The sequence below is a fragment of the Variovorax sp. YR216 genome (genome assembly GCF_900107745.1).
Taxonomy (GTDB): Bacteria; Pseudomonadota; Gammaproteobacteria; order Burkholderiales; family Burkholderiaceae_C; genus Variovorax.
Map to the genome: position 1 here is coordinate 110,676 of NZ_FNRO01000007.1, position 111,671 is coordinate 222,346.

A 111,671-nucleotide genomic window follows, 5' to 3' on the forward strand; every position below is an offset into this window, starting at 1 on the left:
GGATTCGGTGCAAAGAAGATGCGCTTCTGCGCTTCCTTCAGCGTGGCGCCGGGCGGCGGCGAGATGCCCCACTGGTCGACGCGGCCGGGTGGCCACTTCCAGTGTTCGGGGCCGTGCGACGCATAGCTGTCGTCGATCTGTTCGACCTCGGCCGTGTATTCGATGACCACGCCGAACGGATCGAGGAAGTAGTTGAAGAGGTTGTTGCCGGGCCCATGGCGGCCCGGTCCCCATTGGATGGGGAAGCCGGCATCCTTCATGCGGCCGCCGCCGCGCATCACCGACTCGAAGTCCGGCATCAGGAAGGCAATGTGGTTGAGCGCGTCGTTGTCCGAGATGCCGATGGCGATCGTGTGGTGATCGCTGTCGCAGTTCATGAAGGCCATGATCCCGGTGCGATCCGCGAGCCGGAAGCCCAGCGCCTGCTGCAGGAAGGCCTGCGTCTCGTCCACCGCATGGCTGTTGAGCACCACATGGGTCAGGCGGATGGGCCGGTCGGCGACGGCCGCTGTTTCGGGGCGGCGCGCGTCGCCGTGCACGACCTGGAAGACGCGGCCATGCGGATCCTTGAACTTGAGGCCGATGCCTCCGGCCGGATCGCGCGTCAGTTCATGAGGTGCCGCCAGCAGGGTCCCGCCGGCCGCGATGACTTGCGCCTGGATCGCATCCAGCGCGGCGCGGCTGCGGGCACGCAATGTCACCTGTCGAAGCTGCGGAACCTCGCCGCCGCGATGCAGCGCCAGCAGGTAGGTGTTGCTCCCGGTGCCGCGCAGGTACAGCGCGTCGTCGGTCCGATGCGCCACTTCGAGGTTCCAGGTGCGCGTATAGAAGTCCTCGGCCTTGGCCAGGTCGGGAACAAGGAGCGCCACGCTGCGCAGGCTCTCGATCCAGGGTGAACTCATGGGGTGGTCTCTTTCGTCGTGAGGCCGAGAAAGCGCTCGGCATTGCGGTGCACGAGCGCCGCGATGGTGTCGGCGTCGAAGCCGGCGGCTTCGATGCGCTGCACCGGCGTGCGATCGTGGAAGTTGAACGGGTAGTCGGTCCCCACCAGCAGTTGGCCGGGACCGAACTGATCGACCAGATGGCGAAGCATCGGCGTGTCGAAGACGAGGGTGTCGTAGAAGAGCTGGCGCGCCTGCTCGACAGGAGAGGCGCCAATGGCTTCCTTGAGCGCCGGAAAGACGCCCCATCCCTGCTGCAGGCGCGGCAGCAGCGAGGCCAGCGTGCCGCCGCCGTGGCTGAAGGCGATGCGCAAGCGCGGTCGGCGCAGCAGCAGGTTGCTGGTGATGACGGACGCCGCTGCCAGGCCCACGTCGCCCGGATAGGCCAGCACCTGCTGCAGGGGCGCGGGCCCGACGAGGCGGTCCATGCCGGCGGGCCGCAAGGCATGCACGAACACCGCCGCGCCCATGTCCTCGCAGGCTTCGAAGAACGGATCGAGCTGCGGGGCGCCGACCGGCACGCCGTTGATGTTGCTGCCGATCTCCACCCCGGCAAAGCCGAGCGTCTTCACGACGTATTCGAGCTCGGAGATCGCCAGGTCGATGTCCTGCAGCGGCACGGCCCCCAATCCGGCGATGCGCCCGTCGCTCTCGCGGACCATCTCCGCGATGCAGTCGTTCGTGTAGCGAAGCAGTTGCTGCGCGTCGCCTGCCGCCATCCAGTACGACAGCAGCTCGGGCATCGGCGAGACCACTTGCAGCGCCAGGCCCATCCCCGGGAGATCCTCCAGGCGGCGAGCGCTGCTCCAGCACGCATCGGACACGGTGCGGTACACCTTGTCCGCGATCATCACGTGCCGATGGCATGCGTGGGCAGGGGCCATCGACGGCCAGTCGGCAGGCACCTTGGCGCCGATGTAGCGCGGGAAGTGCTCGGGCACCACGTGCGCATGCACGTCGATGCCGCAGGGGCAGGCGGTCGTGTGGTTCATCTGTTCAGGCTGTCTCCGGGGCGCAATCCTAGAAACGGGTGCCAATCCTGTACAGACGTTTTGGCCGATACATAAAATCGGTTTCATGGATATTCGTTCAGTCGATCTCAACCTCCTGGTGCTCTTCGATGCGATGGCCCGCCTGCGCAGCGTGAACAAGACGGCCGAGGAGATCGGCCTGAGTCAATCCGCCACCAGCGGCGCGCTGTCGCGGTTGCGCGAAGTGTTCGACGACGCGCTGTTCGTGCGAACGGCATCGCGGATGGAACCCACGCCGCGCGCGCTGGAACTTGCGCCTGCAGTGCACAGGGTGGTCCAGGCCATCCAGTCGGAGATCCTTCAGCAGCCGAGCTTCGATCCGCTTCGCGCCGAGCGGACCTTCACGATCCTCACGCCGGACATCGGCGAGGTGGCGTTCCTGCCGGGCGTGCTGCGCCGCATGCGGCAGGAGGCGCCTCACGTGCAGTTGCACGCGGTTTCCAGGCCGAGGGCCGCGGCCGCGGAATCACTGGAAAAGGGCGAAGCGGACCTGGCGGTCGGCTTCTTTCCCGACCTGCAGCGCGCGGGCTATTTCCAGCAGGGGCTGTTCACGAGCTCGTATGCGTGCGTCGCGTGCGCGCGCAACGAGGCGGCGGGCGATCGCATGACCCTCAAGCAGTACCTCGCGGCCCGGCACGTGGTGGTGCGGCCCGACGGGCGGGAGCACCTGCTGGACCGCTACCTCGACGACAAGGGCTGGCACCGGTCGGTGAGCCTGGAGCTGTCGCACTTCATGAGCCTGGTGTCGATCCTGCCGGGCAGCGATCTCATCGCCACGGTGCCGCAGGACATCGCGACGGTCCTCGGGCGACTGGTCAAGGTGCGCGAGATCGCGCTGCCGTTCAGGCCGCCGCAATTGCAGGTGCGGCAGTTCTGGCATCGCCGCATGCAGAACGATCCCGCGAACCGCTGGCTGCGCGACGTCTTCCACGCGGTCAACCGCCGTGACGCGGGGGCCGGGATGCCGCTCTGACTGAGTGCGGTAGGGGGCCTGCCGTCCCGGAGACCGAGTGCTGGCTTGAACGAAACGGCTGCGAGTTCAGCCGATATGTTCAAGGCCAAAACGCGTCGGACCACAAGAATTCGTGTGCATCGGAACCCGCTCGGAGCACACCATGACCACCTTCGCCCTTCGCATCAAACCCATCGTGCAAGCAGAGCTCGACGCCGCGGCGTCGACTGAATCGCTCGGACACTTCCATACGGCCTTCCAGCACCTGGAGCGCGCGCATGTGCTTAGTCAGTCCACCACCGGCGAACACGTGCGCGTGCACTGGCGCATGTTCCGCTTTGCGGTGCGCAATCGCATGACCGGCGAAGCGTTCGGCCAAGCCTGGCGCATCGTTACCGCTGCCCTCTTCACCGCCTTCGGACTCGTCCCTGAAGGCAACACCGGCGGCGCAAACGTCAGCGGGTTTCGCAGGATGCCTGTGCCACGGGACCTCCGGGCAATCATCGAGACCGCCCGTCTGCAGCCGGAACAACCGACGGCACGCCGGAAATTGTCAGCGGCCAGCGCCGCCGTCGCCGCTCTCATCACATCAGGGCTGACCGGCTGCATGATCGCGCCCAAGGACCTCGACGTTTCGCTCGAAAAGCAGTCCGCAGCAGGTGTCTATCGGGTCGCTCTGGTGCCGCCGGCCCGGATGCCTGCCATCAATCAGCTGCACAGCTGGAATGTGAAGCTGGCCACGCCAGACGGCATCCCGGTGCAGGGGGCCAGGTTCGCCGTCGATGGCGGCATGCCGCAGCACGGACATGGCCTCCCCACGCAGCCGCGTGTCACGCGAGAGCTTGCGGACGGCACGTATCAGTTGGATGGCATGAAGTTCAGCATGACTGGCTGGTGGGAAGTGAAGCTCGCCATCGACGGCCCGCAGGGCGCGGACAAGGTGACCTTCAACACGGTCATCGAAAGTCCCAAGGTGCGGCAGTGAGACGGCATGTGTCGACGGCGAGCACATCGTGGTTCGCGTGGACCTCGACCCTTCTCACCGGGTGCCTGCTGACGGTAGTCGCCGCGCAGGCCCTGGACAAGGCTCCGTTGCGCGACAGATGGACGGTGGAAGAAACGGCAACATTGGCATCCATGCGGCTGAAGGAAGCCGGTCCCCGGCCGGTCGACCCGTCCAACTCGTGGGAGCAGCGGGCCGACGCAGCGGCGCTCGGCCGCGCGCTCTTCAACGACACGCGCCTGAGCAAAAACGGTCAGGTGGCCTGCACCAGCTGCCATTCCGCAGACAAGCAGTTTCAGGACGGTCGCCAGTTCGGCCAGGGCATCGGTATCGGCAAGCGCCGCACCATGCCGGTCATGGGCGCCGCGCACTCGCCCTTCTTCTTCTGGGACGGTCGCAAGGACAGCGCCTGGTCGCAAGCCCTCGGCCCGTTCGAGGACGCCGCGGAGCATGGCGCAAACCGCGTGCGCCTGGTCAAGTTCGTTCAGGCTCACTACAAGGACCGGTACCAGGCCGTCTTCGGGACGATGCCCGACCTGGAGAAGCTCCCGGACGACGCTTCGCCCGCCGGTACGCCGTCCGAGCAAGCCGCCTGGGCGGCAATGCCAGAAGCCGGCCGGGAAGCAGTGAACCGGGTGTTCGCGAACATGGGCAAGTCCATCGCGGCGTTTGAGCGGAACATCTCGTACGGGGAGTCGCGCTTCGACCGCTACGCCGAAGCAACCGTCGCCGGCGACGGAAGGGGGCAGGACGTGCTGTCGCAACAGGAGGTGCGAGGCCTGCGCCTGTTCCTCACCAAGGGCCAGTGCGTCACGTGCCACAACGGCCCACTGCTGACAGACCATGCGTTCCACAACACCGGCATCCCGCCTATCAACCCCGCGAGTCCGGACCGCGGTCGCGCCGATGGGCTACGCAAGCTGCTGAGGGACGAGTTCAACTGCCTGGGCCGGTACAGCGACGCCAGACCCGACCAGTGTGGTGAGCTTCAGTTCCTTGCCACGAACGACCCTGGGCAACTGGCAGCATTCCGTACGCCCAGCCTGCGAAACGTCGCGGAAAGAGCGCCCTACATGCATGCCGGGCAGTTCACCAGCGTCGAGCAGGTGGTGGAGCACTATGCCCGGTCGCCCAAGGCAGTCCTGGGCCACAGCGAACTGGCGCAGCCTGGCGAGAAGCACGCTGACCGGCAGGCCATCCAGCTTTCCGCCGCCGACATACAGGACCTGGCCGCATTCCTGGCAACGCTCACCGGCCCCGTCGTTCAGGCCAAGTGATGTTGCTCGCGCGTCTGCGAGCTCAGGGGGCCGCGCATCTGCAATACAGAGGGCGGTAGCCCGAACATCGTTCGCGCCGTCCGCGACAGGTGCGCAGAGTCCGCGAAGCCGGCCGCGTGCGCCGCGGCCGAGAGATTTACCCCGGCCATGAGCAGTGTCCACACGTGCAGGAGTCGTCGCCACAGGACGTAGGTCCGCAGGGGCATGCCCGTTTCCTCGACAAACAGGTGCCGGAAGCGCTCCGGCGAGAGATTCGCCGCCTTGGCCACGTCGGGGAGCGAAACGCTTTCGTCGACCCGCTGCCGGATGTACTCGATGGCAGCGAGGACGCGCGGGTCGGACGGCTCCTTCGGCGCCGCTCCGGACAGCTCCCGGACAAGCTGCATGCACACCGCTTGCACCGCTTCGTGGCTCTTCTCGACCCGCCAAGCTCTCTCCAGACGCTCTGCAGTGACCGCCACCGTTTCGGTGTCGAGGAGCTCGGGCCCATGTTCCAGGCGAGTGGCCAGTGCCTTCCCCTCAGGCGTCTCCGGCTCGATGAACAGAACCACGCTCATGTCGCAGTCGTTCACGTCGATGGTGTGTACCGCCCGGGACGGCACCAGTGCTGCGGCACATGCCTGCCATGCACCATGACGGCCGAGCTGCACACGCAGGCCCGCGGGCGCGCCCAGGACCAGCTGGATGGCGTAGTGTGAGTGCGGCTCGATGGGAGCACCGCCGCCTTCGCCTATGAACCCGCAAACGCCAGTCCAGGCTACGAAATCGCCTCGGTAGCGGGTTGCGGGCTGTGTACTCATGGTTGAACGGCTCTGCCGCCAGTCTACTGACCACCTGCCTGCCACGAAAGCCCATCGTGTAGTGAACCTCACCCGTTCATGCTGGCGCTGCAAGAGCCGCAGTTGATTTGCATCAAAGAACCCGCCTCGAGCGCATTGACCTTCCAACGGGAGAAGGGTTCAGAGTAAGCGCATCAACGGCAAAAGGAGTTCACGATGCTCACATATCGAGTCGAAGACATGACCTGCGGCCACTGCGTCGGCGCCATCGCGAGGGCCGTTCAATCGGTCGATTCCGGTGCGAAGGTGGACGTGGACCTGTCGCGACATCTGGTTCGCATCGAGCCGACCGGAGCTGCCGTCAACGAACTGCTGAACGCCATCGCCGAAGCGGGCTACACCCCCGTGCAAGTTGCCGCTGAGGCACCCACGACAGCAGGGAAATCGACGCGCCGCGATGGGTGCTGCGGCTGTTGCTGCTGACGCGCGTTGATTGGCTCTGTCGCATCACTTGAATCAACTTCTGGAGTAGACCATGCGTTCCCTTCCCGCAATCGCCGCTGCCATCCTTTTCAGTGCGAGTGCGCTCGCCCAGACCGCGCCGACCGGAGCTTCCGACCAAGACCGCGCCGCGGGTGCTTCCGCCTCTGCGCCGTCGACAGCGCCGGCAAAGACGGGCCCAAAGACTCCTTCCAAGAGTTCCAAGGCAGCCAGTGCGCCGTCCACTGCGCAGATGGACGCCATGATGAAGTCGATGCAGGAAATGCACGACAAGATGATGGCTGCCAAGACGCCGGAGGAGCGCCAATCCCTGATGAATGCGCACATGAAGACCATGCAGGAGGGCATGTCCATGATGGGCCACATGCGTGGCGGCATGGGTGCCATGGGCCCGGGCGGTGGCCCGGGGATGGGCATGGGTCCCGGCGCCATGAGCAGGCGCATGGACATGATGGAAATGATGATGCAGATGATGGTGGACCGCGAAGCGGCCCGGTCCTCCCCCGCGAAGTGACCGGAAGGCGGCTGCCCTGACCATGAACAATGATTCAACCCCTCCATCGCGCTGGCGCTCACCGGTGGGCATCTTCATGCTCCTGGCTGGTGCGGTCGGCGTCTACTACCTGCTCACCGAGCACCTCACCCACGTCCGCCAGGCGATTCCGTATCTCATTCTTCTGGCATGCCCGCTGATGCATCTGTTCGGTCATCACCATGGTGGTCACGGCAGTCATGGCAGTCATGGCAGTCATGGCAGTCATGGCAGTCATGGCAGTCACGACAACCACCAGCAGGTCGACCAGAAGGACGGTCGGGTTTGAGATGCTTCGGGGTGGACACGAGCCCAGCGCAGGAGCGGGCAAGGACGAAACTGCGAAGAAGAAATGGAGTCCCCGATGCCCTCATCGAGTACTGAGCGCCATGACCATTCGGGGCACGAGCACGCCCACCATGCGCATGCGCCGGCCCCGATGAAGCCGGCGCCCGCGGGCGACCAACGCCAGGTCGAGTACACCTGCCCGATGCATCCGCAGGTGCGGCAGATGGGGCCTGGCAACTGCCCCATCTGCGGTATGGCGCTGGAGCCTGTGCTGGCGACCGCAGAGCAAGGCGAGAGTCCCGAGCTGCGCGACATGACTCGCCGGTTCTGGATTGGCACGGCGCTCACGCTGCCGGTCTTCGCGCTCGAGATGGGCGGGCACCTTTTCAACATCCACCACCTCGTCGCGCAGCAGACGTCGAACTGGGTCCAACTGCTGCTCGGAACGCCGGTCGTCCTCTGGGCAGGGTGGCCCTTCTTCGTTCGGGCAGTCGCCTCCGTGAAGAACCGCAGCCTGAACATGTTCACCCTCATCGCGCTGGGCACCGGCGCGGCATGGCTCTACAGCATCGTCGCGACGCTCGCGCCGGGACTGTTTCCCACGGCGCTGCGGAGTGAAGACGGCGCCGTTGCGGTGTACTTCGAAGCCGCCGCCGTCATCACGGTGCTGGTGCTTCTGGGGCAGATGCTGGAGCTCAGGGCGCGCGAGAAGACCTCCGGCGCCATCAAGGCCCTGCTCGGACTCGCGCCGAAGACGGCCGTGAAGGTCGATGCCGACGGCAACGACAGGGGCGTCGAGGTCGAAGCCATCCAGGTCGGAGACTTGCTGCGCGTGCGGCCGGGCGAGAAGGTGCCGGTCGACGGCGAGCTGACGGAAGGCAAGGCCAACCTCGACGAATCGATGGTGACCGGCGAGCCGGTGCCGGTCGCCAAGGCGGTGGGGTCCAAGGTGACGGCCGGCACACTGAACGAGACCGGCAGCTTCGTGATGCGCGCCGAAAAGGTGGGCGCCGATACCTTGCTCGCGCAAATCGTGCACATGGTGGCCGCTGCCCAACGCAGCCGTGCGCCCATCCAGCGGATGGCCGATCAAGTGGCCGGCTGGTTCGTACCGGTCGTCATCCTCGTGGCGGTTCTCACATTTGTGGCCTGGCTGGTCTGGGGGCCGTCGCCGGCGTTCAGCTACGCGCTCATCACTGCGGTGGCCGTCCTCATCATCGCGTGTCCCTGCGCGCTCGGCCTGGCAACACCGATGTCCATCATGGTCGGCGTCGGCAAGGGAGCGCAGCACGGTGTGCTCATTCGCGACGCCGAAGCGCTGGAGAAGATGGAGAAGGTCGATACGCTGGTCGTCGACAAGACGGGCACCTTGACCGAAGGCCGGCCCAAGGTGGTTCACGTCGAACCGGCCGGCGGCTTCTCTGCGGACGATGTGCTGCAGAAGCTGGCGAGCGTCGAACGTGCCAGCGAACATCCATTGGCCATGGCCATCGTGACGAATGCTTCGGAGCGCAAGCTGCCACTGTCGCCGGTGACGGACTTCGATTCGCCGGTCGGCAAGGGCGTCATCGGCACGTTGGACGGTCGGGTGGTCGTCTCAGGCAGCGCCAAGTTCCTGGCGGAGCAGGGCATCGACACTTCGAGCCTCGCGGCATCCGCCGAGGCCCAGCGCCAGCGGGCGGCGACCGTCATCTTCGTCGGCGTGAGCGGTCGGCTGGCCGGATTCGTGGCCATTGCCGACCCCATCAAGGCGACGACGCCGCAGGCGCTGAAGGCCTTGCAGAGTGCCGGCGTCCGCGTGGTGATGCTGACGGGGGACGGCAAGACCACGGCGGAGGCCGTGGGACGTCAGCTCGGCATTGATGAGGTCGTTGCAGAGGTGTTCCCCGAGGACAAGGCGGCCGTCGTCAGGCGACTTCAGTCCGAGGGCCGAATCGTCGCGATGGCCGGCGACGGCGTGAACGATGCACCGGCCTTGGCGCAGGCCACGGTCGGTCTCGCCATGGGCACGGGGACGGACGTCGCCATGGAAAGCGCGGGCATCACCTTGCTCAAGGGCGACCTGATGGGCATCGTGCGCGCGAGGACGCTCTCGCAGGCAACGATGCGGAACATTCGCCAGAACCTCTTCCTGTCCTTTGCCTACAACGTCGCTGGCATTCCGCTGGCGGCCGGTGTGCTCTACCCGTTCTTCGGGCTGCTGCTGTCGCCGGTCGTCGCGGCGGCTGCCATGGCGCTGTCGTCGGTCAGCGTCATTACGAACGCGCTTCGCCTGCGCACGGTGAATGTGGAGTGACCGTGGACTCGATGAGACGCCCAGGGCCCGCGGAGGGCTCCACCATTCAGCGGCTATTCAGCTTCCAAAGTGACCCTGTCCGTATCACGTCATTCAGTCACCGGAGGTAGGTCGGCGTCGTGGATTCAGCGCATTCGCGCTGCGAGGTCATATGTCTTTGCTAAGTGCTGCGCGCATCGTTAGACGTCTCCTCGACGGGCCGGTGGCCCGGCCCGTGCTCCTTCAATGGAAGCGCGAGCATTTTCTGTCGAGCCAGGGATACGGGTTCTACTACGGCGTGTTCGAAAGCTTCCGGGACGCCAGGGCATGGCTTCCTCCAAGCAAAGAGTTCGACCACGCGCCCATCGCGGAGGAGTTCGTCGAAGTTCGCACGAAAAGAGTCTTTGCCTACGACTATCCGGTACTGCTCTGGCTGCTCCGAGCGTTGCAGGCGGGCGCGACGAGTGTGCTCGACATCGGAGGCTCGGTGGGGGTTCACTACTATGCCTACCGCCGCTACATACAACTGCCGGAGGGCTTGACCTGGCGCGTGGTCGAAGTTCCAACGATGGTGGCCATCGGGAGAAATCTGGCGATGACCAGCGCCGCGACGGCCCTGTCATTCACGGAAGACCTGGACCAGGCGGTCATGGCATCCACCAGCGACATCTGGATTTCGGCTGGCGCGCTGCAGTACGTCGAAGATGCTCGGCCGGCCCGACTCCTGAAGCTGTGCGTGGCGCGGCCGAAGCACATCCTGTTGAACAAGTTGCCTCTCCACTCGGGCGACGATTTCGTCACGACCCAGAATATCGGCTCGGGCTCGTTCGCACCGGTGCGCGTGTTCAATCGTGGCCGATTCATCGAAGAAATCGAGGAATGCGGCTACACACTGTGGGACAAGTGGGACGTTCCTGAACGCGCTCTGTACCTACCTGGCTTTCCTGGACGCAGCTTCCAAAGCTTCAGCGGGCTCTATTTTGTGGACTCCCAGCAGCTCCGCAATAGGACTACGCCCCCACCCTATAGGGGCCTCTGATTGCGCCTGTCCGAGGGGCCGCCTCCCGTCTGGTGGAGCATGGAGGCGGAGTCCTTCCGCCGCTGCAGCGGCAGCAGAGGCAACTTGAATCGCGCCCGGACCGATACATTTGGACCTAGAAAGATGAACCTCATGAACAGACGCTCGCTCTTCGGCTCTTTTGCAGCGCTTACGTTGCTTCAATCGCTTCCTGTGCAGGCTGCGACCCCCATGGTCCACGTGTACAAGAATCCCACCTGCGGATGCTGTACTGGATGGGTCGAGCATCTGAAGTCCGCCGGCTTTTCCGTCGAAGTGACCGAGACGGACGAAACATCCGCCGTGCGGCAGCGCCTTGGAGTGCCGGACCGCCTCGGGAGCTGCCACACCGGTATCGCCGGCGGTTATGCGATTGAAGGTCATGTCCCCGCCGCTGACATCAAGCGCCTGTTGGCTATGAGGCCCGAAGCTGTCGGGCTCGCCGTTCCGGGAATGCCCGTGGGGTCGCCAGGCATGGAGTACGGTGACCGCAAGGACTCGTACAAGGTTCTCCTGATTGACCGCAAGGGGCGTGAGACCGTGTTCGCCAGCTATCCCGCTCAGCGGGCACCGTCGAAGTCATGATGAACCGCGTGGGCATCTTCGTCGCGCTCTGGCTCATGGCCTGCGCTGGTGCGAGCGCACAGACACCCAAAGGGCCGGCTTCAGCACCAGGCAAAGCTTGGAGCGCTGGCACTCGTCCCGGGATTGCTCTCACGGAGGGGGAAGTGGAGAGGGTCGACAAGGAGCACGGCGAGGTCGTCATCAACCACGGTGACTTGCCCAACCTCGGTATGCCAGCGATGACCATGGGCTTCGCTGTGACTGACAGGCGGATGCTTGGAAAGCTGAAGCCTGGCGACAAGGTGCGATTTAACGCTGAAGTCAAGAAGGGCGAAGCGACGGTGACGTACATCGAGTCCGCCCGCTAAACGCGACTTACCTCTTTTTGCTCGAAACCCCGAGCCTCCTGAATGCATGTCGGTGAGCGCCGTGCGCTCACAGGCGATGCGCCGTCCAGCCCTGCCAACCGTCTGTTGCCTTGACTGTCCGCAGGTTTCCTCGGGCAATGTGGTCGTTGCACGCAGCGAGGCTTCGATAGACGTCGGCGGCCTGCGCCACTCGGTCGGAGGATGGCTTTTCGGAATCCATGGTGTGGAGGTATGGGCCACAGGCCGGCGCAAGGGCATGGGGCACAAAGCTGTTGTTGACGAGACCAATGTCGAGCCTCCCACGCAGGCAAGGTCAAGCAAGTGGTGGTGGAAGACCCTGCTTGCTACCGGAATTTCTACGGGTCCTTGGCGTCGATGCCGTTGTGGGGCCCTCCGCCGTCATGGCAACGAGCGGAAGGCGGTCAGTCGTGAGATGCGGCCGTGCGCTGACGGCGCGCTACCTCGGCTCCAAGGAGCTGGCCGCACAATTGCGTGCGGAAACCGACATCTGGCGAGTCAACATCAAGAAGATCGGCTTCCCCGCAGATACCTGAGGCAACACACCGCATGACCGAAACCACAAACACGAATGCTCCCCTGTGGACCCCGTCGGCCCGCCGCAAGGCTGATGCCCTGATCACTGCTTTCGAGGGTTGGCTCGCCAAGGAGCGCGGCCTGCGCTTCGACGGCTACGAGCGCCTCTGGCAGTGGTCGGTGGACGACGCAGAGGGCTTCTGGAGCGCCGTGCTGGCCTTCTTCGACCTGCGCTTCGAGACGCCGCCGCAGAGCATGCTCGGCGATGCGCGCATGCCCGGCGCCGAATGGTTCCCCGGCGCCCGCGTCAACTTCGTGGATCAGGTGTTGCGGCATTCGGATCTCGCCTCGCCCGCCATCGTCTATGAAAGCGAGGCTGCGGGATCCGGCGAGATGAGTTGGGGCGAATTGCGCCGGCAGGTCGGCTCCGTCGCCGCCGCGTTGCGTGAACTGGGTGTCGAGCGGGGCGACCGCGTCGCGGGCTATCTGCCCAACATCGCGCAGACGGTGGTTGCGTTCCTTGCCACTGCCAGCTTGGGCGCCGTGTGGACGCTGTGCGCACCGGACATGGGGCCGGTGAGCGTGGGCGACCGCTTCCAGCAGATCGAGCCCAAGGTGCTGGTCACGGTGGATGGCTACCGCTTCGCGGGCAAGCCCTTCGATCGCCGCGCGGCGCTCGACCAGATCCTGGCGGGCCTGCCCAGCGTGCAAGGCGTGCTCTGGATTCCGCACCTCGACACGGGCGCTGCGCCGCCGGTGGAAGTGACCCGTCGCCGCTGGCTGCGCTGGAGCGAGGCGACGGCGTCCGACGCCGGCCTGCAGCCGGTCGCCGTGCCGTCCGACCACCCGCTGTGGATCCTCTATTCCTCGGGCACCACCGGGCTGCCCAAGCCCATCGTGCATGGGCACGGGGGCGTCCTGGCCAATGGCATGGTCAACATGATCCTGCACAACGACCTGCACGCCGGCGACCGCATCCTCTGGGCGGTCAACACGTCGTGGATGGTCTGGAACGCCCACGTCATGAGCCTGCTGGGCGGTGCCACCGTGGTGCTGTACGACGGCAGCGTGACCGGCGCCGGCAAGGAGCCCGACTGGGGCCATCTGTGGAAGCTGGCCGCCCGCACGCGCGTGCAGTTCTTCGGCGCGGGTGCGGCGATCCATCAGAACTGCCTCAAGGCGGGCATCGTGCCGCGCGAGATCGCCGACCTCGGCGCCTTGCAGACCGTGGGCTCGACCGGATCGCCGCTCTCGCCGGAGGCCTGCCGCTGGCTCTACGAGGCCGTCAAGCCGGACCTGTGGCTCAACGTCGTCTCCGGCGGCACCGATCTGGCCGGCGGTTTTCTCGTCGGCCTGCCGACGCTGCCGGTGTACCTGGGCGAGATGCAATGCCGAACGCTGGGCGCGCACGTCGAGGCCTGGAACGATGCGGGCCAGCCCGTCGTCGACGAGGTGGGCGAGCTGGTGTGCACGAACCCGCTGCCATCGATGCCGCTGTTCTTCTGGGGCGACGAGGACGGCAGCCGCTATCGCGAGAGCTACTTCGACACCTTCCAGGACGCGCAGGGCCGTCCCGTCTGGCGCCACGGCGACTGGTTGCGCCTCGTGCCCAGGCCCGACGCGGTGGGCGGCGTGATCTACGGCCGCTCCGACGCCACCATCAACCGCCAGGGCGTGCGCATGGGCACGGCCGAGCTGTACCGGGTGGTCGAGGCGCTCGATGAAGTGGTCGACAGCCTGGTGGTCGACCTGGAGTACCTGGGGCGTCCGTCGTGGATGTCGCTGTTCGTGCAGCTGGCCGACGGCCGGGAGCTCGATGCGGCGCTGCACCAGCGCATCCGCGACGCGCTGCGCACCGGGCTGTCGGTGCGTCACGTCCCCGACGAGATCGTCCAGGTCTCGGCCATCCCGCGCACGATCACCGGCAAGAAGCTGGAACTGCCGGTGAAGAAGCTGATGCTCGGCCATGCGCCCGAACGTGTCGTCAAGCGCGATGCGCTGGCCCGGCCGGAGAGCATCGACTGGTTCGTCGAATTCGCGTCGTCATATCTGCGCCGCAATGCGGGTTAGCTTCCCGCATTGAGCACGCCGTCGAAGAACACCCGCACCGACTGCATGCAGTAGGCCGGCACCAGTTCGCCGTGGTAGGCAAAGGCGACCGACTGGTCCCGCTGCGCATCGGTGCCCGTCGAGTCCGCCCGCTTCTGCGCCTTGGCCTGCGCAAAGCCTGCGCGCGCCGCCGCGTACGCGTCGTTCACGCCTGTCGTTTCCAGATCCACGACGGAGAGCGATGACGAGGGCATCCCGCGCGCGCGGAAGTAGCCGGCGGTCGCGAGGCTGCTGTTGAAGTTGACGGTCGGGTCATTGGAGCCGCCGCACATCAGCACCGGATGCACAGGCAGCCAGTTGCGCAGGTCGTTGGCCACCGCCGCCCTGCGCAGGCCGGTCGTCGGGGTGCAGCCGAGCGGCGACGTTGTGGCGAGCGAAGCCTGCGTTGCCGGCAGTGCATTGCCGGGGCATGGGTTGGCCTGTACGTCGTTGAACCATGTCGTGAGGTAGCTCTGGCGCACTAGGTTGTTCGCGCCGTAGTCGATCGCCACGCTGGCATTCAAGGGGCCGGGCGTGGCATCGGCCGGGAAGAAGGCGTACCTCGGCAGCTTGCCTGTCGCGAACAGGTCGTCTCGCGATAGATAGCTCGGCAGCAGCGTGTCGATGCCGGTGGCGAACGCGTCTTCGTAGATCTCGCGCGTGCTCGCGTAGACGCCGCCGAGCTGCTTCTGCCAGCTGGTCGTGATCAGCGGGAAGAACACCGTGCTGTCGAACTCGGGCAGCCCGCTCGCGGTGTAGTCGATCAAGAGGCTTACCGCTGACGGTGCGGACATCGGGGCCGATGCCGTCACCGTCATGCCCGTCGCCTGCATCTCGCGATGCGCGGCGAGCGCCGCATAGCCGCCTTCCGAATAGCCGGTGACCAGCAGGGATCCGGCGTCCGATGCCGAGAGCGCCGCCAGCGTCGAGCGCGCTGCCTTGAGCGCATCGATCAACTCCTTGCCCTGCTGGTCGGCATTCAGGAAGGGGTGATAGGGCAGCGTCGACTTGTCGTAGCCCGCGTAGTTGGGCGCCACCACGATGTAGCCCTGCGCCGCGAACATCGCCGCCACGATCACGCCTTCGGCAGCGGCCGGCTGGTTGGTGTTGGTGAGATTGGAGATGTCGTAGTTGCGCTCGGTCGCGGTGCCGTGGCCGTACAGCACGATGGGGCGCGGCCCGTTGCAGCCGGGGTCCGTGCCTGCGGGCAGCATGATCGCGCCGCTGGCCGGGACCGATTCGCCCTGCGCGCCCACCGTCTGGTATTGCAGGTAGCGCACATCGATGCCGCACTTGGGCACGCCCGCGGCCTGTTCGACCCGCTTGCCGGTCGAGGTGGCTTCGAGCAGCGTCTTGAACTGGTCCGCCGACAGGCGCACGACGCGATCCGGTACAGCGGTGAGGGCGGTGCCGCGCTGCGGCGTCGTGTTGGCGCCGTTGATGGCCAGCGCCAGCGCGCTGTTGCTGCCGCTTCCGCCGCCGCCGCATGCGGTCAGCATCAGCAGGCAGGACGAGGCAAGGGCGGGCGCGACGAGGCGGACGGCAGAGCGGCGCATGAACATCTCCGGCGTAGGGATCGGAACCTCGCGAGGGTGCCCGCCGCGATCGCCGCCGCCATGCCAGCGACAGCCGCTTCTTCATGAAGCATCTGGCCTACACGGGCACGCGGGGCCGATCAGCGCAGCACGACAACGCCGTCCGCGGCCCGCACGCCCTGTCCTTGGGGCAGCACGAAGACCGGGTTGATCTCTGCCTCCAGGACGCGATCGCCGAACTGCGCGACCATCCCGGAGAACGCCACGATCGCGTCGACCAGTGCGTCGACATCGGCCTTGGGCCGGCCGCGGAAGCCGTCGAGCAGCGGCCAGGTCGCGAGCTCGCGCGCCATGCCCAAGGCTTCTTCGCGACAGAGGCCGCCTTGCGGCGGAAGCAACCGCATGGTGGTGTCCTTGAAGAGTTCGGCGGTGATGCCGCCCATGCCCAGCAGGATGGCGGTGCCGAGCGGGTCGCGGTGCATGCCGAGGATGAGCTCGGTGCCGCCCATGACCATCTCCTGCACGAGAAAGCCCCGGGGGCGCACGCGCGTTCTGGTTTCGACTTCGTCGGCCATCGCGGTCATCCGCGTTCCCACGAGATCCGGCGTCAGGTTCACGGCCACGCCGCCGACATCGCTCTTGTGCGTGATCTCGCCCGACAGGATCTTCAGCACCACGCGACCACCGAGCGTTTGCGCGGCGCGCTGTGCTTCTTCAGGCGTCTGCACAACGATCTCGCGCACGGAGCGCACGCCGAAGCGCGCGAACAATTGCTTGGCCTGTGCCTCGTCCAGCGAACCCGACGGGAGGTCATCCATCGGCACATTGGCGGGCGGCGCCTGCGTCGCAGGTTCGCTCCAACGGCTGGCGCGCAGCAAGCCGTCGAGCGCGGCCGTGCAGCTTTCCGCTGCGGCGAATGCCGGCACGCCACGCCGGGTCAGCAAGGCCGCCACTTCCGGCGCATGCGGACTCACGTAGGCGACGACCGGTTTGTCGGAGAGCGGAAGGCAGTCCCGGATCGCATCGGCCATGAGTTCCGGCATCGCGAGGCCGGAGGAGCCGATGATGATCGCGAGTGCGTCGTAGCTGGGACTCGCGAGCAATGCCTCGATGGCGCCGCGCAGCAGGTCCGGCTGCAGGCCCGCCAGGGTGACGTCGATCGGATTGCGGTCGAGCGCGGCGTGGTCGCCGGTTTGCAGGGCGCGCAGCGCGGCGGCGGTGTCTGCATCGGGTGCGGGCGTCTCGAAGCCCGACATGCCAAGGCTGTCCGAGACCAGCGTTCCGGCGCCGCCCGTCGAGGTCAGCACCGCCACGCGACGGCCGCGCAAGTGGCGCCCCGTCGCCAGCGCGGCGGGAATGTCCAGGAGGTCGCCGAAGGCCTGGGCGCGGATGACGCCGGTCTGGCGGAACAGTGCGTCGTACATCCGATCGGTGCCGGCCAGCGCGCCCGTGTGCGAGACGGCCGCCTTCGCGCCGGCCTCCGAGCGCCCGATCTTGAATGCGACGATCGGCTTGCCCGCGCGCGCGGCCTTCAGCGCCGCGGTCCGGAACTTCTCGGGGTTGCGTATGGCTTCCACGTAGAGCGCGATGACCCGCGTTGCTTCGTCATCGACCAGCGCGTCGATGAAGTCCGCGAGTTCGAGATCCACTTCGTTGCTCGTGGAGACGAGCTTCGAAAGCCCAATGCCGCGCGCCGCGGCCCGCGACAGCAACGAGCCGAGGATGCCGCCGCTTTGCGACACCACGCCGATCGCACCCTTGGGAAAGTCGTCCATCTCGAGCGCGCCGCTCGCGGAAAGCACGATGTTGTCCGTGAGGTTGACCAGCCCGATGGTGTTGGGGCCGAGGATGCGCATCGCGCCCGCGGCGTCGATCAGTTCCTTCTGCCGGCGCACGCCGTGCTCCCCGGTTTCGGCATAGCCGCTCGCCAGCACGATGGCTGCTGCCGTACCGCGGGCCGCGAGCTCGCGCACGGCCAGGTGTGCGCGTTCGGCGCCCAGCAGCACGATGCCCACGTCGGGTGTTTCGGGCAGCGAGGCCACGTTCGGGTAGCAGGTCAGGCCGCCGATCTGCGGGACCTTCGGATTGACCGGGTAGATCGCACCACCGAAGTCATGCTTCAGCAGGTAGGACACAGGCCGGCCCGCTGTCTTCGCCGGATCCGCCGAGGCACCAATGACCGCCACGCTGCGTGGCTTGAGAAGCCGGGTGATCGCGTTCATGCCCGCGCTCCTAGGAATGCCATCACCGATTCGCGATGCTCGGTGCTCGTGTAGCAGATGCCCTGTGCCTGGCTGCCCTGCGCGAAGACCTGTTCGGCCGACAGTTCGAAGCTTTGGTCCAGGATGCGCTTGCCCAGCGCGAGCGCCGTTGCCGACCCCTGGCTCAGCGCACGGGCCCACTCCTGCGCGTCGGCCAGCAGACGGTCCGCGCTCGTCCTGCGATCGACGATGCCCAGCGCGAGCGCTTCGTCCACCGCCACCTTGCGGCCGGTGAAGATCAGTTCCTTGGCGCGCGGCAGGCCGATGCGCCGAGGCAGGAAGTACATGCCGCCGCCATCCGGAACGATGCCGCGGTGGATGTACGACCAGGTGAAGCTGGCCCATTCGCTTGCGATGATGAAGTCGCATGCGAGCGCCGTATCCGCGCCCAGGCCCGAGGCCGCACCGTTGACCGCCGCGATGACGGGCTTGGGCATGGTGTGCAGGAGCGCCTGCGTGTAGTGGACGCGCTGCTGACGGTGCCAGCCGTTGAAAGCGATCTCGCCGGCCGGTGCGTTCATGCGCTTCTCCATGCCGGCGACGTCGCCGCCCGCGCAGAAGCCCTTGCCTGCGCCGGTCAGCACGAGGGCGCGGATGGCCTTGTCGGCTGCCACGCGCTCCAGCGCGTGGATGAACTCGGTGCGCATGTCGTCGCTCATCGCGTTGCGTTTGTCCGGACGGTTGAAAGTGAGGGTGGCGATGCCGCCTTCGATCTGCAGTTGGATCAGGGAAGTGCTCATGGTGTGGTTCCGAGGTGGGGCTGGCGACGGCTCAGTCGAGCTTCACGTTGTTTTCCTTGATGACCTTGCGCCAGCGGGCTTCTTCGCCGCGCACGTAGGCATCGAGTTCGGCCGGTGCACCGGTCGATACGCTGAGTCCTTCCGGCTCGAGCCGCTTGCGGAACTCGGCGTTCCCGGTGGCCTTGTTCGCCGCCGCATTCAGCTTGGCGACGACGTCCGCGGGTGTTCCGGCCGGCGCGAAGATGCCGTACCAGCTTTCCATCGAGTAGTCGGGCACGCTCTCGGCGATTGCGGGGACGTCCTTCATCGCGGGCGAGCGCTTGGGCGTGGTCACGCCCAGAGCGCGGAGCTTGCCGCTGGCGACCATCGGCGCGGCCGCCGCCGCGGTGGCGAACATCATGTCCACCTGTCCGCCCAGCAGGTCCGTCATCGCCGGGCCCGCGCCCTTGTACGGCACGTGCGTCGTCTGGACCTTGCCCAGGTTGTTGAACATCTCGCCCGCGAGATGGGCCGAGGTGCCGTTGCCCTGCGAGGCGAAGGTCAGCTTGCCCGGATGGGCGCGTGCGGCGTCCAGCACGTCCTGAACCGACTTGTAGGGGCTGTCCGCGCAGACCACCAGGACGTTGGGCCCGCGCGCAAGAAGCGCGATCGGCGCGAAGGCCTTGTCGGTGTCATAGGGCAGCTTCGCCATCAGGCTGGGATTGACCGCATGCGCGAAAGTCGCCACGACCACGGTGTAGCCATCTGGGGTGCTCTTGGCCACGAGGTCCGTGCCGATGATGGTGCCGGCACCAGGCCTGTTGTCCACGATCACCGGTTGTCCGAGCGTCTGCGACATGCCGGCGCCCAGGGTCCGCGCGATGCTGTCGGTGCCGCCGCCGGGTGCGAAGGGCACGATCATGCGGATCGGCCTGTCGGGGTAGGCGGCCAATGCGGAACTCGCGGCGAGCGTGGCGACGGCCAGCCCGGCGCCGAGTCGCGCGCGCAAGGATGAAAAGCGGAAGGTCATGCGTGTCTCCTGCCTCGAAAGGCTTGGGTTGATGGGCGGCTTCGGGTGCCGCGCTGCATGGGGGAAAGCTTAGAACCCCGGGTCGCGATTGGCACCCGCCAAATTCCATGCAGTGGAATTCGATGCCGAGGCCGCTACACTGCCGCGCATGAACCAGAACGTCGGTGACTCTTCCGCGCAGCGAAGCGCCGGCCGCGTGCTCGACGTCGAGAAGCCGGGGCTTTCAGCCGCCAATCGCTCGCTGGAGCGCGGCATCGAGATCCTTCGCGCCTTCCGGCCAGGCGCCGCGTTGTTGGGCAATGCCGAACTGGCCGAGCGCACCGGCCTGCCGAAGGCCACGGTCACCCGCCTGACGCAGACGCTGGTGGGTATCGGCATGCTCCAGCCCGATCCGCCCACGCGTGCCTATCGGCTTGCGCCTGGGGTGCTGAGCCTCGCGCACTCGATGCGCTCGGGCTCGGCGGTGCTTTCGATCGCCTCGCCGCTGATGCGCGCCACTGCAGAGGCGAACAAGATCAACGTGGGGCTCGCAGCGCCGGACCGGGACGAGATGGTCTATCTCGAGTCCATCCGCTACAACCGCCGGCCTTCGCTGCGTTCCGTCGTGTCGGGTCAGCGTGTCCCGATGGAATTGACTTCACTGGGGCGAGCCTATCTTTACAGCGCACCCGAGCCGCGGCGCAAGGCACTGCTCGGCCACTTCAGGCGCTTGCGCCGCACGCAATGGAGAACGCTGGGTCCGGAGATCGAAGCCTCATTGCGCTGCATGGAGGAATCGGGCTACTGCGCCGCATCGTGGCAGGCCGAAGTCGTGGCGGTTGCCACTTCACTGGTCGTGCACGGCGCGCACTATGCGCTCAACGTGAGCGTGTCGACGCTCGATCCCTTCGACGAGACGGTTCGCGAACTCGCGACGCGCCTTCTGGCGCTCAAGGCCGGCATCGAGCGCGCGCTCGACCTTGCCAGCGACACTTGAGGCCTGGCCGTCTAGCGAGGCGCCTTGACGCCCTGTGCCGCCTGGGCGCGGTACTGAGAAGGCGAGCACCCCATCGCGCGCGTGAAGAACTTGCTGAAGTAGGCCGGGTCCTGATAGCCGATCGCGGCGGCCACTTCCAGCACCGACATCGGCGTGTAGGCCAGCAGCCTTCGCGCCTCCAGCATCAGGCGCTCGTGCAGCAACTGAAGGGCCGACTGTCGCGTCACGTTGCGGCAGGTACGGCTCAGGTGGTCGGGCGTCACGCCCAGGGCCTCGGCGTAGAACGGCAGGCCGCGGTGTTCGCGGAAGTGCTTCTCGGCAAGGGCGAGATAGCGCTGCACCAACGCGTCGCGGGCGCCGGGGAGCTGCGTCTTCTGGACGTGCTCGCCATGCAGGCGCAGGAGCAGCACCGCCAGCAGCGTGGCGAGGGCCAGCAACGCGGGCACGCGGCCGGTGCCGTGGCCGCGGAACTCGCGCGCGAGCTTCTCGAAGAGCGATGCGCATTCGTCGCGCGCCTCGTCCGCCAGGCCGGTCAGCACGAACGAGCCGGCGAGGCCCGTATCGGCGAGGCGCGTGCCCGAGAGCAGTTGCTGCAAAGTCGCGCTGGGAATGGTCACCTGGTGGCCCATGGTGTCGCGCGTGTGGCGGAAGCCGTGCACCGAACCGGGCGCGATCAGCAGAATGGCCGGCGCCTGCGCATCGACCGCGCGGCCGTCCACCGTGCCGCTGATGTGCCCGCGTTCGAGGAACTGGATCTGGTGCAGGCCCTCGTGGCGATGCGCCGGAATCGTCCAGTCCATTTCCTGACCGCGCACGGCAACGGGCTCGTAGTGCAGGCAATCGTCGGGCTGTTCGTGCCGGACTTCCCGGAATGGAACGAGGAGCAGGGGGGCGGCGGCAGGCTTCACGGCAGGATGAATGCAATCGAGGCCGGAAAACTACCCGCCCCGGCGCGATTTGTCCATTCGCAGCAGCCCCCGGTGGGCCGACCATCCAGGCAAAGACAACAAGGGCACGCACGCCCAGGAGACAAGCCATGGACCGCAGACACTTCCTTCACCTTCTCCAGGCCGGCGGCGCGCTGGCCGCGCTCGCGCCGATGAGCCGGGCCTTCGCCCAGCTCAACGGCAATGCATCGATCATCTCGGGCTTTCCCGCGGGCGGCATGGGCGACAACGTGGCGCGCCCACTCGCGGAAAAGCTGCGCGGCCGCTACGCCACCAGCGTGCTGGTCGATGCGAAGACCGGCGCCGGTGGCCGCATCGCAGTGGAATACGTCAAGCGCGCCGCGCCGGACGGGCTGACCATCCTGCAGATCCCGAGCTCGCCGATGACGCTCTACCCCAGCACTTACCGCAAGCTCAACTACGACCCGCTGACCGATTTCGCGCCGGTGACCACCACCGCCAACTACGCCTTCGTGCTCACCGCCGGGCCGGGCCTGCCGGCCGAGATGAAGACGGTGGGCGACTACCTGAAGTGGGCCAAGGCCAATCCCGGACAGGCCAACTACGGCGTGCCCGCCGCGGGCTCCGCGCTGCATTTCGTCGGGATGATGCTGCAGAAGGCCAGCGGCACGCAGCTCACCGCGGTGGCCTATCGCGGCGGCGCGCCGCTGCTCAACGATGTGCTGGGCGGCCAGGTGCCGGTGAGCGTGAGCGTGCTCGGCGAGGTGATGCCGTACATCCGCGCCGGCAAGCTGCGCGGCCTGGCGGTGTCGAGCGCGCAGCGCTCGCCCTTCCTGCCCGACGTGCCCACCTTCGCCGAGCAGGGCTTCAGTGACCTCGTGGTGCAGGAGTGGCTCGGGTGGTTCCTGCCAGCGCGCACCTCGCCGGACATCGTGCAGCAACTCAACGCACTGGTGCGCGAGGGCCTGCAGTCGCCCGAGTTCATCGAGTCGCTGGCCAAGGTCGGCCTGCAGCCGATGCACCAGAGTCCCGAGGAATTCGCCCGCATGGTGCGCGCCGACCAGCAGCGCTGGGCGCCCATCGTGAAGGCAGCCAACTTCACGGCGGAGGATTGACGGTGGCAGTCGTGCAACTGAATGGCGCGCAGGTTCTCACGCGGCTCCTTCTGGCGGAGAAGGTCCGCGACATCTACGGCATCGTCGGCGGCAAGCTCGGCCCCTTGCTGCATGCGATCTCGCAGCACGAGCAGCTTCGGTTCCTGGGCGTGCGGCACGAGGCCGCGGGGCCGATGATGGCCGCCGCGACCTACGCCGGCACCGGGCAGATCGCAGTCGCGCTGGGCGAGATGGGGCCGGGCGGACTCAACCTCGCGTCGGGGCTCGGCGTCGCCTTCGGCAACAACCTGCCGCTGGTGGCCATCACCACCAACCAGCATCGTGCCGCGAGCTATCCGCACAGCGGCATGTTCATGGATCTCGACACCGTGGCCGTGACCCGGCCCATCACCAAGTGGAACGCGGTGGTCCACGACGCGCGGCGCCTGCCAGAGCTGGTGCGCCGCGCATTCCGCGAAGCGCTGAGCGGACGGCCCGGCCCGGTGCATCTGGATGTTCCGCAGGACGTGCTCAGCCAGCCTTGCCGGATCGATGAATCGGAACTCGAACTTCCGCCTTCTCGCTATCGCGCGCTGGGTCGCATCCGCCCTGATGCCGATGACCTTGCACGCGCCGCGGCGCTCATGCGAGCGGCCCGGCGGCCGCTGATCGTGGCCGGTGGCGGCGTGGTCGCCAGCGGTGCGACCGCGCAGTTGCGCGCACTTGCGCAGCGGTGGGATGCACCCGTGCTGCCGACGCAGATGGCGTTGGGCGTCGTTGCATCGGACAGCCCGCATTTCATCGGCCACGGGGGTCTGATCGCCGGTCAACCGGTGCGCCAGGCTTTCGAGCGCGCGGACGTTGTCCTTGCAGTCGGGTGCCGATGGTCCTCCTGGATGTGGGATGACCGCGGACCGCTCGCGCGTCCCTCGCAGCACATGATCAGCATCAACATCGACCCTTCTGCGCTGGGCCAGCCTGCGCTGCATGAGGTGGCGCTGCAGGCCGATGCAGGCGCAGCACTTGATGATCTGCTGGCCCTCTGCGGCGAAGACATTGCCGGCGGCGTCGATCGAGACTGGCTACCGAGTCTGAGGCAAGCGCGCGCCGCCTATGAGGCGCGGTTTGCCGAACTCGCCGAGGAGGGCGAACCCGGCCAGCCCATGCATCCCGCAGCACTGGCCCGCGCCATCGGCGAAGCGCTGCCGGCGGATGCGCTGGCCGTGTTCGACGGCGGCCACACCACCTTCTGGAGCAACGACCTGACGCCGGTTCGCGACGTTCGCACGCGTTTCCACGAGCCGGGCATGAGCCACCTGGGATTCGGGCTTCCCTATGCGATTGCGCTGCAAGCGCAGGACCCCGCACGCAAGGTGGCGCTCATCACGGGCGACGGCTCCTTCGGCTTCACGCTCAACGAGCTGGACACCGCGCGGCGCTATCGGCTTCCGGTGCTCTGCATCCTGCACAACAACGCGGCCTGGGGCATCATCCGCGCCGGACAGCGCAATGCGCTCGGCTTCGAGCTGGGCACCGCGCTCGACGAGACGGACTACGCGGCCATCGCGCGCGGCTTCGGCTGCCACGGCGAGAGGGTCACGGCGCTGGCCGAAGTGGGCCCGGCGATCCGGCGCGCGCTGGCCTCGGGCCTGCCGGCGGTGATCGACTGCCAGACCCGCTTCGTGCCGCATCCGGCCATGCCCGCCTTCGGCAGCATGAACCGCTACGGCTTCGAGGCGTTGTCCGCGCCCGCTGCCGCCCAATGAACTGAAAGACAAGGAACACACTCATGACCCACCTGACCCTGCAGCAAGCCCAGACCATCATCGACGCCGCATTGAAGAAGTCGAAGGAAGCGGGCTACCAGCCCATGGGCATTGCGGTGCTCGATGCCGCCGGCCACCTCAAGGCCTTCGCGAGCGAGGACGGCGCCAGCATGTTCCGCTTCGACGTCGCGCGTGCCAAGGCCTGGGGCGCCGTGGGCATGGGCGTGGCCAGCCGCAAGCTCGCCGAGCGCGCCAAGGACAACCCCAACTTCTTCGTCTCGCTGGCGGCGACCGCCGACGGCAGGTTCCTGCCGCAGACCGGCGCGGTGGTGATCCGCGATGCGGCCGGCAAGCTGATCGGCGCGGTGGGCGCGAGCGGTGGCACCGGCGACGAGGACGAAGCGATCTGCATCGCCGGCGTGCAGGCCGCGGGCCTCGCGCACGGCTGAGGCCGCGCGGCCCGAACGAGGGCGCTACTCGAAACTGAGCAGCACCTTCATCGCCTGCGAGCGGTCCGCCGCCAGCGCGAAGGCGCGCGCGGAATCGCGGTAGGAGAGCGTCGCCGAGATCAGCGGCTTCACGTCGACCAGCCCCTTGTTCAGCAGCTCCACCGCGACCGCGAATTCCTCGTGGAAGCGGAAGGCACCGCGCAGGTCGAACTCCTTCGCGACGATGGTGTTGATCGGCAGCTGGATCTCGCCGCCGGCCAGTCCGAGCTGCACGATGACGCCGCGCGGTCGCAGCGCCGCGAAGGCGCCGACCAGCGCGCGCGAATTGCCGCTCGCTTCCAGCAGCACGTCGAAGCTGCCCTTGTCGGCGGTGAAGCGTTCGAGGCCGTCGGGTTGCTCGGCCACGTTGATCGCTTCATCGGCACCCACCTTGAGCGCCTTGCCCAGCGTGTGGTTGCCGACGTCGGTCGCCACGATGTGCGACGCGCCCGCGCGCCGTGCCGCGATGATCGCGAGCGCGCCGATCGGCCCGCAGCCGGTGACGAGCACCCGCTTGCCCAGCAGCGGCCCGGCGCGTCGCACCGCATGCAGCGCGACCGACAATGGCTCGGCCATTGCGCCTTCGCCGTCGCTCACCGAATCGGCGAGGCGATGCGCCTGCCATTGCTCCACCACGATCTGCTGGCGGAACGCGCCCTGCACATGCGGCGTGCGCATCGCACTGCCGTAGTAGCGCATGTCGAGGCAGTGGTTCTGCAGGCCCTCCTGGCAGTACTTGCAGAGCCCGCAGGGGCGGCTCGGGCTGATCGCCACGCGCTCGCCGGCCTTGAAGGAGGTGCTCGGGCCGGCGGCTTCGATCATCCCGGCCACTTCATGGCCGAGCACCATCGGCTCCTGGATGCGCACGGTGCCGAATCCGCCGTGCTGGTAGTAGTGCAGGTCCGAGCCGCAGATGCCGCCGCAGCGCACGCGCACGAGCAACTGGCCCGCTTCGAGTTCGGGCGTCGGGACTTCCTCGACGCGCAGGTCGCCGGGGGCGTGAATGACAAGGGCTTCCATAGTGTTCGTGTCCGTTGGTTCAGAGCGTTGCTGTTACGCCGCCATCGACGTAAAGGATGTGGCCATTCACGAAGCGAGACGCATCGCTCGCGAGGAACACGGCCGCGCCCATCAGTTCCTCGACATCGCCCCAGCGGCGCGAAGGCGTGCGGCCGATCAGCCAGGCGCTGAAGTCCGCGTTCTTGACCAGCGCATCGTTCAGTTCGGTCTTGAAGTAGCCCGGCCCGATGCCGTTGACCTGCAGGCCGTGCGGACCCCAGTCGATGGCCATGCCCTTGGTCAGCATCTTCACCGCGCCCTTGCTCGCGGTGTAGGGCGCGATGCCGGGGCGGCCGAGCTCGCTCTGCACCGAGCAGATGTTGATGATCTTCCCTTGCTTGCGCCCGATCATGTGGCGTGCCACTGCCTTGCCGACGAGGAAGACGCTGTCGAGATTGGTCTTCATCAGCTCGTGCCAGTGCGCTTCTTCGAACTGGTCGAGCGGCGCGCGGCGCTGCATGCCAGCGTTGTTGACGAGGATGTCGATCGGGCCGATCTCGGCCTCGATGCGGTCGACGGCCGCGTTCACTGCATCGCCCGCGCTCACGTCGAAGGTCGACGTGAACACGGTCGCGCCTTCCTCGCGCAGCTGCGTGGCGGCGCGCTCCAGCTTGTCGGCGGAGCGCGCATTGAGGATCACGCGGGCCCCGGCACCGGCCAGCCCGCGCGCGATGGCGTAGCCGATGCCGGCGCTGGAGCCGGTGATGAGGGCGGTGCGACCGGTCAGGTCAAACTGCTTGAGGATGGGCTGCAAAAGTGTCTCCAGTCGTTCCGGTTGTGATTTCCGATTCTTCGAGCCAGCGCAGGACCGCGTCGCACTGCGCGTGCACCGGCGCCATGGCGCTGCTGAGAAACACCCCGGGTTCGCCGGTGGGCGGTTCGAGCACCAGGAACTGGTTGTCGACCAGACTGGCCGGGAACAGGTGCCCCGGCCGGGCGGCCACACGTGCCTTCGACGCCTCGCGGCTGATCTCGAGGTAGACGATCTTCAGCGAAGGCTCCGTGCGGCGCAAGCGATCGCGGTAGTCCCGCTTGAGCGCGGAACAGGTGAGCACCGCGTGGTCCGGTGCGGCGGCCAGCAGCGCGCCGAGCTTCGCGAGCCAGGGTTCCCTGTCGTTGTCGTTCAGCGCAATGCCGCGGCGCATCTTGTCCTGGCTCTCGGGCAGGTGATGGTCGTCGCCTTCGATGAGCAGGCCATTCAGCGCATGCGCGAGCGCCGCGGCCACCGTCGACTTGCCGCAACCGGCGACACCCATGACGAGCAGCTTGTGCGGCATGGCTCAGTCCGCAAGCACTTCGGGATTGACCGGCGTCGGCGGACGGCCTGCACTGGTGCCGAAACCCAGCGCGGCGATCAGGTTGTCGGCCGTGAGCGATGCCATGGCAAGCCGCGTGCGCACCGAGGCGCTGCCAATGTGCGGCGTGAGCACCACATTCGGCACCGTGAGCAGGTCCGGATGGATGTCCGGTTCGCCTTCGAAGACATCGAGACCGGCGGCGGCGATGGTGCGGTCGCGCAGCGCCTGTGCCAATGCTGCGTCGTCAACGATGCCGCCGCGCGCGATGTTGGTCAGCGTGGCGGTCGGCTTCATCAGCGACAGTTCGGCCGCGCCGATGACGTGGTGCGCAGAAGGCGAGTAGGGCAGCACCAGCACGAGGTGGTCGGCTTCCTTGAGCAATGTCTGCTTGTCGACGTAGCGCGCACCGCAGCCGGACTCCAGCGCTTCGGGCAGGCGCGAGCGGTTGTGATAGATCACCTTCATGCCGAAGCCGGCCGCCCCGCGTCGCGCGATCGCCTGCCCGATGCGGCCCATGCCGAGGATGCCGAGCGTGGCGCCATAGACGTCGCTGCCGACGAACATGTCGTAGATGCCGGTGCGGGTCCAGCCGCCGCCGCGCAGGAAGCGCTCGGATTCGGTGATCCGGCGAGCGGTCGCCATCATGAGCGCGAAGCCGAAGTCGGCGGTGGTTTCGGTCAGCACGTCGGGCGTGTTGGTCACGAGCACGCCGCGCCTCGTGCAGGCCGCGACATCGATGTTGTTGTAGCCGACGCCGACGTTGCAGACCGCCTTGAGCGACGGACAGGCATCGAGCAGCGAAGCATCGATGCGCTCGCTGCCGGTGCTCATGACGCCCAGTTTGCCCTGCAGGCGACCCCTGAGTTCGTCGCGGCTCCAGGGTGTGTCCGACGGGTTGTCCTCCACGTCGAAATGCGCGCGAAGACGGGCGGTGATGTCGGGGAAGGTGGCTCGCGTGACGAGGATCGATGGGCGCACGTTGTCTCCAGAAGCGATCAGTTGTTGCAGCGCGCCTCGAGCGCGTCGATGAAGGACCGGTCCCAGCGGCCTTCCTTCATGGCCTTGATCGTCTCTGCTTCGGCGGCCAGGTGCGCAAGCGCCTTCTCGATCAGCAGCGCGGCTTCGTCCGGCGCGAAGGCCAGCAGCCCGTCCTGGTCGCCGACCACGATGTCGCCGGGATTGACCACCATCCCGCCCACGGATACCGGCACGTTGATCTCGCCGGGGCCGTCCTTGTAGGGGCCGCGATGCGTGATGCCGCGCGCGTACACCGGGAACTCCCGCTCGCGGATTTCCGCGACGTCGCGGATCGCGCCGTCGATCACCACGCCCTGCACGCCAATCTGCGCCGCATAGAACGACAGGATGCCGCCGACCACTGCGTTGTTGAGGTCGCCGCCCGCATCGACCACCAGCACGTCGCCGGGGCGGCAGAACTCGAGGGCGCGAAGGTAGGTCAGGTTGTCGCCGCCGCGCGAGCGCGCGGTGACCGCGGTGCCCGCCATGGTCGGTGCGACCGGGCGGTGGTACGGGTGGAGCCCGCTCGTACCGATGTTGCGATGCATGTTGTCACTGAGCGCCGCGACGGGGATCTCGCGCAGCGCGGCGAGGATCTTCGGGTCGACCGAGGGGGACGACGGGTTCTTCCGGATGGCTTTGTAGGGCATGGTGCTTCCTTCAATGTTCAGCGCAGCTCGGCGACCGCCCGCGCGATGCGCGTGCAGCCTTCCTCGAGGGTTTCGATGGCGGTGGCGATCGACAGGCGGAAGTACGGCGAGAGACCGTAGGCCGTGCCCGCCACCGTCGCGACGCCTGCGCTTTCCAGCAGGTACATCACGACATCGCCGTCTTCGTTCAACTGCTTGCCGGAGGGCGTTGTCTTGCCGATCAGGCCGGAACAGTTGATGTAGAGATAGAACGCGCCCGGAGGCGTCGCGCAGCTGAGTCCCGGAATCGCGTTGATGAGCGCGAGCGTCCGGTCGCGCCGCTGCTTGTAGACGGCCACGCTCTCGGAAACAAAGCTCTGGTCGCCATTGAGCGCTGCTGCCGCCGCGGCCTGGCTGACGGAGCAGCAGTTGCCGGTGGACTGCGACAGCAGCGTGTCCATCGCGACGATCAGGTCCCGCGGTCCGGCCGCGTAGCCGATGCGCCAGCCGGTCATCGCGTAGGTCTTCGACACGCCGTTGACCACCAGCGTGCGGTCGCGCAGCGCGGGTTCGACCGCCAGGATGTGCGGCGTGGACTGGCCGTCGAAGCGGATGTGCTCGTAGATGTCGTCGGTCATCACCATCACGTCCGGGTGCCGCAGGAGCACGTCGGCGAGCGCGCGGTACTCGGCGGCGGTGTAGCTCGCGCCGGTCGGGTTGCTCGGCGAATTGATGAGCAGCCAGCGCGTGCGCGGCGTGATCGCCGCCTCGAGCTGCGCCGGCGTGAGCTTGAAACCGTTGGCTTCGGGGCAGGCGACGGTCACCGGGGCGCCTTCGCACGCCAGCACCATGTCCGGGTACGACACCCAGTAGGGCGCGGGAATGATCACCTCGTCGCCGGGTTCGAGCGTGACCGCGAGCGCGTTGTAGATCGCGCTCTTGGCGCCGCTGGTGGCGATGATCTCGTTCATCTCGTACCGCAGGCCGTTCTCCCGCTCCAGCTTGGCGACGATCGCCTGCCGCAGCTCGACCGTGCCGGCCATCAGCGTGTAGCGGGTCGCGCCCTTGTCCATGGCTTCGGCCGCGGCGCGGCGGATGTGCTGCGGCGTGTCGAAGTCGGGCTCGCCCACCACCAGGTTGACGATCGACTTGCCCTGGCGACGCAGTTCATTGGCACGGTCGGCGGCAGAGGTGCTCGGCGACGGCTTGATTCGCCGGACGCGGGCGGCGATGCGGGAGGTGTTCACGGCTCTTCCTTGGGGTGGGGGATGCATTGGGGCGTAACGGTACGCAGATCGCTCCCACTCGGCCAAGACAAGTTCGCTCTGGTTCGATAGGCAGAGCTTATGGTGCGGCCCGATAGGCACTGCGGCGCCCCGGTGCTAGGCTCGGGCTTGGCTTTTGCTTGGGGAGAAGGCGTGAACCTCAGACGCCTCAAATACTTCGTCAAGATCGTGGACATCGGCAGCCTGACGCAGGCCGCCGAAGTACTTTTCATTGCCCAGCCGGCCCTGAGCCAGCAGCTCGCGACGCTCGAAGGCGAAGTGCGGCAGCAGCTGCTGGTGCGCACCAAGCGCGGCGTCACGCCGACCGAGGCCGGCAAGGTGCTCTACCGCCACGCCCAGATCATCCTGCGGCAATGCGAGCAGGCGCGGGTCGACATGGAAGCGGCGGGCGAGGGGCTCTCGGGGCAGGTGTCGGTGGGCCTCGCGCCGGGCACCGCGGCCTCGGCGCTTTCGCTGCCGCTGCTGCGCACGGTGCGCGCGCGCCATCCGGGCATCCTGCTTTACCTCAACGAGAACTACGGCACCACGCTGAGCGAGCTGATCATGAACGGCCGAATGGACCTCGCCGTTCTTTATGGCGACAAGGCGATCCACGGGCTGACCTTCCTGCCGCTGCTCAAGGAGCCGCTGTACCTCGTCGGGCCGGCGACCACGCCCGCCCCGGCCGCGCCGGTGCGCCTGGCCGATCTGCGCGACATCGAGCTGATGCTGCCGCGACCGTACAACGTTGTTCGCAAATTGGTCGACGCCGCCTTCGTGCGCGCGGGCATGGTGCCGCACGTGGTGGCGGAGATCGAATCGGCGTTCACGCTCACCGCCGCGATCGCGGACGGGCTGGGCGCGAGCATCCTGCCCGCCTCCATGGCGCGCGAAGTCGTCGCAGCCTGCGGCGCGTGGCAGTTCCAGATCGTGGAGCCGGTGATCGAGGCGCCGCTCGCGCTGTGCCAGTCGGACCATCTGCCGCTCTCCGAGCCCGCGCAGGCGGTCAAGGACATCCTGCTCGAACTGGTGGTAGACCTCGCGGGCACCGTTGCCTCCACGCCGGAGCCGGAGCTGACCGTGCTGTCCTGACGGACCCGTCATAAGCGGGCCTTATCCCGGCACAGCCAATCCGTCTTTGGCAGCAGGCCGCCGGGCCAGTACCTTTCATGCCAACAAAGGACGTTCTGTCTCGACGACGGACCCGGCATGAAACAGGAACAGATCAAGACGCTCATCGACGCGCTGGCAGGCTCGGACCTCTCAGAGCTGGAGTACAGCGAAAACGGCAGCACGCTGAGGCTGGTGAAGCAGGCGGCACTGAACGGTGCGCCGCGCCGCGCAGCGCTGAAGACGATGCGTGGGCCCGCACCGGATATCGAGGATCAGTCGGCGCCCGCTGCATCGGCACCGGCCGAATATCCCGCGCCCTTGTACGGTGTGGTGCATCTCCAGTCGAGTCCCGGCGAGCCGCCCTTCGTGCAAGCGGGCCAGACGATCAAGGCCGGGCAGACGCTCTGCGTGATCGAGGCCATGAAAGTCTTCAACGAAGTGCAGATCGATCACGACGCCACGATCGCCGAGGTGCTGGTCTGCTCCGGAGAAGAAGTCGAGGCCGGCCGGCCGCTGTTCCGCCTCCTGGCGCAAGGGTGACGCGATGTTCGATACCGTGCTCATCGCCAACCGTGGAGAGATCGCGCTGCGCATCCTGCGCGCCTGCCGCGGCCTCGGGCTCAGGACCGTGGTGGTGCACTCGGAGGCCGACCGCGACGCAGGCTACGTGTCGCAGGCCGACCAGGCGCTTTGCATCGGCCCCGCGGCGCCCGGCGACAGCTACCTCAACCAGTCGGCCATCCTCTTCGCCGCCGAAGTGAGTGGTGCGCAGGCCATTCATCCCGGCTACGGCTTTCTCTCGGAAAACGCCGCCTTCGCCGACCGTGTCGCGCAAGCGGGGCTCGTCTTCATCGGCCCGAGTGGCGACTGCATCCGGACCATGGGCGACAAGGTGGCCGCCAAGCGTGCGATGCGCCTGGCCGGCGTGCCCTGCGTGCCGGGGCCGGACGACGGCCTGCCGGACGACCCGGAAGCGGTCAAGGCACTGGCGCGCGACGTCGGTTACCCGGTGATCGTCAAGGCCGCAGGCGGCGGTGGGGGACGCGGCATGCGCGTGGTGCACGACGAGGCCGCGCTGCCCGAGGCGATGGCGCTGACCCGCGAGGAAGCGCGCCGCGCCTTCGGCAATCCCGAGGTCTATATCGAGAAGTTCCTCCTGCACCCACGCCATGTCGAGATCCAGGTGCTGGCCGACAGCCATGGTCATGCGGTGTGGCTCGGCAGCCGCGACTGCTCGCTGCAGCGCCGCCACCAGAAGGTGATCGAGGAAGCTCCCGCACCGGGCATCGACGAGGCGCTGATCGCCGAGGTCGGCGAGCGCTGCGCGGCTGCGTGCCGGCAGATCGGCTATTGCGGCGTCGGGACCTTCGAGTTCCTCTACGAGCGCGGCGCGTTCTATTTCATCGAGATGAACACGCGCCTGCAGGTCGAGCATCCGGTGACCGAGATGACGACCGGCATCGACATCGTGCAGCAGCAGATCCGGATGGCGCGCGGCGAGCACCTGATGTTCGCGCAGGCTGACGTGCGCTGCCAGGGCCATGCGATCGAGTGCCGCATCAACGCGGAAGACCCGTCCACCTTCGCGCCGTCGCCCGGCCGCATCACCGGCTGGCAGGTGCCCGGCGGCTTCGGCGTGCGCGTGGATTCGCACGCCAATGCGGGCTATCGCGTGCCGCCTTACTACGACTCGATGATCGCCAAGCTGGTGGTGCAGGGCGGCAGCCGCGAAGATGCCCTCGACCGCATGCGGCTCGCGCTCGCCGAGATGCGTGTCGAAGGCATCGCGACGAATGTGCCGCTTCACCGCGACATCCTGCGCGACGAGGGCTTTGCCGCCGGCGGCGTGGACATCCACCATCTCGAACGTTGGCTTGCGCAAAGGAGCACGACATGAATCCGCAGGCGACCGCCCCGAAGACGCGCGCGACCGGCAAGGCGTCATCCGCGCAACCCGCACCATCGGCCGGGACCATCAGTCTGCTCGGAACCACCGCGCTGCTGTTCGAGGCACCCGGCGACATGGCGCTGGCGTCGCAGCAGCGCATCTGGGCGCTGGCCCGCGAGGCACAGGACTGGCCCGAAGTGCGCGAAGCGGTGCCGGGCATGAACAACCTGATGCTGACCTTCGAGCGCCCGCCACGCGATGCGAAGGCACTTGCGGCGCTGGAGACGCGCGTGCATGCCGCGTGGGATGCGGCCGTCGCGCTGCCGCTGCAGGGCCGCGTGGTCGAGCTGCCCGTGGTGTACGGTGGTGAGGGCGGGCCGCACATGGCGGACGTGGTCTCGTACACCGGGCTCAGCGTGGAAGAGATCGTCGAACTGCACAGCGCGCCGACCTATCCGGTCTACGCGCTCGGCAGCCATCCGGGCTACTGCTACCTCGGCGGCATGGACCCGCGCATCGCCACGCCGCGCCGCAAGGTGCCGGTGCTCAGCATCCCGGGCGGCGCGGTGTCGATCGGTGGTGCGCAGACCGGCGTGTCGGCCTCCGCCGGCCCGAGCGGGTGGAACACCATCGGAAGCACCTCGATGTGCTTCTTCGACCCCGCGCAGGACCCGCCCGCGCTGCTGCAGCCGGGCGACATGATCCGCTTTCGCGTGGAAGGAATCATCCGATGATCGAAGTCCTTTCATCTGCTGCGCTCGCGACCGTGCAGGACGCGGGCCGCAAGGGCAGCCTGCGCTGGGGCGTGGGCACTTCGGGCGCCATGGACAACCTCGCGCTCGCGGCCGGCAACCTGATGCTCGGCAATGACCTGAACGCGGCGGCCATCGAGGTGCCGGTGTTTCCGTTCAAGGTGCGCTTCGACGAAGACTGCGCGTTCGCGTTGACCGGCGCCGATTGCGCCGCGCGCCTCGACGACACACCGCTGATGCCCTGGTGGGTGCATCAGGCGCAGGCGGGCCAGGTGCTCACGTTGGGCCTGCCGCAAGGCGGCGCACAGCGCGGCAGCCGCGCGATGCTGTGCGTGGCCGGCGGCGTGGATGTGCCGGAAGTGCTGGGCTCGCGCAGCACCCAGTTGCGCGGTGCCTTCGGCGGCCACGAAGGCCGTGCGCTGCGGCGCGGCGACGTGCTGCGGGCGGGCGGCGCGGGCGAGGCGTGCCGCACCCACTTTGGATTGGTTCCGCCCTCGTTGGCGCTGCCTCTGCAGGTCGATGGCATGCCCGCGGCGCGCGTGCTGCCCGCCGCCGAGTACCTCGGCTTCGAGAAATCCTCGCGCGCCGCGTTCTGGGCGGGCGAATGGAAGATTACCGCGCAGAGCGACCGCTACGGCTACCGGCTGGAGGGCGAGGCACTGCAGCCGGTCGCGCCGATGGAGATTCGCTCGCACGGCATCGTGCCCGGCGTGATCCAGGTGCCGCACAGCGGGCAGCCCATCATCCAGATGCGCGACGCGCAACCCTCGGGCGGTTATCCGAAGTTCGGCACGGTCATCGAGGCGGACCTCTGGCGGCTCGGGCAGGCGCCGATCGGCAGCCGCATCCGCTTCGTCGAAGTCGGCTGGGCCGAGGCGGTCGCCGCGCTGGACGAAACCGAGGCGTGGCTCGGCAAGGTGAGCCGCATCGTGGAACTCCACCGCAGCGCGCCGCGAAGGAAGTGACATGCCGACTGCAGACGAGCTGAAGCAGATGGCCGCGTGGCTGGCCGACACCGACATCGGCCTGCTGGAACTGCGCACGCCCGACGGAAGCATCCGGCTCAGCCGTGAGCCGGATTCGGGCGAGATCGTGCAACTGGCGGACGAGGCGCAGGATGACGAGGCTGCGCCCCCGCAAGCCATCGCGAGTGCGCCGAACGTCGGCGTGTTCCTGCAGGCCCATCCGCTGCACGACAAGCCTGTCGTTCGCATGGGCGAACGGGTCAAGGCGGGGCAGGGCCTCGGCCTTCTGCGGATCGGCCCGCTGCTCCTGCCGGTGACCGCGCCCACGGCGGGGCAGGTGACCGGCGTGCGAGAGGACACCGGCGCGGCCGTGGGCTACGGCACCGCGCTCTTCGAACTGCGCGTCGACTGAACGAGCAAAAGGGGCACCACATGGACATCGATCTGAACGCCGATCTCGGCGAAGGCTTCGGCCCCTGGCGCATGGGCGAGGACGAGGCGCTGCTGGAGGTCGTCTCTTCCGCCAACATTGCCTGCGGCTTCCATGCCGGCGACCCGGTCATCATGAACCGCACCGTGCGCACGGCAGGAAGCAAGGGCGTTGACATCGGCGCGCATGTGGGCTTTCCGGACCTGATGGGCTTCGGTCGCCGGCAGATGCACGTCGATACGGCGGAACTTGCCACCTATGTGACCTACCAGCTCGGTGCGCTGGCCGGCATGGCGCGATCCGCCGGGCTTCGCATGACGCACATGAGCTTCCATGGCGCGCTGGGCAACATGGCCGCAGCGGATGCCGCGCTGGCGGAACCGCTGGTGCGCGCCGTGGCGGAATTCGACCCCGATCTGATCATCAGTTCCTCCGCAAGCCGCGCGATCGAGGGCGCCGCCGAGCGATGCGGCCTGCGCGTGGCCACCACCTTCCTGGCCGATCGCGCGTGCGACGACGAGGGCCTTCTCGTGCCGCGCAAGCTCCCCGATTCGGTGATTCACGATCCGGATGCGGTGCTGGCCCGGGTGCGGCAACTGCTGGAGGACGGCACCGTCACCACCTACACCGGCAATCGCATCCCGATGAAGGCCCGCTCGATCCTGGTGCACGGCGACACGCCCGGCGCTGTGGCGCTGGCACGCGCGGTGCGCGGGGTGGTCGAGTCCGCCGGCCGCGTGGTGCCGATCTCGCAGCAACTCGCCCGGGCACCCCTGACAACCCGGACATAAGGACGCCTTATCTCTCCACAGACATTCCGTCTTGGCGCCGATTCCCTCGGCTCGATACAGTGAAATTTCATTAACGAAAGAAGCAAAGATGCCGTTCTCCGACTACAAGACCGCACTCGTCACAGGCGCCTCGTCGGGCATCGGCGCCGCCGTCGTCGAGCGCCTCTGCAAGGAAGGCCTGCAGGTCCATGCGATTGCGCGCAGCGCCGGCAAGCTGGACGAACTGGCCTCGCGCACCGGCTGCATTCCCCATGCGCTGGACGTCGCCGACACCGACGGCATCACGCGGCTGGCGAAGGAAGTCCCGTTCGACGTGCTCGTCAACAACGCGGGCGTCGACCGGCCGGGCTCGATCCTTGCGGCCGACGAGGAAGGCATCAACCTGCTGGTGGACGTCAACCTGCGCGCAGTGCTGCACCTGTGCCGGCTGGTGGTGCCGGGCATGGCGGCGCGCGATCGCGGCCATGTGGTCAACATCAGCTCCATCGCCGCGGCCTACAACTTCAACGGCAACAGCACCTACCACGCGACCAAGGCGGCGGTGAGCATGCTGTCGCGCCAGCTTCGCATCGATCTCTTCGGCAAGCGCGTGCGGGTCACGGAGATCTGTCCGGGCCGCGTCGCCACGGACATCTTTGCGCATGTGCATGGCGATTCGGATGAAACCTACAAGCGCTTTGTCGAAGGCTTCGAATTGCCGCAGGCCGAGGACATCGCCAACGCCATCGCCTTCGCGATCGCCGCGCCGATCGCGGTGAACGTCGGCCACATGGAGATCACGCCGACACTGCAGGTGCCGGGCGGGCTTTCCACCACCCGGCCGCAAGAGGCCAAGGCCTGAAGCCCGCAGCCGCATCGGCACAACACCCACGGAGAGGGCACGGATCATGAAAGACTTCGATCTACTCGCCGTCCTTCTGAAGCCCGAGTTCGGCGCCATGCTGCTGCATGGCGTGGAGATGACGCTGAAGATCGCGGCCGGCTCGTGGCTCCTCGCGATGGCGATCGCGATCGTCCTGCTGATGGTGCGGCTCACGACCCACCGCATCGCCGAACGCGTGGTCGCCGCCTACATCTCCTACCACCGGAACGTACCGACACTGGTGCAGCTGATGTTCTGGTACTTCGGCATCTTCAGCGTGCTGCCCGACGCGGTGCAGGCCTGGCTGTCGGACCACAACGCCGAAGCGCTCATCTCGATCATCGCGCTCGGGCTGTGCCAGGCGGCGTACTTCAGCGAAGACATCCGCTCGGGGCTTCGCGCGATCCCCGCGGGGCAGGCCGAAGCGGCGCGCGCGCTGGGCCACGGCTACATCGGCTCGATGCGCCACGTCATCCTGCCGCAGGCGATGCGCAACGCGATCCCGGCGCTGGTTAACCACAGCGTGTCGCTGTTCAAGAACAGCAGCCTCGCCATGGCGATCGGCGTCGCCGAACTGACCCACGCGGTGAAGGAGGTGGAAAGCCAGAGCTTCCGCGCCTTCGAGGCCTACAGCGTGGCCACGGTGCTCTACCTCGTGTTGTCGCTGGTCATCATGACCATCGGCGCATGGGTGGCCCGCCGCTATCGCATCGCAGGGGCGAGGTAAGCCATGTACAGCATCTTCGAGATCCTGCGCGACAACTGGCTGCTGCTGCTCGTCGGCCAGTACCCGAGCGGCCCGCTCGGCGGCATCTGCGCGACGCTGATTCTTTCGGTGCTCGGCATCCTGATGGCGTTCCCGCTCTCGGTTCTGCTCGCGCTGGCCCGCCTGTCGCCGTGGAAGCTCGTGAGCTGGCCGGCGGCGGTGCTGGTGTACGTGGTGCGCGGCGTGCCGCTGCTGATGGTGATCCTGTGGGTCTACTTTCTCGTGCCGCTGCTGATCGGGCGCGACGTCTCGGGCTTCACCACCATGCTCTGCACGCTGGTGATCTACGAAGGCGCCTACCTGTCGGAAGTCGTCCGCGCCGGCATTCAGGCGTTGCCCAAGGGGCAGGTCGAGGCGGCACGCTCGCTGGGGCACAGCCACCTCGGGACCATGCGGCACGTGATCCTCCCGCAGGCCCTGTACAACATGCTGCCGAGCATGCTGAGCCAGTTCATCTCCACGATCAAGGAGACCACGCTCGGCTACGTGATCAACGTGCAGGAGCTGACCTTTGCCGCGAACCAGATCAACAACCAGTTGCTGACCAAGCCGTTCCAGGTGTTCTTCATCCTGGCGGTCACGTTCTACGTGGTGTGCTTCAGCCTCACGCAACTGGCGCAGTGGGTGGAGCGGCGCATCGCCCACAAGCGGCTCGGCATGGCGGCGGCCAAACCCCTCGAAGCGCAAAGCACGCTGCCGCCGACGGTCGCGACGAATCCGTGAGGCCGCGCACGACGGCACGATGGAACGACGAAAAAGGAGACAGAAGCATGACACCCGACACAGCCCAGCGCAGGCCGCCAGCGGCCGCAGAGGACACACCGATGATTCTGTTTTCCAACATCAACAAGTGGTACGGCGACTACCAGGCGCTCACCAATGTCAACGCCGAAGTCAAGCGCGGCGAGGTGGTCGTGGTCTGCGGGCCTTCGGGCTCGGGCAAGTCGACGCTCATCCGCACCGTCAACCGGCTGGAAGAGATCAAGTCGGGCCAGTTGCTCTTCGACGGCCACGACATCCACGCGCCGATGGGCAGCGCCGCACTGAACAAGCTGCGCAGCCGCATCGGCTTCGTGTTCCAGAGCTTCAACCTGTTCCCGCATCTGTCGGTGCTCGAGAACATCATGCTGTCGCCGACGCGCGTGCTGGGCGTGAAGCGCGCGGTGGCGCGCGACAAGGCGATGCAGCTGCTCGAACGCGTGGGCCTTGCGAACAAGGCGGGCGCCTATCCCGCGCAGCTCTCCGGCGGCCAGCAGCAGCGCGTGGCGATCGCGCGCGCCCTGGCCATGGAGCCGCCCGCGATGCTGTTCGACGAGCCGACCAGCGCGCTCGACCCCGAGATGGTCGGCGAAGTGCTCTCGGTCATGCGCAGCCTTGCCAACGAGGGCATGACCATGATGTGCGTCACGCACGAGATGAACTTCGCGCGCGAAGTCGCGGACCGCGTCTGGTTCATGGACGCCGGCCAGATCCTGGAGAAAGCCGACCCCGAAGCCTTCTTCTGCAACCCGCAGCATCCGCGTGCGAAGCGCTTCCTTTCCGATCTGCGTGCGCATTGAGCCGCCGCCATTCCACCCTTCACAGCAAACCACGTCACCTGGAGTTCATCATGTCGAAGAAGACTGCGATCCGCCTGGCCGTCATCGGCTGCAGCCTGTCCGCGCTCACCGTGTTCGCGCACGCGGACCAATGGGACGAGATCAGCCAGCGCAAGGAGCTCAAGTGCGGCACTTTCGCGGACGTCCCGCCTTTCGCCGCACCTGATCCCAAGACGCGCGAGATGGTCGGCTTCGACGTCGACCTGTGCAACGCGCTCGCCAAGCAGCTGGGCCTTACGGCGAAGGTCACGCCGCTGTCGGTAGAGGCGCGGGTGCCTGAAGTCAAGCTCGGGCGCGTCGACGTCACGGTCGCGAACCTGGCTTACACCAAGAGCCGCGGCGAGCAGATCCAGTTCAGCGACCCGTACTACATCGCCAAGGAAATGCTGGCGGTCAAGGCCTCCGACCCGGGCACGACCAAGGCCGACTTCAAGGGCAAGCGCCTGAGCTCGACGAAGGGATCGACGTCCGAACTGTCGATCAAGATGAACGGCTCCGAACCCGTCACCTTCCAGGACACCGGCTCGGCCTTCATGGCGGTGCAGCAGAACAAGTCGGTCGGCATGGTGGCGAACACCATGACCATCACCAAGCTCGTCAACCAGTCGAAGACCTCGGGGGTCGAGCTCAAGATGATCAAGGAGCCGATGGTCTACCAGCCGATCGGCATCGGCATGAAGAAGGACGAGCCGGTGCTGCTCTCCAAGGTCAACGCCGCGCTCTATGCGCTCGACAAGTCGGGCGAGATCGACAGGCTCTGGGCCAAGTGGCTCGGCCCGAACACCGAGTACAAGCTGACGCGGGACGAGAAAGTAACGCCGTTGGCGGAGCTCAAGTTCGAATTGTTGCCGTAGGGCTCTTCTAGGCGTGTGCGCCTAATTGGAGCGAGCGCGGCTTGAGACATACTCGTCGATCCCGCCTCAACCTTTGGCCGCAAGCGCCGATAGACACGAGCAAGCCTTGTTGCGCGTGCAGCGTCGGACGTCGGCAAGGCGCGTGCAACCCACGCGACTGCTCCATGAACCTGCGAAGACTCCAGATCACCGGTCCCTCCGGCTCGCCCTATCGCCTGGGCGGGGTCATGAACATTCTTGACGGCGGGGACCTGCTGGGCACGATCGACCCGGTGCCGGTGAGCAGCGGCGGCAGCGCGGTCCACATCGAGCATTTCCGTCCCGCCAAGGTGGTGAGCGATGCGCAGATCCACATCGGCCGCCTGATCTTCCTGGAGATCTGCCAGTTCCTGGCCGACGGCTTCCAACAGGTCCAGACCGTGAGCTTCGCCTTCACGCGCCGGGTGGACATCCTCGGCGGCGGCTCGCAGCAGGCGGCCGCGCGCGCCGAGACGATGGAGCGCATCGGCGCAGTCGACGTGACCATCACGCCCCATGCGATGGCGGGCCACTTCGTGGTGTCCGGGCAATGGCACTACAGCCGCGAGAACCTCCGGGCGCTTGGCGTCGTGCTGGTCGAGGAGCGCCTGCGCTACACGAAGTGGGCGTCGCAAGCGCGGCCGGCGCCGGGGGTCTTGCAGGGGTTGCGCAGCCTGCTGGTGCGCTAGGGCAGTTCGATCAATTTCCGCACCTGCGCCCTCAGCGCCGGGATCACTTCCTCGTCGAACCACGGATTGCGGCGCAGCCAGACGTTGTTGCGCGGGCTCGGGTGGGGCAGGGGGAGCATGGCGGGCCAATGGTCCCGCCATGCGCGGACCGTCCCGGTCACCGTGGCGCCGGCACCGTGCTCGAGGTGCCAGGCTTGCGCGTATTGGCCGATCGCCAGTGTCAGCCGGATGTTCGGCAACCCGGCCAGCACGCGATCACGCCAGGCGGTGGCGCATTCCGGCCGGGGCGGCAGGTCGCCCGAGGCGCCGGTCCCCGGATAGCAGAAGCCCATCGGGACGATGGCGATGAGGGTGGGGTCGTGGAAGGTCTCCCTGTCGACGCCCATCCAGAGGCGCAGACGATCGCCGCTCGCGTCGTCGAAGGGGATGCCGCTCCGGTCCACCTTTCTCCCCGGCGCCTGGCCTGCGATGAGGATGCGCGCGGCGCGGTGCGCCTGCAGGACGGGCCTCGGCGGCTGCGGCAGTTGCGGCGCGCACAGGGTGCACGCACGGATGTCGCGCAGCAGCGGTGCGAGGCCGCGGGCAGTCACGGCCTGAACAGCCGGTAGATCCGGTCGTAGAAGTCCGCAGGAAAGCGCCAGTAGCGCGCGCCGCCCGGCGTGAGCTGCTCGTCGAGCCCGCGCCGGGTTGGCGGTGCGTTCAGCACGAACTGCGCGAGCATGTCGCCGCTGACCCACGGGTCGTCGTACCAGAAGGCATGCGAGGTCTCCGGCAGGTTGGGGATGTCCTTCGGGTCGACGCGGATCAGGTCGAAGCGCAGCTTGCGCGATGCGTCCACGAGGAAGCGGGTCTGTTCCTCGTCGAGCTCGGTCACGTCGGGGCGCCCCGCGCGCGAGGCCCGGCCGACGATCGCGGCGAAGCGCAGGACCGAATCGTTGAGGTTGGCCGCGATGCTCACGCGCTCGATGACGTCGATGTAGCCGCCCAGCTCGTTGACGAAGCGGCGTGTGTCGATGTCGGGCGCGGTGAAGTAGATCTGCCCGAGCCGCAGGCGCTTCTGGAGCTGTTCGCGCGTCTCTCCGGGGCGGGGCGTGCCCAGGCGCACCAGCGCGGGGCTCAGCACCTGCGCGCCGGCGCTGTAGGCCAGCACGTCGATCTTCGAGGCGCTGGTGTTCTCGGCCAGCAGCTCGACCATGCGCGCGAAGGGCGGGACCGAGGCTTCGGCGTTGCTGACGTCGGTGAGGTAGCGAAGGATCGACCCGGCCGAAGGCCACATGAACACCAGCACCACCATGCGCCGGCCCGTGAAGTGCCGGAACTGCGCCGCCTGCGCGGCCGCGCGCGGCACGGTGTTGTTGGAGCCGTGCACGTAGATCAGCAGTTCGCTGTTCGGGCTCGCGGCCAGCGCCTGGTTCACCATCGCGAAGAAGGCCTTGGCATCGGGCGAGTTCTTCACGTCTTCGCTGGCGCGCAGCTTTGCCATCTGTTCGAGACGGTCCAGGTGGACGATCGGCCGCTCGTCCGGATCGGTGCTGGTCGAGAGTCGGTGCAGCGTCTCCCAGTCCAGCGTCTCGTCGCCGACGCGGACGTGCGCGATGCCCATGCGCAGGTCGTCGCTCGGCACGATGGTGTGGATCGGGTCCGGGTGCTCGATCAGCGCCACGCGGTTGGTGGCGTAGAACACCGGCACCTCGGTGGTCTGGAGCTTGGCGCCGATCTTCTCGAAGGGGTCGACATCCCCGTTGCTGAAGGACGCTGGCGTCGGCATGAGCCGCACCGGCGCGTGGCAGGCCGCGAGCAGCCCCGCCAGGAGCACCGCGCAGGCGGTTCTTGCGATGGTCCCGAGACGCCCCCTGTTGCGTTGTTCCGTGGCGATCGAATCGGGGGCGTGCGTGGCGGTCATTCTTGAACGGATGGCAGGCGTGGATGGCTGATGACGAGTACCTGCCGCGCGACAGGCCCCGGACCCGTCCGCGAGTATAGGGAGCGGCCCCCGCCCCGCACGTCAGCCGACGAAGGCGCCCTGTGCGTTCAGGAGCGTCTGGCTGACGAAGCTGCTCGCGCGGCCGCCGTCCGCATACTCGATGCGCCAGCCGTCGACATCGAACGACCGGCGTCGCTGGAACTCCGCGAGCACCTTGGCGCGCGACGGGTTCGCGCCCGTGCTCGCGATCACCTGCGCGGCGTAGCGGCCGGCGAGGTAGCCGGCCAGGCTCACCGGCGTGGGGGACTCGTCGAACAGGCGCTGGAGCGCATCGCGATACGCCCGCACCACCGGCACCTTGCTGGAGCGCGGGTTGGGCACGACCTGCGTGAAGATGATCGGCACCGACTTGCCGGGATTGAGTTGCATGAAGGTGTTGGTGTCGACATCGGCGAGGCACACCACATAGCGCTGCATGCCGCGGCGGCTCAGGCCCTGCGTGAACTGCGCGAGCTCGATGCCCGCGCCCATGAAGACGAGGAAGAAGGGCGCATCCGGGCGCAGCTGCGAGGCATAGGCCGCCGGGTCCTGTCCGGCCGGGATGGCCAGCGTGCGCAGCTTGATCTTCAGCCGGCCGCCGATCGCCTCGGTGCTGGCGCGGAGGGCTTCGGCACGCGCGGGGTTCGGGTACACGATGCCGAGCTCGGAAACGCCCATCTCGGCGAGGTTCCTGAGCACGTAGCGGATCTGGTCCTCGCGCGAGGCGAAGAGGCTGAACACATGGGGATCGCGGTCGAACTGCGAATCGGCAAGCCACGGTGCGACATGGGCGATGTCCAGCTTCGCGGCCGCGGCCTCCTTGAGGCTCGACAGGGCCAGCGCCTCGCCCACCGTGCCCAGCAGGGCCACCTGCGCGGGATCGTTCCTGACGAGCTGGATCGCATTGTGCGCCGAGACCTCCGTGCCGTCGGTTTCCACCGTGGAAAGCTGCGGCGCGGCGGCGTTGGCCTTGCGCAATTCGGCGAAGGCGAGGCGGATGCCGGTCGCGTAGTCCCGCGAGAACTCCTGCTGGTCCGGCGACATGTCGAGCAACTGCGTGACGCGCGGGCCTGCGCTGTCGGCGGCACGTGACTGGGCGAATGCGAGCATCGGTGCGCCGGTGACGGCGCACGCGGCGGTGGCGGCCGTGGCCTGGAGGAGGCGGCGGCGCAAAGGAAGTTGCGGTGAATTCATGCGGCGCGAGGCTATGAGGCCCGTATGACAGGACCGGGTCTGGTGACCTTCCCCGCGTGAAGTAGGTCACGTATCCCGAAGGTTTATTTCGGTACAGGCCGAAATCAAGGCGAAGCTGCCGCGCAGATGCCCTCAATTCTTGCGCCGGACTGCCGATATGCCGTGACAGTCGGACGAGCCGACCAAAAGGAACTGGCGTGAAGAACTGGAAGATCGGTGCCCGCCTGGGCGTGGGATTCGGCCTCGTGCTGGCCATGATGGTGTTGATCACGGCGCTCGGCATCTGGCGCTTGCGCGAAACCACGGCGGCCGCCGAAGAGATCACGCATCAGCCGCTCGCCAAGGAACGGATCATCAGCGATTGGTACAGGCTGGTGGAGATCGGCGTTCGCCGGACGACCGCAATCGCCAAGAGCTCGGATCCGTCGCTCGGGCCCTACTTCGCCGAGGAGAGCGCGAACTCCACGAAAGCCGCACAGGCGATGCAGAAGCAGCTCGAGCCGCTGCTGACGAGCGAGGATGAAAAGGCGCTGTGGAAGGACTTCCAGGAGGTGCGGACCCGATACCTCGAAGCGCGGGACGTCGTGGTCAAGACCAAGGCAGAGGGCAAGCAGGAAGAGGCCAACGCCGCCCTGGAGAAGCAGTTCATCCCTGTCGCCAACACCTACCTGGGCAACGTGCAGCGCCTGCTCGACATGCAGCGCCGCGCGATCGATGGCACGGTGGTCCAGCTCGGTGCCAGCTATCGAACCAGCCGGGATCTGCTCCTGGCCCTCGGCGCCGCCGTGCTGTGCCTGGGTGGCTTCTTCGCCTGGCGACTGTCGACCGGCATCACCCGGCCCCTGCGCCGGGCCGTGACGGCCGCGCAAGCAGTGGCATCCGGCGATCTGTCCATCAAGATCGAGGCAGACAGCCGCGACGAAACCGGACAGTTGCTGCTGGCACTCAACGACATGAATGCGAGCCTGATCCAGATCGTCGGGGAAGTGCGCACCGGAACGGACACGATCGCGACGGCGTCCGGCCAGATTGCAACTGGCAACCAGGACCTGTCGTCGCGCACCGAGCAGCAGGCCAGTTCATTGGAGCAGACCGCTGCGTCCATGGAAGAGCTCACCGGCACGGTCAAGCAGAACGCAGACAACGCGCGTCAGGCCAATCAGCTGGCCTTGTCGGCGTCCCAGGTGGCCATCCGCGGCGGCAGCGTCGTGGGCGAGGTGGTCGGCACGATGGACTCGATCAACTCGTCGTCACGCAAGGTGGTGGACATCATCGGGGTCATCGACGGGATCGCCTTCCAGACCAATATCCTGGCGCTGAATGCCGCGGTGGAAGCGGCGCGCGCGGGGGAGCAAGGACGCGGTTTCGCGGTGGTCGCCTCCGAGGTCCGCAACCTTGCGCAGCGATCCGCCGCTGCCGCCAAGGAGATCAAGACACTCATCGGCGATTCGGTGGAAAGGGTGGAGGAAGGCACGCGGCAGGTGGCCGAAGCGGGCCGCACGATGGAGGAGATCGTCGAAAGCGTCAAGCGCGTCACCGACATCATGGGCGAGATCGCGGCGGCGAGCCAGGAGCAGACCTCGGGCATCGAGCAGATCAACCAGGCGATCACGCAGATGGATCAGGTGACCCAGCAGAACGCCGCGCTGGTCGAACAGGCGTCGGCGGCGGCCGGATCGCTTCAGGATCAGGCCAGCCAGCTGTCGCGCGCGGTCGGGGTCTTCAAGCTGCAGCGTTAGGTCGCGCGGACTTGGTTTTTCGAGGCGATAGGTCTAGGCTGCACGCGGAGTGCGCTGCTGGAGTTTGAGAGGTGCTTCAGAAATGAGCCGACCCGTTGTCTTCCTGGCCGTCACGCTTGCCGTCACCGGCGCCACGGCCCAGGCCCCGATTTCAGTGACGGGCGGTGGGTCGCCGATCACGGTTCAGCCCGTCCAGATTGGTCGCCCTTACGACAGCGGGGGCGCAGCCGATGCGCTGCGCGCGCGGGAGCAGGATCAGGCGCGGCAACCCGCGGTGCCGCAACCGGCCCCGTCCCCGGTGCCGCTCAGCAACTGCACTGCGGGAGGATGCTGGGACAGTCAGGGCAAGCTGTACAACAGCACGGGCGACGGGTCCCGGTTCATCAGTCCGGAAGGAAGGCTGTGCCAGACCAACGGGAAATTCATCCAGTGCAACTGACCCATCAGCATGGGTCACGCTCCCCTTGGGCGAAGCTCGTGTCGAACTCCGCAGCGCCTTGAACCCGGCCGCAAGCGCGAAGGAGCTCCTCGTCATTGCCGTTGCCCTCTGCCAGTCACGCTCGCACAATGCCCTGTTGAGTCATTTTCGATTGGGTGGAAATGGCATTTCGACCAAACGTCCTGATCGTCGGAGGCGGCATTGGCGGCTTGTTCGCCGCCAATGCGCTGATCGGCCAGGGGCTGCGCGTTTCTGTCTACGAACAGGCGTCCGCGCTGGGCGAGATCGGCGCTGGTGTGTTTGTGACACCGAATGCGGTGCGCCACCTGCAGCGTGTGGGCCTCGGGCCCGCCGTCGAGAGATGGGGGGCGCGAGTCGGTCCCGGCTCCTGCTACTTTCGCCACGACGGTACGCCAATCGCCGCGGTGCAGGTGTCCGATGCCTCCGGCTGGAACGCGACCTATGGCATGCACCGCGCCGACTTTGTCGATTTCCTCGCTGCCAACCTGCCCGCCGGGATCGTCCATACCGGCCATCGTGCTATCGGCTTCGAGCAGACTGACGACGTAGCCCGCGTCGAGTTTGCCAACGGCGCCATCGCCGAGGCCGACGTCGTGGTTGCCGCCGACGGCATACATTCCGAACTGCGTTCCTACGTCTTTCCGCCCTCGAAGCCCGTCTTCCACGGCACCGTTTCATATCGAGGTCTGGTCTCGCGCGAGCGCCTGCCGAACTGGCCGATGGATCGCTGGCAAATGTGGGCCGGCCCATCCAGGCATTTCCTGGTCTTCCCTGTTCGTCACGGAACGATAGTCAACTACGTCGGTTTCGTGCCGACCGATGAGGAGATGAAGGAATCATGGTCCGCGCCCGGTGATCCAGTGGCGCTGCGCCGCGAGTTCGAAGGTTGGGACCCGCGCATCGCCGATGTGCTGCAGCAGGTCGACAAGACATTTCGATGGGCACTCTACGACCGTGAGCCGCTACCGACGTGGACCAAGGGCCGGTTGACACTGCTCGGCGACGCGGCACATCCGATGCTGCCGCATCTGGGTCAGGGGGCCAACCAGGCCATCGAGGACGGCATGGCGCTCGCGACGATTCTGGGCCAGGTGGACACATCGAGAGTACCGGCGTCGCTGCTTGTCTACGAGCGATTGCGTCGCAAGCGCGTGGCGGAGATTCAGCTTGGTGCCCGACAGAATGGACTTCGTCTCGACTCGACCGACATCGATCTCCGTGCCCGTGACGCGGAGCTCTCCGCGCACGCCGAATTCCGCAAGCGCCTCTATACCTACGACGTGGTGCCGGAAGCGCGCGCCGCCGCGGCGGCGCCTCCCGGGGCCAAGTAGTCACGCGTCGGTGATATACCCGGCGAGTCACGCCTCGTATAGCCTCCGCTCTCGCTACACCATGAATCAGCAGCCCGCTTCCCGCTATGACAGTTTCAGCCAGGTCCTCCACTGGGTCACGGCCATCACCGTAACCGTCGCATTCATCCTCGGACCAGGTGGTTTCGGTCGCCTGATGCGCCAAGGGGTCGACCCGGCCACTCGAAGCGACATCGTATGGCACGAGTCCTTGGGGATGCTCGTATTGGTGCTGACCGTGCTGCGTCTGGCATGGATGGCCCTACGCCCGGCCGCACCGCAGTTTCAGATGGCCAGGTGGATGCATCTGGCAGCCAAGCTGGTGAGGATTGCGCTGTGGGTGCTGCTTCTTGCGTTGCCCGTCACCGCGTTCCTGGCCCTGGGAAGCGAAGGCCATCCCCTTACGCTCCTGGGAGGCGTACGCATCGACCGAATGCCCTTCATCGCAGAATCCCGGGTCGCTGGCCTGGCTGACTGGGGCGACGTGCACCAATTCCTGGGTGACTCCATCATGTGGCTCGCCGGCCTGCACGCCGTTGCCGCCATCCTCCATCATGTGGTGCTCAAGGACGGGGTGCTCGTGGCGATGTTGCCTCAGGGAAAATCTCGCTAGGAAGTGCATTGGGCAGAATCCCTGCCCCGTCAAAGTCGGCTGTCGAGCAAACTGAGCCGGGTCGACGAGCGTCGGGTTCTGGCCCGCATCCCGTCACATTCCGCCGGCACGAACGGTCCAAGACGTTCCAGTTGATCAATGTTGCACGTCGTCAGCTTCCGTCCTTCATGGTCAATTCCCGACGGCCGCTTCCTTCGAGCAGTTGCCGAACTCGCAGCGAAGGGCAAGTGTCTGGCCGTTGGCGCATTGAACGCTGTATCGCTCGAAGCCGGGCCCTTTCTCTTCAAGGACGGCCCGCGGCACGGTGCTGCAGTTCGTGGCCTTTGCAAACTTCTCGGCGACGTACGTATCCAGACCCGTCTTGCGGGTTGGCAATGAAGGTCCAATCGGCGTGGCAGCGACATATGTGACCGTCACGTTCGGGTCCATGTTCCTATAGCCTTTGCGGGCCATGCAATCGACCAAGGCCGATTGCTGCATCCTCGGCTCCGCGGGCCCGCCGCCCGGATATGCCTCGTCGTACACCGCAGTGGCGATACCCCCGACCAGCGCTGCGCCCGCCACCGCCACGGGAAAGACCATGGCCACGCCAATCACGATGACATCCGAGACTTCGCTGCCGTACATCCTGGTGCGCTGCACCCGCATATTCGACGCTACGGTCCGGCACGTTTCAACGTCCTTCGCAAAGGCATCGGCCTGAACACCCTCCATATCGACCATCGGAGCGTAGGCCGCGCCTGAACCTTGACCCGGCACGGTCGACGGTTGAGTTGCGCAGCCGCAGGCAAGCACGACCACGCAGATTGCACTCAAGACGTTCTTCACAGATATGAAATTGCTAGTGATGGTTGCTTGGCCAGCTGTCAGTGCGTTTTGCGCGGAGACCGAGCACGACAGTCCGCTGTTGGCCGAACTGTGCCACACGGCGTGCAGCTGCAGTCAGCGCGATTCGTTCGTCCCGATCGCGGAGCAAAATGGAAAGGCGGAATGAAAGAAACGGCCATGAAGCTTCTGAAGCTCGCGTGCGTCGCGGTCCTGGTCGGGTTGCCATGCCTGGCAACTGCGGAATCGCTGCGGTGCCCTGGAGGCATCGTCGCGGAGGGTGACTCTCGTTTGTCTGTCATCTACAAGTGCGGCCAGCCGGTGCTCACGGACACGTACTGTGCGCCGGTGTACTACGGCGGCACGCTCAATGTGGTTCCAGAGCCTTTCGCATCGGCTGTGGTGCCGTGCCAGCAAATCGAACAATGGCTCTACGAGCGCGGGCCGGGCGATTTGATGGCCACTGTCTTCCTGCGCTCGGGCGTGGTGCAGTCGATCGTGTACGGTCGCCAGCCACGATAGCTTTGTTGCAGCGCCGGACTTGGCCACTGACTCATCCGGCTCAGCGTGACCGTGTCGCGGTCAGTCTGGGGCGCTCATTCCTCAGGAAATAGCCAAACGCGTTCGATGAGCCCGTTTGCCACGTGGTAGACCGCCACAACTTCGAAAGGCCGTTCTCGCAAGCTGAACACACGCTCGTGGTCGATGACCTTGGTCCCGATTCCAGAGTGGCCCGCTGCCACCTGACGGCACCTTCATCGCGTCCTGACCCTCGTTGCCGTTCTCGCTGGCGTTGGCGCAGTCGCAGGCTCCTGCGCAGAGCCTGAATCGGCACGACGTTGGACGTTCCGGTCCCTGCTTCGACTTCTGCGCGGTAGCCAAGCTACTGCGGCGCGGCACCGAGCGAGCCGGTCGCGAAGGCCAGCGTCGCCGCCGCCGACAGCGCATGGCTGTACGCATCGGCCGCGGCATTGCGGGCCAGCAGCCATTGGGTGTCGGCAAGCGCAACCTCGGTGACCGTGCCGACACCGTGGCGGTAGGCATCCAGGCGCGCGTCGAAGGTGATTCGCGCCGCGGCCTCCAGTGCAGTGGCCGCTTCGTGCGCCGCGAGGCTCGTCTGCAGCGCATCCTGCGCCTGCACGATCTGCAGGACCGCGTCCGAGCGCGCCTTGTCCAGGGTCGCCGCCGCCCTGTCGACGTCGGCGCGCGCCTGTTCGACCGCGGCGTTGCGCAGGCCGCCGTCGTAGAGCGGGACCGCCACGCCGAAGAGCACCGATCCTCCGGCGCCGCGGCTGGTGACGTTGTTGGTGATCGACTGCTGGTCGAACGACGGCAGTGCGGTCACGCCCAGCCGGCCGGTGCCGTAGGTGCCGACCGCCGACATAAAGACCTTGGGCTTGAAGGCCGCTTCGGCCGCCGCGGCCTTGGCCATGCTCGCCTTCTGCGCCGCATACGCAGCCAGCATGTCGGGGCGGCGGGCGAGTGCCTCGGACACGATCTTCTCCACCGGATCCGCCATCGACGCCGAAAGCTTGCGGCCCGACACGTCCGCCACCTTGAGCCGGGTGAGCGGCGAGATGCCCATGGCCGCGATCAGGGCCACGTAGGTGCTCTGCGCCGCGCCCTGCGCCTGCACGCGCGCGAGCTGCGCCTGCGCGGTCGCCTGGTGCGTCTGCGCGACATCGATGACGGTGCCGACGCCGTGCTTGTAGCGGTCCTGCGCGGCGGCCTCGATCTCGCGGGCGTTGACCAGCGCCTTCTCCGCGTTGTCGACGTGCGTGCGCGCAGCGGCGTGCGCATAGAAGGCCAGGCAGACATCGTGGATCACGCGCTGGTGGGCGAAGGTGAATGCGATGTTCGATGCGGACGAGAGCTGCTCGGTCGCGTCGACCACCGCGTCGCGTTCGCCGAAGTCGAAGAGCAGCCATTGCAGCGCCAGCGCGCCGACGGCGCCGCTGCCGGAGACGTTGTTGTCGACACCGATGCCGAGCGTGGAGTTGTTCGCGTTGAACCGTTGATAGCCGCCGACCGCGCTGGCCGACAGATGCGGAAGATAGGCCGCGCGTGCGACACCCACCGCCGACGCGGCCGCACGCGCGGTGGCCCAGGCGACGCGCGTCTGTGGGCTGTTGGACTGCGCGATGTCGATGAGCTCGGGCAGCGTATAGGCGTGGTCCGCGTCGATGGACGTCGGCGCGGGCGGCAGGACGCCGAGCGCGGGGTTGGACGGCAGCACATGCGACGCCGCGGTGCCTCCCGCGTCGCCGGCCGTCTTCGGGGGGCGGATGTTGCCGGCCGCGTCCACCGAGGCCTTCCAGGGCCGGTCGGGCGCGGGCGGCGCGAGATCGGCCGGCGGCGAAGCGCATGCGGCCGCCAGGAACGCCGCCGCCAAGGGGATCGACACGCTACGTCGCTTCACGGGGCCTCTCCGATGCGGTCTCGGCGCTTGTCGAGCCGAGCGGCTCCGACGTCGCAAGTGCCGCTTCGAGATCGTGAAGCCGCTGGTTCACGAGCGCTTCAAGCGGATCTTGCAGGTCCGGCGCCGGCGCCGGCCGCGCTTCGGGCGCGGTGGCGCCGGCGATGCGCTCCAGCCGCGGCAGGAAGGCGGATGCTGCGCCTTCGCTCGTGAGCATCGCCAACGGTTCCTGCAGCGCGCCGACCTGTCGCACGATCTCGCGGCGATGCGCCAGCCATGCGTCGGAAGGGCGGACCGAATCCGGCTCGTAGTGCGCGATGTCGAGATCGGACTCGATCGCGCCCAGGCTGCCGAGCCATTCGCCGGCGGCCTCGGGCGGCCGCGCGCCGGTGCGCGATTCGGCCGCGAGGCGCGCGAGAGCATCTGCGATGCCCGATTCGATCCGCGCTGCCACCCCGAGCGGCCAGAAGTGCGCCGACGCCACATAGGCCACCAGGTTGCCGATCAGGACGCCGATGATGCGATCGCGGATCGTCAGCATGTCGAACGACGGGCCGGGGCCCTGCACCGCGCACAGCAGGAAGGCGAAGCCGATCTGGAAGCCGGCATAGGCGATGCGCGGACTGCCGGCCGCGACCCAGGCCGCGATCAGCGTGCCCGCGAACACCGCCGCCATCAGGCCGCCGATCGAGTGGAGCGACGGCACGACATAGAGCAGCGTGAACAAGCCGAGCACCGCGCCCACGAGGCAGCCTGCGATGCGCAGGCTCAGTTTTTCCACGCTCTCGGCGACCGTGCCGAGCGACACGATGAAGACGGTGATGAAGCAGGTGTGGATCGTCGGCCAGTCGAGCAGCGAATAGAGCAGGTAGCAGAACATCGCCGCGCCGGTGGTCTTCAACGCGAAGCGGACGTGGTCGCTGTTGGTGAAGGCATCGGGCCGCAGGAAGCCGCCACGCTCCTGCGGCGCCGCGGGTGCGATCCGTTGCGGTAGGGTGAAGCGAGCCAGCAGGTGGTCGAAGACGCGTTGCACGCGCGCGGCCAGCGTGGGTGCGGGCGCGCCGTTCGCGGTGTCCGCCGCGTCGGAGTCGGGTGCGTCAAGGCGGCCTGCGGCGATGTCCTGCGCCTTCGCGTCGACCGAACGGGCGAGCGCCTCGCGCGCCTCCTGCGGCAGCTGGGCCTGCGGCGTCTGCGAGGCGAACGCGGTGAGCGACATCAACTCGGAAGTGCTGCCAGCCGCCTGCCGCAGCGCTGCCGTTTCCGGTGCCGGCGCGCTGCGCTCGGCGCCCGCGAGCTTCAGCCACGTCCGGATCTCGCCATCGCCCTCGCGCGCGCTATCGGCGAAGGCTTGCGCGGCTTGCGGTTCGGCCTCGCGCAGCATCGCAGCGACGAGCCGCAGGCGATGCGCCAGGGCACGCTGCACCAGCTGGCGCGGCGAGGGCGCGATCAACAGCGCGACCACCACGCCCACCGCGGCCGGGATGCCGACGAACAGCCATGCGTACAGCAGCCCGCGCGTCGCGAGTTCGCCGATCGGCATCCGGCCGAGCACGTCCAGCGCATAGGCGACGATCAGCGCCACGATGCCGCCGCCGGCGCCGAGCTTGCTCGCCGAGACGAGAAACAGGAGACCGAAGGCGATGACCGTCATGCTCGCGACGCGCCACGGCGGCCGGTCGAGCGTGGCGTTCGCGACGAAGAGGACGAAGCCGATCAGCAGGGTGATCAGCAGCGCGGCGGCAACGCTCAGGAGCACGCTGGTCGCGCGATCGCGCTTGACGAGGAAGAAGGCCACGTAGGCCGTGAGCGCCGGCTCGGGTGTGCCGTAGAGCGCGGTGATCATCACGGTCAGGGTGCAGATCAGCGCGAGCCGGGCGGCGAATTCGAGCCGGCCCGGCTCCGGGGCCAGCAGGCGCAGCCAGCCCATCGCGCCGGATGAGGCCGCCTCAGCGGCAGGCGGCGCCATGTCCCACCTCGACCACGGCACTGGCGCCGACGCGCGTGAGCGCGGGCGGCGGCTCCGTGAGGCGCACCCGCACCGGAAAACGCCGCGCCACCCGCACCCAGTTCAGCGAGCTCTGCACATAGGGCAGCGAGCGCGGCAGGTTGAGGCGATCGTCGGCGAGCACGCCCCAGCCGATTCCGTCGACCACGCCCCGGATCGGCTGGCGGCGGTCCACCATCGAATAGACGGTGGCGCACTGGCCTTCCTGCACCTGATGCAGCTCGGTCTCGCGCAGGTTGGCGATGGCGAACCATTCCTCGGTGTTGATGAGGGTGAACAGCGACTGCGACGGCACGACCATTTCGCCCGCGGACACCGTGAGGCCCACGATGCGTCCGTCGTGCGGCGCGCGCACGGAGGTGTCGTCCAGCGCGCGCTTGGCGATGGCGAGCGCCGCTTCGGCCGCAGCGACCGCGGCGACGCCGCCTGCATCGTCGGCGATCGCGCGCTCCGCGGCCTGCGCCTGCTCCCTGGCTTGTCGCAACGAGGTGGCGGCGTCCTGCCGCGCGGTCTGCGCCTGATCGAGCTGCTGCTGCGGCACATAGCCTTTCTGCACAAGGGGACGCAGGCGCTCCTCGGTGCGCTCGGTCAGGCCCAGGTTCGTCGTGGCGCGACGTGTCTGTTCAGCTGCCGTCACCGCCGCCGAACGCTGCGTGGACACGACGCGCCGCTGCGAATCGAGCGCCGCGCGAGCAACGTCGACATTGGCCTCGGCCTGCGCGACCGCGAGCTTGTAGGGCAGAGGATCGATCTGGAAGAGCAGGTCACGCTTGCGCACCTGCTGGTTCTCGCGCACCGGCAGTTCGATGATGCGGCCGCCGACGGCCGCGGCCACGTGGACGATGTCGGCATCGATGGTCGCGTCGTCCGTCGAAGGCCGGCTCGCCAGGTTGACGCCCACTGCCACCACGGCGCAGACCGCGATGATCGCCAGCGAAAGCGCCAGACGCCGCCCCCGTGTCGATCGGCCGGCGTTCTTCGTCACAGCCCCACCCAGACCCACCAGAGCAGCGCCGCGATGGCCGCGCCGATGGCCGTGCACACGAAGAGCTGCAGCGGCAGCAACTGCGCCACGCCGCTCATGACGAACAGGGCGCGCGCGACGGCGGCGCCCACGACGCCGATCAGCGCGCAAAGCAGCCACGCCGGGAAATACGCACCGGCGAGCGGGATCGAGGGCGCGCCGGCGCAACCGGCCAGGAACACCATCGCGAATCCCGCGGCAACACGTGCCTGAAGCATGGACCTCCCTCGATGCATGGAACGATGCGCGGCGCTTGTGCAATCCATGCACAGGCGCGGGCGTACGGCGGGCATATCTTCCCAAAGGAACAGCGGAAAGCCAACCCCGCCGCGAGCACAATGACGCAGGGCGCGGGCGTCCTGCCGAGTCGCCCCGGCGAGAGAAGGAGAGCACATGACCCCCGAGCATTGGGATGCGCTGGTCGTGGGTGCCGGCCAGGCGGGGCCGGCACTGGCCGTGCGACTCGCGCAGGCCGGTCACCGGACCGCACTCATCGAGCGCGACCGCCTCGGCGGCACCTGCGTCAACACCGGGTGCACACCGACGAAGACGCTGGTTGCCAGTGCGCGCGTCGCGGCACTGGCCCGCAGGGCCGGGGAGTTCGGCGTCGATATTGGCGGAGAAGTCTCCATCGACTTCGCACGGGTGATGGCACGCATGCGCGGCGTCGTCGGGCAGTCGTCGAGCGGCCTTGAAAAGTGGCTGACGCAGACCGAAGGCCTCGAACTCGTCTCGGGTCATGCCCGCTTCTCGGCGCCCGACACGCTCGTGGTGGGCGAGCGCGTGCTCCAGGCGCCGAAGATCTTCCTCAACGTCGGCTGCCGCCCGGTGCAGCCGGACTGGGCACGCCGGTCGGGCGTGGCCTACCTCACGAGCGACACGCTGCTCTCGCTGGAGGCGCTGCCGCCGCATCTCGCCATCGTGGGCGGCGGCGCGATCGGGCTGGAGTTCGCACAGATATTCCGGCGGCTGGGCAGCCAGGTGACCCTCTTCGAGATGGGCGAGCGCCTGCTGCCGCGCGAGGACCCGGAGGCCGCCGCGGAAGTCCGCGCCGCGCTCGAAAGCGATGGCGTCCGTTTCGAGCTCGGATCGAGTTGCTTCGGCCTCGAAGCGGGAGAGAAGGACGAGCCCGTCATGGTGAGCTTCGCCTGCGGTCCGATTCGCGAGCGCAGGGGCGCGACGCATGTCCTCGTCGCCGTCGGCCGCCAGCCCAACACCGAAGACCTCGGGCTCGATCTTGTGGGGGTCGCCACGGATGCGCGGGGCTTCATCCGCGTGGATGGCGAGTTGCGCACCAATGTTCCCGGCATCTGGGCACTGGGCGATGTGAACGGCCGTGGTGCATTCACGCACACCTCGTGGAACGACCACGAGATCGTGGCCGCGAACCTGCTCGACGGCGAGGCGCGCAGCATCGACCAGCGCGTGGCGCGCTATGCGCTGTACGTCGATCCGCCGCTCGCGCGGATCGGCGATTCGGAACAGCAGGCGCGCGAACGCGGCGGGCGCGTGCTCGTCGGGCTCATGCCCATGAAGGACGTGGGCCGCGCGCGCGAACGTTCCGAGACGCGCGGCTTCATGAAGGTGCTCGTCGACGCCGATTCGATGCGGCTCATCGGCGCGACCTTCGTCTGCATCGAGGCCGACGAGGTGATCCATTCGCTGATCGCGATCCTGAACGCGGGGGGCGACGTGCGCAGCATCGCGACGAGCGTGCCGATCCACCCCACCGTCAGCGAACTGATCCCGACGATGCTGCAGCGGCTCAAGTCCCTTTGAGCAACGCCTTGCGCACGTCCTTCTTCAGCACCTTGCCGACTTTCGAGCGCGGCAGGTCGGGCCAGATCTCGACCTGCTTGGGCGCCTTCACGCTGCCGATGCGCGCCTTGACGAAGGCCTGGATGTCGACCGGGTCGACACTTTTGCCCGCGCGCAGCTGAAGCACCGCCACCACGCGCTCGCCCCACTTGTCGTCGGGCAGGCCGACCACCGCGCTGTCCTGCACGTCGGGGTGCTGCATCAATGCCTGCTCGACCTCGACCGAATAGACGTTGAAGCCGCCGCTGATGATCATGTCCTTCGCGCGGTCGACGATGTGAAGGAAGTTGTCGGCATCGAGGTAGCCGATGTCGCCGGTGTGGTGCCATCCATGGCGCGAGGCCTCGGCGGTGGCCTCGGCGTCCTTGTAGTAGCCGGCCATGACGAGCGAGCTGCGCACCACGATCTCGCCGGTCTCGCCGCGCGGCAGCACGCGGCCGTCGCCGTCCATCATCGCGACCTGCACCAGCGGTCCGGGCCGGCCCGCCGAGGAAAGGCGCTCCCGCGCGACCGATCCGTCGGCCCTGAAGTGATCGCGCGGATGCATCATCGAGATCATCATCGGCGCCTCGGTCTGGCCGAAGAGCTGCGCCATCACCGGCCCGATCTTCGTGAGCGCCTCTTCGAGCCGCGCGGCCGAGATCGGCGCTGCGCCATACCAGAAGCACTGCAGCGAATCGAGCTTCGTCTCCGCGAGCTTCTCGTGCGCGAGCAGCATGTAGATCAACGTCGGCGGTAGGAAGGTGTGCGTGACCCTGTGGTGCTCGATCGCGGCGAGGAAATCGCCGATATCGGGCTTGGGAAGGATCACGATGCACCCGCCGAGCGTCATCACCGGCAGGCACAGCACACCGGCGGCATGCGTCAGCGGGGCGAGCGCGAGATAGACCGGCCGGCCGTCGAAGGGATAGCCCATCAGCGTCAGCGCCGACATCGTCTCCAGGTTGCGGCCGGTCAGCATCACGCCCTTGGGGCGGCCGGTGGTGCCGCCGGTACCGGCGATCATGGCGACGTCGTCGGGCGGCCGGACCTGCAAGGGTTCGTCCGGGACCCCTTCGAGCCAGTCGCTGCAGGATGGTGCGATGTCGCACGCGCGATCGAGGCAGACCAGCGTCTTCAGCTTGGGCAGCTGCGTACGCATCTGCTCGACCATCGGCAGGAAGGCGCTGTGGAAGATCAGCGCCGTGCAATCGAAGGCATCGAGCACGTAGCTGTTTTCGGCCGCCTCGTTGCGCGGATTGATCGGGCACCACACCGCGCCCGCGCGCGAGATGCCGAACACGCAGGCGAAGGCGTTCGCGTCGTTGCCCGACAGCACGGCAACCTTGTCACCGGGCGCGATGCCCGAGCGCTGCAGCGCGCGCGCCACCCGGTGGCTGATGCGCTGCACCTGCGCATAGCTCAGGTCCTGCCCGTTCATTGTGAGGCAGGGCGCATCGGTGCCGAGCTGCGCGCCCTTGTCGAGGTAGTCGGTCAGCCGCATGGTGGCTCAGGAACGGGTCAGCACCGGGTCCATCACCAGGCCGAAGGTCTTCAGGGCGCCGAGCAGTTCGCGGTGGCCGAACGCCTGGCAGCCCGACGCGAAGCCTGCGCGCCGTGGCGGCTGCTGCAGCAGCGAGTAGGCCGCAAACGCCTGCATCAGCCCGGTCTGCTTGTAGTTGCAGTGGCCATGAATGACGCAATGCGCGCGCCCCATCGGGCCCGAGGCGTAGACCGAATCGAGCGAGCGGTTCAGCCGCGGGTTCTCGCGCGGCGGCATGGTGTTCATCACGCTCGCGGCCGTCTGAGCCAGCGCGGCGTAGCGGTCGTCGTCGTTCATGCCTTCGGTCGCCTTCAGTGCTGCCGCGACGATCTGCGGCACCCCGAGCATCAGCGGCCGATTGAACACGCCGCCGAGCACCTTCACGTTGGCGACACGCGGATCGCGCTTGAACCACACCGGGTGCGAGGTGCCGCCCCATGGCAGCGCCAGCGCCAATTCGTGCTGGCCGGGGATCGCCACCTGGTAGAGGCCTGCATCGGCGGGCCATTCGACGTACTGCTTCTGCTCGAGGTAGTAGGCCTTCGAGGTCGCCGCGTTGACGAGGATCGTCTGGGTCGAGGCGATCGTCGGGCTGCCACCCCAGAACACTGCGATGTCCAGCGTGTCGAGCCCCGGCTCCTCGAGGCACAGCTGCGCCGCGATCTCGCCGGTGGTGTACATCTGCGCGAGTCCGGGCGACAGCAGCAACCCGGCGGATGCGAACTGCGCGCCGTACTCGCGTTCGAGCGTGATCAGCCAGTCCTGCTCGCCGGTGGTGTCGGTGTAGTGGCACTTCGCCGCGAGACAGGCCTGAACCACCTCATGGCCGAACTTCGCGAACGGGCCGACGGTGTTCAGCACCACCGATGCACCGCTGAAGAGCTTCGTCAGTGCCTCGGTGGTGTGCTGCACCTCCACCACCTCGAAGCTCGCGGTCTCGATGCCGGGCACATGGCTCTTCATCGCGTCGTTCAGCTTCTCTGCGCTGCGGCCGGCCGCAATGAAGGGAATCCCGTACTCGCGCAGGTATTCGCACACCAGGCGCCCGGTGTAGCCGGACGCGCCGTAGACGATCACGGGTTTCTTGCTGCTGCTCATGCGTGTCTCCTGTGTGGATCGGATCGGGTGCTGCTACATGCCCATGCCGCCATCGACCGGCAGGCCGATGCCGGTGATGAAGCGGGCGGCGTCGGAACTCAGGAACACGACCGCATCGGCCATGTCGCCGACTTCGCCGAGACGGCCCAGCGGCGTTTGCGCGATCACATCGCCCACCGCAGCCTCCACGCTCGGCGCGAGGCCGGCGGCCACGATGTCGTGGGCGAGCTTCATGCCCATCTCGGTCGGCACCAGGCCGGGGTAGACGCAGTTCACGCGAACGCCATAGCCGAGCTTGCCCGACTCGTTGGCGGCAATGCGCGTCATGCGGTCGACGGCGGACTTGGTGGCGGAATAGCCGGCGATCGCGGGGAAGGCGATGGTCGCGGCCACCGATGCGATGTTGACGATCGAGCCGCCACGGCCCGCTGCGCCACCGGGCTTCATGGTACGGAATGCGTGCTTGATGCCCAGCAGCGTGCCGACCGCGTTGACGTCGAACATGCGACGCAGATCCTCGGCCTTGACATCGATCACGAGCGAGGTGATCTCGATGCCGGCGTTGTTGACGAGCAGGTCGAAGGAGCCGAGCTCCTTTACGGTGGCGGCGACGGCGGCTTCCCAGTCGCTGTCGCTCGTGACGTCGAGCTTCACGAAGCGGGCGGTCGAGCCGCCTGCACTGAGCGTCTGCGCGGTTTCCCGTCCCAGGTCGGCGAGCACGTCGCCGATCATCACCGACGCGCCTGCGTCGGTCAGTGCCTTCGCAATCGCAGCACCGATGCCGCGCGCGGCACCAGTGACCAGGGCCTTGCGGCCGGTCAGGTCGATCTTCGTCATGTTGTCTCCGGTTGTGATTTATGAATCGGGAAAACGAAGCCGAGGTCATGCTAGGAGTGGGCTTGACAGGTGTCAAGAAAAAACTGGGCATGTGTCAAACACGCCCTGTGTGCTATCTTTTCGTGCGATGGAACGCATTTCCCGCTCTCAGGTCGACAAGTTTTCGCAGCGCCGCGCCGAGCTCGGCGAAGCGACGCTGCAGACACTTGCATCGCTCGGCTACGCGCGCACCAGCCTGCGCGAGATCGCACAGAACTCCGAGTACTCGCATGGCGTTCTGCACTACTACTTCAAGGACAAGGTGGACCTGATCCTGTGCAGCGTGCGCCAGTACAAGGCGGTGTGCGTCAAGCGCTACGACCAGGTGGTCGAGGAGTCCGCCAGCTTCGAGGAACTGATGGACGGCTTCCTCGATGCGCTCGGCGCGACGGTGCGCGACGAGGCACCGCTGCATCGCCTGTGGTATGACCTCCGCTCGCAATCGCTCTTCGAAGACGCCTTCCGCGCCGACGTGGCCGAGATCGACAAGAGCCTCGAGCGCATGGTCTGGCGCATCATGGTGCGCTTCTCCGAGCTGGGCGGCAGGGCGCTGACGGTGCCGCCGGGCGTGGCCTATGCGGTGTTCGACGGCCTCTTCCAGCAGTGCCTGCTCCGCCACCTCAACGGCGACAAGCGCGCGGTTTCGACCATGCAGAAGCATGTGCGCGTTGCGATCCTGCAGCTGCTCGGCGAGGCGCAGCTGCCGCACTGAGCGGCCGATGACATGTGCAAGCTTTTGAGCGCGCTTCTTCTCTCGTGTTCCGTCGGCGCCCTGTGCGGCTGCGCGGCCAGCCCGGCGCCACGGACCTACTCGGTCTGCGCGACGGACCCCGGGGGCTACGCCTGCCAGATCGAGCGCTACCAGAACGCTAATTGAGCGGGTGGCCCGCGCCTCACTGCGCGGCGATGTTCGCGACCTTCATCATCTTCTCGGTCAGCGAGATCTCCGAGGCAAGGTAGCGCGCGTAATCATCGGCCTGGCTGGCCACGACCTCGGCGCCGTTGGCCTCCAGCTTCGCCCGCACCGCAGGGTCGGCCAGGGCCTGCTGAAGTGCCTGCGAGACGCGTTGCACGATGGGTTTCGGCGTGCCGGCCGGAAGCGACAGCCCGCCGAAGGACACCAGCGTGACGCCCGCGATGCCTGCCTCGGCGAGGGTCGGCACGTCGGGCAGGCGCGGATTGCGCGTCGGCGCAGTCACCGCCAGTGCCTTGAGCTTGCCGGCGTTGATGTGCGGCAGCGATACCGAACTGATGGTGAGCGCGAAATCCACCTGCTTGCCCAGCACCGCGTTCGCCGATTCCGACGCGCCCTTGTATGGCACGTGAAGCGCCTGCGCTCCGGCGCTCTTGAGGATGAGCTCGGCCCCCATGTGCGCCGGCGTGCCCACGCCGCCGGAGGCGTACGACAGCTTGCCCGGCTGCTGGCGCATGCGCTCGACCAGCGCCTTCGTACTGTCGATGTCCGAATCGCCCGACACCACCAGCACGACATCCGAGCGGGTGATGCCGCCCACGTGGATGAAGTCCTTCATCACGTCGTAGCCCGGCTTGCGGTACATGCGCATGTTGGTCGCCATCGGCGTGGCGGAATACACCCAGGTGTAGCCGTCGGCCGGGGCGCGCGCCGCGATCTGGGCGCCCAGGTTGCCGGCGGCGCCGCCCCGGTTCTCGACCACCACCGGCTGCTTGAGGACCTGCGACATCGCCTCGGCGGTGATGCGCACCGTGATGTCGGGCGCGGTGCCCGCGAGGTAGGGCACGATCCACTTGATCGGCCGCGAAGGGTAGTCCTGCGCCCACCCCGGGCCCGCCAGTGCGAGGCCGGCGGCCGCCAGCAGCAGGCTGCGTCTGTTGATTGTCTGCATGCTTGTCTCCTGTCTTTGGTTCGAGTGTGCGGCTTCAGCGCACCGCCGGGCCCAGCAGTTCGCGCGCGATCGTGTTGCGCTGGATCTCGCTGGTACCGGTCAGCACGCGGTACATGCGCAGCAGCCGGAAGAGAAACTCCACGCGGCTGCCCTGCACGATGCCCTCGCCGCCATGCACCTGCACCGCGCGATCGGCGATGCGGAAGGCGGTTTCGGAACAGAACAGCTTCGCCATCGAGGCCTCGGCGCGCGCGTCGGTGCCGGCATCGAGGCTGCGGGCCACGCCGAGCATCAGCGCGCGTGCCGCCGCGAGCTCGGTCGCCATGTCCGCGAGCAGATGCTGCACCGCCTGGAAGGCGCCGATCGGCTGGCCGAACTGGCGGCGCCTGGCGGCATGGGCCAGCGAGTCCTCCAGCGCGAGGCGCGCCAGGCCCAGCATCGCCGGGCAATGCAGCAGGCGGTTGACCGTGATGCGCCCGAGCGCCAGCGCAAGGCCGCGTCCGCGTTCGCCGATCTGGTTCGCCGCCGGGATGCGGCAGCCGGTCAGCACGATGTTGCCGGTGTGGGACTGGCCCGCCATCGTCTTGTAGCCGGCTTCCACGCGGAAGCCCGGGCGGTCGCGCTCCACGAAGAAGGCGGTGGTCTCGCGCAACGCAGGATCGTCGCTGGTCGAGCAGATGATCACCGCGAAATCGCAGAAGGGCGATCCGGAGATGAAGCGCTTGGTGCCGTCGAGCACGAATTCATCGCCATCGCGTACCGCTCGCGTCTGCAGCGCACCGGCGTCGGAGCCGGCCTCCGGTTCGGTGATCGCGAAGCAGATCGCCTTCTCGGCGCGCGCCACCGGCAGGATGAAGCGCTCCATCTGGTCCGGCGTCGCCTGCCTGGCGAGCGCGCCGACGCGCGGCGGGCCGGTCAGTTCGCCCAGCACGTGCGGCGCAAAGGGCGAGCCGCTCGCGTAGATGAATTCCTTGACCAGCGCGTGGTCGACCACGCTGAAGCCGGCGCCGCCGAGCGCCTTGGGCAGCGTCATGCCGTAGAAGCCGAGATCGCGCGAGCGCTTCCACACCTGCTCCAGCAGGGCGCGCGGCGCGCCGTTCTCGGAGTCGATGCCGTGCTGTTGGGCCAGCGGGTGCAGTTCGTCGCGGATGAAGGTGTCGAGCCGGGCGATGAAGTCGCGCGCTGCGTCGGAGCCCTCGAAGGGCGGCATCGGCGCGCGCAGCGCCGGGATAGGGGTGGTCATTGCATCCATCTCGGGGCTCCTCAGTTCACGCGCCGCTCGCGGCCGCGCCAGTAATGCTCGCGCACGTCCTTGCGCGAGAGCTTGCCGTTCGCGTTCTTGGGCAGTTGCGGGACGAAGTCCACCGAACGCGGGCGCTTGAAGTCCGCGAGCCGGCCGCGGCAGAAATCCATGATCTGGCCGGTGTCCGCCTCCGCGCCGTCGCGCAGCACGACCACGGCCTTGACCGTCTCGCCCCAGTGGTCGTCGGGCACGCCGACCACGCACACTTCGTAGATCGCCGGGTGCTGTGCGAGCACCGACTCGACCTCGCTCGGGTAGATGTTGAAGCCGCCGGAGACCAGCATTTCCTTCTTGCGGTCGACGATGTAGATGTAGCCCTGATCGTCCACGCGCGCGAGGTCGCCGGTGTGCAGCCAGCCGCTGGCATCGAGCGCCTGCGCGGTCTGGTCGGGCGCGCGCCAGTAGCCCGCGAACACATCGGGGCCGCGCACGCAGATCTCGCCGATCGCGTCGCCGCTGACCGGCTGGCCCGCATCGTCGAGCACCTGCACGTCGGACTCGCAGAACGGACGCCCGCAGGCGGAAAGCAAAGCCTCGTTGCCGCCCTCGATGGCCGCCGCATGGTCGGCGATGCCGAGCCCGACGACGCCGCCGGTGGTTTCGCCTGCGCCATAGCCCTGTGCAAGCACCGGCCCGAACGCGGCCCACGCTTCGCGAATGCGCGACGGGGACATTGGCGCGGCGCCGTAACTCAAGAGCCGCAGGCTGGAGAGATCGCGCCCGCGAAGGCTCGGCTCGGCCAGCAGCGCGTAGATCATCGCGGGCACCAGGAAGGCCATGGTGACGCGGTGCTTCTCGATCGCATCGAGGTACTCTGCCGGGCGAAATCCCTCCATGAGAAGGATCGTCGCGCCCTGGTAGAGCACCGGCTGGATGAACATGCCGCTGGCATGCGTGATCGGGCCGGACAGCATCAGCACGTCGCCGGGCTGCGCATGCATGCGGCCCATCACGTTTTTGCGCAGCGACGCGAAGCGGTTGCCCACCGTCTGCATCGCGGCCTTGAGCTTGCCGGTGGAGCCGGAGGTGTAGTGCAGCACGGCGAGTTCGTCGGGCTTCATCTCCTCGTGCATGTGAGCGTCGGACACCCCGGCGAGCAAGGCTTCGTACTGCAGCCAGCCGCCTTTGTCGCTCTCGGGCGTGGGGTCGAACGCGATCCGGTGCCGCAAGGAGGGCACGCCGGCCGCGGCCTCGTCGACCATGCCGCGATGTTCGGGACCGGCCAGGCAGAGGGCGGGTTCGGCGTTGGCGAGCGCATCGGCCAGTTCCTGCGGCGCGAGGCGGGAGTTGAGCGCGACTTTCACCAGGCCGGCCTTGTAGAGCGCGCATTCGAGCTCGACGATCTCCGGCCGGTTGGGGGAGACCACGGCCACGCGGTCGCCGCGCCGGAGGCCGAGTGCCCCCAGCACATGCGCGAGCCGGTTGGAGCGCAGCTCCAGGTCGCGGTAGCTGAGCGCGCGGTCGCGGAACAGCACTGCGGGGCGATCACCCCATTGGCGCGCGCCGCGCGCAAGGTACATGCCGAGATTCATGGGCGGGCCTCCGGTCGGGCAGGGCGGTGCTTCATTGCTTGTCTCCTGAAGTGGATGGAGAAAGTCTAGGAATCGAACGCCCGTCTGCGGATAATCCAGCCGCGTTTTCCGATAACGCAGCGTTATCGGAGCGGTGACGCCCTCATGCGGCGGGAATCTTCAAGGAGGCGGCCATGGCCCTGCGGCTGGATGACATCGATTACTTCCTGGCGGTGGCCGAGCACGGCCAGGTGCGTCGTGCGGCGGCGGCGCTCGGTCTTTCGCAGCCGGCGCTGACCAAGGGCCTGCAGCGGCTCGAAAAGGAACTGGGCTTTCCGTTGTTCGACCGCGGTGCGCGCGGCATGACGCTCACGCCGGTTGCCGAGCAATTCCGCCAGCGCACGCAGACACTGCGCACGAGCCTCGGCGATGCGATCAAGGAGGCCTCCGACCTGCACCTTGGCGCGATGGGCCTGTTGCGCGTCGGCGTGTCGCCGCTCTACGCGGAGCGGCTCTTCGTGCCTGCGTGCCTCCAGCTTCACCAGCAGCGGCCGGCTGCGCGCCTGCGCGTGATGGTCAACCTGAACGATGCGTTGCTCGGAGCGTTGCGGCTTGGCGATCTGGACCTCAGCATCAACGCGATTCCGCGCGTGCTGCCCGAGGACCTCGAAGCGGTGCCGCTGATGAACGACGACCTGTGCATGGTGGTGCGCGAAGACCATCCGCTGCTCCGGCGGCGCCGCGTGCGGCTGCAGGACCTGGTGGACGCGCACTGGATGCTGCCGGGGCCCGGCGTCGCGGGTCGGCGCGGCGTCGAAGCGCGGCTGGCCGAAGCGGGCATGCCGCCGCCGCGTGTCGCGGTCGAGGTGAGCAACACCGCATCGCAGCTCAGCCGGCTCGTGATCCGCAGCGACCTGGTGGCGTTGATGAGCCAGGCAATGCTGGCGGGCCCTGCCGGCGAAGGGTTGGCGCCGCTGCCCTTCGCGGAGGCTTGCTTCGCCCGGGAGATCGGCGCACTGATGCGCAAGGACCACGTGCTCTCGCCGCTGGCCAGGCGCTTCCTCGAGATCCTGCGCGAGACAGCCGGTCCGCGCGCGTGAGGCGCGGTCAGACCGAGCGCATCAGACCGCCGTCGACGCGGATGTTCTGGCCGGCGATGTAGCCCGCGCCCTCGGACGCAAGAAAGGCGATGGTCGCGGCGACTTCCTCGCGCTTGCCGTAGCGCTTCATCGGCACGGAATCGCGGCGGTGCTCCGTGGCGGGGAGGCTGTCGATCCAGCCGGGCAGCACGTTGTTCATGCGGACGTTGTCGGCCGCGTAGGTGTCCGCGAAGATCTTCGTGAACGATGCCAGCCCGGCGCGGAACACCGCCGAGGTCGGGAAGAGGGCGCTCGGCTCGAAGGTCCATGCGGTCGAGATGTTGATGATCGCGCCTGACTTCTGACGCTGCATCACCGGTGCGACGAGGCGCGTCGGGCGGATGACGTTCATCAGGTAGGTGTCCATGCCGCGGTGCCAGTCCTCGTCGGTGATCTCGAGGATCTGCGCGCGCGGGCCGTGCCCGGCGCTGTTGACCAGCACGTCGATGCGGCCCCATTGGTTCATCGCGAGATCGACGAGTCGGCGCAGGTCGTCGGTCGACTGGTTCGAGCCGGTGACGCCGACGCCGCCGAGCCGCTGGGCCAGCGCTTCACCCTTGCCGGACGACGAAAGGATCGCGACCTTGAAGCCGTCTGCCGCGAGGCGTTCGGCGGCGGCCGCGCCCATGCCGCTGCCGCCTGCGGTGATGAGTGCCACTTTGTCGGATGTCATTGCTTCGCTTCCCGTGTGTTGTTGCGCCCGCATGCTAGACCAACGCCGCGACCCGGCGGGTTGGCACGCAACGTGCAACCCCACCCGCAGCATCCAGGAGAAATGCCCGCTCGTGATTCATGACGGTGCATTACCGAAGGCGAGTTCCCACCAACGCTCAGGTTCCAGGACTGGATGCACCAAAACGCTGGAGAGCGCTGGACGGATCGACCGCCCAGCCGCCGAAGGGGCAAGCCGCAGGCGCACAGTGCGCGCGCGGTGAATCTCTCAGGCACAAGGGACAGCGCGGGATGACGGCCGTGGCATTGCCACGTCCGCGTCTGTCGCCGAGGTCACCGTGTCACTGTCCTTCCTTTCTTCGTTCTTTCTTCTTTCGTCATCGAGCGCCCGCTGATGGTGCCGATGCCGGGCACAAATGCTGCTTTTCCTTCACGCAATGGTTGCAAATTTCAACTATTGCCAGTCGCACCTGATGGTGCATCGATGGAGCAGCACATGGCCGGCCTGAACGACTTCCTCACCTTCCGCATCGACGTGTTCAACGACCAGGCCAAGCAACTGGCGACCGACGTCTATGAAGAGACGCACGGCGTCAGCCTGCGCGAGCTGCGGGTGCTTCGGCTCGCCTATGCCACGCCGGGCATCACGCAGGGCGAGGTCGTGGCCGCGAGCCGTCTGGAGAAGACGCTGGTGTCCAAGCTCGTCACTGCATTGGTCCGCCGGCAACTGCTGCTGCGCGAGATCGGTGCGCAGGACGCGCGCTGGGTGCACCTGCATCTCACCGAGGAGGGCCGCCACGTCGTTCAGCAGTGCAACCGGCTGGGCCGAAAGATGGAGCGGTCCCTGCTCAGCGTGCTCAGCGATTCGGAGCGCGCGCTGTTCGACAAATGCCTGGAGCGCCTCACGCAGCAGGTCGAGCGCGATGCGCGCGACGCGCGGCGCTTCATGGCCTGACCACCTGCCTGCTTTTCTTTTTTCCCCTTTGCTTTCATTCACCAGGAGCTGATCCATGTTCAAGAAGTCTCTCGCCGCCGTCCTGATCGGTGCCGCGCTCGTCGGGCTCTCGCCGCTCGTGCAGGCGCAGGACAAGGTGCTGCGCATCGTGCCGCAGTCCGACCTGAAGATCCTCGATCCGATCTGGACCACCGCCTTCATCACCCGCAACCACGGCTACGCGGTGTACGACACGCTCTTCGGCGTCGATGCGCAGGGCAAGGTGCATCCGCAGATGGTGGGCGACTACAACCGCAGCGCCGACGGCAACACCTGGACCTTCACGCTGCGCGACGGCCTCGCCTTCCACGACGGCAAGCCGGTGACCTCGGCCGACGTCATCCAGTCCATCAAGCGCTGGGGCCAGCGCGACGGGCTGGGCCAGAAGATGATGGCCGCACTCGCCAGCATGGAGGCGAAGAGCGACAAGACCTTCGTGATGACCTTCAAGGAGCCCTTCGGCCTCGTGCTGGAGGCGCTCTCCAAGCCTTCGTCGAACCCGCCCTTCATCATGCCCAAGTCGGTGGCCGAGACGCCGGCCGACCAGCAGATCACCAGCACCGTCGGCTCGGGCCCGTTCATCTTCAAGGCCGATGAATACCGCCCCGGCGAGAAGATCGTCTACGTCAAGAACACCAAGTACGTGCCGCGCAAGGAGCCCGCGAGCGGCACCGCGGGTGGCAAGGTGGTCAACGTGGACCGCATGGAATGGGTGGTGCTCAACGACGCGCAGACCCAGGCCAACGCGCTCGCCAACGGCGAAGTGGACATGATCGAGTGGGTGCCTTCCGAGCAATACCTCGCGCTCAAGGACGACCCGAAGATCGAGCTCGCGAGCCCGGTGCCCACCGGCTCCTACGCGCTGCACCTGAACCGCCTGGTGCCGCCCTTCAACAACGCGAAGATCGCGCAGGCCGCGCTGATGGCGATGAACCAGGAGGCGCTGCTGCGCGCCCAGATGGTGCACAAGGAGCTGTACAACACCAACCCGTCGATCTACCCGACCGGCACCACCTTCCACTCGACCAAGACCTCGTACTTCACCGGCAAGCCGCAGTTCGAGAAGGCGAAGGCGCTGCTCAAGGAAGCCGGCTATAAGAACGAGCCGATCGTCTTCCTCTACCCGGCCAACTTCCCGGCGATCAACAAGTTCCCGCCGGTCATGGCGGCGCTGCTCAAGCAGGCCGGCTTCAACGTCGACCTGCAGTCGATGGACTGGCCCACGCTGGTCACCCGCCGCGCGGTGAAGAAGCCTGCGAGCGAAGGCGGCTGGAATGCCTTCATCACCGGCTGGGGCCTCGCGGACAACATCAACCCGATGTTCTTCGCGCCGATGACCGGCAACGGCGAGAAGGGCTGGTTCGGCTGGACCACCGACGACGAGCTCGAGAAGCTCAAGGGCGAGTTCCTCAAGACCAGCGACGAAGCGCAGCGCAAGGCGCTCGCCACGAAGATCCAGGAGCGCGTGTACGACGCCGCGGTGTTCGCGCCGGTGGGCGAATACAAGCCGCTGACTGCCTATCGCAAGGGCGTGATCTCCGGCCTGGTCTCGGGCCCGGTGGGCGTGCTCTGGGGCATCAAGAAGAACTGACCGGAGCAAGAACCATGATGGCCTTCCTGCTGCGGCGCATCGTCGCCACGCTGCCCGTGCTGGTGGTGGTGGCGCTGATCGTCTTCCTGATGACGCGGCTGGCCCCGGGCGATCCGGCGGCGGCCATCGTGGGCGACAACGCCACGACCGAGAACCTCGCGCAGGTGCGCAAGAACCTCGGCCTCACCGAATCGCTGCCGGTGCAGTTCGGCCGCTGGGGCGCGCACTTGCTGCGTGGCGATCTCGGCGAATCCTTCTTCATGAAGAAGCCGGTCGCCGAACTGATCGGCCAGCGCATCGAGCCGACGCTCGCGCTCGCCGGCGTGACGCTGCTGCTCACGCTGCTGATCGCGGTGCCGCTCGGCGTGCTCGCCGCATGGCGCCACGGCGGCTGGCTGGACCGCACGTTGATGGGCTTCTCGGCGCTGGGCTTCTCGGTGCCGGTGTTCGTGATCGGCTATCTGCTGATCTGGTTCTTCGCGCTCAAGCTGCAATGGCTGCCGGTGCAGGGCTACAACCGCATCGCCGACGGCTTCTGGCCGTGGCTGCGCAACCTGATCATGCCGGCGGTGGCGCTGTCTGTGATCTACGTGGCGCTCATCGCACGCGTCACCCGCGCCGCAGTGGCCGAGGCAATGACCGAGGACTACATCCGCACTGCGCGCGCCAAGGGCATCCCCGAAGCGCGCGTGCTGATGCGCCATGCGCTGGCCAACGCGGCGGTGCCGATCGTGACCGTCATTGGCATCGGCATCGCGCTGCTGATCGGCGGCGTGGTGGTCACCGAGTCGGTATTTGCCATCCCCGGCCTCGGCTCGCTCACGGTGGACGCGGTGCTCTCGCGCGACTTTCCGCTCATCCAGGGCATCACGCTCTTCTTCTCGGTGATCTACGTGCTGGTCAACCTGCTGGTGGACCTGAGCTACCTGGTCTTCGATCCCCGCATCCGCTACTGAAGGAACGTCCATGACGCAACAAGCCATCCTGGACCCCCTGTCCATCGATCCCGCGGCCGAAGCGCCACCGCCGGCCAGGCGCAAGCCGCTCTGGCGCCGCGTGCTGGCCAATGGCGCGGTGCGCTTCGGCGGCGGTGCGCTGGTGCTGCTCGTCGCCATGGCCATCGCCGCGCCGTGGCTCGGCACCATCGACCCGGTCGCGATGGACCCCGGCAGCGGCAACCTGATGCCCGGCAGCCGCGGTGACTTCAACAGCCTCTCTGGCGACGTGATCGAGAACCATCTGTTCGTGATGGGCACCGACAGCCTCGGCCGCGACATCTGGAGTCGCACGCTCTACGGTGCGCGCGTGTCGATCACGGTGGGGCTCGCGGCGGCGGTGTTGGCGCTGGTGTTCGGGCTGATGGTCGGCCTCACCGCCGGCTACTTCCGCCGGCTCGACGGCATCGTCATGCGCCTCATGGACGGCGTGATGGCGATCCCCGGCATCCTGTTCGCGGTGAGCCTGGTCGCGCTCTTCGGCGGCACGCTGGCCACCGTGGTGTTCGCGATCGCGGTGCCCGAGATTCCGCGCGTGGCGCGGCTGGTGCGCTCGGTGGTGCTGAGCGTGCGCGAGGAGCCCTATGTCGAAGCCGCCATCGCCCTCGACACACCGACCTGGAAGCTGCTGGCCAGGCACATCATGCCCAACGCGATTGCGCCGCTGATCATCCAGGGCACTTACGTGTGCGCGTCGGCGATCCTGGTGGAAGCGATCCTGTCCTTCCTCGGCGTGGGCCTGCCGGCCGAGATGGCGACCTGGGGAAACATCATGGCCGAGGGCCGTGCCCAGTTCAACCAGTACCCGCACAACGTGCTCTTCCCGGGCATCTTCCTGGCCGTCACGGTGCTGGCGGTCAACATCCTGGGCGACGGTCTGCGCGACACGCTCGACCCCAAGTTCAACAAGCGCGCGGAGTAGGACCATGCAGATGACCGTCGAGACGGAAGTGATGGAGGCGGCCGCCGCACGCGAGGCCTTGCAGCCGGTGCTGTCGGTGCGCAACCTCGCGGTGGCGCTGCCGCGCGGCGGCGACCGGCCCCATGCGGTGGAGCACATCAGCTTCGAGGTGCCGCCAGGCCAGATCGTCTGCCTGCTGGGCGAATCGGGCTCGGGCAAGTCGGTGATCGCGAGTGCGGTGATGGGCCTGCTGCCGCCCGGCCTTGCGCCGGTCGCGGGCTCGATCGAACTCAATGGCCGCGAACTGGTCGGCGCCACGCAGGGCGAGTTCCGCGCGCTGCGCGGGCCGAAGATGGCGATGGTGTTCCAGGAGCCGATGACCGCGCTGAACCCGGTCATGACTTGCGGCGAGCAGATCGACGAGATGCTCACCCAGCATGTGCGCATGGACAAGGCGCAGCGCCGCCGGGCGATCCTCGACATCATGGCGCGGGTGCGGCTGCCCGACCCGCCGCGCATCTATGACTCGTACCCGCACCAGCTCTCGGGCGGGCAGCGCCAGCGCATCGTGATCGCGATCGCGCTGATCCTCAAGCCGGCGCTGCTGATCTGCGACGAGCCTACCACCGCGCTGGACGTGACCACGCAGGCCGAGATCCTCAAGCTCATCCGCGAGCTGCAGACCGAGAACGGCACCGCGGTGCTCTTCATCACGCACGACTTCGGTGTGGTGGCCGAGATCGCGGACCAGGTGGTGGTGCTGCAACTGGGCAAGATGATCGAGCGCGGCCCTGCGCGCCGTGTGCTTACGCAGCCCGAAGAGCCCTACACGCAAATGCTGCTTGCCGCGGTGCCCGAGCTCGCGGCGCATCCGCGACCGCCGATCACCGACAACTTCCCGCTGCTGGATGCCCGCAGCATCGTCAAGACCTACGTCAGCGGAAGCTGGCCCGGCAAGCGGCGCGAAGTGCACGCGGTCAAGGAAGCGTCGCTGGTGGTGCGGCCGAAGGAAACCGTCGGCATCGTGGGCGAGTCGGGCTCGGGCAAGTCCACGCTCGCGCGCTGCATCGCGCGGCTGATCGACCCGACCGCCGGCGAGATCCACGCCAACGGGCGCTCGGTCGCGCATCTGCGCGGGCGGCTGCTGTCGCCGTTCCGGCGTGATGTGCAGGTGATCTTCCAGGACCCGTATCGCTCGCTCAACCCGCGCCAGACGGTCGGCGCGTCGATCATCGAAGGCCCGCTGAACTTCGGCGTGCCCTACGAGAAGGCATGGCAGCGCGCGGAGGAACTGATGCACCTCGTGCGCCTCAAGCCCGAGGCGCTGCGGCGCTATCCGAGCGAGTTCTCCGGCGGCCAGCGCCAGCGCCTGTGCATCGCGCGCTCGCTGGCTTGCGAGCCCAAGCTGCTGATCGCCGACGAAGCCGTTTCCGCGCTCGATGTGTCGGTGCAGGCGCAGATCCTGAAGCTGCTCGACGAGATCCAGCAGAAGACCGGCATCGGCATCCTCTTCATCACGCACGACCTGCGGGTCGCCAGCCAGATCTGCGACCGCGTGATCGTCATGCGGCAGGGCGCGATCGTCGAGCAGGGTCCCGCGCGCGACGTGCTCCTCGCGCCGCGCGAGGACTACACCCGCGCGCTGCTCGCGGCCGCACCCGGACGAGGCTTCGCCTTCGGCCGGGGCCAATCCGTGGGTCATGCACCTTGAACCGAACCCCACCCATTTCCATGATCGACTCCATGAACGTCTTCATCGCCGGTTTCCAGCACGAGACCAACACCTTCGCTCCCACACGTGCCGACTGGGCCGCCTTCGAGGCGGGCTCGGGCTTTCCGCCGTACCGGCGCGGGCCCGCGATCATCGAGGCCTATCGCGGAAGGGCCATCCCGATCGGCGGCTTCATCGAGCAAGCCGAGGCGCGCGGCTGGTCGCTCACCGCATCCGGTTGGGCCGGCGCCAACCCCTCGGCGCATGTCACGCGCGATGCCTTCGAGCGCATCGCGGGCGACATCGACGAGGACCTGTGCGCCGCGCTCGCGGGGCCGGGCGTCGATGCGGTCTACCTCGACCTGCACGGCGCGGCGGTCACCGAGCATCTCGATGACCCCGAAGGCGAACTGCTTGCGCGCATCCGCGCCCGCGTGGGCCCACGGGTGCCCATCGTCGCGAGCCTCGACCTGCACGCCAATGTCACCACCGGGATGCTGGACGTGGCGGATGCGCTCGTGGCCTACCGCACCTACCCGCATGTGGACATGAAGGACACTGGCGCGCTCGCCGCGACGCTGCTTGCGCGCCGCATCGAACGCGGCGTGCGCGAGCCGCTGGCGGTGCGGCGGCTGGACTTCCTCTTGCCGCTCAACGCGCAAAGCACCATGACCGCACCGGCCAATGCGGTCTACGACGAACTGCTGCGGCTCGATCAAGACCACGGCAGCGTGCTGAGCTTCGCGATGGGCTTTCCCGCCGCCGACATCGCCGAGTGCGGGCCGGTGATCTGGGGCTATGGCGACGAGGCCGCGGCGGCGGTCGAAGCGCTCTTCGCGCGCGTGGACCAGCCGCGCAGCCAGTGGCGGCTGGACCTGAAGACACCCGACGCGGCGGTGCGGCAGGCCATGGAACTCGCTGCCGAGGCGGACAAGCCCGTCGTGATCGCCGACACGCAGGACAACCCCGGCGCGGGCGGCGACAGCAACACCACCGGCATGCTGCACGCGCTGCTGGCCTGCAGGGCAGGCGAGCGCTTTCCGGGCCAGGTCGCGATCGGCCTGCTCGCGGACCCCGAAGCGGCGGCGCAGGCCCATGCGGCGGGAGAGGGCGCGCACATCGACGTGCAACTCGGCCGCACCGTACCCACCTGGGGCGGACGGCAGAGCGACGCGCCGGTGATCGCGCGCGCCACCGTGCGCCGGCTCGGCGACGGACACGTCACGCTCAAGGGCCCGATGGGCATGGGCGGCGAAGTGCGCCTCGGCCCGAGCGCGTGCCTCGAAGTGCAGGGCGTGCTCGTCGGCGTCTGCACCCGCAAGACCCAGATGCTCGACCGGGAGCTCTTCCGCTTCCTGGGCATCGCGCCCGAGGCGATGAAGATCCTCGTCAACAAGAGCTCGGTGCACTTCCGCGCCGACTTCGCACCCATCGCCAGCCACATCCTGGTGGCCAAGGCGGAAGGCCCGATGGCTGCCGACCCGGCCGACCTGCCGTGGACGAAGCTGCCCGCCTCGATGTCCCTGCGCCCCTGAACCACCATCCCATCGATCCCGAAGGAGAACCTGTGCCCAAGCGTCCCGAACACTACCTGCAGTACATGCGCGACCACGCGAGCGAATTCGTCACCGTGCGGCAGACCATCCACCAGAACCCCGAACTCGGCTTCGAGGAACACGGCACCAGCGCGCTGGTGGCCGAGCGCCTGCAGAAGTGGGGCTACGAGGTCGAGCGCGGCCTCGGCGGCACCGGCGTGGTCGGTCGCATCACGCGCGGCAGCGCCGGCAGGAGCATCGGCATCCGTGCCGACATGGACGCACTGCCCATCGAGGAGAAGACCGGTCTCGCCTACAGCAGCCGGCGGCCCGGCATCATGCATGCCTGCGGCCACGACGGGCACACCGCGATGCTGCTCGGCGCGGCGCAGTACCTCGCGACCGAAGGCGATTTCTCAGGCACGCTCAACCTGATCTTTCAGCCCGCCGAGGAAGGCATGGGCGGCGCGGTGCGCATGATGGAAGACGGCCTGTTCGAGAAGTACCCCTGCGATGCCATCTTCGCGATGCACAACATGCCCGGGCGCCCGCAGGGCGACTTCGCCTTTCGCGACGGGCCGACCATGGCCTCGTCCGACTACGCCACCGTCACGCTGCATGGCGTGGGCGGCCACGGCGCGATGCCGCACCACGCGCGCGACCCGATCGTCGCCGCCGCTAGCCTCGTGATGGCGCTGCAGACACTGGTCTCGCGCAACGCGGATCCGCAGCAGGTGGCGATCGTCACCGTGGGCGCGATCCACAGCGGCAAGGCCAACAACGTGATCCCGCAGTCCGCAACGCTGGAGATCAGCATGCGCGCGCTCACCCGCGAGACGCGCGTGCTCCTCGAACAGCGGCTCAAGGCGGTGGTGAACGCGCAGGCCGAGAGCTTCGGCCTACGCGCCGAGATCGACTTCCGCCCGGGCTACGCGGTGCTGGTGAACACGCCGGAGGAAACCGACTTCGCGCGCAGCATCGGCCGCCAGCTGGTCGGCGACGCGCATGTCGAGATGCAGGCGGCGCCGGTGACCGGCAGCGAGGACTTCGCCTTCATGCTGGAGAAGCGGCCCGGCTGCTACCTGATGATCGGCAACGGCCGCGGTGGGGAACATGGCGGGTGCATGGTCCACAACCCCGGGTACGACTTCAACGACAGCAACCTGCCGATCGGGGCGGCCTACTGGGCGCTGCTGGCTGAAAGCTATTTGGCGCCGTAGCCAACCGCTAGACCAACGCCGCGAGCAGGCTCGCAACGCCGATCCCGACCGCCGCCAGCGCGTCGCCGGCGATCAGGCCGCCGCCGAACAGGGAGGCGATTCCCATGTCCGGCGGCACGTCCTTGCGTCTGGAATTGCGTGCATCGAGCAGGCTGCCCGCCACGCCGCCCGCGCCGAGCCACAGCGAGGTCGGCAGGTTGACGAAGCCGCCGAACGACAGCGCATAGGGCGAAGGCAGCACGATCGCATCGAGCCAGAAGCTGCGCGGGCGCAGCCGCTTGCGCAGCACCTCGATCACCGCACCGGCGGCGACTCCGATCGCAATGGCGGTGCGCTGGTAGGGCATCTCGTCGGTCAGGCCGCGCAGCACGCCCACGAGCTTGTAGGTCATGGCCGAAGCCCATTCGGCGGGCTGCTGGTCGGCCTTCATCACCGTCTGGTCCTGCAACAGCACGGGATACGCGGCCATGAAGAGGCGCGCAAAGACCACCGCCATCGTCGCGCCCATCAGGATGCCCAGCACCTGGTAGCGGAACTGCAGCACACGCGGCGTGCCGAGCCGCCAGCCGGTGGAGCGGTCCTGCTGCATGTCGCAGGCGACGCTCGTCGCCACCAGCAGCACGGCGCCGGCCATCAGGCCCACGCCGGGGTCCCGAAGGCCGAGCGCCGCGAGGATGATCACCGTGACCACGAAGGCCGACGAGATCGGATTGGAATCGCTGATGCCCACCGAGATCCCGTTCACCAGCGCGAAGAGAAACACCAGCGCCACGGCCACCGCGAGATAGAACACCGGCTGGCCGAGCAGCAGATGGCCGCTGACGACAGTGGCGATCGCCCAGAACAGCACCCACAGCACGAGGCGCACGATGTTCACGCGCTTCCAGTCTTCGACGGCCGGTGTCGGCTCACGGGCAGCCGCTTCACGCCGCGCACGTGGCAGTGCCCGCGCGAAGATCAGCCCGAGGTCGATGAGCGCCGCGCCCATGATGGTGCCGAGCGCGATGAGAAACATGATCTTGCGCGGCGGATCGCCGGGCTGGAGCCAGCCGATGCCCACGAAGTGCGGCTTCAGCGCCACGCCGATCAGTCCGCCCACCACGGCCGGGATGCCGATGCGTGCACCGATCACCAGCCCCGCGCCGAAGGTGGATGCCGAGAGTTCGATCGCGCCGAGCAGCGGCAGGCGACTCGTCGCGAGGCCCGACGCAAGGCCGACTGCCGCGCCGCCGCCAAGCTGCTTCACCGAACGGCGCAACAGATCGGGATCGGTCAGCGCCCGGAGGATGTTCGCGACCGCGAGACCCGACGGAAAGGTCAACCGCATGCGATCCACCAGCACCGGCGTGTAGAGCATGCCCACGCCGACGCCGAACATGCCGACGCAGGTGAGGTACAGCACCATCTGCCAGGCCGGCGGTTGCGGCAGTCCCATCCATGCCATGGCCTGCAGCAGCACGCCCAGGCCGCTCATGCTCGCGACCGAGGCCGCGGCGGTCTGGATGTAGTTCGCGCCATGGCGGCCGGCTGCACCGTAGCCCGCGGTCACCGCGGACCCCAGCAGCCCCGCGAGCACCTGCCCGCCGACGAAGAAGCCGAGCGAGAAGTTCATGTAGGCCGCGGTCACGCCTGCCAGCGGCCCGAGCACGAACATGCCTGCCACCGCAAGCAACAGGTGATAGCGCCAACTGCCTTCCACAGGCAGCCAGCGCCAGCGCAGGGGCGTAGTCCGGTCCATCGTCTGGGCGCGACTGTAGACGCAAGTGGTCGCGCGCGAGCAGGCGGCGGCCGGCGTGGCCCCTCGACCGGCGTTGCGTCGCGCTATGCGCGCAGGCTCAGGTTCAGCTGGTCGACCAGTTCGGCCCAGTCCGCGTCTTCGTTGATCTCCTCGCGCAGGAAGCGCGCCTGCGACGAGGTCCAGAACGGGGCGTCCGCGAGAGGGACGTCATCGGCAAGGGGGCGGTGCGTTGCGATGAACGCTTCGATCTCCCCATGCGAATCGGGCAGGCCGAGCTGACTGAAGAGGTCCTTGAGCGTGTGGTTCGAGAGTTCCATGAGACATCGCTCCCATTCATTGGGCCACCCGGCCGGATGACAGGGCAGGTTGGCGTGGCGTAGGCGAACGACGATGTTGCCAGATTGTGGGAGGCCGCCGCTATCATCCAGAACGCCGATTGCGGAGTTTGAGAACCCAAACTGAATTCATCGGATGGAGACGCCCATGACCACCGCACCCACCACGGCGACCCGACTGCGCCAGTTCGACGACCTGCCCGGCCCGCGTGGCGTACCGGTGTTCGGCAACCTGCTCCAGGTCGACTCCACGCGGCTGCACCTGCAACTCGAGCACTGGTGCGAGGCGTACGGCCCGATCTTCAAGCTGCGCCTGGGCCCTCGCCGTGCGGTGGCGGTGGGCGACCATGAGCTGATTGCCGCGGCCCTGCGCGACCGCCCCGACGGCTTTCGCCGCACCACCAGGCTCGAGCAGGTCTGGACCGAACTCGGCCTCACGGGCGGCGTGTTCGGCGCCAATGGCGAGACCTGGCGGCGCCAGCGACGCATGGTGATGGCCGCCTTCGACCCCGGGCATGTCAGGCGCTACCACCCGGCACTGCAACGCGTCGCGCTGCGCCTGGTCCAGCGCTGGCAGCAGGCCGCGCGCCAGGGTGCCGCCATCGACCTGCGCGAAGACCTGATGCGCTTCACGGTGGATGCGATCGCCGGCCTGGCCTTTGGCGCCGAGGTCAACACGCTGCAGAGCGGGGAGGATGTGATCCAGGAGCACCTGAACCGCCTCTTCCCCGCCGTGTTCAGGCGCATCTTCGCGCCGCTTCCGATGTGGCGCTGGTTCCCGTCGGCCGAAGATCGCGCCCTCGTGCGCAGCGTGGCTGAAGTCAATGCCGCGGTCGACGGCTTCATCGCGCAAGGCCGCAAGCGATTGCAGGAAAACCCTGCACTCCGCGAGCATCCATCCAACCTGCTGGAGGCCATGCTGGTCGCGGCGGACGAGCCCGACAGCGGCATGGACGACAGGCAGGTCGCAGGCAACGTGCTCACCATGCTGCTGGCCGGGGAAGACACCACCGCGAACACGCTGGCGTGGATGATCCACCTGCTGTGGCAGAACCCGGACGCCCTGGCCAAGGCCACCGCGGAGGCGCGCCGGGTGTGTTCGGACGGGCAGCCGCCCACCGTCGACCAGATCGGTCAACTGGACTACATCGAGGCCTGCGCCCATGAATCCATGCGCCTGAAGCCGGTGGCGCCGCAGAACACCATGCAGGCCCTGCGCGACACCACGCTGGGTGACGTCCACATCCCGGCCGGCATGCTGGTGATCGCGGTCATGCGTCGCGACGCCGTGAGCGAGGCGCACGTTCACGATGCCGCCCGCTTCAGCCCCGAACGCTGGTTGGCCGATGACAACCCCAGCCAGAGCGCCAGCGCTGCCAAGCGCATCTCGATGCCCTTTGGCGCCGGCCCGCGCATCTGCCCCGGACGCTACCTCGCCCTGGTCGAGATCAAGATGGCGATGGCGGTCCTGCTGAGTCGCTTCGACATCCTGGACGTCGGGACGGCCAACGGCGAGGAGCCGCGCGAACTGCTGCAGCTGGCCATGGCGCCGGTGGGGTTGAAGATGCGTGTGCGGGAGCTCGAAGGACATGGGTCGCTAGCCACCGCATCCGCGACGCTCGCCCTCATCTAGGCGCGTGAGGTGGCAGGTCCGCTGCCGAATTCCTCGACCATCAGCGCGCGCAGCCACCGATTGCCGGCGTCTTCATTGAAGCGGCGATGCCAGTGCATGCGAATGACCGATGGCGGCACGGGAAGCGGAAGCTTGCGGCTCACGAAGTCCCCGCGGCGCGAGAAGGCGTCGGCAAGCTGGCCCGGCACGACGGCCAGAAAGTCACCGCCCTCCAGCAAGGGCGGGATCATGAGGTATGAGGGCAGCTCCACACATTCCGTGCGGGTGAGTCCGGCGCGTGCCAAGGTGGCGTCGATCCGATCCTGCACGCCCGACGCAGCCCGCACGACGATCTGGGGTGCAGCGGCAAAGCTGCGCAGCGTGAGTGACTTGCGTGCCAGTGGATGACTCGCAGCCACGAGCGCGACGTAGACCCGTTCGAACAGGCGCTGCTGGAACAACGTGTCGGGCAAGCCCGGGTAGCTGCCGATGGCGAGGTCCACCTGTCCTTCGGCCAGGGCATCGGCTATTTCCGACTGCTGCAGGGTCTTGAGCGAGAGCCGCACGCCGGGCGCACGCGCGCGCACGGCCCGCACGACCCTGGGCCACAGGACGTAGGCGCCGACATCCGAGTGCGCGATGCGGAACGCCGCGCTGGACGCCTGCGGGTCGAAGGTGACGCTCTGCAGCACCCGGTCTCGCACGCGCTCGATGATCTCGGCCAATGGCTCGGCGAGTGCGCTGGCCCGCGCTGTAGGCCGAAGGCCCCGGCCGGTTCGAACGAACAGCTCGTCGTCGAGCAGCGTGCGCAGCCGTCCCAGCGCGGTACTCAACGCCGATTGGCTCATGTTGAGTTCGCGGGCGGCCAATGTGGCGCTTCGATGTCTCAGCAGCGCATCCAGCACCGGCAGCAGGTTGAGGTCGATGGCCCTGATATTCATGGCATGGATTCTAGATTTCGGCGAATTGCGCTATTCAGGAACTCTACTGCGTCCTAACCTGCAGGGCATTCACTACGAGATGGAGACACGCGAATGTTCAAGCTCTTCAGGTGGGTCGTGGCTGGCGCGGCCACCTTGTGTGCCATTCTTGGCCACGGATGGGCCCAGGGCCTGAATTCGAGCCCACCGATGACCATGGTGGTGCCGGCCGCCGCGGGCAGCGCGCCGGACATCGTCGCGCGGCTGCTCGGCGACGAACTCCAGCATCGGCTTGGCCAGCCTTTCATCATCGAGAACAAGCCGGGTGCGGGCGGCATCATCGCGGTGATGGGGGCGAAGGCCGCGGCGAACCGGGCCAACACGCTGCTGTTCGTTCACGCGGCCGTGGCCACCGTGACGCCGCTGACCTACCGCGCGGCCAGGTTCGACCTGGCCACCGATTTCGAGCCCGTCGCGACGGTGGCCGAGACGCCCATGCTGTTCGTCGCCAACCCGGGCAAGGGCCCGAAGACGCTGGCCGACGCGATCGCGCAGGCCAAGGCCAGCCCGGACGCCCTTGCCCTGGGCAGCACGGCGCGGGGCTCCATTCCGCATCTGGCAGGCGTGCTGCTGGGCCAGATGACCGGCGCGCAATTCAACAGCGTGGCGATGAACAGCAGTGGCCAGGCCCTGCAGGCCGTGGTCGGTGGCGATACCGTCATGTCGGTGGACGGTGTCGCGCCCCTGCTGCCGATGGTGAGATCGGGCCGCCTCCGGGCGCTTGCCGTCACATCGAAGAAGGCGCTGCCGGGACTGGAAGGGCTGCCGCTGGCGAACGAGACGGTTCCCGGGTTGGAGATGACCGGCTGGTTCATGCTGCTGGCGTCCAAGGGCACGCCGGAGCCTCGCCTTCAACAGATCAACGCGGCGGTCAACGCCGCGCTGAAGTCGCCCGAGTTGATCCAGAAGCTGCAGGCGACCGCGAACTATCCGGTCGGCGGCTCGATCGCCGACGCCCGCCAGTTTCTCGAATCGGAAAAGAAGAAGTGGGCGGCCGGCGTGCAGCAGGCCGGCCTGAAAGCCGAATGACACCTTCAACCCCATCAGCAGGACATCGACCCATGGCCAACAACCGGCGACGCATCGACACGCACCAGCACATGGTTCCCCCCGACTACGCCGCGTGGCTTGACAGGCACGGCGTCCTCGCCGGCGGCTTGCCGATCCCGACATGGAGCGCGGAGGGGGCCCTCGATCTGATGGAAAGCGCCGGCATCGCGACCGGCATCCTGTCGGTCTCGACACCCGGCGTGCACCTGGGCGACCACGCCGAGGCGCGCAGCATGGCGCGCGCGGTGAACGAGTTCGCCGCAGACGTGGCTCGGAGGCACCCGGGCCGCTTCGGCTTCTTCGCGACACTGACACTGCCGGACGTCGACGGCGCACTGGCCGAGGCCGCCCATGCACTGGACGTGCTGGGCGCCGACGGCGTCGTGCTGCTGACCAATGTGCGTGGCACCTATCTGGGCGATGCCTCGATCGAGCCCCTGATGGAAGAGCTGGATCGGCGCAAGGCCGTGGTGTTCGTGCACCCGTCGGAGTTGCCGGCGCCGCCCGTTCCGGGCATTCCGCCCTTCGCCGCGGACTTCCTGCTCGACACCACGCGCGCAGCCATCAACATGGCACGGCGAGGCTGGCTGGACCGCTATCCCGATCTGAAGATCATCCTGTCGCACGGTGGCGGATTCATACCGTATGCCGCCGAACGGATCGCGAGGATCTGCTCGCCCGACGGCGATCAGGCGAGCGGCATCGAGCGGCTGCGGCGCTTCTACTTCGACACGGCGCTGTCGAGCAGTGCCTATGCGCTGCCTTCCTTGCTGGCTTTCGCGGACCCCGGCCGCATCAGCTTCGGCAGCGACTGGCCGTACGCGCCGAAGGAGCGTTCCTTGCACTTCGCGCGCCTGCTCGATGGGTTCGAGATGCCGGACGCGACGCGGGCCGCGATCAACCGCGGCAACATGGAAAAGCTGTTTCCCCGCTGCAGGTGACACAGCCAAGGCCTTGGAGTCTGGGCGGCAGAAGGTATGGAGTTCGGGCCTACGCGGTCTGCATTGCAGCCATTCGCTGCGCGCGCTTGAGTAGTGTCTTGTTCTGCGCCTGCCGCCCAGCCTCCTAGGCGTTGATCTCGTCGTGCAGCGCCACGAATTCCTGCGCCAGCTTGTGGCGTGGCTCCAAGTAGATCATCGGCGTGGCGTGCTGATGGCTCTCGCGAATCTTCACGGATTGCGAAAGGTAGGAATCCAGCACCGGATGCCCCTCCTCAATCAACTCGTTCACGAGCTGCTGGGGGAGTGCGGCGCGTGACTGGAACTGGTTGATGACGATTCCTTCAACCGTGAGACGCCGATTGTGGTCGTGCTTGATCTCCTTCACGTTCTCGAGCACTGAGTACAACGCACGGCGCGAGAAGTCGTCACAGTCGAAGGGGATGAGGCAGCGCGCGGCGGCAATGAGTGCCGAGCGCGTGAAGAAGTTCATGGCCGGCGGCGTATCGATATATACCGCGTCGTACCCGGCGAGGTCCTTGAGCGCGTCGCGCAGCTTGTAGATCTTGTGGCGCGACTCGAGCTTGCCCGTCAACGTGTCGAGATCGACATTCGACGGGATGATGTCGAGGTTCTCGAATTCGGTCTCATGGATGAACGATTCGAACTTGGGCTCCTTGAAGCTGTAGTTCAGGGCCGACTCGAAGAAAGTCGCGATATTGGGCTTTGCGTCCTGGGCCTGCGCACCCAGAAGATACTGGCTTGAATTTCCCTGTGGGTCGAGGTCGATCACGAGCGTGCGCAATCCCTGGGCGGCGCTCACGCCGGCGAGATTGCACACGATCGTGGATTTGCCCACGCCACCCTTTTGGTTGAACACCACGCGCAACATCGGTTTGCCCTTCTTCGGAATGAAGCCCGCAAGTCTATCGGAGGTGCCTGGGGCGTAGAGCGCTTGCGGATTAATTCAGCGACGGAAGCTCGCTCAGGTAGCCCGTCATTGAATGATGACGATAGACGACCTCTCCGATCTCGTCGTATTGGTTGCTGCCGCTTTCGAAGTCGGGCGGTGGTACTGATTCGCCCTGCACCTGGTCCAGCGTGTCCTGTGTCATGGTGCTGCATGGGCCGCTGTGTGCGACAAACTTGAGCGTCAAGTTGTGCATCCGGGCACAGGCGCCGTACTGGCAGACCCGCTCCATTTCACGCCGCTTGAGATGCGGCGCGATGTCGCGAGGAACCATGGTCGCCATTCTCCGACTTCATGCAAATTGAAAATTTGATCTTGCATTTGCTGAAAAGCGCGCGGATGGTCGAACCGCCGGCAGACAGGTCCGGGCCTCTCTCGACACCGTCTGGCGCCGCAGCAGCCGCGGTGCGGACTATCTTCTCGGCGCGTCGAGCTTCACCTTCACCGGATCGATCCCAGCGACATCCGCCCACGCCTTTGCGTCGAAGCGGAACTCGGCGACCGCGCAGGTGGGCATGTCGATGATTTCGCTCGAAAGCCGATGCGCGAACTCGGTGAACTCGGGGTTGTGGCCGAAGAGCATCGCGCAGTTCAGCTTGTTGTCCAGTGCGCAAGCAACGGCAAGCAAGTCATCCGGGCTGCTCGCGTAGAGCCGCTCATCGACAACGATCCTCTTGCGTGGATAGCCGATCTCGTCGGCGATCAGCTGCGCCGTCGTCAGCGCGCGCAGAGCTGGGCTCGAGACGAGCAGGTCGGGCCTTACCTCGCGCTTTGCGAGTCGCTTGCCCATCGTCGGGGCGTCCTGGCGGCCGCGGCCATCCAACGGTCGCTCCCGGTCGGGCAATGACGGATCGTCGCGACTCGACTTGGCATGCCGCACGAGGATCAAGGTTTTCACGATCAGCTTTCGGTCGGTTTCAACTCTATGCGCGCTACGAGTCCGCGCTGGTACCGCTGAGGACCCGCGCCGCGGTTTCGGCGAGACCGCGAGTGACGGCACCAAGGCAGCTTGTATCAGCGTACTTGCGATAGGTGGCCTTGAGAAGACGGATGATGCAGGCGATAGCGCCTGCTACAGGGTGCGCGCCGTCCTCGCAAAGTCTGTTTCGAATGCTCCGGGCCCTTGGCAGCTCAATCCGCCTTCAAGGAGGCTGCGCCCACGCTTCCTGGACTGATCCATAGGGTCGCTGAGCGCCTGGGAGTCAGGTGTCAGAGAAGATCATGGCCGCTTGTCTGGCGGCGCACTGCTTGTGTCGACTACCACCGACGAGGGGTGACGGCGCTCCTCCACGCGGAAAAAGACGCACACGGCACGAGGGACTGAGTAATATGGAAGTTGTAAATTTGTCTTGCAGACAGATGCCATGATGCTCGTTGCCAGCGGAACTACGCCATTGCGGCTCGCAAGGGTGTTGTTCGGGTTCCTGCTGCTGTGCGCCGCGACCCTTTTCGCGTCACCGTTTGCTTGTGCGCAATCCACCAGCGCCTCGCCGACCCCGGCGCGATCGAACGGCATCGTCGGCATCGTCGAAGGCGACGTCGCGCTGATCCGCCAGACCACGCGCTACACGCTCGCCGAAGGCGTGTTGTTGAATGATCAGGACATCATCGAGACAACGCCCGGCGCATTTGCCCAGATCGAACTTCCCGGGGGCGTCCTTGTGGGCATCGGTGAATCGACGCGGCTGATGTTGCGGCCTCGCGTTGGCAAGGGGCTGTCGGCGCCGCCGCTCTATCTGCTGGAGGGCTGGCTCAAGACCACCGCCAGCGGCGCCTTCGGCTACGTCAGCCCCGGCATCGACGTTGCGACGCAAGGCGGAGCGGCTGTCATCTACACCAAGGGCGCGCAGTACGAGCTGTTCGTCGAATCCGGCTCCGCCAGGCTGACGCTGCGCGATGGCTCGCAGACGGTCGCGCAACTGGCCGGCGGCGACTTCGCGCAGCGGCGCGAAGGCAGCACCCCCACGGTCGGGCAGCGTGCCACGCCCGAGTTCCTGGGCAAGGTGCCGCGCCAGTTCCGCGACCAGTTGCCCGCGCGCGGGGAGCAATACGCCAAGCGCAGCGTCGCGCCCAAGCCGCGCGGCGAAATCACCTACGCCGATGTGGCTGCCTGGCTGCGTACCGAACCGGCGCTGCGGCTTCCGCTGCTGCCGCTGTGGCAGTCGCGCGCGACCGACCTGGACTTCCGTGCGGGGGCCAAGGCCGATCTGGCGCAACACCCTGAATGGGAGCGCTATGCCGACCCTGAGGGTTATGCGCGCCGTCTGGCCGAAGAGGCCGAGCGTCGCCGCGCGCGGGAGGCCGCGGCCGCCGCTGCACGGGCCCGGGCTGCAGCCGCTGCAGCGGCTGCAGCCTCCGCTGTCGCCGCACCCGCACCAGGCCCTGCGCCTGCATCTGCACCCGCGGCCTCGGGCACGAGCGCCGGACGCGGCACAACTCAGTGAACCGTTCCGCGTCGTGGCGCAACCCAGCGACTACCGACGAGCAGAACTGGAGAAATTCATGAGCCTTCTATTCAAGTTCAATCTGATCTTCCTGGTTGTCTTCGTCGCAGGTGTAGCTGGTACGGGCAAGATTTCCTATGACCTGCTGCAGAGCAACGCCAAGCAGGAAGTGCTCAACCACGCGCGCCTGACCATGGAAAAGGCGATGGCGGTACGCGCCTACACCAATGACCAGATCCGCCCATTGCTCGAAACGCAGATGAAATACACCTTCCTGCCCCAGACCGTCCCGGCCTATTCCGCCACGGAAGTGCTGGCGACTCTGGCCAAGAGCTTTCCCGACTACACCTACAAGGAAGCGACCCTGAATCCGACCAACCCGCGCGATCGGGCAGTCGACTGGGAGGCCGACATCGTGAATCGCTTTCGCGCCCAGGCCGACCAGAAGGAGTTCGTCGGCGAGCGCGAGTCGGGCACCGGGCGGGCGCTCTACATCGCGCACCCGATCCGTATCACGAACGCCGCCTGCCTGGCCTGCCACAGCACAGTGGAGGCGGCGCCGCGCACGGTGATCGAGAAGTACGGGCCTGCCAACGGTTTCGGCTGGCACATGAACGAGGTGATCGGCGCGCAGGTCGTCTCGGTGCCGATGTCGGTGCCGCTGGCGCGCGCCGAACAGACGTTCAAGGTCTTCATGGCTTCGCTCGTCGGCATCTTCGTGGCCATCGGCATCGTGTTGAACGTGATGCTCTACCTGCTCGTGATCCGGCCGGTGGCGGCACTGTCGAAGGTGGCCAACCGCGTCAGCCTCGGCGAACCCGACGTGCCGGAATTCGCGACGGATGGCCGTGACGAAATCGGGACCCTGGCGAAATCGTTCACGCGCATGCGCCGCAGCCTCGATCAGGCCATGAAGATGATCGATACCTGAGGCCCCCACCCGTATGTCGCCGCCCACCCACGTCGGTCCGTACCCCATCCGCGGCGTGATCGGATCGGGCGGGATGGGCATCGTGTATCTGGCGCACGATCCGGCGATCGACCGTGCGGTGGCGATCAAGACGATCCACCGCCGCCTGCTCGAATCGGGCGACGACCTGGGCGTGGCGGCCCGCTTTCGCGTGGAAGCCAAGGCGGCAGGGCGGCTGACCCACCGCAACATCGTCTCGATCTACCAGTTCGGCGAAGACAACGACTTCGCCTACATCGTCATGGAGTACGTGGCCGGACGGAACCTGCGCGACTATGTCCAGGCACCGCGCAAGCTCGAGGTGCCGCAGGTGCTGTGCGTGATGATGCAACTGCTCGACGGCTTGCACTACGCGCACGAGCGGGGCATCGTGCACCGGGATATCAAGCCGGCGAATCTCCTGGTTGCCGATGACGGGCGCCTCAAGATCACCGATTTCGGTATTGCCAGAACCGAGACTTCGAACCTGACCCGCGCCAATTCGGTCGTCGGGTCGCCCGGCTACATCGCGCCCGAGCAGTACACGAACCGCGAGATCGACCGCCGCGTCGATGTCTTCTCGGCGGGCGTGCTGCTCTATCGGATGCTGAGCGGGACGACGCCCTTCGTCGGCACCGACGACGCGATCATGTACAAGATCGTCTACGAGCCTCACAGGCCGCTGAGCGAAGCGACGAACGACGCCACGCTCAAGCCATTCGATGTGGTGCTGGACCGGGCGCTGGCGAAGGACCCGGCGCAGCGCTATCCCAGCGCGATGGCGATGCGAACGGCGCTGCTGGCGCTCGCCACCGAGGCCTTGCCGGAGGTGCTCCCGGCCCACATCCTGCTGGCGCCGCTCCTCGAGAACCTCGAGCCGAGCATGCCGGTCCCGACGCTGCGCCACGCGTCCGAGATCGCCGGGGGCGCTCAGGTCGTGCAGACAGTGCCTGACTCGGCGCGGAACTCCCCGGCGCCCCCGAAGTCGCTGGCCACCACCGTTCCGCCTTCGATCCCCACACCCACCGGATGGGACGCCGCCGCGCTGACCGAGGTCGAACGCGAATTGGCCCAGCATGTGGGCGCGGTGGCGCGCGTGCTGGTGCGCCGCGCCGCGCGTGGGGCATCCACGCTGGCGGAAGTGCGCCACGCCGTCGCCAGCACGATCATCGACATCGAAGAGCGCGAGCGTTTCCTGGCCCGGGCCGGCGTGCCGCCGACCCATGGCGCAGTCTCGGCAGGAGCAGGCGCCTCTGGGTCCCAGGTCTCGAGAGCGGTGGGCGCGGCGCCGGGCGGCATGCCTATGCGCGAAGGCGATGTCGACAAGGCGGCCGCCGCACTCCTTTCCTCGCTGGGACCGATTGCGCGGGTCGTCGCGAAGCGCTGCGCGGCGAAATCGAGCACTCGCGAGCAATTCGTTGCCAGCGTCGTGGAACAGCTCGCGCCAACCGTCGATGCCCGCCGTGTGCAGGCTGACCTGTGGCGAGCCTTGGGCTGAATTCGGACGGAACCACCGTGATCGCATTGCATGTCGTGCGCCGCCCCGGCGTCACCGAGCCCGATGCGACGGCGCTTCCGCTTCCGCCCGAGGGCCTCGTCATCGGCCGCGCTCCCGAATGCGACCTGGTGCTGGCCGACCCGCTGCGCGGGGTGTCGCGCCAGCACGCACAAGTCGCCATGGCCGGCCAGGACGCCCTCGTGCGCTGCATCAGCGGCACCACCCCGCTCTGGGTGAACGACACGCAGCTCGCCCCCGGGGGTCAATTGCCCCTGTCGGTGGGCGACTGCCTGCGCATCGGCGGGTTCGAGCTCGCCGTCGAGTCCGTCGCGGCGCCAGCAACCCCGCGCGCGCGCCTGGATCGCTGGTTCGATCTGGATGGCGCGTCCGATCCGCTTGCTGCGCAATCGCCGCTGCCGGCCCTTGCGCCGGCGCCGGAGGCGGCGTCGGCAAGTGCGGTGGTGTCCTGGAAGACGGATCCGCTGGTCGTGCGGACCGGCACACCGATAGTGCAGAGCGTGCCCTCGGCGCTGCCGGCTTCGCCGCCCTTGCAAGCCACCGAGTCCGCTCAGCCGCCGCAGCCGCCCACCGCAGCGACTGCCGCATCGACGGCGCCCGCGCCTCTTTCTTCATCAACCCCGGCTTCGGCCGCCGAGGCCGTGTCGCCGGACCTGGCCGAACTCGGGGCGGCATTCGGTCGCGGCGCCGCACTGGGCGGCGCCCAGGTGCCGCCGTTGACGCCGGAGTTGATGGAACATCTGGGCGCGCTCCTGCGGGCGACTGCTGAAGGCACCTTGGCGCTGCTGAAAAGCCGCTCCGTCGCGAAACGCCACATGCGCGCCGAGGGGACGGTGATCGCGCCGCGTCACAACAACCCCTTGAAGTTCTCGCCGAACGCGACCGAAGCGCTGACTCGGATGCTGCAGCGCGACCCGAGCCCCGGCTTCCTCGACCCCGTGGCGGCGTTGAACGACGCGAATCGCGACCTGCTGGTGCACCAGGTGGCGATGGTCGCCGGCATGCGCGCGGCGGTGTTCGAGCTGTTCTCCCGGCTCGGTCCCGAGGCTGTCGAGAACGCGGAGGGGCCGCCGCGCGACATTCTCTCGCGCCTGCCCATGCGCCGTGCCGCGGCACTCTGGGAGCGCCATCGGCTGCAACACGCCCACTTGCTCGAGCACTTGGACGACGACTTCGAGACCATCTTCGGACGGGAATTCCTGCGAGCCTACGAAGCTCAGTCGCGCCTCGACGCCGATGCCGACGCCCCACTCAAGGAGCCACCATGGCCCATCGCGCGTTGAACGTCTCGGTGGCCGCGCTGTCGCACACCGGCCGGCGCGAGCGCAACGAGGACGCCTTCGGCTATTGGCAGGGCGCCGACTTCCTTGTCGCCACCCTGTGCGACGGTGCGGGCGGGCACGGCGGCGGCCAGACGGCCTCGCGCGCGGCCGTGACGCATGTGCTCGAAGCCTTTGCGCTCCGACCCGAGGTCAGCCCGAACGCGCTGAAGCGGCTTGTCCAAGGGGCGAACGACGCGGTGGTCGCGCAGCAGGTTGCCGGCACCATGACGGCCGACATGCGCACCACCATCGTCGTGCTGCTGCTGGACCTCGCAAGCGGCGCCGCGCTCTGGGCCCATGCCGGCGACTCCCGCCTGTATCGCTGGCATGAAGCCCGACTGCTCGGGCGCACGCGTGATCAAAGCCTCGCGCAGAGCTTGTGCGATGCCGGGCTGAACGCGAGCGACGCCGCCCTCGGGCAGCTGACGTCGGCGCTCGGCTCGCCCGATGGTTTCGACGTCGAGATCTTGGAAACGCCCCAGGTGCTTGCTGCCCGCGATGCCCTGCTGCTGTGCAGCGACGGGCTCTGGTCCGCCTTCGACGACCTGTCGATGGAGCGCAGCCTGGCCGGCTGCAGCGGCATCCAGGCCTGGCTCGATCGACTCGAAGCGGGCGTTCGGCGAGCCGATCGCAACGACCAGGACAACTATTCCGCGCTCGCGATCTGGTGCGAGCCGGGTGGCTGAATGCCGATCAGTTCGAGCAGAAGTGCCGGCTCCGGCGGCCAGGCCGCAGGGCGCGCATCGACATCGTGGGCGGCGGCGAGCGGCCACCAGAGGCTGGCCGGCGCCGGTGGCCAGGGCTCGGCCGGCTTGAATGCCTGCTCCGGCCGGGGCGGCAGGGCGGCGATCGCGGCCTCGAGAGCCTCGGGCCCTCCCGCGACCGCGCCGAGCAGCGATGCGAGCCTTGCGGCACCCTCGTCCGGTGAAGGCGGCGTGTTGAAGCGTTCCGCAAGCGTCAGCGGAAAGGCGCGTCCGACACGATCATGTGACGCCGTGAAGATCCCGCACCAGATCTCGCCGTGCGTCGGCAGCGCCAGATAGCGCCAAGGCGCGAAGGTGCCAAGGCGTTCTCGCAGCGTGGCGGCGTCCAGCGTCGTGGCGGCGAGGGCGAGGCCGCGCTGCAGCCACCCGTCCCAGTCGCTGCGCCAGCGTGCGGGCAGGCCGCGGCCCACGAAGTCGCCGCGCGCAGGCAACTTGCCATACCAGGCGACGCGACGCGCTGGCGACTTCACCATGATGCCTGCGGGCAATGAAAACCCGCCAGTTCCCGGAGGGTCCAGACATCGGCGTCGGGCGCCCCGGCGCCGCTCGCCTCGACGTCGAGGGTGCGCGTGTCGACGACGAAGGTCAGCCGCGCCGGCGCGCCGCGCTCGCCCTTCCAGTCGCTTCGCAGCAGCACCCGTAGCCAGGCGAACGGCCCTTCATGGACTTCGGCGCCGATCCCGGTCGGGCCGGGCGGCAGCACGCGCAGCACCACTTTTTGCGTCGAAGCCGGGCCCGGCCAGACCAGGTCCTTGGCGCGTGGCGGGCCGTTCTCGAAGCGCAAGAGCTGGCCATCGACATCGATGCTGAACTGCAGCAGTTCGGTATCCATGCGCCGCGGCGTGATGCGCAGCCTGAGTTCGGGCAGCGGTGCGCCTTGGGGAAAGAACAGGCTGCCGATCGCCGCCGCCTGCTCGAACGCATTCGAGTTGCCCGAACTGGGGCCCGCGCTTCGCACCTTCCATGGCCGGGTCGACGTGTCGACGCGTTCGGTCAACTGGTTGCGCCGGAATTCGTCGAACAGGCCACCGGGTCCGAACAGGCGCGCAAAGTCGGACGGCGCCATGTCCCGCGTCGCGGTGGCGCTGAACGGAAAGCGATCGCGCGTCAGGGTGCTGCAAGCCTGCGCGAGTTCGACCAGCGCGGTGTCGAAACCCGGTTTGGCGCGACCGCGCGAGCGAATCAGTGCCCCAAGGTCGAGATAGAGCCTGCGCAGCGCCGCCGGCGCACCGGCCGCCTCGGCGCGCAAGGTCGCGTCGAGTTCGGCGCCTCGGGTCTCGTCGCGCTTGCCGGCGACCAGGGCCTGAAGGCGATCGAGCGCTTGCGGTCCGGGACCTGCAGCGTAGTCGCCGAGGGAGCCGAAGCGTGCCCGGAGCAGGCCATCGAAGGCGACCTCGGCCGCGCCTGCGCCTTGCGAGGTCGCGCTGAAGTCGTCGGCCAGGCGCGTCAGGAGGCGGCGCAGCGGTGAATCGGGCGCCGTGAGTTCCGTGGCCTGCCGCGATGCGTCAACCGCATCGCTGCCGGGCGCCAACGCAAGGGCATCGAGTTGGCGCGACCAGGTGGCGATCACGCGTTCGGCGTGGCGTTTGCCGACCTGGGTGGCGATTTCGTCGCGCCAGACGCGGTCCTTCTGCAGGCGGCGTACTTCGCCGCCGGTGTCGCCGAGCACCCAGTCCGCCTCGTTCGCGAGTTCATCCAAGGTCGTTTCGAGCGCTGGCGCCAGGTTGCGCCGCCAGTCGCTGGCGCTCGAATGCGCCGGCATCGGCCCGGCGCTCGACGCAGCGAACAGGAGGGCGCTGGCGGCGCCGAGACGGGTCGGCAGGTCCTGCAGCGGCTCGGGGTCGGGAACGCGCCGCAGCAGGCGCTCGTGCACGCGTTGCGCCAGCGGCAATGCTGCGAGGGCGCTGCGCCCCGCCCGGACGCCGTCGTCGTCGGGGCGCATGGCCTCGGGCAGCCCGCTTCGTTCGAGCAGGTTCTCGGCATGGCGCGCCACCTCGCCACGTTCGCCGGCGCCGCTCGCCTGTGCGAGCGTCTGCTCGACCCAGTCGCGCAACTCGCCGCGGACCAACCGCGGCGGGTTGGCGAGCATCAGCGAGGTCCGCAGCGCCTCGTAGCGGGTCGCGCTGTCCTCGGCCTCGCGCAGATCGCGGCGCAATCGCTCGATGAGCAAGGGCGCCAGGCTCCGATCGAGCATCTCGCGGTAGACCTGTTCCGCCGAACGCGCCAGGCGCGGTCCCTGGAACAACCCGAAGCCGAAGCCGGCAGGCGGCGCATCCGGATCGATGCCGTCGTTCGCGGCCAGGTGCTGTAGCACCGAATAGAGCGGCAACACCTGTTCGAGACTTGCCGATCCCAGCGGGCCGATGCGCCGGGTCAACTGCTCGACACGAGCGCGCACGGCGTCGACATAGGCGAGGTTGTGCCGGAAGCTCTGCCACCACAGGGCGGAGGCGGTGAGCAGCGCGGCACCGGCAAACGCTGCGCCGAACATGCCGGCGCGCCGGCGCAAGCGCAGCTGCTGCAGCCGCTGGCCTGCCAGCGGCGCTTCGGCGATCACTAGGCGCTTGAGCAGCGCATGCAGGAAGAACGACTTGCCGCCGGCATCAGGGCGAGGCAGCGGCGTGAGCGCCAGTCCATGGCTGCGCGCGAGTTCGCCGATCACCCGGTCGATCGGATTGCCCTCCTGCGTGCCGCTCGTCAGCGCGATCGACCGCAGGCGCTGCGCCGGCTCGGCTGCAATGTCGGCGAAGGCATCGCGCACGAATCCTTCGAGGGGCGCGAGCAGGGCCTTGAACTGTGCCGCGAAGGCGTAGATCGGCAGGCGGCGCTGCGGCATCCGTTCCTGCTGCAGCAACTTCGGACTGCGTTGCGCCAGGCGCTGCGCGAGGTCGCCCAGGCGCGCGCCGAGATCGGCCGGGATGCCTCCAACGTCGGCGTCGAACACCAGTCCCCAGAGCTGCTCGCGTTGCAGGGCGTCGAGATCGCCGAAGGTTTCGACGAAGCCGGCGAGCAGGTCGGCCTTGGTCACCAGCAGGTAGACCGGAAAAGCCAGATCGAGCTCACGGCGCAGCTCTGCCAGACGGGATGCGACGGCAGCCGACTGGCGCGCGAGTTCCGCTCCACCTTGCAGCAGGTCGGGCACGCTGACGCTGACGATCACGCCGTTGATCGGCTGCACGGGCCGGTGCCGCCGCAGGAGCGCGAGGAATTGTTGCCATTCTCCGGCGTCGACTGCGGCGTCGCTGTCCTGTGTCGTATAGCGTCCCGCCGTGTCGATGAACACGGCGTCCTCGCTGAACCACCAGTCGCATTGGCGCGTTCCGCCGATGCCCGCGAGCGGGTCTCGTCCGAGCTTCTCGGCGAGCGGAAAGCGCAGACCCGAATGCAATATCGCGGTGGTCTTGCCGCCCCCGGGCGCCCCGATGATGAGATACCAGGGCAACTGCTGCACCTGTCGCCGGCGCTGCCACCAGCCATGCGCACCTGGCGCCCCAAACCCCTGGCGCAGCATCGCGAGCGCCTCGCGGAAACGCTGGCTCAGCTCGACGGCGGCATCGCCGGATTCGAGGCCCTTGAGCAATTGCTCGTTGCGCCGACGGGCCAGCCATCCGCGCAGTCCCCGCAGGCCGACCAGCAGGAGCGCCACCAGCGCGAGCAGGGCCGCGCGTGCGCGCATGTCGTCGAAGGGGTGCCAGCTGCCCGCGGCCAGAAGCGGTGCCGCGAACCACAACAGGACACCTGCGGCGCCGAGGTTGACGGCGCGTTGGACGAGGCGTGGCGAGGCCTTCATTCCGGGAACAGAACGATCTCGACGCGTCGAAGCGGCGCGCCGGCCGTGGCGTCGACGCGGGCCTCGACCGCCAGCCGTTCGTCGCCGAGTTGTGGGCGCAGGACGTCGGCGGTAGCGCGCGCCCATTCCATTGCCTGGTGCCAGGCCGAGGGCGTGCGCGCCGTCGGCGGATCGCTGCCGTCGGTGTAGCCGACGACGAGCACCTTCCCCGGGACCTTCTTCAGCGCCGAGCCCAGGCGCTCCAACGGGCCGGTGGCATCGCCGAGCGCATTGGCGCCGATCACGACCACGCTGCGCAGCGTCTCGTCTCGCACGGACAGCCGACCCGCATCGATGTCGTCACGCAGGCTCGCTGCCAGCCGCGGCGGCACCGTCACTGCCCCCGCGGCCGGCTGCGCGGCGACGGCCGGTGCCGGCAGGAGTCGCTGCAAGGACGCCAGCACGCCGTCGACCCGCGCTGCAAGCTGAAGCTGGCTGGCCGTGTAGATGCCCACGGCAAGCACGCCGAGGAGCAGCACCGCCGGAAGCGCAACGCGGGACGCCTTCGGCGGGCTGGCCGCAGCCGGCGCGCAGTGCCATGGCGCTACCAACGCCGGAACCGGAGACGCCTGTTCGAGCGCGAGGTGCACGCGCGTGCGCAGGATTTCATGGTCGCGGCCGTCGGGCGCCATGCCCGCGCGCAGCCCGAGGCTCAGGCAGGTATGGAAGAGTTCGAGCAGCGCGCGATGCTCGCGCGGCTTTTCGGCCAGGCGCGACAGCAGGCGCAGGAGCTTGTCGCCGCCGTCGGCCTCCCCGTGAAAGCGCTGCAGCAGTCCGGGGGCGCCCCCGCCCCACGGCGCCGCGCCGATCTGCTCGTCGCCCCAGGCACAAAGCACATAGCTCGCGGCCGCGACGCTTGCCTCGTCGATGCCTGCGACGCGCGCATGGGCCTCGAAATGAGCCACTGCCGCGGACAGCGTCCGGCGCAATTCGGCCGGATCGACAGGCGCCGAGTCGCGCAAGCGTGACAGCAGGGCAACGAGGGGGAGGGCTTCGACGCGCAGTGCGCGCGCGGCGGCCGGCTCATTGGCGCCATCCGGCGCACCGTTGCCCGGCGACGCTGGCGCGGCGCCGGTGCGCATCACTTGGCCCACCCCAGTTGCAGTCGGCGCGCCTGCGCGTCGAGGCGCGCGCGGGCCAACGATCCACCCGGCAAGGGCAGGACGGCACGCCACTGTGAGCTCTCGATTTCCCGGAACGCACCGAACACCGCGACGGCGCGCGCGTCGCCGCGCAGTTCGAGGTCCAGCTCGCGCGCCTCGCCGGGGCGCAGGAACAGACTCTGGCGCGCGAGCATGTTCGACCCGAGGGTGGCCTCGTCATCGTCGTAGAGGCTGTCGAAACTCGCCTTTTCAAAGCCGCTCGCATCGCTCAGCACGTAGACCCGCAACGCCAACGAGGCCGATGCATCGCGCGCATCGGTGTTCAGGCTGCGCTGCGCCTGCACGAGCAGCTGCAGGTTGCGTTTCGGCCCGGCCAGCGTCGGTGCAGGAGCGGGGTTGAACATGAAATTCACGACCATCGAGGTGTTGACCCAGGGGATCTGGCGCTCCGAGGTGTCGCGCAGCACCTTGATGCGCACGGTCTTCATCATTTCCTCGACATCCACGCCGGGGGTTCGCATCTCGGAGGCGAGGTAACGCGTGTAGATGCTGTTGCCGCCGACCGGCCCGTCCTCGGCGACGCGACCGGGTGCAGCGGAGAAGGCAATGAGGGCACCCGGCGCCGCCATCTCGGCAAGGCCGTTGGTCTTGCGCGAAGCGGCGCTGCGCGTCGCGAAGGGGTCGTCGCGGCAGGCGTCGATGATGAAGATGCGCGCGCGTGGACGCACCCGGTCGACATGCGTGAGCAGGGCTTCCTGCAAGTCGATGGCCTCGTCGCGCACTTCGGCCTCGTCGCGCAACGCGATGTCGACCGGCATCAGGAAGTTGCGCCCGCCGATCTGTACGCCGTGGCCCGCGTAGTAGAAGACCGACGCGACCTGATCGTCGTCCATTCGGCGCGCGAATTCCCGCAGCACGCGCTTGAAGTCGCGCGCGTTGAGGTTCAGATACTCGCCCACCTCGAAGTTGAGGCTGCGCAATGTCTGCGCGACCAGCCGAGCGTCATGCTCGGGATTGTTCAGGGGGATTTCGGGGTACCGTCCGTTGCCGATGACGAGTGCGACACGGCGTTGCCCAGGTGAGTCGATCGTGGCCTGCTGCGGTTGCGCGAGGCCGGCCCGGCTCCACCCGAAACCGAAGCCAAGGCAGGCGAGCAGGCGACGGCGATTCATGGTGACGGCCAAAGAATGGATGCTGCGGACCTCGAGGACTCCACTGGCGATCGCATGTCATTCTCGGGCGAGCGCTGCGGCGGCACAAGGGGAGGGCGGAGCCGCCGCGATCCGGTCCGCAGTGGGCAAGCGGCGGCGAACGCTCAGGCGCCGCGGAACTGCACGCGACGGTTGATGGCGGCGTACGGATCAGTGGCTTCGATCGGCTGGCTGGGGCCATACCCGACCGTCTTCAGGCGTGCGGCGTCGATGCCGTGCTCGTGAACGAGATAGTCACGCACGGCGCGGGCCCGGTTGCGCGAGAGCTCGAGGTTGTAGGCCGGGCTGCCCTTGGCATCGGTGTGACCTTCGACGACGACGATGCTTCCAGGTGCCAGCAGCTTGATGCCCTTGGCGAGTGCGTCGAGCTGGGTCCGTGCGGCAGGAAGGATCTCGGCGGAATCGAAAGCGAACCGCACCGGCAGGGACAGCGCCGAGGCGGCGTCTTTCGAGTCGTAGCGGGCCGCGAGCGCGGATTCCGAGGGACGCGCCGAGGCGTTGACCCGCGAACCCGCGGCCACTGCCGTGGCCTTCGCCGGGGCTGCGGGCGCATCGTCGAGCAGGCGGATCGAACGGTTCAGCACGTCCGCCACGTCCTGCGGCACCACGAGCTGGCCCTCGCGGTAGATCATGACCTTCTCGGCCTTCACCAAGGGGGTGGCCAGTGCGGCGGCGATGGCGAGGGCGAGGGTAGTGAAGTAGCGGATCATGGGGGCTCCTTGGGTGTGGGGTTCGTCGATGCCCATGGGTTGCGCGCGCCGCCTGCCCGGTTCACTCTTTTTCGATCGAGCCGATGCCGCGGATGGAGCGCGTCACCGCCGGGTCGCCGTGGTAGCGCACGTTGCCGACACCGCCGATGCGCACCGCAAGCGCGTTGCTGGCGGCGAGCTGCACCTCACCGTTGCCGTCGATGGACACGTCGGCGCGTTCGCTGGCGAGTCTGGGTGCTGAATAGGTGCCAATGCCGGCGATGGCAAGCTGCTGAACCGTCACTTTGCCGCCGCCGACGGCGACATCGCCTGCGCCGGTGATCCGCACGTCGAGGCTGCGCGCGTTGTCCAGGCGCTCCAAGCGGATCGAGCCGCCGCCCGCCAGCACCAGCGCAAGCGTGTCGCTGCGCAGTGGTCCGATGCTGATCGCACCGGCAGTGCGCGATTCGAAGGCTCGCAACGTCTGGACGCCGAGCTTCATCCGGATCGGCTCGCGCGTCTCGACCCGGCCGGGCGCAAGGCCGATGAGCAGGCGCCGGTCGTGCACCTCGGTCGTGATCTTGCGCAGCACCGCAGGCTCGGCCTCCAGGGTCAACGACTCGCGTGGGCCCTGTTCGATGCTGACATCGCCGGCGACGGCAAATACGACCTCGTCGAAATTGGCGACACTGCGGGTTTCGGTGGCCGCCTGTGCCGGGCCGAAAGGCGTCGCGGCCAGAACCGCGGCGCAGCTGGCGACAAGTGCCGCAGCCCGGAGCGAAGGTGGTTGCGGGAAGGCTTGGGTGAACCAGTTCATGACAGGGCTCCCAGGTGGCGGGAACATGGGCCTCAGCGTGGCAGCCAGAGGCTCGGCGGGGGCGGGTATGGGCGCGCCAGGCAGGTGGTCCCGCCGAGATCGGCGGTGACGATCAAGGCGCCGCCGCGGCGGTCGGTCGCCACCATCTTCGCGCCCTGCCTTGCTTCGGCGCCCAGGGTGACCGGCCCCTCGTCGAACAGCAGCCGACCATACTGCCAGCAGCGGAGTTGATAGGTGGCGGGTGCCTTCCCGCCCGCTGCCGGCAGCGCTGGAGCGACCTGGGGCGCGACACGGTCATCGCCACCGATGATTGCCGCGACAGCTGCGGTCGCGCCGCGGGGCCACTGCAGAGCGATGCCGGTCATCGTGACGATCACCACCAGGGACACCGCTGCAAGGCGGGCGCCGCGCCGCACCTGGCGATGGGGAAGGGAATCACTTGGCTTGTACATGGAAGTTCTCCTGGGCGAGCGTGCCGCCGCTGGCTTTGTCGAAGGCGGCGCGGATCGTTTCGAGCGTGGCGCCGGGCAGGGGTTCGAAGTCGATGCCGACCACCGCCTGGGGCAGCGAGGACATCACGTCGCGCGGCGTTGCGAAGCAGGTCACTGTCTCGGGCACGCCCTTCGCATTCATCGAGAGCTGGAAGCGCATCGAGCCGGGCAAGGTCAGTGGCTTGGCCGAAGAAATGCGCGAGTCCCGCGTGAACCGGTTGGGGAAGAAGCGAATGACCTTGGCGTCCTCGTCCCGCAGATAGCAGTAGACATGCGCGTCCTGCGACGGCGCAAGGGAGAGGCTGATCGACTCCCCGCGGGCAAATCGCGTCTGCTGGCTTGGGGCGGAGACCGACAGCTTCAGGGGCGCCGCCGTGGGTGCGGGGGCACTTGCAGGTGCAGTGGCTGCCGCCGTCTGCGATCCGGCGGTCGTGGCAGCCGTACCAGGCGTGCCAGGTGCGACATAGCGTGCCGGTTGCGTCGGACGCTGGACCTTGCCGTGGTCCGCGGCGAGGAAGGCGCTGAAGAACTTCTCGTCGAGCACTGCCGCGCGGCTCAGGCCGAGCTGCTCGCGATAGTTGGAAATCGCCTCGTCGATGGCGGGATTGAATTCCCCGTCGATCGGGCCGTCGTAGAACCCGCGGTGGCGCAGCTGGTTCTGGAAGTAGGCGATCAGCTCGATGCGCGAGGTGGCCATCGCGCTGTACCAATCCAGCATCTCGAGACGCGTCTCCTCGTTCGCCTTCGGGTCGGTGACGCCCAGGCAGGACCAGTAGGGGGTCTTCGTCAGCTTGCCGATGAGCTCCACCACGGCCAGCTCGACCAGCCCGCGCAGCGCCTGCGACTGACCTTCCGAACGCGCCAGGTTCATGCTGTAGTTGATTCCGAACTTGCGGTAGGCGGCATCGCCGTCGAAGCCCTTGCCCTGCTTCATGATCACCACGGCATTGCGCGAAGTGACTCCCGGCAGTACCCCCATGTCACTGGTCGACAGCACGCTCAGGTCGAGTGCCAGCATGCTGGTGGATGCATCCTTTGCAACGCCGAGGTTGAGGTACGGGAAGTAGCCGATGCCGAGGTCCTTCTGGTTCTTGATCAGGTTCTCGTCGAACTGCGACACGGAGCCCTTGATGTCGTAGCGCGGAATCGCCTGGTAGACCGCCGTGGTCTGCGCTGCCGAGAGGAAGCTGACCACGTTCAACGTGTCCTTGCCGAACGCGACCAGACGCACGGCGCGGCTGCGCCGCGACATGTCCGACACCGCCGAGATCAGCATGTCGCGCGTTCCGGCGTTCAGCTTCTTCGTTTCGTCGTTGATTTCCTCGGTCAGCATCGTCACGTCGCGCACGCCGTAGTCGAGCATCAGCGTGTCCATGCAGCGCAGCGGCTGCGTAAAGCCCGTGATCGAGCGCTGGGGCTTTTGCTCGGGGCCGACGCGGATTTCGGCCGTCTGTTCGATGGTCGGCTGCTTGACCTCGAGCGCCTGGCAACCGGCGAGTGCCGCGATTGCTGCAAGCGCCAGGAAGCGCACGATGCGGGGCGGTTTCATGACATCTCCGATCTGAGGGGGTCAGGTCACTGGCAACTGCCGCGGCCGACGATGTTGATGGCATTGGGGGCGAACACGAACACTTCGCGCGGTGCGGCTCCGATGCGCCCGCCAGTGTCGATGTTGCCGATGCTCTGGCTCCCACAGGTGCCCTGGTTCTGATCCAGGGACTTTCCTTGTTCTTCAGCCTTGCGTTCCTGTGCGCCGAGGCGGATCTTCTCCTTCGCGATCTTCGCGCGGAAGCGCGAGTCGACCTCCAGCAGTTCCTGCCCCGCGAATGCACTGGCGCATGCGCCCAGCGTGACGGCGACGAGGATGATGCGGGAGGTGCGGACGAGGGTCGAATTCATGGGGGGTCTCCTTGATGGAAAGCCGCCAGCGCATCGGCGCTGGCGGACGAGGGTGAAAGCACGGCGCGGGTTACTTGGCGACGCCGATGCTTTGGGCGGCGGTGGACAGGAAGCCGCTCGCGGTGTTGTTCGAGCCGCTGGCAATGACCGTCGAGTTGGTCAGCTTGCCGTTGCCCTGCGCGCCGCCGATCTGCTGGCTGGCCGTGGACAGGAAGCCGCTTGCGGTGTTGGTTGCACCATTGGCGAGCACCGTGCTGTTGGTGACCTGGCCGTTGCCCTTGGCGAAGCCCACTTCCTGCGTGGCGGTGCTGAGGAAGCCCGAAGCCCTGTTGTTCAGGTTCGTGCCGACAACCGTGCTGTTCGTGATCTGGCCGTTGTCCCGTGCGCGGCCGACGTCTTGGTTCGCCGTCGACAGGAAGCCCGAGGCGGAGTTGTTGGCGCCGTTGACCAGCACCGTGCTATTGGCGATCTTGGAGTTCCCCTCGGACACGCCGATGTTCTGGCGCGCCGTGGCCAGGAAGCCGGACGAGTTGTTGTTGGCGTTGGTGGACAGCACCGTCGAGTTGGCGATTTCGCCGGCCATCGCGCCACCGAAGGCGAAGCCGAGGGCGATGAGGATGGATGCTTTGCGAACGACTTGCATGATGATCTCCAGAAAAGTGATGAGAGGTTTGAGGTCGGGCTTGCCGAATTGCTTGCCTTCCCGCCCATGGGTTGCGGGGGTTCCGAATCCGGTTCAAAGAGTTTTCGGGCGAACGTCACGCGAGGGGTAGGATCGCCCGCGATGCCCGACAGCGCGCCGCCTGATCCGCCTCCGAACCCCGCACGCCTGACGGGCTTGCGCGGCGCCTTCGATGCGCTGCGCAACCTGGGGTTGATGGGGCTGGGCTCACCCGAAGCGAGCGACTACGACAGCTTCACGACCACCGATGGCCACGTGGTTCCCGTGTGCGTGCTCGGCCGCGGGTCGCCGCTGGTGCTGGTGCATGGATTCGGATGCTCGCATCGCGATTGGCTGCCGGTGGCCCGAAGGCTGGCACGGCGCCATTGCGTTCTCGCCTGGGACGCTCGCGGCCATGGCAGTTGCCGGTCGACGAGCGGCAGCATCACGCTGGCGCGACTTGCGAACGACCTGGCCGAGGCACTCGACCACTTCGGGCTGCAGCGCTCGATCCTCGTCGGGCATTCCATGGGCGCGCTGACGTTGATGCAATACCTGCATCTGCATGGCACGCAGCGCGTTGCCGCGGTGGCGCTGGTCGACCAGTCGCCGCGCATCGTGACGGACGACAGCTGGCGACTCGGGCTGTTCGGCGGCTGCAGCGCGGCCATGCTGGCGGGGCTGATCGCTGGCGCGCGCCGCGATCTGGCGGAGATGCTGTTGAACGAGATCGGCGCACTCGGAGGCGCCTGGTTGCAGCGCCGCCTGACTCTTGAAGCGCCGCTCGGACGGATTCTGCGCCGGCGCCTGGGGCGCATCGATGCCGGGCCGCTGCTCGACCTCGCCGAGTCCATCGCGAAGGCCGACTTCCGCGCTTCGCTGTCGCGCCTCGACGCGCCGCTGCTCGTGGTGCTCGGGGCCCGCAGCCCGCACTATGCCGGCGTGCCGCTCGAAGCCTGGTATCGCGACACGGTGAAGCACGCGCAGATCTCGATCTACTCGCACGCCGGCCATTCGCCGCATGTCAGCGAGCCGCTGCGCTTCGCGCGCGAGCTCGAGCACTTCATCGAAGACCACGCGTGAGCGGTCGGCTCAGCTACCGCAGCGCCCGTTCGCGTCCGATTTGAAGCAGAAGTCAGCGGTCAGGCTCGAGGACTCCCAGGGTACCTGCACGCGGCCGGTGTCTTCGGCCACACCGATACGCACCCGCTTGAAGAGTTGCTCGATCTGCAGCCCCGGCATCGCCATGTTGGCCAGCAGGTGACGTGCATAGACGCTGTGCTCGCTGCCGGCGCTGTCGAGCGCCACGCCGTTCGGTGCGGTCGAGAAGGCCACAAGAGTGCCCACTGGCGCATCGAGCGATGCGAGACCGCCCGGCGTCGCGCCGCGGAATTTCAGACGGCGTCCATCGGGACCCACGATGACGCCGCCGGCGAACGGGTTCACACGGCAGGCATCGAGCACGACGATGTTGGCGCCCCTGCCGATCGCACTGAGCCGGTCGACGAACTCGCCGACGTCCGCGCTCTGCCGCTGAATTTCCTCTTCGGACTGGGGGTCGGCATCGATCGGCACCAGGTAGTTGCGGCCCTTCACCTGAACCCCATGGCCGGCATAGAACACCACGCGAACCGCCGCCTTCGGCGCACGAATCGAAAACTCGCGCAGCGATTCGATCAGTTCCGGCAGTCGCGTGTTCTGACGCAGGGTCACCGCATAGCCAAGGTCGCGCAGCACCGCCGCGACGGCGACGGCGTCGCCCGGCGGATTCTTCAGTGGTGCAGTGCGGTAGGCGCCGTTGCCGATCACCAGTGCGATACGCGATCCGGTGTCCTGGACATCGGCGGGGGCGCTCATGGCAGGGCCGAAGGGCAGGGCTGCGGTGCCCAACGCGCCGCGCAGCAGCGCACGACGGGTCAGCAGGGTGGCCATGTCGGTTACTCCCGGGGCGGCACGCCGGCCACGAGCGCGGCGGCCTGGACGATCGGGGCAGCCTGCACCCGGGCGAGCGCCGCCGCTTCACTGCCGGCGGGTACGCGCAGGTAGTAGTCGCCCAGCTGGCCAGGGCCGCCGGCCAGTTCGCCCTGGACCTGCACCAACAGCATGCGGATGTCGGTCTCCTTGGCGTCCGGCGCGAAGCTGACCTTCAGCATCGGGGCCTCTTCGACGCGAACCGCGTGCAGCGCGCGGATTTCGTCTTCGCTGTCGCGAGCGCTGCCGAGCAGGTTCAGGATGACGCCACTCTGCACCGCCATGACCGCCAGCGCGGCCAGCGCGTAACTCGGGCGCATGCCGAAGTTGCCGAAAAAGGCGCCGATGCGCTCGGCCAGTGTCGGCCGGTCGCCCTGGATCAGGCGCATGGTGCGGGCCAGGCCGATCGTTGCAGGCACGGCCGGGGCATTTTCCTGAACGCGCGCCTGCAGCGAGCGATACCAGTCCAACTCGCTGCGGGCCTCCGGATGCCGCTCCATGTATGCGTCGACCCAGGCGCGGTCTTCGGCTCCCAACGAGCCGTTGACATACCAGGGAAGTAGTTCTTCGAAGCGTTCTTTCATGATGATCATTCCTGCACGGGGCATACCCGTGTCAGACCCTAGGTTGCGCGAGTCCGCTGGACGGTTCAAATTTATTTCGCGCAATCGCCAAATACGCCGCAACTTCAGGATGCAAGGGCGCCTCTGGCGTCCGGGGCACCACCTTCGCTGCGCAGCAGCGCCTGCAGGCAATTCTTGATCTTCTGGCGGGCGTGGAACAGGCGCGTCTTGACGGTGCCCTCGGGACAGTTCTGTACTTGTGCCACGTCAGCGAGGCTCATGCCCTCGTAGAACACCAGGTGCAGGCATTCGCGATGCTCGTCCGACAGCTTCCCCATGCAATGTTGCACGCCTTCGCGCCGCTGCTTGCCAGCCAGCTCCGCATAGCCGTCCGGCGTGTCGGCGGCGGTGGTCTCGGCGATGTCGTCGAGATCGCCGTGCACCTCGTCGGGCCGCCGCGCACGGTGGACCATCAGCGCCTTTCTGCGCGCAATTCCGATGAGCCACGTGGAAAACTGCGACTCGCCTCGAAAGCGATCAGGGTGGCGCCAGACCTCATAGAACGAGTCCGCCAGGACTTCCTCCGCTCGCGCGTGGTCGTTCAGCATGTTGAGCACATACGCGAACACCTTGCGGCTGAACGCCTTGTACAGCTGACGAAACGCTGCCTGGTCTTCGCGGCCGATGCGTACCAGCAGCTGGCTGACCTCGTCGTTGTCCATGCGGGCGGGGCGGTGCGGTGGCGGTGACCAAATATAGCGTTTCTGTTCGATTCGTAGCGAATCTCTTGCCTGGGGCACCGGCATCTGCACTCGTGAAGGCGGGGACTTCATTCCGCCGCCGGTACAGCCGGCGGCGTCACCGAAGCCGACGCCGACACCGGTGCGCTGCCCAGCGGCCCGGGTCCGGATGCCGTCGGCGCTTCCTCCGGTATGCGACACAGTCCCCAACGCACCAGCCAGCGGCCGACCGCCGGGTGCGCGCTCAACCAGGCGAACGGGATCGATCCGATCAGTGCGACCAGGACGGGCGACCAGAACCAAAGAGCACCCGGCATCCGCGACAACACCGCCCCGGCCAGCACGAGGCCCAGCGCCGTCTGCGGCCACAGGCTGCGCAACGCAACCTGCCAGTCGATGCGCCGTACTTCGCGCTGCTGTGCAACCCAGCCGACGCGGCGGCCGAAGGGAAGTCCGAGCAGGAATCCGGTGGTGGCGATGGCCACCACCGGCGCCGTGAGCACCCAGAAGCCGAAATCGAGCGCGAAGCCGCAAGCGATGCGTGGCGCGCCGCCATAGGCCCGACGCAACGGACCGCGCAAAAGCACGTCGACCAGGGTGGCGAGCTTGGGGGCCACGCTCATGCCCAGCATCATGAGGAACAGCGCAAGCCCCAGGTCGGACCTGAAGGGCTGTTCACGCCACAGCCCGAGCACCATGAAGGCAAGCCAGGCTGGCGCGCCCAGGTACATCGCGATCGCCAACAGCAGCTGGCATCGGCTGACCGGGCGCAGTCCGGGTATCGCGAGCAATTGCAGGTACTGCATGTTGCCCTGGCACCAGCGCAAGTCGCGCCGGATGAATTCGAGCAGGTTCGGCGGGTTCTCTTCCCAACTGCCGTCCTCGTCCGGCAAGACGCGGACTTCATAGCCAGCGCGCCGCATCAGCACGGCCTCGAGCTGATCGTGGCTCAGGACCGGGCCGCCGAGCGGGGGCGGACCGGGCAACTCCGGCAGCTTGCAGTGGGCGATGAACGGTTGCAGACGCAAGATGGCGTTGTGGCCCCAATAGGGACCACAGTCACCCTGCCAGCTGGCCGCGCCCAGAGTGTAGGAACGCATGCCCAGCCGCATGCCGAACTGGAATATGCGCGTGAAGGCGCTGGCGCTGGGCAGCCCTGTCACCAGCGTCTGCAGGATGCCAATCGCGGGCTGCGCCTGCATGACGCGCACCAGCCTCAGCATCGCTCGCGGCGTCATCAGGCTGTCGGCGTCGAGCACGATCGCGTAGTCGTGCAGTGGGCCCCAGCGTTCGCAAAAATCGCGGATGTTCCCGGCTTTGAAGCCATTGCGCTGCTCGCGGCGCCGATAGTGCAGCGAGATGTCCGCGCCGAAGCGCGCCTGCAGTTGGGACATCATGCCGCCCTCGGCCGCCACGATCTCGGGCTCGTCGCTGTCGCTCAGGACGTAGAGGCGAAATGCCGCAGCCTGACCGCTATCGATCAGACCTTCGAGCATCCAGGCCAGATTACGAGAGAGCCGGTCCGTATCCTCGTTGCGAACGCAGGCCAGCAGCGCCGTGGGTGTCTCGATGCGCTGCTGCGGGTCGGCCGCCTGGATATGCGGCGCTACCACGGCGGCCGCACTGCGGCTGCCGACCATCAGCGTCAAGCCGATGGCCGCATTCCAGAATCCGACCACCGTCCAGGGCAGCGTGACCGCGAAGGCCAGCAGCATCACCAGGCCCGCCGCATCCACGCTTTCGACGAACAGCGTCGCAGCCATCAACCAGACAAGGCCGAGCACCGTGCCTGCGACAGCGAGCGCGAAGCCGGCGCGACGCCAACGCAGGCCCGCACTCGTGGCCCAAACCGTTGCGGGAGGCTTCACAGCATGCGGCCCAACAACCCGTCGCGCCGGATGAAGGTGTGGTGCACGACGCCTGCCAGATGTCCCAGGATCATCAGCCCGATCGCGATCGCCCCGCACAAGTGCAGGAACGACAGCACCTTGGCGAGCGCCTCGTCCTTGCCCAGCGGGGCCGGAATCGGCAACACATTGAAAAGCGATAAGGGAAAGCCCCAGGCGTTGGTGGCAAGGAAGCCGATCATCGGCATCAGGACCAGCAGCGCATACAGGCCGATATGGTTCGCATGAGCGACCGAGCGCATCCATGCCGGCATGTCTACCGGCAGCGGCGGCGGAGGGTTGAGGCGGCGATTGACGATACGAATCAGCACCAGCACGAACACCAGCACGCCCAGGCTCTCGTGCACGTTGTACAGCCGCAGCTTGAAGGCCTCGTCGGCCGGCTCGAAGAAGCCGATCCAGACGCCGAGCGGCAGGATGACGAGCAGCAGCAGCACGGTCAGCCAGTGCAGCCAGCGGGACGAAGCAGCGTAGCGCGACACAGGTTTCATGTCAGACCTCCAGATTCGTCAAAGGCTGCGCCGAGCGCGCACCGGAGCGGCGCCATCCGGACCATGTGGCCGGCAACTGACTCGACTCTAGTCGAGCTTCACCCCCGCCGCACGGATCACCTTGCCCCACATCGCGCGGTCGGCGTTGATGAACGCTGTGAACTCGGCAGGCGTGTTGCAGCGCAGTTCGCCGCCGTAGTCGCGCCACTTCTTCGCCAGTTCCTGCGACTGGCAGGCCTTGGCCATGGCGGCGCTCAGCTTCTCGAGGATGGCCGTCGGCGTGCCCGCCGGGGCCAGCAGCCCCTGCCAGGCGATCGGCGTGTAGTCGGGCAGGCCCTGCTCGGCGAAGGTCGGCACGTTCGGGAAGCTGGGATGACGCTCCTTGCCCGTGATGCCCAGCAGCTTGAGCTTGCCGGCTTGCACGCTCGTGGCCGCGGCGGGCATCCCGTCGTACATCAACTGGACCTGTCCGGCCAGCAGGTCCGCGTAGGGGCTTTGGCTGTTGTAGGGGACGAGGTTCGACTTCACCCCCGCTGCGTTGTTGAACCACACGGCCGACAGGTGGGAGTAGCTGCCGATGCCTTGCGTGGCCACCGAGACGGAGTCCGGCCTGGCCTTGAGCTCGGTGATCAATTCCTTCGCGTCCCTGGCCTGGACGCCGGGGTGGGCGATGAGACCCGTGTTGAGCACGCCCATCAGGCTGATGGGCGCGAAGTCGCGCTCGGCATTGAAGGGCAGCTTGCCGTACAGGTGAGGCAACACCGAGAGTGAGCTCGTGGTGCCGATGTACAGCGAATAGCCGTCGTTGGCGGCCTTGGCGGCGACCTCCGTGCCGATGATGTTCGAGGCGCCGGGGCGGTTCTCCACGTAGAACGACTGGCCCAGGATCCTGGTGAGTTCGGCCGCCAGTTCCCGCGCATTGGCGTCCGGCCCGCTGCCCGCAGGGAAGGGGGCAATGATCCGCACCGGCTTGGTCGGGTAGTTGGCCTGGGCCGCCGCACCGGAAGCCGACAAGGCCAAGCCGGCGGCCGTGGCCAAGGCGGCGGAATGAGAGATGAGCCTCTTGAGCAAATTCATGAAATGTCTCCGTTTGCGAATACGTGCCAGTCGCACGGGGTCGGATCATACGAAAACAGTGTCTATTGTCAAATTATGATAATGACAATAATATTCGTCCAAGATTGACGAATATTCAGACAATCATTCTCGACAGGAGACAACGGATGCAAGCGACTAATCTCTCGGATCTGCGGTTCAGCCACATCGGCTTGTACGTGACGGATCTGCCCCGCATGGCGCGCTTCTACAAGCAGGCGCTGCGTTTCACGCAGACGGACGAGGGCGATCTGGGCCCGGTGCAACTGGTCTTCTTGAGCCGCGACCCGGGCGAGCATCACCAACTGGTGCTCGCGACCGGCCGTCCGGCCGACATGGCCTTCAACGTGGTCAACCAGATCTCGTTCCGGGTGCCGGACCTCGCCGCGCTGCGCCGCTTCCACGATCGGCTGCTGGCCGAAGGCGCGACCGACATGCACCCGGTGACGCATGGCAATGCGGTGTCCGTCTACTGCCGCGATCCCGAGGGCAATCGGCTCGAGCTGTTCATGGACACGCCCTGGTACTGCGACCAGCCGCTGCGCGAGCCGATCGACCTGAGCCAGCCGGACGAAGCCATCCTGGCGCAGGCCGAGGCCATCGCCAGGCGCTTCCCCAAGTTCATGAGCCGTGCGCAATGGCAGGCCGAAGTCGCACGCCGCATGCAGGAAGACCAGAATGCCTGAGCGTGCCGACATCTACGACGTAGTCATCGTCGGCATGGGCCCCACCGGGGCGACGCTCGCCAACCTGCTGGGCGCGGCCGGGCGTTCGGTGCTGGTGCTGGAGAAGGAGTCCGGCATCTTTCCGCTGCCGCGCGCCATCCACTTCGACGGCGAGGTGTTGCGCATCTTCCAGGCTGCGGGTTTGCGCGAGCAGGTGCTGGCCATTTCGCGACCCGGCACGCAGGGCATGCACTTCGTCAATGGCGCGGGCGAGACGATGCTGATCCGCGGCGGTTCGGCCGCTGCCGGCCCGCATGGGTGTGCCAACAACTACTACTTCCACCAGCCGCAGCTGGAGGCCGTGCTGCGCGAGGGACTGGCGCGCTTCCCGCAGGTGCACGTCAGGTTGCGCCACGAACTGGTCGAGGTGGAGCAGGGCGATGCGCTCGCCACCGTGACCTTTCGTTCGACGGAATCCGGCCGGACCCACGCCGCGCAGGCCCGCTACGTCGTGGGCTGCGATGGCGCACGTTCCCCCATCCGGCAAGCCATCGGAAGCCGGATGGTCGACCTCGGCCTTCGCCAGCCCTGGCTGGTGTTCGACGTGGTGCTGGAGCAGCCGGTGGATCTGCCGCCCTACACCGTCCAGTACTGCGATCCGCGCCGGCCGATGACCTACTGCAACGTGGTGGGCGAGCGTCGCCGCTGGGAAATCATGGTTCTGCCGGGCGACGACCGGGAGGCGCTCGTGCAGCCGGACAACCTGTGGAAGATGGTGGCCCCATGGGTGCGCCGCGACGAGGCGAGCCTGGAGCGGGCGGCCATCTACACCTTCCAGTCCGTGGTCGCCGACGGCTGGCGCGACCGGCGCCTGTTCCTGGCGGGCGACGCCTGCCACCAGACGCCGCCCTTCCTCGGGCAAGGCATGTGCGCGGGCATCCGCGACGCATCGAATCTGGCCTGGAAGCTGGACGCGGCGCTGGCGGGCCGGGCATCGGATGCGCTGCTCGACACCTACGAGTCCGAGCGCAAGCCGCATGTGCGCGCGCTCATCGAACTGGCGGTGCGCCTGGGCAACATCATCCAGACGACGGACCCCGCGCTCGCGGCGGAGCGCGACGCGAAGTTCCAGGCCGGGCGCCCCGAGATCTTCGAGCTTCCGCCGCAACTGCTCGGTGCCGGCGCGTTCGATCCCAGCGTGCCCGAACTGGCCGGGCGGCCCTTTCCCCAGCCGAAGCTGGACGATGGGCGCCTGCTCGACGAGCTGCTGGGGCGCCGTGGCGCCGTCATCGGCAGCCGGCAGGTGCTCTCCGCGGTATCGCCCGCCACCGCGTCGCTCTGGCAGCGCAGCGGCGCCATCGTCATCGACCAGCCGGATGCGAGCCTCGCGGAATGGTTGCGCTCGCACGAGGCCGGTGCCGTGATACTCCGCCCTGACCGATATATCGTCGGCGTGGCGCGTTCAGGGGCTGATCTGGATCGCATTTCGCAATACCTCCCCGTCGCGCCATGAATCATTCATCGGGGAATCTCCTTGTCGGAATCATCAACGTCCAGCCTGGAGCGCATGCTCGGGGTACTCGACCTCTTCGACGACACTCATCTGATGCGCACGGCGGAGGACATCGCCGCGGCGCTGGATGTGTCGCTGCCCACGAGCTACCGCTATGTGCGGCTCCTGCTGCAGGCCGGACTGCTGCAACGGGTGGAGGATTCGCACTACGCCCTGGGGCCGCGCATCATCCTGCTGGACCACTACATCCGGCGCGCCGATCCGGTGCTCAGGGTGGGGCTGCCTGTTCTGCGGGAGCTGGTCGATGCGACCGGATTCGACTGCGTGCTGACCGGTGTGTTCGGCCTGCAGGTGCTCGATACCTATCGGGAAATGGGCAGTTCCCCGGCCAGTCTCGCCTATGGACGCGGGCGGCCGCGGCCCCTGTTCCTGGGTGCCGCGCCGAAGGTGCTGCTCGCCTCCTTCGGCTCGACGCAGCTGAAGAAGGTCTTCGAGTCGAGACACAAGGAACTGGTGCGCTGCGGACTTCCGGCCGAGTGGTCCGAGTTCCGGCGCTACTACGCGGCGATCCGCAAGGCGGGGCACTACGTGTCCAGGGGCGAGCTGGAGCAGCAACTGGCGGCCGTGGCGGCGCCCATCCTCAAACCCGATGGCGGTGCCTGGGCCGCCATCTCCCTGGTGTTCGATACCTCGCGCCTGGCGATCGTCGACCTTGAAAAGATGGTCCATCTGATCACCGAGGCCGCAACGCGCATCGGAGGTCGGCTGGCCTAGATCCAACCCACTCTCCTTCTATCGCTATCAAGGAATCTTCATGAAACTCATCAGCTACCAATACAACGGCAAGGACAGCTACGGCGCCGTCGTCGGCGACCGCGTGGTCGACCTGGGCGAGATCTACGGCGTGCGTGCACCGGACCTGAAGGCGTTCATCGCCGCGGACCTCGTCCTGGACGCATCCGCGAAAGTCGCGGCTGCCAAGGCGACGCTGCCATTGAATGAAGTGAAGCTGCAGCCGGTGATCCCCAACCCCGGAAAGATCTTCTGCATCGGCCTGAACTATGCCGAGCACATCCGCGAGACCGGCAAGGAAGTGACGGAGAAGCCGGTGGTCTTCCTGCGCGTGGCCGACTCGCAGGCGGCGCATGGCGAGGACATCGTGCGCCCTCGCGTTTCCGAGCGGCTCGACTACGAAGGAGAGATCGCGATCGTCATCGGCAAGGGCGGCCGCCACATCTCCGAGGCGGATTCCTGGTCGCACATCGCCGGCTACAGCTGCTACAACGATGGCAGCGTGCGCGACTGGCAGGTCCACACCTCGCAGTGGGCCCCGGGCAAGAACTTCTGGAAGACCGGCGCATTTGGCCCGTGGATGGTGACCTCGGACGAGATCGCGCCCGACCAGAAGATGACGCTCGTCACCCGCCTGAACGGCCAGGAACTGCAGCGCGCCACCACCGACATGATGGTGCACAGCATCCCGCGCCAGATCGCCTACATCTCCGCCTTCCTCCCGCTGGAGGCCGGCGATGTCATCGTCACGGGCACGCCCGGCGGTGTCGGCAACAAGCGCACGCCGCGGGTCTTCATGAAGCCGGGCGATGTGTGCGAGATCGAGGTGGACGCCATCGGCGTGCTGCGCAACGGCATCCGCGACGAGTAGACAAGCCGCTGAGCCGGGCGTGGTGATCCGCGCTCCCCATTCCTGCGGAGACAGGCATGCACGACTTCTTGCGCCGAGGCAATGATGGCGATGCGATGGACCGACAGCACTCAACGACGCTCGGTTATCGCGCCTTCGGCATCGATGCTGCCGACGGCTCCAACAGGGCCGTCCGACGTGAGTGGCCCGTGCACTTCGAGGTCGCCATGCACGATGAGCGAGCCGTGTACGGTGAGGGGTCCACGAAACACCCTTTGGCCTCGGTATCTCCGTGCCGCAGGTTCGTTGGGAGGCACCCGGGCAAGCCATGCGGCCGTCAGCGGACCACGGACGTGGACATCCCCGGCGACCGTGACGGATCCGTCCACCGTCACAGGCCCCATCACGACGAGAGAACCACTGACGACCATGGGCCCCGACTCGACCGGCTGAGGGTACGCAGGCG

The 111,671-nt window shown here is 67.6% G+C and carries 109 protein-coding genes and 1 riboswitch (2 of these 110 cut by a window edge); of the genes, 57 read left to right on the top strand and 52 right to left on the bottom strand.

Annotated features, from left to right (window positions below):
* Positions 1-902, bottom strand: partial view of a VOC family protein gene (locus BLW05_RS19430; protein ID WP_093165151.1) — the 5' portion only. It extends 4 nt beyond the left edge of the window; the window shows 902 of its 906 coding nt (coding positions 1-902); its start codon is at positions 900-902; the stop codon falls past the left edge of the window.
* Complete coding sequence (locus BLW05_RS19435) at positions 899-1,933, bottom strand: amidohydrolase family protein (RefSeq protein ID WP_093165153.1); 1,035 nt, start codon at positions 1,931-1,933, stop codon at positions 899-901. The genes BLW05_RS19430 and BLW05_RS19435 overlap by 4 nt, the downstream gene beginning before the upstream one ends.
* An 85-nt stretch (positions 1,934-2,018) precedes the next feature.
* Here BLW05_RS19435 and BLW05_RS35440 point away from each other — a divergent pair, with 85 nt between their 5' ends.
* From BLW05_RS35440 to BLW05_RS19455, 3 genes are all read left to right on the top strand, one after another.
* Positions 2,019-2,945 (top strand): LysR family transcriptional regulator, encoded by a 927-nt coding sequence (locus tag BLW05_RS35440; protein ID WP_177142728.1) that lies wholly within the window; start codon positions 2,019-2,021, stop codon positions 2,943-2,945.
* A 142-nt stretch (positions 2,946-3,087) separates the two neighbouring features.
* Positions 3,088-3,909 carry a DUF3703 domain-containing protein gene (locus BLW05_RS19450; protein ID WP_093165156.1) on the top strand — a complete coding sequence of 274 codons (822 nt, stop codon included), beginning with the start codon at positions 3,088-3,090 and terminating at the stop codon, positions 3,907-3,909.
* Positions 3,910-3,917: 8 nt separating this feature from the next.
* The gene (locus tag BLW05_RS19455) at positions 3,918-5,204 is read left to right on the top strand and encodes a cytochrome-c peroxidase (protein ID WP_256330390.1); all 1,287 of its coding nucleotides are present in this window, start codon (positions 3,918-3,920) and stop codon (positions 5,202-5,204) included.
* On the opposite strand, the gene BLW05_RS19460 is transcribed toward BLW05_RS19455, so the two are convergent.
* Positions 5,192-6,004 carry an AraC family transcriptional regulator gene (locus BLW05_RS19460; RefSeq protein ID WP_093165158.1) on the bottom strand — a complete coding sequence of 271 codons (813 nt, stop codon included), beginning with the start codon at positions 6,002-6,004 and terminating at the stop codon, positions 5,192-5,194. The two genes, BLW05_RS19455 and BLW05_RS19460, sit on opposite strands and share 13 nt — an antisense overlap.
* A gap of 195 nt (positions 6,005-6,199) precedes the next feature.
* Here BLW05_RS19460 and BLW05_RS19465 point away from each other — a divergent pair, with 195 nt between their 5' ends.
* The 9 genes from BLW05_RS19465 (at position 6,200) to BLW05_RS19500 (ending at position 14,172) form a co-directional block, all read left to right on the top strand.
* A complete protein-coding gene (locus BLW05_RS19465; protein ID WP_093165160.1) occupies positions 6,200-6,466 on the top strand; it encodes a heavy-metal-associated domain-containing protein in 267 nt (88 codons plus the stop codon).
* Between the two features lie 52 nt (positions 6,467-6,518).
* The gene (locus BLW05_RS19470; RefSeq protein WP_093165161.1) at positions 6,519-6,998 is read left to right on the top strand and encodes a hypothetical protein; all 480 of its coding nucleotides are present in this window, start codon (positions 6,519-6,521) and stop codon (positions 6,996-6,998) included.
* Positions 6,999-7,020: 22 nt separating this feature from the next.
* Positions 7,021-7,305, top strand: coding sequence for a DUF2933 domain-containing protein (locus BLW05_RS19475; RefSeq protein WP_093165163.1), 285 nt, complete (start codon positions 7,021-7,023; stop codon positions 7,303-7,305).
* A gap of 75 nt (positions 7,306-7,380) precedes the next feature.
* Positions 7,381-9,600 carry a copper-transporting P-type ATPase gene (locus BLW05_RS19480; RefSeq protein WP_093165164.1) on the top strand — a complete coding sequence of 740 codons (2,220 nt, stop codon included), beginning with the start codon at positions 7,381-7,383 and terminating at the stop codon, positions 9,598-9,600.
* Positions 9,601-9,814: 214 nt separating this feature from the next.
* A complete protein-coding gene (locus BLW05_RS19485; RefSeq protein ID WP_177142729.1) occupies positions 9,815-10,618 on the top strand; it encodes a methyltransferase, TIGR04325 family in 804 nt (267 codons plus the stop codon).
* A gap of 132 nt (positions 10,619-10,750) precedes the next feature.
* Positions 10,751-11,221: a DUF411 domain-containing protein gene (locus BLW05_RS19490; RefSeq protein ID WP_093165334.1), complete on the top strand. Its 471-nt coding sequence runs from the start codon at positions 10,751-10,753 to the stop codon at positions 11,219-11,221.
* The gene (locus BLW05_RS19495) at positions 11,221-11,568 is read left to right on the top strand and encodes a copper-binding protein (protein WP_256330393.1); all 348 of its coding nucleotides are present in this window, start codon (positions 11,221-11,223) and stop codon (positions 11,566-11,568) included. Before BLW05_RS19490 ends, BLW05_RS19495 begins: the two co-directional genes overlap by 1 nt.
* 428 nt (positions 11,569-11,996) lie before the next feature.
* Positions 11,997-12,122 carry a hypothetical protein gene (locus BLW05_RS36485; RefSeq protein ID WP_256330394.1) on the top strand — a complete coding sequence of 42 codons (126 nt, stop codon included), beginning with the start codon at positions 11,997-11,999 and terminating at the stop codon, positions 12,120-12,122.
* A 13-nt stretch (positions 12,123-12,135) separates the two neighbouring features.
* Entirely contained in the window at positions 12,136-14,172 is a 2,037-nt protein-coding gene (locus BLW05_RS19500; RefSeq protein WP_093165166.1) for an acetoacetate--CoA ligase, read from the top strand.
* Here the strand turns inward: BLW05_RS19500 and BLW05_RS19505 are convergent.
* The 4 genes from BLW05_RS19505 to BLW05_RS19520 all read right to left on the bottom strand — a co-directional run bounded on the left by BLW05_RS19505 (position 14,169) and on the right by BLW05_RS19520 (position 19,735).
* Positions 14,169-15,746 carry an alpha/beta hydrolase family protein gene (locus BLW05_RS19505; RefSeq protein WP_256330395.1) on the bottom strand — a complete coding sequence of 526 codons (1,578 nt, stop codon included), beginning with the start codon at positions 15,744-15,746 and terminating at the stop codon, positions 14,169-14,171. The two genes, BLW05_RS19500 and BLW05_RS19505, sit on opposite strands and share 4 nt — an antisense overlap.
* Before the next feature lie 119 nt (positions 15,747-15,865).
* A complete protein-coding gene (locus BLW05_RS19510; RefSeq protein WP_093165169.1) occupies positions 15,866-17,947 on the bottom strand; it encodes an acetate--CoA ligase family protein in 2,082 nt (693 codons plus the stop codon).
* Positions 17,944-18,726, bottom strand: a complete 783-nt coding sequence (locus BLW05_RS19515) for an enoyl-CoA hydratase/isomerase family protein (protein WP_093165170.1) — start codon at positions 18,724-18,726, stop codon at positions 17,944-17,946. The genes BLW05_RS19510 and BLW05_RS19515 overlap by 4 nt, the downstream gene beginning before the upstream one ends.
* A 31-nt stretch (positions 18,727-18,757) precedes the next feature.
* A complete protein-coding gene (locus BLW05_RS19520; protein ID WP_093165171.1) occupies positions 18,758-19,735 on the bottom strand; it encodes a tripartite tricarboxylate transporter substrate binding protein in 978 nt (325 codons plus the stop codon).
* A gap of 148 nt (positions 19,736-19,883) precedes the next feature.
* Between BLW05_RS19520 and BLW05_RS19525 the strand changes: the two genes are divergently transcribed.
* A complete protein-coding gene (locus BLW05_RS19525; RefSeq protein WP_093165336.1) occupies positions 19,884-20,711 on the top strand; it encodes an IclR family transcriptional regulator in 828 nt (275 codons plus the stop codon).
* An 11-nt stretch (positions 20,712-20,722) separates the two neighbouring features.
* Here the strand turns inward: BLW05_RS19525 and BLW05_RS19530 are convergent, their stop codons facing one another.
* Positions 20,723-21,619, bottom strand: coding sequence for a helix-turn-helix domain-containing protein (locus tag BLW05_RS19530; RefSeq protein ID WP_143044863.1), 897 nt, complete (start codon positions 21,617-21,619; stop codon positions 20,723-20,725).
* Positions 21,620-21,747: 128 nt separating this feature from the next.
* Between BLW05_RS19530 and BLW05_RS19535 the strand changes: the two genes are divergently transcribed.
* From BLW05_RS19535 to BLW05_RS19545, 3 genes are read left to right on the top strand one after another with little or no spacing between them, the layout of a single operon-like run.
* Positions 21,748-22,734, top strand: a complete 987-nt coding sequence (locus BLW05_RS19535) for a Bug family tripartite tricarboxylate transporter substrate binding protein (RefSeq protein ID WP_177142730.1) — start codon at positions 21,748-21,750, stop codon at positions 22,732-22,734.
* 2 nt (positions 22,735-22,736) lie between these two features.
* Positions 22,737-24,479: a thiamine pyrophosphate-binding protein gene (locus tag BLW05_RS19540; RefSeq protein ID WP_256330396.1), complete on the top strand. Its 1,743-nt coding sequence runs from the start codon at positions 22,737-22,739 to the stop codon at positions 24,477-24,479.
* 23 nt (positions 24,480-24,502) lie between these two features.
* Positions 24,503-24,928, top strand: coding sequence for a GlcG/HbpS family heme-binding protein (locus tag BLW05_RS19545; protein ID WP_093165173.1), 426 nt, complete (start codon positions 24,503-24,505; stop codon positions 24,926-24,928).
* 24 nt (positions 24,929-24,952) lie between these two features.
* On the opposite strand, the gene BLW05_RS19550 is transcribed toward BLW05_RS19545, so the two are convergent.
* From BLW05_RS19550 to BLW05_RS19575, 6 genes are read right to left on the bottom strand one after another with little or no spacing between them, the layout of a single operon-like run.
* Complete coding sequence (locus BLW05_RS19550) at positions 24,953-25,987, bottom strand: L-idonate 5-dehydrogenase (protein WP_093165175.1); 1,035 nt, start codon at positions 25,985-25,987, stop codon at positions 24,953-24,955.
* A gap of 19 nt (positions 25,988-26,006) precedes the next feature.
* Positions 26,007-26,780 (bottom strand): glucose 1-dehydrogenase, encoded by a 774-nt coding sequence (locus tag BLW05_RS19555; RefSeq protein ID WP_093165176.1) that lies wholly within the window; start codon positions 26,778-26,780, stop codon positions 26,007-26,009.
* Positions 26,755-27,303 carry a gluconokinase gene (locus BLW05_RS19560; protein ID WP_256330397.1) on the bottom strand — a complete coding sequence of 183 codons (549 nt, stop codon included), beginning with the start codon at positions 27,301-27,303 and terminating at the stop codon, positions 26,755-26,757. Before BLW05_RS19560 ends, BLW05_RS19555 begins: the two co-directional genes overlap by 26 nt.
* A gap of 3 nt (positions 27,304-27,306) precedes the next feature.
* Positions 27,307-28,302, bottom strand: coding sequence for a 2-hydroxyacid dehydrogenase (locus BLW05_RS19565; RefSeq protein WP_093165178.1), 996 nt, complete (start codon positions 28,300-28,302; stop codon positions 27,307-27,309).
* A gap of 17 nt (positions 28,303-28,319) precedes the next feature.
* Complete coding sequence (locus BLW05_RS19570) at positions 28,320-28,991, bottom strand: RraA family protein (RefSeq protein ID WP_093165180.1); 672 nt, start codon at positions 28,989-28,991, stop codon at positions 28,320-28,322.
* A gap of 17 nt (positions 28,992-29,008) precedes the next feature.
* The gene (locus BLW05_RS19575; RefSeq protein WP_093165181.1) at positions 29,009-30,217 is read right to left on the bottom strand and encodes an aspartate transaminase; all 1,209 of its coding nucleotides are present in this window, start codon (positions 30,215-30,217) and stop codon (positions 29,009-29,011) included.
* Positions 30,218-30,388: 171 nt separating this feature from the next.
* Here BLW05_RS19575 and nac point away from each other — a divergent pair, with 171 nt between their 5' ends.
* The 13 genes from nac (at position 30,389) to BLW05_RS19640 (ending at position 40,961) form a co-directional block, all read left to right on the top strand.
* Positions 30,389-31,327 carry a nitrogen assimilation transcriptional regulator NAC gene (gene nac / locus BLW05_RS19580; RefSeq protein ID WP_093165183.1) on the top strand — a complete coding sequence of 313 codons (939 nt, stop codon included), beginning with the start codon at positions 30,389-30,391 and terminating at the stop codon, positions 31,325-31,327.
* A gap of 117 nt (positions 31,328-31,444) precedes the next feature.
* On the top strand, positions 31,445-31,888 hold the full coding sequence (locus BLW05_RS19585) for an acetyl-CoA carboxylase biotin carboxyl carrier protein (RefSeq protein WP_093165185.1): 444 nt from the start codon (positions 31,445-31,447) through the stop codon (positions 31,886-31,888).
* A 4-nt stretch (positions 31,889-31,892) separates the two neighbouring features.
* On the top strand, positions 31,893-33,245 hold the full coding sequence (gene accC, locus BLW05_RS19590) for an acetyl-CoA carboxylase biotin carboxylase subunit (protein ID WP_093165187.1): 1,353 nt from the start codon (positions 31,893-31,895) through the stop codon (positions 33,243-33,245).
* Complete coding sequence (gene pxpB / locus BLW05_RS19595; protein ID WP_093165189.1) at positions 33,242-33,970, top strand: 5-oxoprolinase subunit PxpB; 729 nt, start codon at positions 33,242-33,244, stop codon at positions 33,968-33,970. Before accC ends, pxpB begins: the two co-directional genes overlap by 4 nt.
* The gene (locus BLW05_RS19600) at positions 33,967-34,953 is read left to right on the top strand and encodes a 5-oxoprolinase subunit C family protein (protein ID WP_093165191.1); all 987 of its coding nucleotides are present in this window, start codon (positions 33,967-33,969) and stop codon (positions 34,951-34,953) included. The genes pxpB and BLW05_RS19600 overlap by 4 nt, the downstream gene beginning before the upstream one ends.
* 1 nt (position 34,954) lies before the next feature.
* A complete protein-coding gene (locus tag BLW05_RS19605) occupies positions 34,955-35,365 on the top strand; it encodes an acetyl-CoA carboxylase biotin carboxyl carrier protein (protein ID WP_093165193.1) in 411 nt (136 codons plus the stop codon).
* Positions 35,366-35,385: 20 nt separating this feature from the next.
* Positions 35,386-36,174, top strand: a complete 789-nt coding sequence (locus tag BLW05_RS19610) for a LamB/YcsF family protein (protein WP_093165195.1) — start codon at positions 35,386-35,388, stop codon at positions 36,172-36,174.
* Between the two features lie 88 nt (positions 36,175-36,262).
* Complete coding sequence (locus BLW05_RS19615) at positions 36,263-37,015, top strand: SDR family oxidoreductase (protein ID WP_093165197.1); 753 nt, start codon at positions 36,263-36,265, stop codon at positions 37,013-37,015.
* Positions 37,016-37,061: 46 nt separating this feature from the next.
* Positions 37,062-37,763, top strand: a complete 702-nt coding sequence (locus tag BLW05_RS19620; protein WP_093165199.1) for an amino acid ABC transporter permease — start codon at positions 37,062-37,064, stop codon at positions 37,761-37,763.
* Positions 37,764-37,766: 3 nt separating this feature from the next.
* A complete protein-coding gene (locus tag BLW05_RS19625; RefSeq protein ID WP_093165201.1) occupies positions 37,767-38,525 on the top strand; it encodes an amino acid ABC transporter permease in 759 nt (252 codons plus the stop codon).
* Positions 38,526-38,626: 101 nt separating this feature from the next.
* Positions 38,627-39,361: an amino acid ABC transporter ATP-binding protein gene (locus BLW05_RS19630; RefSeq protein ID WP_093165202.1), complete on the top strand. Its 735-nt coding sequence runs from the start codon at positions 38,627-38,629 to the stop codon at positions 39,359-39,361.
* A 50-nt stretch (positions 39,362-39,411) separates the two neighbouring features.
* On the top strand, positions 39,412-40,254 hold the full coding sequence (locus BLW05_RS19635; protein WP_093165204.1) for an ABC transporter substrate-binding protein: 843 nt from the start codon (positions 39,412-39,414) through the stop codon (positions 40,252-40,254).
* A gap of 164 nt (positions 40,255-40,418) precedes the next feature.
* Positions 40,419-40,961 (top strand): hypothetical protein, encoded by a 543-nt coding sequence (locus tag BLW05_RS19640; RefSeq protein WP_093165205.1) that lies wholly within the window; start codon positions 40,419-40,421, stop codon positions 40,959-40,961.
* Here BLW05_RS19640 and BLW05_RS19645 read toward each other — a convergent pair.
* From BLW05_RS19645 to BLW05_RS19655, 3 genes are all read right to left on the bottom strand, one after another.
* Positions 40,958-41,551: a uracil-DNA glycosylase family protein gene (locus BLW05_RS19645; RefSeq protein ID WP_093165207.1), complete on the bottom strand. Its 594-nt coding sequence runs from the start codon at positions 41,549-41,551 to the stop codon at positions 40,958-40,960. The genes BLW05_RS19640 and BLW05_RS19645 overlap by 4 nt on opposite strands.
* A complete protein-coding gene (locus BLW05_RS19650; RefSeq protein ID WP_093165208.1) occupies positions 41,548-42,864 on the bottom strand; it encodes an alpha/beta hydrolase in 1,317 nt (438 codons plus the stop codon). The genes BLW05_RS19645 and BLW05_RS19650 overlap by 4 nt, the downstream gene beginning before the upstream one ends.
* 102 nt (positions 42,865-42,966) lie before the next feature.
* On the bottom strand, positions 42,967-44,118 hold the full coding sequence (locus tag BLW05_RS19655; protein ID WP_093165210.1) for a type 1 periplasmic-binding domain-containing protein: 1,152 nt from the start codon (positions 44,116-44,118) through the stop codon (positions 42,967-42,969).
* Positions 44,119-44,315: 197 nt separating this feature from the next.
* Between BLW05_RS19655 and BLW05_RS19660 the strand changes: the two genes are divergently transcribed.
* The 4 genes from BLW05_RS19660 (at position 44,316) to BLW05_RS19675 (ending at position 48,279) form a co-directional block, all read left to right on the top strand.
* Positions 44,316-45,857: a methyl-accepting chemotaxis protein gene (locus BLW05_RS19660; protein ID WP_093165211.1), complete on the top strand. Its 1,542-nt coding sequence runs from the start codon at positions 44,316-44,318 to the stop codon at positions 45,855-45,857.
* 82 nt (positions 45,858-45,939) lie between these two features.
* Positions 45,940-46,296 carry a hypothetical protein gene (locus BLW05_RS19665; protein WP_093165213.1) on the top strand — a complete coding sequence of 119 codons (357 nt, stop codon included), beginning with the start codon at positions 45,940-45,942 and terminating at the stop codon, positions 46,294-46,296.
* A gap of 161 nt (positions 46,297-46,457) precedes the next feature.
* Complete coding sequence (locus BLW05_RS19670; protein ID WP_093165214.1) at positions 46,458-47,648, top strand: FAD-dependent monooxygenase; 1,191 nt, start codon at positions 46,458-46,460, stop codon at positions 47,646-47,648.
* 61 nt (positions 47,649-47,709) lie between these two features.
* Entirely contained in the window at positions 47,710-48,279 is a 570-nt protein-coding gene (locus BLW05_RS19675; protein WP_093165216.1) for a cytochrome b, read from the top strand.
* 171 nt (positions 48,280-48,450) lie between these two features.
* Here BLW05_RS19675 and BLW05_RS19680 read toward each other — a convergent pair whose 3' ends face one another.
* Complete coding sequence (locus BLW05_RS19680; protein ID WP_143044864.1) at positions 48,451-49,107, bottom strand: YceK/YidQ family lipoprotein; 657 nt, start codon at positions 49,105-49,107, stop codon at positions 48,451-48,453.
* A 162-nt stretch (positions 49,108-49,269) separates the two neighbouring features.
* On the opposite strand from BLW05_RS19680, the gene BLW05_RS19685 reads away from it, so the two are divergent.
* A complete protein-coding gene (locus BLW05_RS19685; protein WP_093165219.1) occupies positions 49,270-49,626 on the top strand; it encodes a DUF2845 domain-containing protein in 357 nt (118 codons plus the stop codon).
* 361 nt (positions 49,627-49,987) lie between these two features.
* Here the strand turns inward: BLW05_RS19685 and BLW05_RS19690 are convergent, their stop codons facing one another.
* The 4 genes from BLW05_RS19690 to BLW05_RS19705 are packed head-to-tail and all read right to left on the bottom strand — an operon-like array spanning position 49,988 to position 54,767.
* Positions 49,988-51,523 carry a TolC family protein gene (locus BLW05_RS19690; protein WP_093165220.1) on the bottom strand — a complete coding sequence of 512 codons (1,536 nt, stop codon included), beginning with the start codon at positions 51,521-51,523 and terminating at the stop codon, positions 49,988-49,990.
* On the bottom strand, positions 51,510-53,486 hold the full coding sequence (locus tag BLW05_RS19695; protein ID WP_093165222.1) for an FUSC family protein: 1,977 nt from the start codon (positions 53,484-53,486) through the stop codon (positions 51,510-51,512). The genes BLW05_RS19690 and BLW05_RS19695 overlap by 14 nt, the downstream gene beginning before the upstream one ends.
* On the bottom strand, positions 53,467-54,510 hold the full coding sequence (gene mdtN / locus BLW05_RS19700) for a multidrug transporter subunit MdtN (RefSeq protein ID WP_093165223.1): 1,044 nt from the start codon (positions 54,508-54,510) through the stop codon (positions 53,467-53,469). The genes BLW05_RS19695 and mdtN overlap by 20 nt, the downstream gene beginning before the upstream one ends.
* The gene (locus BLW05_RS19705; protein WP_093165225.1) at positions 54,507-54,767 is read right to left on the bottom strand and encodes a YtcA family lipoprotein; all 261 of its coding nucleotides are present in this window, start codon (positions 54,765-54,767) and stop codon (positions 54,507-54,509) included. The genes mdtN and BLW05_RS19705 overlap by 4 nt, the downstream gene beginning before the upstream one ends.
* A gap of 175 nt (positions 54,768-54,942) precedes the next feature.
* Here BLW05_RS19705 and BLW05_RS19710 point away from each other — a divergent pair, with 175 nt between their 5' ends.
* Positions 54,943-56,328 carry a mercuric reductase gene (locus BLW05_RS19710; RefSeq protein WP_093165226.1) on the top strand — a complete coding sequence of 462 codons (1,386 nt, stop codon included), beginning with the start codon at positions 54,943-54,945 and terminating at the stop codon, positions 56,326-56,328.
* Here BLW05_RS19710 and BLW05_RS19715 read toward each other — a convergent pair.
* The 3 genes from BLW05_RS19715 to BLW05_RS19725 are packed head-to-tail and all read right to left on the bottom strand — an operon-like array spanning position 56,315 to position 59,824.
* A complete protein-coding gene (locus tag BLW05_RS19715) occupies positions 56,315-57,850 on the bottom strand; it encodes an acyl-CoA synthetase (RefSeq protein ID WP_093165228.1) in 1,536 nt (511 codons plus the stop codon). The two genes, BLW05_RS19710 and BLW05_RS19715, sit on opposite strands and share 14 nt — an antisense overlap.
* Before the next feature lie 6 nt (positions 57,851-57,856).
* Positions 57,857-58,987, bottom strand: coding sequence for a DUF5938 domain-containing protein (locus BLW05_RS19720; protein WP_093165229.1), 1,131 nt, complete (start codon positions 58,985-58,987; stop codon positions 57,857-57,859).
* 33 nt (positions 58,988-59,020) lie between these two features.
* Positions 59,021-59,824 carry an SDR family NAD(P)-dependent oxidoreductase gene (locus BLW05_RS19725; protein WP_093165231.1) on the bottom strand — a complete coding sequence of 268 codons (804 nt, stop codon included), beginning with the start codon at positions 59,822-59,824 and terminating at the stop codon, positions 59,021-59,023.
* A 127-nt stretch (positions 59,825-59,951) separates the two neighbouring features.
* Between BLW05_RS19725 and BLW05_RS19730 the strand changes: the two genes are divergently transcribed.
* Complete coding sequence (locus BLW05_RS19730) at positions 59,952-60,575, top strand: TetR/AcrR family transcriptional regulator (protein WP_093165232.1); 624 nt, start codon at positions 59,952-59,954, stop codon at positions 60,573-60,575.
* A 181-nt stretch (positions 60,576-60,756) separates the two neighbouring features.
* Here the strand turns inward: BLW05_RS19730 and BLW05_RS19735 are convergent, their stop codons facing one another.
* The 3 genes from BLW05_RS19735 to BLW05_RS19745 are packed head-to-tail and all read right to left on the bottom strand — an operon-like array spanning position 60,757 to position 64,563.
* A complete protein-coding gene (locus BLW05_RS19735; RefSeq protein ID WP_093165234.1) occupies positions 60,757-61,728 on the bottom strand; it encodes a Bug family tripartite tricarboxylate transporter substrate binding protein in 972 nt (323 codons plus the stop codon).
* A 34-nt stretch (positions 61,729-61,762) separates the two neighbouring features.
* Positions 61,763-62,980: an acyl-CoA dehydrogenase family protein gene (locus BLW05_RS19740; protein ID WP_093165235.1), complete on the bottom strand. Its 1,218-nt coding sequence runs from the start codon at positions 62,978-62,980 to the stop codon at positions 61,763-61,765.
* Between the two features lie 11 nt (positions 62,981-62,991).
* Positions 62,992-64,563 (bottom strand): AMP-binding protein, encoded by a 1,572-nt coding sequence (locus BLW05_RS19745; RefSeq protein ID WP_093165237.1) that lies wholly within the window; start codon positions 64,561-64,563, stop codon positions 62,992-62,994.
* A 173-nt stretch (positions 64,564-64,736) separates the two neighbouring features.
* Between BLW05_RS19745 and BLW05_RS19750 the strand changes: the two genes are divergently transcribed.
* Positions 64,737-65,642: a LysR family transcriptional regulator gene (locus BLW05_RS19750; protein WP_093165238.1), complete on the top strand. Its 906-nt coding sequence runs from the start codon at positions 64,737-64,739 to the stop codon at positions 65,640-65,642.
* A 7-nt stretch (positions 65,643-65,649) separates the two neighbouring features.
* On the opposite strand, the gene BLW05_RS19755 is transcribed toward BLW05_RS19750, so the two are convergent.
* A complete protein-coding gene (locus BLW05_RS19755; RefSeq protein ID WP_093165240.1) occupies positions 65,650-66,354 on the bottom strand; it encodes an SDR family oxidoreductase in 705 nt (234 codons plus the stop codon).
* Positions 66,355-66,531: 177 nt separating this feature from the next.
* Positions 66,532-66,648: riboswitch (glycine riboswitch) on the top strand.
* A gap of 201 nt (positions 66,649-66,849) precedes the next feature.
* Between BLW05_RS19755 and BLW05_RS19760 the strand changes: the two genes are divergently transcribed.
* From BLW05_RS19760 to BLW05_RS19790, 7 genes are all read left to right on the top strand, one after another.
* Positions 66,850-67,308 (top strand): MarR family winged helix-turn-helix transcriptional regulator, encoded by a 459-nt coding sequence (locus BLW05_RS19760; protein WP_177142731.1) that lies wholly within the window; start codon positions 66,850-66,852, stop codon positions 67,306-67,308.
* A gap of 55 nt (positions 67,309-67,363) precedes the next feature.
* On the top strand, positions 67,364-68,938 hold the full coding sequence (locus BLW05_RS19765) for an ABC transporter substrate-binding protein (protein ID WP_093165242.1): 1,575 nt from the start codon (positions 67,364-67,366) through the stop codon (positions 68,936-68,938).
* Positions 68,939-68,952: 14 nt separating this feature from the next.
* Positions 68,953-69,894: an ABC transporter permease gene (locus tag BLW05_RS19770; RefSeq protein WP_093165244.1), complete on the top strand. Its 942-nt coding sequence runs from the start codon at positions 68,953-68,955 to the stop codon at positions 69,892-69,894.
* A 10-nt stretch (positions 69,895-69,904) separates the two neighbouring features.
* Positions 69,905-70,855, top strand: a complete 951-nt coding sequence (locus tag BLW05_RS19775) for an ABC transporter permease (RefSeq protein WP_093165245.1) — start codon at positions 69,905-69,907, stop codon at positions 70,853-70,855.
* Positions 70,856-70,865: 10 nt separating this feature from the next.
* Positions 70,866-72,545: a dipeptide ABC transporter ATP-binding protein gene (locus tag BLW05_RS19780; RefSeq protein ID WP_256330407.1), complete on the top strand. Its 1,680-nt coding sequence runs from the start codon at positions 70,866-70,868 to the stop codon at positions 72,543-72,545.
* A gap of 32 nt (positions 72,546-72,577) precedes the next feature.
* A complete protein-coding gene (locus BLW05_RS19785; protein WP_093165341.1) occupies positions 72,578-74,080 on the top strand; it encodes a M81 family metallopeptidase in 1,503 nt (500 codons plus the stop codon).
* A gap of 65 nt (positions 74,081-74,145) precedes the next feature.
* On the top strand, positions 74,146-75,300 hold the full coding sequence (locus BLW05_RS19790; RefSeq protein ID WP_093165342.1) for a M20 aminoacylase family protein: 1,155 nt from the start codon (positions 74,146-74,148) through the stop codon (positions 75,298-75,300).
* Between the two features lie 7 nt (positions 75,301-75,307).
* Here the strand turns inward: BLW05_RS19790 and BLW05_RS19795 are convergent, their stop codons facing one another.
* Both BLW05_RS19795 and BLW05_RS19800 read right to left on the bottom strand, forming a co-directional pair.
* Positions 75,308-77,038 (bottom strand): OPT/YSL family transporter, encoded by a 1,731-nt coding sequence (locus BLW05_RS19795; RefSeq protein WP_256330398.1) that lies wholly within the window; start codon positions 77,036-77,038, stop codon positions 75,308-75,310.
* Positions 77,039-77,121: 83 nt separating this feature from the next.
* Positions 77,122-77,355, bottom strand: coding sequence for a DUF2789 domain-containing protein (locus BLW05_RS19800; RefSeq protein WP_093165247.1), 234 nt, complete (start codon positions 77,353-77,355; stop codon positions 77,122-77,124).
* 166 nt (positions 77,356-77,521) lie between these two features.
* On the opposite strand from BLW05_RS19800, the gene BLW05_RS19805 reads away from it, so the two are divergent.
* On the top strand, positions 77,522-79,006 hold the full coding sequence (locus tag BLW05_RS19805; RefSeq protein WP_256330399.1) for a cytochrome P450: 1,485 nt from the start codon (positions 77,522-77,524) through the stop codon (positions 79,004-79,006).
* Here BLW05_RS19805 and BLW05_RS19810 read toward each other — a convergent pair.
* Entirely contained in the window at positions 79,003-79,926 is a 924-nt protein-coding gene (locus BLW05_RS19810) for a LysR family transcriptional regulator (RefSeq protein ID WP_093165250.1), read from the bottom strand. The two genes, BLW05_RS19805 and BLW05_RS19810, sit on opposite strands and share 4 nt — an antisense overlap.
* Before the next feature lie 93 nt (positions 79,927-80,019).
* Here BLW05_RS19810 and BLW05_RS19815 point away from each other — a divergent pair, with 93 nt between their 5' ends.
* Positions 80,020-80,994: a Bug family tripartite tricarboxylate transporter substrate binding protein gene (locus BLW05_RS19815; RefSeq protein ID WP_093165251.1), complete on the top strand. Its 975-nt coding sequence runs from the start codon at positions 80,020-80,022 to the stop codon at positions 80,992-80,994.
* Between the two features lie 32 nt (positions 80,995-81,026).
* The gene (locus tag BLW05_RS19820) at positions 81,027-81,956 is read left to right on the top strand and encodes an amidohydrolase family protein (protein WP_093165252.1); all 930 of its coding nucleotides are present in this window, start codon (positions 81,027-81,029) and stop codon (positions 81,954-81,956) included.
* A gap of 124 nt (positions 81,957-82,080) precedes the next feature.
* Here BLW05_RS19820 and BLW05_RS19825 read toward each other — a convergent pair whose 3' ends face one another.
* The 3 genes from BLW05_RS19825 to BLW05_RS19835 form a co-directional block, all read right to left on the bottom strand.
* Entirely contained in the window at positions 82,081-82,845 is a 765-nt protein-coding gene (locus BLW05_RS19825) for a ParA family protein (RefSeq protein WP_093165254.1), read from the bottom strand.
* Between the two features lie 70 nt (positions 82,846-82,915).
* A complete protein-coding gene (locus BLW05_RS19830) occupies positions 82,916-83,206 on the bottom strand; it encodes a DUF2652 domain-containing protein (protein WP_093165255.1) in 291 nt (96 codons plus the stop codon).
* Positions 83,207-83,335: 129 nt separating this feature from the next.
* Positions 83,336-83,821: a SixA phosphatase family protein gene (locus BLW05_RS19835; protein WP_093165257.1), complete on the bottom strand. Its 486-nt coding sequence runs from the start codon at positions 83,819-83,821 to the stop codon at positions 83,336-83,338.
* 466 nt (positions 83,822-84,287) lie between these two features.
* Between BLW05_RS19835 and BLW05_RS19840 the strand changes: the two genes are divergently transcribed.
* The 5 genes from BLW05_RS19840 to BLW05_RS19860 are packed head-to-tail and all read left to right on the top strand — an operon-like array spanning position 84,288 to position 89,840.
* Complete coding sequence (locus tag BLW05_RS19840; RefSeq protein ID WP_143044865.1) at positions 84,288-85,367, top strand: FecR domain-containing protein; 1,080 nt, start codon at positions 84,288-84,290, stop codon at positions 85,365-85,367.
* A gap of 58 nt (positions 85,368-85,425) precedes the next feature.
* On the top strand, positions 85,426-86,298 hold the full coding sequence (locus BLW05_RS19845) for a Tll0287-like domain-containing protein (protein ID WP_093165260.1): 873 nt from the start codon (positions 85,426-85,428) through the stop codon (positions 86,296-86,298).
* Between the two features lie 13 nt (positions 86,299-86,311).
* The gene (locus BLW05_RS19850; RefSeq protein ID WP_093165261.1) at positions 86,312-87,814 is read left to right on the top strand and encodes a serine/threonine-protein kinase; all 1,503 of its coding nucleotides are present in this window, start codon (positions 86,312-86,314) and stop codon (positions 87,812-87,814) included.
* Positions 87,815-87,831: 17 nt separating this feature from the next.
* Positions 87,832-89,115 carry a type VI secretion system-associated FHA domain protein TagH gene (gene tagH / locus BLW05_RS19855; protein WP_177142732.1) on the top strand — a complete coding sequence of 428 codons (1,284 nt, stop codon included), beginning with the start codon at positions 87,832-87,834 and terminating at the stop codon, positions 89,113-89,115.
* Positions 89,097-89,840: a PP2C family protein-serine/threonine phosphatase gene (locus tag BLW05_RS19860; RefSeq protein WP_093165264.1), complete on the top strand. Its 744-nt coding sequence runs from the start codon at positions 89,097-89,099 to the stop codon at positions 89,838-89,840. Before tagH ends, BLW05_RS19860 begins: the two co-directional genes overlap by 19 nt.
* On the opposite strand, the gene tagF is transcribed toward BLW05_RS19860, so the two are convergent.
* From tagF to BLW05_RS35980, 10 genes are all read right to left on the bottom strand, one after another.
* The gene (gene tagF / locus BLW05_RS19865) at positions 89,801-90,391 is read right to left on the bottom strand and encodes a type VI secretion system-associated protein TagF (protein ID WP_093165266.1); all 591 of its coding nucleotides are present in this window, start codon (positions 90,389-90,391) and stop codon (positions 89,801-89,803) included. The two genes, BLW05_RS19860 and tagF, sit on opposite strands and share 40 nt — an antisense overlap.
* The gene (gene tssM, locus BLW05_RS19870; protein ID WP_177142733.1) at positions 90,385-93,708 is read right to left on the bottom strand and encodes a type VI secretion system membrane subunit TssM; all 3,324 of its coding nucleotides are present in this window, start codon (positions 93,706-93,708) and stop codon (positions 90,385-90,387) included. The genes tagF and tssM overlap by 7 nt, the downstream gene beginning before the upstream one ends.
* On the bottom strand, positions 93,705-94,829 hold the full coding sequence (locus BLW05_RS19875; RefSeq protein WP_093165269.1) for a DotU/TssL family secretion system protein: 1,125 nt from the start codon (positions 94,827-94,829) through the stop codon (positions 93,705-93,707). Before BLW05_RS19875 ends, tssM begins: the two co-directional genes overlap by 4 nt.
* Entirely contained in the window at positions 94,829-96,022 is a 1,194-nt protein-coding gene (gene tssJ, locus BLW05_RS19880; RefSeq protein ID WP_093165271.1) for a type VI secretion system lipoprotein TssJ, read from the bottom strand. Before tssJ ends, BLW05_RS19875 begins: the two co-directional genes overlap by 1 nt.
* 143 nt (positions 96,023-96,165) lie before the next feature.
* Entirely contained in the window at positions 96,166-96,771 is a 606-nt protein-coding gene (locus tag BLW05_RS19885; protein WP_177142734.1) for an OmpA family protein, read from the bottom strand.
* 61 nt (positions 96,772-96,832) lie between these two features.
* Positions 96,833-97,567 (bottom strand): GIN domain-containing protein, encoded by a 735-nt coding sequence (locus BLW05_RS19890; RefSeq protein ID WP_177142735.1) that lies wholly within the window; start codon positions 97,565-97,567, stop codon positions 96,833-96,835.
* Positions 97,568-97,599: 32 nt separating this feature from the next.
* Positions 97,600-98,019, bottom strand: coding sequence for a hypothetical protein (locus BLW05_RS19895; protein ID WP_093165274.1), 420 nt, complete (start codon positions 98,017-98,019; stop codon positions 97,600-97,602).
* Positions 98,003-99,607 carry a DUF4384 domain-containing protein gene (locus BLW05_RS19900; protein WP_093165275.1) on the bottom strand — a complete coding sequence of 535 codons (1,605 nt, stop codon included), beginning with the start codon at positions 99,605-99,607 and terminating at the stop codon, positions 98,003-98,005. The genes BLW05_RS19895 and BLW05_RS19900 overlap by 17 nt, the downstream gene beginning before the upstream one ends.
* Positions 99,608-99,633: 26 nt before the next feature.
* Complete coding sequence (locus BLW05_RS35445; RefSeq protein WP_143044867.1) at positions 99,634-99,957, bottom strand: hypothetical protein; 324 nt, start codon at positions 99,955-99,957, stop codon at positions 99,634-99,636.
* Positions 99,958-100,027: 70 nt separating this feature from the next.
* Entirely contained in the window at positions 100,028-100,600 is a 573-nt protein-coding gene (locus BLW05_RS35980) for a hypothetical protein (protein ID WP_177142736.1), read from the bottom strand.
* Between the two features lie 141 nt (positions 100,601-100,741).
* Here BLW05_RS35980 and BLW05_RS35985 point away from each other — a divergent pair, with 141 nt between their 5' ends.
* Positions 100,742-101,701 carry an alpha/beta fold hydrolase gene (locus BLW05_RS35985; RefSeq protein WP_177142737.1) on the top strand — a complete coding sequence of 320 codons (960 nt, stop codon included), beginning with the start codon at positions 100,742-100,744 and terminating at the stop codon, positions 101,699-101,701.
* A 9-nt stretch (positions 101,702-101,710) separates the two neighbouring features.
* Here BLW05_RS35985 and BLW05_RS19910 read toward each other — a convergent pair whose 3' ends face one another.
* The 6 genes from BLW05_RS19910 to BLW05_RS19935 all read right to left on the bottom strand — a co-directional run bounded on the left by BLW05_RS19910 (position 101,711) and on the right by BLW05_RS19935 (position 107,367).
* Positions 101,711-102,550: a caspase family protein gene (locus BLW05_RS19910; RefSeq protein WP_093165277.1), complete on the bottom strand. Its 840-nt coding sequence runs from the start codon at positions 102,548-102,550 to the stop codon at positions 101,711-101,713.
* 5 nt (positions 102,551-102,555) lie between these two features.
* Entirely contained in the window at positions 102,556-103,173 is a 618-nt protein-coding gene (locus BLW05_RS19915; RefSeq protein WP_093165278.1) for an anti-sigma factor family protein, read from the bottom strand.
* Positions 103,174-103,277: 104 nt separating this feature from the next.
* Positions 103,278-103,874 (bottom strand): RNA polymerase sigma factor, encoded by a 597-nt coding sequence (locus BLW05_RS19920; RefSeq protein ID WP_177142738.1) that lies wholly within the window; start codon positions 103,872-103,874, stop codon positions 103,278-103,280.
* A 107-nt stretch (positions 103,875-103,981) separates the two neighbouring features.
* Positions 103,982-105,760: a glucans biosynthesis glucosyltransferase MdoH gene (gene mdoH / locus BLW05_RS19925; RefSeq protein ID WP_218135195.1), complete on the bottom strand. Its 1,779-nt coding sequence runs from the start codon at positions 105,758-105,760 to the stop codon at positions 103,982-103,984.
* Complete coding sequence (locus BLW05_RS19930; RefSeq protein WP_093165280.1) at positions 105,757-106,290, bottom strand: cytochrome b; 534 nt, start codon at positions 106,288-106,290, stop codon at positions 105,757-105,759. The genes mdoH and BLW05_RS19930 overlap by 4 nt, the downstream gene beginning before the upstream one ends.
* Positions 106,291-106,377: 87 nt before the next feature.
* Positions 106,378-107,367, bottom strand: coding sequence for a Bug family tripartite tricarboxylate transporter substrate binding protein (locus tag BLW05_RS19935; protein ID WP_093165281.1), 990 nt, complete (start codon positions 107,365-107,367; stop codon positions 106,378-106,380).
* A gap of 146 nt (positions 107,368-107,513) precedes the next feature.
* Here BLW05_RS19935 and BLW05_RS19940 point away from each other — a divergent pair, with 146 nt between their 5' ends.
* The 4 genes from BLW05_RS19940 to BLW05_RS19955 are packed head-to-tail and all read left to right on the top strand — an operon-like array spanning position 107,514 to position 111,226.
* The gene (locus BLW05_RS19940; RefSeq protein ID WP_093165282.1) at positions 107,514-108,071 is read left to right on the top strand and encodes a VOC family protein; all 558 of its coding nucleotides are present in this window, start codon (positions 107,514-107,516) and stop codon (positions 108,069-108,071) included.
* Positions 108,064-109,563, top strand: coding sequence for a bifunctional 3-(3-hydroxy-phenyl)propionate/3-hydroxycinnamic acid hydroxylase MhpA (locus BLW05_RS19945; RefSeq protein ID WP_093165283.1), 1,500 nt, complete (start codon positions 108,064-108,066; stop codon positions 109,561-109,563). Before BLW05_RS19940 ends, BLW05_RS19945 begins: the two co-directional genes overlap by 8 nt.
* Positions 109,564-109,584: 21 nt before the next feature.
* Positions 109,585-110,337, top strand: coding sequence for an IclR family transcriptional regulator (locus BLW05_RS19950; protein WP_256330400.1), 753 nt, complete (start codon positions 109,585-109,587; stop codon positions 110,335-110,337).
* A 40-nt stretch (positions 110,338-110,377) separates the two neighbouring features.
* Positions 110,378-111,226: a fumarylacetoacetate hydrolase family protein gene (locus BLW05_RS19955; protein WP_093165285.1), complete on the top strand. Its 849-nt coding sequence runs from the start codon at positions 110,378-110,380 to the stop codon at positions 111,224-111,226.
* Positions 111,227-111,336: 110 nt separating this feature from the next.
* On the opposite strand, the gene BLW05_RS19960 is transcribed toward BLW05_RS19955, so the two are convergent.
* Positions 111,337-111,671, bottom strand: partial view of a hypothetical protein gene (locus BLW05_RS19960; RefSeq protein ID WP_093165286.1) — the 3' portion only. Its footprint extends 76 nt past the window's final position; the window shows 335 of its 411 coding nt (coding positions 77-411); its start codon lies beyond the right edge, outside the window; the stop codon is at positions 111,337-111,339.

Coding starts and splice junctions, on each gene's coding strand:
- BLW05_RS19435 (WP_093165153.1), bottom strand. CDS start 1,933: ATGAACCACACGACCGCCTGCCCCTGCGGCATCGACGTGCATGCGCAC.
- BLW05_RS35440 (WP_177142728.1), top strand. CDS start 2,019: ATGGATATTCGTTCAGTCGATCTCAACCTCCTGGTGCTCTTCGATGCG.
- BLW05_RS19450 (WP_093165156.1), top strand. CDS start 3,088: ATGACCACCTTCGCCCTTCGCATCAAACCCATCGTGCAAGCAGAGCTC.
- BLW05_RS19460 (WP_093165158.1), bottom strand. CDS start 6,004: ATGAGTACACAGCCCGCAACCCGCTACCGAGGCGATTTCGTAGCCTGG.
- BLW05_RS19465 (WP_093165160.1), top strand. CDS start 6,200: ATGCTCACATATCGAGTCGAAGACATGACCTGCGGCCACTGCGTCGGC.
- BLW05_RS19470 (WP_093165161.1), top strand. CDS start 6,519: ATGCGTTCCCTTCCCGCAATCGCCGCTGCCATCCTTTTCAGTGCGAGT.
- BLW05_RS19475 (WP_093165163.1), top strand. CDS start 7,021: ATGAACAATGATTCAACCCCTCCATCGCGCTGGCGCTCACCGGTGGGC.
- BLW05_RS19480 (WP_093165164.1), top strand. CDS start 7,381: ATGCCCTCATCGAGTACTGAGCGCCATGACCATTCGGGGCACGAGCAC.
- BLW05_RS19490 (WP_093165334.1), top strand. CDS start 10,751: ATGAACAGACGCTCGCTCTTCGGCTCTTTTGCAGCGCTTACGTTGCTT.
- BLW05_RS19495 (WP_256330393.1), top strand. CDS start 11,221: ATGAACCGCGTGGGCATCTTCGTCGCGCTCTGGCTCATGGCCTGCGCT.
- BLW05_RS19500 (WP_093165166.1), top strand. CDS start 12,136: ATGACCGAAACCACAAACACGAATGCTCCCCTGTGGACCCCGTCGGCC.
- BLW05_RS19505 (WP_256330395.1), bottom strand. CDS start 15,746: ATGCGCCGCTCTGCCGTCCGCCTCGTCGCGCCCGCCCTTGCCTCGTCC.
- BLW05_RS19510 (WP_093165169.1), bottom strand. CDS start 17,947: ATGAACGCGATCACCCGGCTTCTCAAGCCACGCAGCGTGGCGGTCATT.
- BLW05_RS19515 (WP_093165170.1), bottom strand. CDS start 18,726: ATGAGCACTTCCCTGATCCAACTGCAGATCGAAGGCGGCATCGCCACC.
- BLW05_RS19520 (WP_093165171.1), bottom strand. CDS start 19,735: ATGACCTTCCGCTTTTCATCCTTGCGCGCGCGACTCGGCGCCGGGCTG.
- BLW05_RS19525 (WP_093165336.1), top strand. CDS start 19,884: ATGAACCAGAACGTCGGTGACTCTTCCGCGCAGCGAAGCGCCGGCCGC.
- BLW05_RS19535 (WP_177142730.1), top strand. CDS start 21,748: ATGGACCGCAGACACTTCCTTCACCTTCTCCAGGCCGGCGGCGCGCTG.
- BLW05_RS19545 (WP_093165173.1), top strand. CDS start 24,503: ATGACCCACCTGACCCTGCAGCAAGCCCAGACCATCATCGACGCCGCA.
- BLW05_RS19550 (WP_093165175.1), bottom strand. CDS start 25,987: ATGGAAGCCCTTGTCATTCACGCCCCCGGCGACCTGCGCGTCGAGGAA.
- BLW05_RS19560 (WP_256330397.1), bottom strand. CDS start 27,303: ATGCCGCACAAGCTGCTCGTCATGGGTGTCGCCGGTTGCGGCAAGTCG.
- BLW05_RS19570 (WP_093165180.1), bottom strand. CDS start 28,991: ATGCCCTACAAAGCCATCCGGAAGAACCCGTCGTCCCCCTCGGTCGAC.
- BLW05_RS19585 (WP_093165185.1), top strand. CDS start 31,445: ATGAAACAGGAACAGATCAAGACGCTCATCGACGCGCTGGCAGGCTCG.
- accC (WP_093165187.1), top strand. CDS start 31,893: ATGTTCGATACCGTGCTCATCGCCAACCGTGGAGAGATCGCGCTGCGC.
- pxpB (WP_093165189.1), top strand. CDS start 33,242: ATGAATCCGCAGGCGACCGCCCCGAAGACGCGCGCGACCGGCAAGGCG.
- BLW05_RS19600 (WP_093165191.1), top strand. CDS start 33,967: ATGATCGAAGTCCTTTCATCTGCTGCGCTCGCGACCGTGCAGGACGCG.
- BLW05_RS19605 (WP_093165193.1), top strand. CDS start 34,955: ATGCCGACTGCAGACGAGCTGAAGCAGATGGCCGCGTGGCTGGCCGAC.
- BLW05_RS19610 (WP_093165195.1), top strand. CDS start 35,386: ATGGACATCGATCTGAACGCCGATCTCGGCGAAGGCTTCGGCCCCTGG.
- BLW05_RS19615 (WP_093165197.1), top strand. CDS start 36,263: ATGCCGTTCTCCGACTACAAGACCGCACTCGTCACAGGCGCCTCGTCG.
- BLW05_RS19620 (WP_093165199.1), top strand. CDS start 37,062: ATGAAAGACTTCGATCTACTCGCCGTCCTTCTGAAGCCCGAGTTCGGC.
- BLW05_RS19625 (WP_093165201.1), top strand. CDS start 37,767: ATGTACAGCATCTTCGAGATCCTGCGCGACAACTGGCTGCTGCTGCTC.
- BLW05_RS19630 (WP_093165202.1), top strand. CDS start 38,627: ATGATTCTGTTTTCCAACATCAACAAGTGGTACGGCGACTACCAGGCG.
- BLW05_RS19635 (WP_093165204.1), top strand. CDS start 39,412: ATGTCGAAGAAGACTGCGATCCGCCTGGCCGTCATCGGCTGCAGCCTG.
- BLW05_RS19640 (WP_093165205.1), top strand. CDS start 40,419: ATGAACCTGCGAAGACTCCAGATCACCGGTCCCTCCGGCTCGCCCTAT.
- BLW05_RS19650 (WP_093165208.1), bottom strand. CDS start 42,864: ATGACCGCCACGCACGCCCCCGATTCGATCGCCACGGAACAACGCAAC.
- BLW05_RS19655 (WP_093165210.1), bottom strand. CDS start 44,118: ATGAATTCACCGCAACTTCCTTTGCGCCGCCGCCTCCTCCAGGCCACG.
- BLW05_RS19665 (WP_093165213.1), top strand. CDS start 45,940: ATGAGCCGACCCGTTGTCTTCCTGGCCGTCACGCTTGCCGTCACCGGC.
- BLW05_RS19670 (WP_093165214.1), top strand. CDS start 46,458: ATGGCATTTCGACCAAACGTCCTGATCGTCGGAGGCGGCATTGGCGGC.
- BLW05_RS19675 (WP_093165216.1), top strand. CDS start 47,710: ATGAATCAGCAGCCCGCTTCCCGCTATGACAGTTTCAGCCAGGTCCTC.
- BLW05_RS19685 (WP_093165219.1), top strand. CDS start 49,270: ATGAAAGAAACGGCCATGAAGCTTCTGAAGCTCGCGTGCGTCGCGGTC.
- BLW05_RS19695 (WP_093165222.1), bottom strand. CDS start 53,486: ATGGCGCCGCCTGCCGCTGAGGCGGCCTCATCCGGCGCGATGGGCTGG.
- BLW05_RS19705 (WP_093165225.1), bottom strand. CDS start 54,767: ATGCTTCAGGCACGTGTTGCCGCGGGATTCGCGATGGTGTTCCTGGCC.
- BLW05_RS19710 (WP_093165226.1), top strand. CDS start 54,943: ATGACCCCCGAGCATTGGGATGCGCTGGTCGTGGGTGCCGGCCAGGCG.
- BLW05_RS19715 (WP_093165228.1), bottom strand. CDS start 57,850: ATGCGGCTGACCGACTACCTCGACAAGGGCGCGCAGCTCGGCACCGAT.
- BLW05_RS19720 (WP_093165229.1), bottom strand. CDS start 58,987: ATGAGCAGCAGCAAGAAACCCGTGATCGTCTACGGCGCGTCCGGCTAC.
- BLW05_RS19725 (WP_093165231.1), bottom strand. CDS start 59,824: ATGACGAAGATCGACCTGACCGGCCGCAAGGCCCTGGTCACTGGTGCC.
- BLW05_RS19730 (WP_093165232.1), top strand. CDS start 59,952: ATGGAACGCATTTCCCGCTCTCAGGTCGACAAGTTTTCGCAGCGCCGC.
- BLW05_RS19735 (WP_093165234.1), bottom strand. CDS start 61,728: ATGCAGACAATCAACAGACGCAGCCTGCTGCTGGCGGCCGCCGGCCTC.
- BLW05_RS19740 (WP_093165235.1), bottom strand. CDS start 62,980: ATGGATGCAATGACCACCCCTATCCCGGCGCTGCGCGCGCCGATGCCG.
- BLW05_RS19745 (WP_093165237.1), bottom strand. CDS start 64,563: ATGAATCTCGGCATGTACCTTGCGCGCGGCGCGCGCCAATGGGGTGAT.
- BLW05_RS19750 (WP_093165238.1), top strand. CDS start 64,737: ATGGCCCTGCGGCTGGATGACATCGATTACTTCCTGGCGGTGGCCGAG.
- BLW05_RS19755 (WP_093165240.1), bottom strand. CDS start 66,354: ATGACATCCGACAAAGTGGCACTCATCACCGCAGGCGGCAGCGGCATG.
- BLW05_RS19760 (WP_177142731.1), top strand. CDS start 66,850: ATGGCCGGCCTGAACGACTTCCTCACCTTCCGCATCGACGTGTTCAAC.
- BLW05_RS19765 (WP_093165242.1), top strand. CDS start 67,364: ATGTTCAAGAAGTCTCTCGCCGCCGTCCTGATCGGTGCCGCGCTCGTC.
- BLW05_RS19770 (WP_093165244.1), top strand. CDS start 68,953: ATGATGGCCTTCCTGCTGCGGCGCATCGTCGCCACGCTGCCCGTGCTG.
- BLW05_RS19775 (WP_093165245.1), top strand. CDS start 69,905: ATGACGCAACAAGCCATCCTGGACCCCCTGTCCATCGATCCCGCGGCC.
- BLW05_RS19780 (WP_256330407.1), top strand. CDS start 70,866: ATGACCGTCGAGACGGAAGTGATGGAGGCGGCCGCCGCACGCGAGGCC.
- BLW05_RS19785 (WP_093165341.1), top strand. CDS start 72,578: ATGAACGTCTTCATCGCCGGTTTCCAGCACGAGACCAACACCTTCGCT.
- BLW05_RS19790 (WP_093165342.1), top strand. CDS start 74,146: ATGCGCGACCACGCGAGCGAATTCGTCACCGTGCGGCAGACCATCCAC.
- BLW05_RS19795 (WP_256330398.1), bottom strand. CDS start 77,038: ATGGACCGGACTACGCCCCTGCGCTGGCGCTGGCTGCCTGTGGAAGGC.
- BLW05_RS19800 (WP_093165247.1), bottom strand. CDS start 77,355: ATGGAACTCTCGAACCACACGCTCAAGGACCTCTTCAGTCAGCTCGGC.
- BLW05_RS19805 (WP_256330399.1), top strand. CDS start 77,522: ATGACCACCGCACCCACCACGGCGACCCGACTGCGCCAGTTCGACGAC.
- BLW05_RS19810 (WP_093165250.1), bottom strand. CDS start 79,926: ATGAATATCAGGGCCATCGACCTCAACCTGCTGCCGGTGCTGGATGCG.
- BLW05_RS19815 (WP_093165251.1), top strand. CDS start 80,020: ATGTTCAAGCTCTTCAGGTGGGTCGTGGCTGGCGCGGCCACCTTGTGT.
- BLW05_RS19820 (WP_093165252.1), top strand. CDS start 81,027: ATGGCCAACAACCGGCGACGCATCGACACGCACCAGCACATGGTTCCC.
- BLW05_RS19825 (WP_093165254.1), bottom strand. CDS start 82,845: ATGTTGCGCGTGGTGTTCAACCAAAAGGGTGGCGTGGGCAAATCCACG.
- BLW05_RS19830 (WP_093165255.1), bottom strand. CDS start 83,206: ATGGCGACCATGGTTCCTCGCGACATCGCGCCGCATCTCAAGCGGCGT.
- BLW05_RS19840 (WP_143044865.1), top strand. CDS start 84,288: ATGATGCTCGTTGCCAGCGGAACTACGCCATTGCGGCTCGCAAGGGTG.
- BLW05_RS19845 (WP_093165260.1), top strand. CDS start 85,426: ATGAGCCTTCTATTCAAGTTCAATCTGATCTTCCTGGTTGTCTTCGTC.
- BLW05_RS19850 (WP_093165261.1), top strand. CDS start 86,312: ATGTCGCCGCCCACCCACGTCGGTCCGTACCCCATCCGCGGCGTGATC.
- BLW05_RS19860 (WP_093165264.1), top strand. CDS start 89,097: ATGGCCCATCGCGCGTTGAACGTCTCGGTGGCCGCGCTGTCGCACACC.
- tagF (WP_093165266.1), bottom strand. CDS start 90,391: ATGGTGAAGTCGCCAGCGCGTCGCGTCGCCTGGTATGGCAAGTTGCCT.
- tssM (WP_177142733.1), bottom strand. CDS start 93,708: ATGAAGGCCTCGCCACGCCTCGTCCAACGCGCCGTCAACCTCGGCGCC.
- BLW05_RS19875 (WP_093165269.1), bottom strand. CDS start 94,829: ATGCGCACCGGCGCCGCGCCAGCGTCGCCGGGCAACGGTGCGCCGGAT.
- tssJ (WP_093165271.1), bottom strand. CDS start 96,022: ATGAATCGCCGTCGCCTGCTCGCCTGCCTTGGCTTCGGTTTCGGGTGG.
- BLW05_RS19885 (WP_177142734.1), bottom strand. CDS start 96,771: ATGATCCGCTACTTCACTACCCTCGCCCTCGCCATCGCCGCCGCACTG.
- BLW05_RS19890 (WP_177142735.1), bottom strand. CDS start 97,567: ATGAACTGGTTCACCCAAGCCTTCCCGCAACCACCTTCGCTCCGGGCT.
- BLW05_RS19895 (WP_093165274.1), bottom strand. CDS start 98,019: ATGTACAAGCCAAGTGATTCCCTTCCCCATCGCCAGGTGCGGCGCGGC.
- BLW05_RS19900 (WP_093165275.1), bottom strand. CDS start 99,607: ATGAAACCGCCCCGCATCGTGCGCTTCCTGGCGCTTGCAGCAATCGCG.
- BLW05_RS35445 (WP_143044867.1), bottom strand. CDS start 99,957: ATGAATTCGACCCTCGTCCGCACCTCCCGCATCATCCTCGTCGCCGTC.
- BLW05_RS35980 (WP_177142736.1), bottom strand. CDS start 100,600: ATGCAAGTCGTTCGCAAAGCATCCATCCTCATCGCCCTCGGCTTCGCC.
- BLW05_RS35985 (WP_177142737.1), top strand. CDS start 100,742: ATGCCCGACAGCGCGCCGCCTGATCCGCCTCCGAACCCCGCACGCCTG.
- BLW05_RS19910 (WP_093165277.1), bottom strand. CDS start 102,550: ATGGCCACCCTGCTGACCCGTCGTGCGCTGCTGCGCGGCGCGTTGGGC.
- BLW05_RS19915 (WP_093165278.1), bottom strand. CDS start 103,173: ATGAAAGAACGCTTCGAAGAACTACTTCCCTGGTATGTCAACGGCTCG.
- BLW05_RS19920 (WP_177142738.1), bottom strand. CDS start 103,874: ATGGACAACGACGAGGTCAGCCAGCTGCTGGTACGCATCGGCCGCGAA.
- BLW05_RS19930 (WP_093165280.1), bottom strand. CDS start 106,290: ATGAAACCTGTGTCGCGCTACGCTGCTTCGTCCCGCTGGCTGCACTGG.
- BLW05_RS19935 (WP_093165281.1), bottom strand. CDS start 107,367: ATGAATTTGCTCAAGAGGCTCATCTCTCATTCCGCCGCCTTGGCCACG.
- BLW05_RS19940 (WP_093165282.1), top strand. CDS start 107,514: ATGCAAGCGACTAATCTCTCGGATCTGCGGTTCAGCCACATCGGCTTG.
- BLW05_RS19945 (WP_093165283.1), top strand. CDS start 108,064: ATGCCTGAGCGTGCCGACATCTACGACGTAGTCATCGTCGGCATGGGC.
- BLW05_RS19955 (WP_093165285.1), top strand. CDS start 110,378: ATGAAACTCATCAGCTACCAATACAACGGCAAGGACAGCTACGGCGCC.